General features: G+C 56.1%; 109 protein-coding genes, 1 pseudogene and 1 riboswitch (2 of these 111 cut by a window edge). Of the genes and pseudogenes, 44 read left to right on the top strand and 66 right to left on the bottom strand.

The genetic code is table 11. The features are described 5' to 3' along the window. Positions 1 to 166 carry the 3' end of a radical SAM protein gene (locus tag CPAR_RS08270; RefSeq protein WP_198002617.1) on the top strand. It extends 662 nt beyond the left edge of the window, so 166 of the gene's 828 nt are visible here — the last part of the coding sequence; its start codon lies beyond the left edge, outside the window; it ends in the stop codon at positions 164 to 166. Between the two features lie 23 nt (positions 167 to 189). On the opposite strand, the gene modA is transcribed toward CPAR_RS08270, so the two are convergent. The 14 genes from modA to CPAR_RS11080 form a co-directional block, all read right to left on the bottom strand. Then, the gene (modA, locus tag CPAR_RS08265; protein WP_012502860.1) at positions 190 to 936 is read right to left on the bottom strand and encodes a molybdate ABC transporter substrate-binding protein; all 747 of its coding nucleotides are present in this window, start codon (positions 934 to 936) and stop codon (positions 190 to 192) included. Positions 937 to 1,033: 97 nt separating this feature from the next. Beyond that, positions 1,034 to 1,843: a TOBE domain-containing protein gene (locus CPAR_RS08260; RefSeq protein WP_012502859.1), complete on the bottom strand. Its 810-nt coding sequence runs from the start codon at positions 1,841 to 1,843 to the stop codon at positions 1,034 to 1,036. 140 nt (positions 1,844 to 1,983) lie between these two features. Further along, complete coding sequence (locus tag CPAR_RS08255) at positions 1,984 to 4,185, bottom strand: TonB-dependent receptor (RefSeq protein ID WP_012502858.1); 2,202 nt, start codon at positions 4,183 to 4,185, stop codon at positions 1,984 to 1,986. A 68-nt stretch (positions 4,186 to 4,253) separates the two neighbouring features. Beyond that, a complete protein-coding gene (locus CPAR_RS08250; RefSeq protein ID WP_012502857.1) occupies positions 4,254 to 4,652 on the bottom strand; it encodes a c-type cytochrome in 399 nt (132 codons plus the stop codon). A gap of 194 nt (positions 4,653 to 4,846) precedes the next feature. After that, positions 4,847 to 5,155 carry a (2Fe-2S) ferredoxin domain-containing protein gene (locus CPAR_RS08245; protein WP_012502856.1) on the bottom strand — a complete coding sequence of 103 codons (309 nt, stop codon included), beginning with the start codon at positions 5,153 to 5,155 and terminating at the stop codon, positions 4,847 to 4,849. 167 nt (positions 5,156 to 5,322) lie between these two features. Next, positions 5,323 to 6,597, bottom strand: coding sequence for a nitrogenase cofactor biosynthesis protein NifB (nifB, locus tag CPAR_RS08240; protein WP_012502855.1), 1,275 nt, complete (start codon positions 6,595 to 6,597; stop codon positions 5,323 to 5,325). Between the two features lie 81 nt (positions 6,598 to 6,678). After that, positions 6,679 to 8,046 carry a nitrogenase component 1 gene (locus CPAR_RS08235; protein ID WP_012502854.1) on the bottom strand — a complete coding sequence of 456 codons (1,368 nt, stop codon included), beginning with the start codon at positions 8,044 to 8,046 and terminating at the stop codon, positions 6,679 to 6,681. After that, complete coding sequence (gene nifE, locus CPAR_RS08230; protein WP_012502853.1) at positions 8,043 to 9,428, bottom strand: nitrogenase iron-molybdenum cofactor biosynthesis protein NifE; 1,386 nt, start codon at positions 9,426 to 9,428, stop codon at positions 8,043 to 8,045. The genes CPAR_RS08235 and nifE overlap by 4 nt, the downstream gene beginning before the upstream one ends. A gap of 153 nt (positions 9,429 to 9,581) precedes the next feature. Continuing rightward, positions 9,582 to 10,961 (bottom strand): nitrogenase molybdenum-iron protein subunit beta, encoded by a 1,380-nt coding sequence (nifK, locus tag CPAR_RS08225; RefSeq protein ID WP_012502852.1) that lies wholly within the window; start codon positions 10,959 to 10,961, stop codon positions 9,582 to 9,584. A gap of 77 nt (positions 10,962 to 11,038) precedes the next feature. Further along, complete coding sequence (gene nifD, locus CPAR_RS08220; protein WP_012502851.1) at positions 11,039 to 12,667, bottom strand: nitrogenase molybdenum-iron protein alpha chain; 1,629 nt, start codon at positions 12,665 to 12,667, stop codon at positions 11,039 to 11,041. 46 nt (positions 12,668 to 12,713) lie between these two features. Then, positions 12,714 to 13,091, bottom strand: a complete 378-nt coding sequence (locus CPAR_RS08215) for a P-II family nitrogen regulator (protein ID WP_012502850.1) — start codon at positions 13,089 to 13,091, stop codon at positions 12,714 to 12,716. Further along, positions 13,091 to 13,435, bottom strand: coding sequence for a P-II family nitrogen regulator (locus CPAR_RS08210; RefSeq protein ID WP_012502849.1), 345 nt, complete (start codon positions 13,433 to 13,435; stop codon positions 13,091 to 13,093). The genes CPAR_RS08215 and CPAR_RS08210 overlap by 1 nt, the downstream gene beginning before the upstream one ends. 71 nt (positions 13,436 to 13,506) lie before the next feature. Continuing rightward, positions 13,507 to 14,331 carry a nitrogenase iron protein gene (nifH, locus tag CPAR_RS08205; protein ID WP_012502848.1) on the bottom strand — a complete coding sequence of 275 codons (825 nt, stop codon included), beginning with the start codon at positions 14,329 to 14,331 and terminating at the stop codon, positions 13,507 to 13,509. Positions 14,332 to 14,385: 54 nt separating this feature from the next. Further along, entirely contained in the window at positions 14,386 to 14,547 is a 162-nt protein-coding gene (locus CPAR_RS11080; RefSeq protein WP_198002616.1) for a hypothetical protein, read from the bottom strand. Between the two features lie 660 nt (positions 14,548 to 15,207). Between CPAR_RS11080 and CPAR_RS08195 the strand changes: the two genes are divergently transcribed. Next, entirely contained in the window at positions 15,208 to 15,546 is a 339-nt protein-coding gene (locus tag CPAR_RS08195; protein WP_012502847.1) for a hypothetical protein, read from the top strand. A 77-nt stretch (positions 15,547 to 15,623) separates the two neighbouring features. Here the strand turns inward: CPAR_RS08195 and CPAR_RS11205 are convergent, their stop codons facing one another. The 5 genes from CPAR_RS11205 to hpt form a co-directional block, all read right to left on the bottom strand. Beyond that, on the bottom strand, positions 15,624 to 16,532 hold the full coding sequence (locus CPAR_RS11205) for an ATP-dependent nuclease (protein WP_198002615.1): 909 nt from the start codon (positions 16,530 to 16,532) through the stop codon (positions 15,624 to 15,626). Between the two features lie 71 nt (positions 16,533 to 16,603). Continuing rightward, on the bottom strand, positions 16,604 to 17,356 hold the full coding sequence (locus CPAR_RS11200; protein ID WP_198002614.1) for an AAA family ATPase: 753 nt from the start codon (positions 17,354 to 17,356) through the stop codon (positions 16,604 to 16,606). 375 nt (positions 17,357 to 17,731) lie between these two features. Further along, on the bottom strand, positions 17,732 to 19,351 hold the full coding sequence (locus CPAR_RS08185; protein WP_012502846.1) for a sigma-54-dependent Fis family transcriptional regulator: 1,620 nt from the start codon (positions 19,349 to 19,351) through the stop codon (positions 17,732 to 17,734). A gap of 20 nt (positions 19,352 to 19,371) precedes the next feature. Next, complete coding sequence (nifV, locus tag CPAR_RS08180) at positions 19,372 to 20,532, bottom strand: homocitrate synthase (protein WP_012502845.1); 1,161 nt, start codon at positions 20,530 to 20,532, stop codon at positions 19,372 to 19,374. Between the two features lie 323 nt (positions 20,533 to 20,855). Continuing rightward, on the bottom strand, positions 20,856 to 21,383 hold the full coding sequence (hpt, locus tag CPAR_RS08175) for a hypoxanthine phosphoribosyltransferase (protein WP_012502844.1): 528 nt from the start codon (positions 21,381 to 21,383) through the stop codon (positions 20,856 to 20,858). 226 nt (positions 21,384 to 21,609) lie between these two features. Here hpt and CPAR_RS08170 point away from each other — a divergent pair, with 226 nt between their 5' ends. Continuing rightward, on the top strand, positions 21,610 to 22,803 hold the full coding sequence (locus tag CPAR_RS08170; RefSeq protein WP_012502843.1) for an acetate/propionate family kinase: 1,194 nt from the start codon (positions 21,610 to 21,612) through the stop codon (positions 22,801 to 22,803). A gap of 255 nt (positions 22,804 to 23,058) precedes the next feature. Continuing rightward, on the top strand, positions 23,059 to 25,434 hold the full coding sequence (locus CPAR_RS08165; RefSeq protein ID WP_012502842.1) for a phosphoketolase family protein: 2,376 nt from the start codon (positions 23,059 to 23,061) through the stop codon (positions 25,432 to 25,434). Between the two features lie 158 nt (positions 25,435 to 25,592). Here the strand turns inward: CPAR_RS08165 and CPAR_RS10820 are convergent, their stop codons facing one another. The 3 genes from CPAR_RS10820 to CPAR_RS08155 all read right to left on the bottom strand — a co-directional run bounded on the left by CPAR_RS10820 (position 25,593) and on the right by CPAR_RS08155 (position 27,266). After that, entirely contained in the window at positions 25,593 to 26,183 is a 591-nt protein-coding gene (locus CPAR_RS10820) for a transposase (RefSeq protein WP_012502841.1), read from the bottom strand. 162 nt (positions 26,184 to 26,345) lie between these two features. Beyond that, positions 26,346 to 26,570, bottom strand: coding sequence for an addiction module protein (locus tag CPAR_RS08160; RefSeq protein WP_012502840.1), 225 nt, complete (start codon positions 26,568 to 26,570; stop codon positions 26,346 to 26,348). Positions 26,571 to 26,672: 102 nt separating this feature from the next. Further along, positions 26,673 to 27,266, bottom strand: a complete 594-nt coding sequence (locus CPAR_RS08155; RefSeq protein ID WP_012502839.1) for a DUF4136 domain-containing protein — start codon at positions 27,264 to 27,266, stop codon at positions 26,673 to 26,675. Positions 27,267 to 27,602: 336 nt separating this feature from the next. Between CPAR_RS08155 and CPAR_RS08150 the strand changes: the two genes are divergently transcribed. After that, a complete protein-coding gene (locus tag CPAR_RS08150) occupies positions 27,603 to 27,815 on the top strand; it encodes a Sec-independent protein translocase subunit TatA/TatB (protein WP_012502838.1) in 213 nt (70 codons plus the stop codon). Positions 27,816 to 28,315: 500 nt separating this feature from the next. Next, positions 28,316 to 28,738: pseudogene (locus CPAR_RS08145) on the top strand (CIA30 family protein); the annotation flags it as partial. Here CPAR_RS08145 and hisF read toward each other — a convergent pair. Then, positions 28,728 to 29,483 carry an imidazole glycerol phosphate synthase subunit HisF gene (hisF, locus tag CPAR_RS08140; protein WP_012502836.1) on the bottom strand — a complete coding sequence of 252 codons (756 nt, stop codon included), beginning with the start codon at positions 29,481 to 29,483 and terminating at the stop codon, positions 28,728 to 28,730. The pseudogene CPAR_RS08145 and the gene hisF sit on opposite strands and share 11 nt — an antisense overlap. Positions 29,484 to 29,760: 277 nt before the next feature. Here hisF and CPAR_RS08135 point away from each other — a divergent pair, with 277 nt between their 5' ends. From CPAR_RS08135 to CPAR_RS08095, 9 genes are all read left to right on the top strand, one after another. Further along, complete coding sequence (locus tag CPAR_RS08135) at positions 29,761 to 30,081, top strand: hypothetical protein (RefSeq protein ID WP_012502835.1); 321 nt, start codon at positions 29,761 to 29,763, stop codon at positions 30,079 to 30,081. Positions 30,082 to 30,263: 182 nt separating this feature from the next. Beyond that, a complete protein-coding gene (locus CPAR_RS08130; protein ID WP_012502834.1) occupies positions 30,264 to 31,334 on the top strand; it encodes an NAD(P)/FAD-dependent oxidoreductase in 1,071 nt (356 codons plus the stop codon). A gap of 5 nt (positions 31,335 to 31,339) precedes the next feature. After that, positions 31,340 to 32,266 carry a 1,4-dihydroxy-2-naphthoate polyprenyltransferase gene (locus CPAR_RS08125; RefSeq protein ID WP_012502833.1) on the top strand — a complete coding sequence of 309 codons (927 nt, stop codon included), beginning with the start codon at positions 31,340 to 31,342 and terminating at the stop codon, positions 32,264 to 32,266. After that, positions 32,263 to 33,138, top strand: coding sequence for a carbon-nitrogen hydrolase (locus CPAR_RS08120; RefSeq protein WP_012502832.1), 876 nt, complete (start codon positions 32,263 to 32,265; stop codon positions 33,136 to 33,138). The genes CPAR_RS08125 and CPAR_RS08120 overlap by 4 nt, the downstream gene beginning before the upstream one ends. 12 nt (positions 33,139 to 33,150) lie before the next feature. Continuing rightward, entirely contained in the window at positions 33,151 to 34,392 is a 1,242-nt protein-coding gene (locus CPAR_RS08115; protein WP_012502831.1) for a M48 family metallopeptidase, read from the top strand. Between the two features lie 34 nt (positions 34,393 to 34,426). Beyond that, positions 34,427 to 35,470, top strand: a complete 1,044-nt coding sequence (locus tag CPAR_RS08110) for an agmatine deiminase family protein (protein WP_012502830.1) — start codon at positions 34,427 to 34,429, stop codon at positions 35,468 to 35,470. A gap of 341 nt (positions 35,471 to 35,811) precedes the next feature. After that, complete coding sequence (locus CPAR_RS08105) at positions 35,812 to 36,261, top strand: NfeD family protein (protein ID WP_012502828.1); 450 nt, start codon at positions 35,812 to 35,814, stop codon at positions 36,259 to 36,261. A 3-nt stretch (positions 36,262 to 36,264) separates the two neighbouring features. Further along, positions 36,265 to 37,194 carry an SPFH domain-containing protein gene (locus tag CPAR_RS08100; RefSeq protein ID WP_012502827.1) on the top strand — a complete coding sequence of 310 codons (930 nt, stop codon included), beginning with the start codon at positions 36,265 to 36,267 and terminating at the stop codon, positions 37,192 to 37,194. Positions 37,195 to 37,376: 182 nt separating this feature from the next. Further along, positions 37,377 to 37,571: a CCE_0567 family metalloprotein gene (locus CPAR_RS08095; protein ID WP_012502826.1), complete on the top strand. Its 195-nt coding sequence runs from the start codon at positions 37,377 to 37,379 to the stop codon at positions 37,569 to 37,571. Positions 37,572 to 37,766: 195 nt separating this feature from the next. Here CPAR_RS08095 and mdh read toward each other — a convergent pair whose 3' ends face one another. From mdh to CPAR_RS08075, 4 genes are all read right to left on the bottom strand, one after another. Continuing rightward, a complete protein-coding gene (gene mdh / locus CPAR_RS08090; protein WP_012502825.1) occupies positions 37,767 to 38,699 on the bottom strand; it encodes a malate dehydrogenase in 933 nt (310 codons plus the stop codon). 400 nt (positions 38,700 to 39,099) lie between these two features. Then, entirely contained in the window at positions 39,100 to 39,354 is a 255-nt protein-coding gene (rpmA, locus tag CPAR_RS08085; protein WP_012502824.1) for a 50S ribosomal protein L27, read from the bottom strand. 36 nt (positions 39,355 to 39,390) lie between these two features. After that, positions 39,391 to 39,678: a 50S ribosomal protein L21 gene (gene rplU / locus CPAR_RS08080; protein WP_041466336.1), complete on the bottom strand. Its 288-nt coding sequence runs from the start codon at positions 39,676 to 39,678 to the stop codon at positions 39,391 to 39,393. An 88-nt stretch (positions 39,679 to 39,766) separates the two neighbouring features. Continuing rightward, positions 39,767 to 40,204 (bottom strand): hypothetical protein, encoded by a 438-nt coding sequence (locus CPAR_RS08075; protein WP_041466182.1) that lies wholly within the window; start codon positions 40,202 to 40,204, stop codon positions 39,767 to 39,769. Between the two features lie 299 nt (positions 40,205 to 40,503). Here CPAR_RS08075 and mutS point away from each other — a divergent pair, with 299 nt between their 5' ends. Both mutS and CPAR_RS08065 read left to right on the top strand, forming a co-directional pair. Next, on the top strand, positions 40,504 to 43,134 hold the full coding sequence (mutS, locus tag CPAR_RS08070) for a DNA mismatch repair protein MutS (RefSeq protein ID WP_012502821.1): 2,631 nt from the start codon (positions 40,504 to 40,506) through the stop codon (positions 43,132 to 43,134). Positions 43,135 to 43,138: 4 nt separating this feature from the next. Then, entirely contained in the window at positions 43,139 to 44,569 is a 1,431-nt protein-coding gene (locus CPAR_RS08065; RefSeq protein ID WP_012502820.1) for a B12-binding domain-containing radical SAM protein, read from the top strand. On the opposite strand, the gene CPAR_RS08060 is transcribed toward CPAR_RS08065, so the two are convergent. Then, positions 44,553 to 46,310, bottom strand: a complete 1,758-nt coding sequence (locus tag CPAR_RS08060) for an ABC transporter ATP-binding protein (protein WP_012502819.1) — start codon at positions 46,308 to 46,310, stop codon at positions 44,553 to 44,555. The genes CPAR_RS08065 and CPAR_RS08060 overlap by 17 nt on opposite strands. 66 nt (positions 46,311 to 46,376) lie before the next feature. On the opposite strand from CPAR_RS08060, the gene CPAR_RS08055 reads away from it, so the two are divergent. Continuing rightward, positions 46,377 to 46,781, top strand: a complete 405-nt coding sequence (locus CPAR_RS08055) for a MerR family transcriptional regulator (RefSeq protein ID WP_012502818.1) — start codon at positions 46,377 to 46,379, stop codon at positions 46,779 to 46,781. Between the two features lie 112 nt (positions 46,782 to 46,893). On the opposite strand, the gene CPAR_RS08050 is transcribed toward CPAR_RS08055, so the two are convergent. After that, positions 46,894 to 47,991: a bacteriochlorophyll a protein gene (locus CPAR_RS08050; protein WP_012502817.1), complete on the bottom strand. Its 1,098-nt coding sequence runs from the start codon at positions 47,989 to 47,991 to the stop codon at positions 46,894 to 46,896. 67 nt (positions 47,992 to 48,058) lie between these two features. Then, positions 48,059 to 48,232 (bottom strand): hypothetical protein, encoded by a 174-nt coding sequence (locus CPAR_RS11075; protein ID WP_156773416.1) that lies wholly within the window; start codon positions 48,230 to 48,232, stop codon positions 48,059 to 48,061. Between CPAR_RS11075 and lnt the strand changes: the two genes are divergently transcribed. After that, complete coding sequence (gene lnt, locus CPAR_RS08045; RefSeq protein ID WP_012502816.1) at positions 48,231 to 49,850, top strand: apolipoprotein N-acyltransferase; 1,620 nt, start codon at positions 48,231 to 48,233, stop codon at positions 49,848 to 49,850. The genes CPAR_RS11075 and lnt overlap by 2 nt on opposite strands. A 71-nt stretch (positions 49,851 to 49,921) precedes the next feature. On the opposite strand, the gene CPAR_RS08040 is transcribed toward lnt, so the two are convergent. Next, a complete protein-coding gene (locus CPAR_RS08040; RefSeq protein WP_012502815.1) occupies positions 49,922 to 51,040 on the bottom strand; it encodes a sigma-54 interaction domain-containing protein in 1,119 nt (372 codons plus the stop codon). Positions 51,041 to 51,074: 34 nt separating this feature from the next. Next, complete coding sequence (locus CPAR_RS08035) at positions 51,075 to 51,788, bottom strand: SPOR domain-containing protein (RefSeq protein WP_012502814.1); 714 nt, start codon at positions 51,786 to 51,788, stop codon at positions 51,075 to 51,077. Positions 51,789 to 51,889: 101 nt separating this feature from the next. On the opposite strand from CPAR_RS08035, the gene ispE reads away from it, so the two are divergent. Then, positions 51,890 to 52,750, top strand: a complete 861-nt coding sequence (ispE, locus tag CPAR_RS08030; protein WP_012502813.1) for a 4-(cytidine 5'-diphospho)-2-C-methyl-D-erythritol kinase — start codon at positions 51,890 to 51,892, stop codon at positions 52,748 to 52,750. A 242-nt stretch (positions 52,751 to 52,992) separates the two neighbouring features. Here the strand turns inward: ispE and CPAR_RS08025 are convergent, their stop codons facing one another. Next, positions 52,993 to 53,853, bottom strand: coding sequence for a nitrilase-related carbon-nitrogen hydrolase (locus CPAR_RS08025; protein WP_012502812.1), 861 nt, complete (start codon positions 53,851 to 53,853; stop codon positions 52,993 to 52,995). An 11-nt stretch (positions 53,854 to 53,864) separates the two neighbouring features. Next, entirely contained in the window at positions 53,865 to 55,166 is a 1,302-nt protein-coding gene (locus CPAR_RS08020; RefSeq protein WP_012502811.1) for an NCS2 family permease, read from the bottom strand. Positions 55,167 to 55,380: 214 nt separating this feature from the next. On the opposite strand from CPAR_RS08020, the gene CPAR_RS08015 reads away from it, so the two are divergent. Beyond that, the gene (locus CPAR_RS08015) at positions 55,381 to 55,968 is read left to right on the top strand and encodes a peroxiredoxin (protein WP_012502810.1); all 588 of its coding nucleotides are present in this window, start codon (positions 55,381 to 55,383) and stop codon (positions 55,966 to 55,968) included. A gap of 211 nt (positions 55,969 to 56,179) precedes the next feature. Here the strand turns inward: CPAR_RS08015 and proS are convergent, their stop codons facing one another. Next, on the bottom strand, positions 56,180 to 57,625 hold the full coding sequence (gene proS / locus CPAR_RS08010; RefSeq protein WP_012502809.1) for a proline--tRNA ligase: 1,446 nt from the start codon (positions 57,623 to 57,625) through the stop codon (positions 56,180 to 56,182). Between the two features lie 164 nt (positions 57,626 to 57,789). Then, positions 57,790 to 58,530, bottom strand: a complete 741-nt coding sequence (locus tag CPAR_RS08005; RefSeq protein WP_012502808.1) for a DUF4412 domain-containing protein — start codon at positions 58,528 to 58,530, stop codon at positions 57,790 to 57,792. A gap of 240 nt (positions 58,531 to 58,770) precedes the next feature. Between CPAR_RS08005 and prmC the strand changes: the two genes are divergently transcribed. The 4 genes from prmC to dnaJ all read left to right on the top strand — a co-directional run bounded on the left by prmC (position 58,771) and on the right by dnaJ (position 62,762). After that, positions 58,771 to 59,655, top strand: coding sequence for a peptide chain release factor N(5)-glutamine methyltransferase (gene prmC / locus CPAR_RS08000; RefSeq protein WP_012502807.1), 885 nt, complete (start codon positions 58,771 to 58,773; stop codon positions 59,653 to 59,655). 189 nt (positions 59,656 to 59,844) lie between these two features. Further along, positions 59,845 to 60,915, top strand: coding sequence for a heat-inducible transcriptional repressor HrcA (gene hrcA, locus CPAR_RS07995; RefSeq protein WP_012502806.1), 1,071 nt, complete (start codon positions 59,845 to 59,847; stop codon positions 60,913 to 60,915). A 23-nt stretch (positions 60,916 to 60,938) separates the two neighbouring features. After that, positions 60,939 to 61,520, top strand: coding sequence for a nucleotide exchange factor GrpE (locus tag CPAR_RS07990; protein WP_012502805.1), 582 nt, complete (start codon positions 60,939 to 60,941; stop codon positions 61,518 to 61,520). A 36-nt stretch (positions 61,521 to 61,556) separates the two neighbouring features. Next, positions 61,557 to 62,762 carry a molecular chaperone DnaJ gene (dnaJ, locus tag CPAR_RS07985; protein ID WP_012502804.1) on the top strand — a complete coding sequence of 402 codons (1,206 nt, stop codon included), beginning with the start codon at positions 61,557 to 61,559 and terminating at the stop codon, positions 62,760 to 62,762. Between the two features lie 84 nt (positions 62,763 to 62,846). On the opposite strand, the gene CPAR_RS07980 is transcribed toward dnaJ, so the two are convergent. The 4 genes from CPAR_RS07980 to mpl all read right to left on the bottom strand — a co-directional run bounded on the left by CPAR_RS07980 (position 62,847) and on the right by mpl (position 66,798). After that, positions 62,847 to 63,497, bottom strand: coding sequence for a flavodoxin domain-containing protein (locus tag CPAR_RS07980; protein ID WP_012502803.1), 651 nt, complete (start codon positions 63,495 to 63,497; stop codon positions 62,847 to 62,849). A 16-nt stretch (positions 63,498 to 63,513) separates the two neighbouring features. Beyond that, positions 63,514 to 63,987, bottom strand: a complete 474-nt coding sequence (locus tag CPAR_RS07975; RefSeq protein ID WP_041466181.1) for a flavodoxin domain-containing protein — start codon at positions 63,985 to 63,987, stop codon at positions 63,514 to 63,516. A 248-nt stretch (positions 63,988 to 64,235) separates the two neighbouring features. Continuing rightward, positions 64,236 to 65,240, bottom strand: coding sequence for a type I glyceraldehyde-3-phosphate dehydrogenase (gene gap, locus CPAR_RS07970; RefSeq protein ID WP_012502801.1), 1,005 nt, complete (start codon positions 65,238 to 65,240; stop codon positions 64,236 to 64,238). Positions 65,241 to 65,373: 133 nt separating this feature from the next. Continuing rightward, positions 65,374 to 66,798, bottom strand: coding sequence for a UDP-N-acetylmuramate:L-alanyl-gamma-D-glutamyl-meso-diaminopimelate ligase (gene mpl, locus CPAR_RS07965; protein ID WP_012502800.1), 1,425 nt, complete (start codon positions 66,796 to 66,798; stop codon positions 65,374 to 65,376). 176 nt (positions 66,799 to 66,974) lie between these two features. On the opposite strand from mpl, the gene CPAR_RS07960 reads away from it, so the two are divergent. Beyond that, positions 66,975 to 68,090 (top strand): DegT/DnrJ/EryC1/StrS family aminotransferase, encoded by a 1,116-nt coding sequence (locus CPAR_RS07960; protein WP_012502799.1) that lies wholly within the window; start codon positions 66,975 to 66,977, stop codon positions 68,088 to 68,090. 301 nt (positions 68,091 to 68,391) lie between these two features. Here CPAR_RS07960 and CPAR_RS07955 read toward each other — a convergent pair whose 3' ends face one another. The 4 genes from CPAR_RS07955 to CPAR_RS07940 form a co-directional block, all read right to left on the bottom strand. Continuing rightward, positions 68,392 to 68,802: a hypothetical protein gene (locus CPAR_RS07955; protein WP_041466180.1), complete on the bottom strand. Its 411-nt coding sequence runs from the start codon at positions 68,800 to 68,802 to the stop codon at positions 68,392 to 68,394. Between the two features lie 337 nt (positions 68,803 to 69,139). Beyond that, complete coding sequence (locus CPAR_RS07950; RefSeq protein WP_012502798.1) at positions 69,140 to 70,450, bottom strand: MFS transporter; 1,311 nt, start codon at positions 70,448 to 70,450, stop codon at positions 69,140 to 69,142. 114 nt (positions 70,451 to 70,564) lie between these two features. After that, positions 70,565 to 71,260, bottom strand: a complete 696-nt coding sequence (locus CPAR_RS07945) for an ABC transporter ATP-binding protein (RefSeq protein WP_012502797.1) — start codon at positions 71,258 to 71,260, stop codon at positions 70,565 to 70,567. Then, positions 71,260 to 72,522 carry a glutamate-5-semialdehyde dehydrogenase gene (locus CPAR_RS07940; RefSeq protein ID WP_012502796.1) on the bottom strand — a complete coding sequence of 421 codons (1,263 nt, stop codon included), beginning with the start codon at positions 72,520 to 72,522 and terminating at the stop codon, positions 71,260 to 71,262. The genes CPAR_RS07945 and CPAR_RS07940 overlap by 1 nt, the downstream gene beginning before the upstream one ends. A 244-nt stretch (positions 72,523 to 72,766) precedes the next feature. Here CPAR_RS07940 and CPAR_RS07935 point away from each other — a divergent pair, with 244 nt between their 5' ends. The 3 genes from CPAR_RS07935 to CPAR_RS07925 all read left to right on the top strand — a co-directional run bounded on the left by CPAR_RS07935 (position 72,767) and on the right by CPAR_RS07925 (position 75,174). Continuing rightward, the gene (locus CPAR_RS07935) at positions 72,767 to 73,519 is read left to right on the top strand and encodes an MIP/aquaporin family protein (RefSeq protein ID WP_232203886.1); all 753 of its coding nucleotides are present in this window, start codon (positions 72,767 to 72,769) and stop codon (positions 73,517 to 73,519) included. 219 nt (positions 73,520 to 73,738) lie between these two features. Beyond that, positions 73,739 to 73,921 carry a hypothetical protein gene (locus tag CPAR_RS07930; RefSeq protein WP_012502794.1) on the top strand — a complete coding sequence of 61 codons (183 nt, stop codon included), beginning with the start codon at positions 73,739 to 73,741 and terminating at the stop codon, positions 73,919 to 73,921. Positions 73,922 to 74,007: 86 nt separating this feature from the next. After that, a complete protein-coding gene (locus CPAR_RS07925) occupies positions 74,008 to 75,174 on the top strand; it encodes a radical SAM/SPASM domain-containing protein (RefSeq protein ID WP_012502793.1) in 1,167 nt (388 codons plus the stop codon). A 50-nt stretch (positions 75,175 to 75,224) separates the two neighbouring features. On the opposite strand, the gene CPAR_RS11195 is transcribed toward CPAR_RS07925, so the two are convergent. Further along, a complete protein-coding gene (locus CPAR_RS11195) occupies positions 75,225 to 75,407 on the bottom strand; it encodes a hypothetical protein (protein ID WP_198002652.1) in 183 nt (60 codons plus the stop codon). 3 nt (positions 75,408 to 75,410) lie between these two features. Here CPAR_RS11195 and CPAR_RS07920 point away from each other — a divergent pair, with 3 nt between their 5' ends. Further along, entirely contained in the window at positions 75,411 to 75,800 is a 390-nt protein-coding gene (locus CPAR_RS07920; protein WP_232203885.1) for a C-GCAxxG-C-C family (seleno)protein, read from the top strand. A 305-nt stretch (positions 75,801 to 76,105) separates the two neighbouring features. On the opposite strand, the gene CPAR_RS07915 is transcribed toward CPAR_RS07920, so the two are convergent. From CPAR_RS07915 to CPAR_RS07895, 5 genes are all read right to left on the bottom strand, one after another. Beyond that, complete coding sequence (locus CPAR_RS07915; protein WP_012502791.1) at positions 76,106 to 77,041, bottom strand: hypothetical protein; 936 nt, start codon at positions 77,039 to 77,041, stop codon at positions 76,106 to 76,108. A gap of 150 nt (positions 77,042 to 77,191) precedes the next feature. Continuing rightward, positions 77,192 to 78,172 carry a rod shape-determining protein gene (gene mreB, locus CPAR_RS07910; RefSeq protein ID WP_232203957.1) on the bottom strand — a complete coding sequence of 327 codons (981 nt, stop codon included), beginning with the start codon at positions 78,170 to 78,172 and terminating at the stop codon, positions 77,192 to 77,194. Between the two features lie 331 nt (positions 78,173 to 78,503). Continuing rightward, positions 78,504 to 79,070, bottom strand: a complete 567-nt coding sequence (locus tag CPAR_RS07905) for a nitroreductase family protein (protein ID WP_012502789.1) — start codon at positions 79,068 to 79,070, stop codon at positions 78,504 to 78,506. 114 nt (positions 79,071 to 79,184) lie between these two features. Then, positions 79,185 to 79,874: a uridine kinase family protein gene (locus CPAR_RS07900; protein WP_012502788.1), complete on the bottom strand. Its 690-nt coding sequence runs from the start codon at positions 79,872 to 79,874 to the stop codon at positions 79,185 to 79,187. 78 nt (positions 79,875 to 79,952) lie between these two features. After that, positions 79,953 to 81,539, bottom strand: coding sequence for a DUF4403 family protein (locus CPAR_RS07895; protein WP_012502787.1), 1,587 nt, complete (start codon positions 81,537 to 81,539; stop codon positions 79,953 to 79,955). A 173-nt stretch (positions 81,540 to 81,712) separates the two neighbouring features. On the opposite strand from CPAR_RS07895, the gene CPAR_RS07890 reads away from it, so the two are divergent. Continuing rightward, positions 81,713 to 82,267 (top strand): NADPH-dependent FMN reductase, encoded by a 555-nt coding sequence (locus CPAR_RS07890; protein WP_049755892.1) that lies wholly within the window; start codon positions 81,713 to 81,715, stop codon positions 82,265 to 82,267. Positions 82,268 to 82,276: 9 nt separating this feature from the next. Here the strand turns inward: CPAR_RS07890 and CPAR_RS10675 are convergent, their stop codons facing one another. The 5 genes from CPAR_RS10675 to CPAR_RS07865 form a co-directional block, all read right to left on the bottom strand. Further along, complete coding sequence (locus CPAR_RS10675) at positions 82,277 to 84,217, bottom strand: tetratricopeptide repeat protein (RefSeq protein WP_012502785.1); 1,941 nt, start codon at positions 84,215 to 84,217, stop codon at positions 82,277 to 82,279. Further along, positions 84,214 to 84,474, bottom strand: a complete 261-nt coding sequence (locus CPAR_RS07880; RefSeq protein ID WP_041466179.1) for a hypothetical protein — start codon at positions 84,472 to 84,474, stop codon at positions 84,214 to 84,216. The genes CPAR_RS10675 and CPAR_RS07880 overlap by 4 nt, the downstream gene beginning before the upstream one ends. A gap of 240 nt (positions 84,475 to 84,714) precedes the next feature. Continuing rightward, a complete protein-coding gene (proB, locus tag CPAR_RS07875; protein ID WP_012502784.1) occupies positions 84,715 to 85,800 on the bottom strand; it encodes a glutamate 5-kinase in 1,086 nt (361 codons plus the stop codon). 3 nt (positions 85,801 to 85,803) lie between these two features. Next, the gene (locus tag CPAR_RS07870) at positions 85,804 to 86,130 is read right to left on the bottom strand and encodes a DMT family transporter (protein WP_012502783.1); all 327 of its coding nucleotides are present in this window, start codon (positions 86,128 to 86,130) and stop codon (positions 85,804 to 85,806) included. Positions 86,131 to 86,143: 13 nt separating this feature from the next. Further along, entirely contained in the window at positions 86,144 to 86,635 is a 492-nt protein-coding gene (locus CPAR_RS07865; RefSeq protein WP_041466333.1) for a Fur family transcriptional regulator, read from the bottom strand. A gap of 288 nt (positions 86,636 to 86,923) precedes the next feature. Here CPAR_RS07865 and def point away from each other — a divergent pair, with 288 nt between their 5' ends. The 4 genes from def to lepB all read left to right on the top strand — a co-directional run bounded on the left by def (position 86,924) and on the right by lepB (position 91,342). After that, the gene (gene def / locus CPAR_RS07860) at positions 86,924 to 87,487 is read left to right on the top strand and encodes a peptide deformylase (RefSeq protein WP_012502781.1); all 564 of its coding nucleotides are present in this window, start codon (positions 86,924 to 86,926) and stop codon (positions 87,485 to 87,487) included. Between the two features lie 9 nt (positions 87,488 to 87,496). After that, complete coding sequence (gene fmt / locus CPAR_RS07855) at positions 87,497 to 88,435, top strand: methionyl-tRNA formyltransferase (protein WP_041466178.1); 939 nt, start codon at positions 87,497 to 87,499, stop codon at positions 88,433 to 88,435. Between the two features lie 128 nt (positions 88,436 to 88,563). Next, positions 88,564 to 90,381, top strand: coding sequence for a translation elongation factor 4 (gene lepA, locus CPAR_RS07850; protein ID WP_012502779.1), 1,818 nt, complete (start codon positions 88,564 to 88,566; stop codon positions 90,379 to 90,381). A 118-nt stretch (positions 90,382 to 90,499) separates the two neighbouring features. Beyond that, entirely contained in the window at positions 90,500 to 91,342 is an 843-nt protein-coding gene (gene lepB, locus CPAR_RS07845) for a signal peptidase I (RefSeq protein WP_012502778.1), read from the top strand. Here the strand turns inward: lepB and CPAR_RS07840 are convergent. After that, positions 91,336 to 91,686, bottom strand: coding sequence for a hypothetical protein (locus CPAR_RS07840; protein ID WP_156773412.1), 351 nt, complete (start codon positions 91,684 to 91,686; stop codon positions 91,336 to 91,338). The genes lepB and CPAR_RS07840 overlap by 7 nt on opposite strands. A 142-nt stretch (positions 91,687 to 91,828) precedes the next feature. Here CPAR_RS07840 and trpE point away from each other — a divergent pair, with 142 nt between their 5' ends. The 5 genes from trpE to tpiA all read left to right on the top strand — a co-directional run bounded on the left by trpE (position 91,829) and on the right by tpiA (position 96,528). Beyond that, positions 91,829 to 93,343, top strand: coding sequence for an anthranilate synthase component I (gene trpE, locus CPAR_RS07835; protein ID WP_012502776.1), 1,515 nt, complete (start codon positions 91,829 to 91,831; stop codon positions 93,341 to 93,343). A 23-nt stretch (positions 93,344 to 93,366) separates the two neighbouring features. Continuing rightward, complete coding sequence (locus CPAR_RS07830) at positions 93,367 to 94,890, top strand: DegQ family serine endoprotease (RefSeq protein ID WP_012502775.1); 1,524 nt, start codon at positions 93,367 to 93,369, stop codon at positions 94,888 to 94,890. Positions 94,891 to 95,052: 162 nt separating this feature from the next. Beyond that, positions 95,053 to 95,532: a transcription elongation factor GreA gene (greA, locus tag CPAR_RS07825; RefSeq protein WP_012502774.1), complete on the top strand. Its 480-nt coding sequence runs from the start codon at positions 95,053 to 95,055 to the stop codon at positions 95,530 to 95,532. A gap of 17 nt (positions 95,533 to 95,549) precedes the next feature. Next, complete coding sequence (locus tag CPAR_RS07820) at positions 95,550 to 95,774, top strand: hypothetical protein (protein WP_012502773.1); 225 nt, start codon at positions 95,550 to 95,552, stop codon at positions 95,772 to 95,774. 1 nt (position 95,775) lies between these two features. Then, positions 95,776 to 96,528 (top strand): triose-phosphate isomerase, encoded by a 753-nt coding sequence (gene tpiA, locus CPAR_RS07815; RefSeq protein WP_012502772.1) that lies wholly within the window; start codon positions 95,776 to 95,778, stop codon positions 96,526 to 96,528. Positions 96,529 to 96,618: 90 nt separating this feature from the next. On the opposite strand, the gene thiC is transcribed toward tpiA, so the two are convergent. Continuing rightward, a complete protein-coding gene (gene thiC, locus CPAR_RS07810) occupies positions 96,619 to 98,286 on the bottom strand; it encodes a phosphomethylpyrimidine synthase ThiC (protein ID WP_012502771.1) in 1,668 nt (555 codons plus the stop codon). Positions 98,287 to 98,355: 69 nt separating this feature from the next. Continuing rightward, positions 98,356 to 98,465: riboswitch (TPP riboswitch) on the bottom strand. A gap of 150 nt (positions 98,466 to 98,615) precedes the next feature. Here thiC and CPAR_RS07805 point away from each other — a divergent pair. Beyond that, positions 98,616 to 99,980, top strand: a complete 1,365-nt coding sequence (locus tag CPAR_RS07805; protein ID WP_012502770.1) for a BCD family MFS transporter — start codon at positions 98,616 to 98,618, stop codon at positions 99,978 to 99,980. A gap of 20 nt (positions 99,981 to 100,000) precedes the next feature. Next, positions 100,001 to 100,936, top strand: coding sequence for a radical SAM protein (locus CPAR_RS07800; RefSeq protein WP_012502769.1), 936 nt, complete (start codon positions 100,001 to 100,003; stop codon positions 100,934 to 100,936). Positions 100,937 to 100,938: 2 nt separating this feature from the next. On the opposite strand, the gene CPAR_RS07795 is transcribed toward CPAR_RS07800, so the two are convergent. The 8 genes from CPAR_RS07795 to CPAR_RS07760 form a co-directional block, all read right to left on the bottom strand. Further along, on the bottom strand, positions 100,939 to 101,472 hold the full coding sequence (locus CPAR_RS07795; protein WP_012502768.1) for an SRPBCC family protein: 534 nt from the start codon (positions 101,470 to 101,472) through the stop codon (positions 100,939 to 100,941). Positions 101,473 to 101,569: 97 nt separating this feature from the next. Next, positions 101,570 to 102,256, bottom strand: a complete 687-nt coding sequence (locus CPAR_RS07790; protein WP_041466177.1) for a haloacid dehalogenase type II — start codon at positions 102,254 to 102,256, stop codon at positions 101,570 to 101,572. 136 nt (positions 102,257 to 102,392) lie between these two features. Beyond that, a complete protein-coding gene (locus CPAR_RS07785; protein ID WP_012502766.1) occupies positions 102,393 to 102,860 on the bottom strand; it encodes a hypothetical protein in 468 nt (155 codons plus the stop codon). A gap of 313 nt (positions 102,861 to 103,173) precedes the next feature. Further along, the gene (locus CPAR_RS07780) at positions 103,174 to 104,388 is read right to left on the bottom strand and encodes a methionine adenosyltransferase (protein ID WP_012502765.1); all 1,215 of its coding nucleotides are present in this window, start codon (positions 104,386 to 104,388) and stop codon (positions 103,174 to 103,176) included. A 111-nt stretch (positions 104,389 to 104,499) separates the two neighbouring features. Then, on the bottom strand, positions 104,500 to 105,816 hold the full coding sequence (locus CPAR_RS07775) for a hemolysin family protein (protein ID WP_012502764.1): 1,317 nt from the start codon (positions 105,814 to 105,816) through the stop codon (positions 104,500 to 104,502). Between the two features lie 275 nt (positions 105,817 to 106,091). Then, entirely contained in the window at positions 106,092 to 107,261 is a 1,170-nt protein-coding gene (locus tag CPAR_RS07770) for a DNA polymerase III subunit (protein WP_012502763.1), read from the bottom strand. A gap of 10 nt (positions 107,262 to 107,271) precedes the next feature. Next, positions 107,272 to 108,183 (bottom strand): branched-chain amino acid transaminase, encoded by a 912-nt coding sequence (locus CPAR_RS07765; RefSeq protein WP_012502762.1) that lies wholly within the window; start codon positions 108,181 to 108,183, stop codon positions 107,272 to 107,274. A gap of 188 nt (positions 108,184 to 108,371) precedes the next feature. Beyond that, positions 108,372 to 109,577 carry a 6-phosphofructokinase gene (locus CPAR_RS07760; RefSeq protein WP_012502761.1) on the bottom strand — a complete coding sequence of 402 codons (1,206 nt, stop codon included), beginning with the start codon at positions 109,575 to 109,577 and terminating at the stop codon, positions 108,372 to 108,374. A gap of 170 nt (positions 109,578 to 109,747) precedes the next feature. Between CPAR_RS07760 and CPAR_RS07755 the strand changes: the two genes are divergently transcribed. Beyond that, positions 109,748 to 111,019, top strand: a complete 1,272-nt coding sequence (locus tag CPAR_RS07755; protein WP_012502760.1) for an ABC transporter permease — start codon at positions 109,748 to 109,750, stop codon at positions 111,017 to 111,019. Positions 111,020 to 111,112: 93 nt separating this feature from the next. On the opposite strand, the gene ispF is transcribed toward CPAR_RS07755, so the two are convergent. Then, positions 111,113 to 111,586 carry a 2-C-methyl-D-erythritol 2,4-cyclodiphosphate synthase gene (ispF, locus tag CPAR_RS07750; RefSeq protein WP_012502759.1) on the bottom strand — a complete coding sequence of 158 codons (474 nt, stop codon included), beginning with the start codon at positions 111,584 to 111,586 and terminating at the stop codon, positions 111,113 to 111,115. A gap of 172 nt (positions 111,587 to 111,758) precedes the next feature. On the opposite strand from ispF, the gene CPAR_RS07745 reads away from it, so the two are divergent. Then, positions 111,759 to 112,693, top strand: the 5' portion of a protein-coding gene (locus CPAR_RS07745) for a DUF4407 domain-containing protein (RefSeq protein ID WP_012502758.1). Its footprint extends 166 nt past the window's final position; only the first 935 of its 1,101 coding nucleotides appear in the window; the start codon lies at positions 111,759 to 111,761; the stop codon falls past the right edge of the window.

Genomic DNA, 112,693 nt, shown 5'->3' with positions numbered 1-112,693 from the left:
AGGGCTTGATATATATAAGAGTACCTCAAGAGAAATTATAGACTATTTGTCACGACCTATAGAAACTTGTAGGTGGTGTGCGGAGTTTTCCCCTGAATTTAGCTGGTCTTCCGGTAAGCAAGAGATAGAGGAGTGGCATATAAATACATATAAAAATAGTGTGTAAAATGCTTTTTAATACCTCTTTTTTTATTCCTTCAAATACCCATACTTCTCCAGAATCCCCTTCGCCTCCGCACTTTCCAGATACCTGAAAAATGCCTTTGCATCTCCATTGCTTGCATCGCGATTGGTTACAGCCATCGTGAAGGGTGTGCGCGTATAAAGCTCGTGCGGGACGGTGTAGAGGATTTTCGAGCGTTTCGCCGTGAGAGCTTCGGTGAGGTGTACCACCGAGGCATCGACGACTCCGGTTTCGGCGTACATGAGGCATTGCAGGATGTCGCGGGTCATGACGAGCTTGCCTGCGAGCTGCTTTTCGATGCCAGCGTTTCGGAACGCTTCCATCGCCGATTCACCGGCAGGGGCGCTGGTGGGGTTGCCGATGGCGATTCGTTTGAGCTTCGTTAGATCCTGCATCGATCCAATCTTCAGCGACGGTCTGCCGACCACAACGATGTCGTTCCAGGCGAAGGGCGCGACCCATTTTCCGTCAATCAGGTTTTTCTTTTGCAGATAGTTCACCCACTTGGTATCGGCTGAAATGTACAGGTCGATCGGTGCACCGTTTTCGATCTGCATGGCCAGCGCGCCCGCCGCCGCGTAGGTTTTGATGAAGGTCGTGCCGGGGTGCGCTTTCGTGAAATCGGTCGTGAGCACGTTCAGCACTTCTTTCATGCCCATGCCTGCCGCGAGTCGGATTTCACCAGCAAGTGCCGGGGTGGCGGTCAGGGCGAGCAGGAGTGCGATGAGCAGGGGTTTTATCTGTCGGAGCATTAGAATTCGTTGTTTCTGTGTGGTTATAGCGCTAGGCGTTCATAGGCATGCGTGGATGGGCATCCCGGCAAGTCGGGACTGCCCCTACAATTATCCATTAATTCACCCCGATAATGACGTCTGAGGCTTTGAAAATGGTGCAGGCGTGTTCGCCCTCTTTGAAGCCGAGTTTGCGGGAGCTGGTTTTGGTGATGATGGCCGAGATGATGTTGCCTCCGCCGATGTCGATATCCACTTCGCTGCTGACGGGGCCGTCGATGACGCGCTGCACGGTGCCGCACATGATGTTGCGGGTGCTGAGCTTCGTGTTGTGCAGATCGCGGCCCACGATGACTGCGTTGGACTTGATGATGGCGTAGGCGCTCATGCCCTCTTTGAGGCCGAGGTTGTCGACTGCGCCATTGGTGATGACCGAGACGATGTGCTGGCCGCCGTTGAGCGTGATGGTGATTTCAGAATTGACCGCGCCCTTGACGATGTCGGCGATGGTTCCGGCAAAGGTATTGCGCGCGCTGATCCGCATTGAAATCCTCCTCAAAAACTGGTAGAGGTTGCCGGTTTCGCCCAGCCGCTCTTCAAGGTTTTCGAGGAACTTGCGGTGCTCGTCCTGCACGATGCGGTACTTTTCGACCACCTGCCGGCCTTCGCGCGTGAGCACGGTGCCGCCGCCGCCCTTTCCGCCGGTCATGCGCTCGACGAGCGGTTTGTCGGAGAGGTTGTTCATCATGTTCACCAGATGCCACGCGGTTTTGTAGCTGATGCCGACCGCTTTGGCCGCGCTGTTGATCGAGCCCAGCTCCTCGATCCGTTCAAGCAGTTCGATGCGGTCGCCGCCGAGAAAGCGGTTCTGCGATTTCTGGAACCAGATCGAGCCTTCGATTCCGATGGGGTCTTTGGTTTTGCTCACGGGTAAAGTCCGTTACTGTTCATAAATGGTCATGTGGTAATATAGAACCCTCAAGCATAAAATCCCGGCGGGAACCAGCCGCCGGGATGCAGTGTAACGGAGAAAGAACAGGGGAGAACACATCGAAAAAAGTTCGTCGATCAGTAATGGATCGCTACCGATGCTACCACCGTGAAGGGCGCTCCGGGCTGGTAGGAGGTCTTCAGGGTTTTGTAGTCGGAGGCGCTGATCATGCTGACATATTTCGTGTCGAACAGGTTGATGAACGACAGCGAGCAGTCCACGTTGCGCAGTCCGGCAATCGGGCGGCTCCAGGTGAGGTCGAGGTCGAAAAGCGTCGTGCCGTCGATCTTCTGGGTGTGCTGCACGTCGCCATAGCGCGATGACATGTACCGCACGACCGGCGAGATGGTGACGTCACCGACCGTGTAGCTCACCAGCCCCTTGGCCATGAACTCCGGCGCGTCGGGTACCTGCATTCCCTTGACGTCGATGAGCGAGCCTGTAGCGTCGGAGTAGATCGCCTGATCGAACGAGAAGCGGTTCCACGAGAACGATCCGTAGCATTTGAGCTTGCTCGACGGCTTGTATTCACCCTCCAGCTCGAAGCCGTAGCCGGTGGCGTCGGCGCTGTTCATCGGGTAGGTCGCGTCGAGGTCAGTATCATACAAGACGGCCTGCTTGTTGCTGTGTTTGGAGTAGTAAATCGTGGGCGAGATACTCCAGGTGTTGCCGGTGATTTTCATGCCGAGCTCGACGTTTCTGGAAATCTCCATGGCTCGCTTGTCCCACAGCTCCTCGAACGGAATGACCGTGTTCAGCGCGGCCTGCGAGATGTAGTAGGGGTAGATATCGACGTGCGTGACGTAGCTCTCGCCATAAGCCAGGTGGAGTGACGTGTTGTTGCCGATCATGCGCGTGAGCCGGGCATCGGGAAACAGGCGGCTGAAGGTTTTGGTACTTTCAGCGCTTTTGAAGGGGACGAGCGTAGCCGATTCCATCGCTTCGTCGTAGCTGACATCACCTGCCGTCGTGGTGTAGGTGAGGATCGAGGGCAGGGCGTAGTTGACATACTTTACGCCGCCTTCGAGCGTCCAGTCGCCAACACGGTACTTCGCTTCGATGAACGGCTCGTGCAGCTCGTGGCTGGAGTCGTTGGAGAGAATCGCCCATTTGCTGAACACGAGCGTGTTGCCGCTGAGCGTGTAGTTCTTCCACGAGTTCGGCGGGCCGGGGCGTTTCTGCGTATGGTAGAGGTAGCCGAAGTCGAGATCGACGTTGCCGACGGTGGTGGTGTATTCGGCCAGAATGCCCTTCAGGTCGTGGTCGATGTCCCAGCGGCGGATGTTGGGCGAGCCGTTCGGCAGCGTGATGGTTTCCATGTAGTAGCCCTTGTCGCTCCAGTAGTAGGGCTTGACGTTCAGCTTCGACTTTTCGCCGGTTTTGATTTCAAGGTTGGCCATCACCATCCAGTCCTCGAACTCGTTTTTGTTGTAGCCGTAGTAGTCGTAGGCGGTCGGGTCGTTGCTGTAATCGGTGTCGTAAGCGCTGTCCAGATCCTGAATCTGCGCGTAGCTCAGCGCTCTGTATGGATGAATGTTGCCCTTGCTCCACGTGGCGAAGGCTTCGAGTTTCACCTTGTCGCTGAACTGCTCGGTCAGGCCGAACATCAGGTTGTTGCGGTTGCTCGCGCCGTATCCTTTCCATTTTTCGGCATAGCTCGTCGATCCCGAGACGAACGCTTTCAGGCCGCTGCCGAGATCGCCGGTGTCGACGCGCAGGTAGGTGCGGCTGAAGTTGTGGCTGCCGATGCTCTGCTTGAAGGCCACGCCGAACTCACTTTCGGGGCGCTTGATCTCCATGTCGATCTTGCCGCCCACGTCGGCGATGCCGAGGCCGACGTTCGCGGGCATGACGCCGCTGTAAACCGCGACGTTCTCCATGTTTTCGAGGTCATAGATTGTCGCGCCGCCGCCCGGCCGCCCGGTGACCGGCAGCCCCTCGACGTTGGCCGTGGTGGCCGGAACGCCGCCGGCGGTCGCTTCGACGCCGCGGAAGCGGAACGCCTCGTGGTAGTTCACGGTATCGGCCAGTCCGTACGGATCGACGCTCTGCTGGCTGACCGATGGCATCATGTTGATGATTTTATAAACCGACATTTGAGACGGATTGAGCACTTCGGACTCCTTTCCGGCGATCTTGTTGAGCAGATCGCCTTTCTTGCCGGAGACGGTAATTTCCGGGCCCGTCCAGACGTTGAGCGCCAGCAGGGTCGGTTCTTCCTCTGCCTTTGCCGTAGCGGAAAGCAGCGCAAGGAGGGCTATGAGTGATGTTTTTTTCATGGTTGTGTGTTGTGTATTTCTGGTTATAACGGGGGACAAAAAAATGCCGTTATGCTCTTTTGCTCTTCTCATTCAGGGCAGTCCGGCGGAGTGAAAGCCGGGTCATACTGGTTCCACATCCATTCCGCCACCGTCCTGAGTTCTGTTTCGGTGAGTTCGACGGACGGCATCAGCCCGAACCGGGAAATGGCCGGGGCGCGGAGCTTCGATTTGCCGGGTTCGGGGTTGGCTATGAAATCCATGATATGGCGGACGCCAGCCTCGCGGTCATCGAATGCTTTATGGTAGAAGTGCGCGAGCCCAATGATCGGCGGGGCTGTTGCCGGCGGGGGCGTCATGGTGTGGCAACTGCTGCAGTGTTGCAGGTAGAGCTCCTGGCCCTTCGATGGGGACTCTGATGAGTGCGCAGCTTCAGGCGAGGCAGCAATCAGTGCGCTTCCAAGAAGCAGTGTTGTCAATGGTTTCATCAGTCTGATCGTTTTGTATTTCAGGTTATAACGAAAGGCACAAAAAAACAGGCAATCTGTTTGCATCGACAGGATCAAAATGTCTGTCGATATGTACGTAAGGTAATAACGATTTTCGAAAAAAAGGGGGGATACTTTGTGTCTCCAGTTAACACAACGCAGAGCCCCCCGGCTTCCTGAAGGGAAGGAAGAAATCAGTTGATCAGGTGATCTTCACAAGCTTCGCCCTCTTCGAGTGCGTCGAGGATTTCATCAATCTTGTCCTCGCTGTCGATCTCGCCGTACCAGAAATTTTCGGGATAGACGACCACAACCGGGCCTTTTTCGCACAGGTTCAGGCAGGCCGTGGCCGAGACGGCTGTGTCGCTCATGCCGCGGTCGGCAAGCTCGCTCTCAAGGTAGGGGATGAGTCCGAGCGCCTCTTTCTTGTGGCAGATGCCCTGAGGAGCGCCCGCGGCGCGGAAGCTTGCGCAGACGAAGATGTGATGTTTCGGTTTGTCCATGATAGTGGTTTTTTCTGATTGTTGTGGTTGGGTTGTCCCATATTCAGCAGGGTTTTAACCCTGCGGATATTTGCTCTTACATTTTTTTCAGTTGCCCCGGTTTTTAAAACGGGGGCCAGATCAGTCGAATCGCTCAGATCTGACTGATCCGACTGATCTTTTTATTGTTAATCGCACCCGTTGCCGTCGCCGCTGCAGCTTGTTTTGCAGGCGTGGATCTGGCTGCTTTTCATCAGGTGCTTGAGATCCTGACCGGTGAAGACGCCGTACACCGCCTCTTCGATCACCCCTTCGAGCGACATCACATCGACGCCACTGGCTTTGAGCACCATTTGCGGGGCGTCGCCTGCGCTGTTGACCAGCACGGCGCGGCAGTCGGAGAGCTTCGCGGCGAGCGCTTCCCAGCGAGCCTTGCCGCCACCGGCGGGCGGGGCCGGGCGCGAATCGACCAGTGTGCAGCCTTTTTTGTCCTCGTTAAGCTCGTAGATCAAAAACCTGTCAGCTTCGCCGAGGTGCTGGTTGATGAGCACGCCTTCAAGGCTGGCAACGGCGATGTAGGGGCGGTGCTCGTCGGGATTTTTCGGCATGAGCGAGGCTTCGGCGAGCTTCTGCATCATCTCGTCGCTGTTGATTTCGCCGATGATTCCAGCCGCGTCAGCTCGGCAGCGGGCGCAGTGCTTCATCTGCGGCAGCAGTTTGCCAGCTTCGTCCTGAATCTCCCTGACCATCATCGGATCGGGTTCGGGAATGTTCTCGAAGACCGTCTCAGTGGTGTTGTAGTAGGGCAGGGCGTTCAGGATGTCCGCGCCCATCGAGGCGACCTGGCGGGCCACTTCGACCACGTGCTTGTCGTTGATGCCGGGGATGATGATCGAGTTCACCTTGGCCGTGACACCGAACCTCTTGAGCTTCTGCAGGGCGGCAAGCTGGTTTTCGAGCAGCAGTTCGGCAGCCTGACGGTCGCGGTACATGCGCTTCTGGTAGCGTACCCAGGCGTAGATCTCCTGGCCGATCTCCGGATCGATGGCGTTGATCGTGAGCGTTACGTGGCTCACCTTCAGCTCGGCAAGTTCTTCGATGTAGGGCAGCACGTCGAGGCCGTTGGTGGCGACGCAGAGCAGCATGTCGGGGTACTTTTCGCGCACCAGCCGCAGGGTCTCCATCGTCTCCTCCGGGTTAGCGAACGGGTCACCGGGGCCTGCGATGCCCACCACCGAGATGTTCGGCGAGAGCTTGATGGCGTTGTCGAGGTAGTAGAGCGCCTGCTTCGGCGAGAGCACCTTGCTCGACACGCCGGGGCGGTTCTCGTTCATGCAGTCGAACTTCCGGTTGCAGTAGTTGCACTGGATGTTGCATTTCGGCGCGACCGGCAGGTGGATTCTTCCGAAGGTGTGCCTCGCGGAGTCGTTGAAGCACGGGTGGTTCTGGATGTTGAGTGTCATGATCTATTGCTCCCTTCAGACTTTTCCGGCGTCTCCGTTTTCTGGATCGAGATGCCGGGTGATTACTTCATGCGTTTTCCTTTAGATGTACGTGTAGCCTACCGGTGACGAGTTCTGGCGATACTCGATGACGGTGTTGACGATGCGGTCGAACAGCTCCTGCGTGCCTTTGTAGCCGAGGTGGTGTAGGCGCTGGCCGCCGAAGCGATCGTGAATCGGGAAGCCGATCCTGATGAGCTGAAGCTCGTTCTTGCGCGACATCGTGAACCCTTTGCTGTTGCCGATGAGAAAGTCCGGCTTGAGCACCTTGGCCTCGTTTTCGATGTCCACGAAGTCAACGCCTTCGCGCACCTGGATTTCAAGCTCTTCAAGATCGGGAATCAGCTCCAGCATCCGCTTTTTCATCAGCCCGCTCTTGCCGCCCGAGGCGCAGAGCACTGGCACGACGCCGATTTCGCGCAGGAAGGCGGCCATCGAAATCACCAGATCCTCCTCGCCGTAGAGGATCGCCTTTCTGCCGAAGACGTACTTGTGTCCGTCGGCGTAGGCGTCAACCAGGCGGCGGCGCTCATCTTCATACTTTTCAGGCATCGGTTTCTCGGTCAGCTCTTCGAGCAGCGCGAAGAAGCGGTCGGTTGCCTTGATGCCGATCGGCAGGGGCATGCTGTGGCGTGGAACTCCGAAGGTCTCTTCGAGGTAGCCTGCCGCCGATTTTTTAGCTTCGAGCGTCGAGCCGAACTCGATGCTGGCTGCCGCGCTGCCGCTGTCGGCGATGGCGCTGGTCGGCGTGCCGCCGGGCGGAATGCGGTGGTATTCGCCCCACGGGCCGCCGTCGAGCGTCTGCGAGTAGTCCGGCAGCAGCATGAACGGCATTCCGAACTCCTTGAGAATCTCCTTCAGGTAGCGGATGTCCGCCGGCGAAATCATTCCCGAAAAGAGGTTGAGCATGTTCTTCTTCGCGCCGCCGGTGGCGAAGGTCTGCACGGCGGAGCGTACGGCGGTGTGGAAGCCGTCGATGTGGCTGCCGGTGTAGCTCGGCGTCGAGGCGAAGATCATGGTCGGCAGATCGGCCTCACCCATGATCGCCTTGTAGTCCTTCAGAATCATCGGCACGTCGTCGCCGATGGTCTCCGACAGGCAGGTCGTCGCGATGCCGATCACCTGCGGCTTGTACTGCTGGGTGACGTTTTTCAGCCCCAGCTTCAGGTTGTGGCTGCCGCCGAAGACCGCCGTCTCTTCGTTGAAGTTGGATGAGGCGATGTCGATCGGCTCCTTGTAGTGGCTGATGAGGTAGCGGCGGATGTAGGTGGCACACCCCTGCGAGCCGTGCAGGAACGGTACGCACTTTTCGATGCCGCGGAAGGCCAGGCACGCGCCGAGCGGAGTGCAGAGCTTGCATGCGTTCTGCGTGGCCGTTTTGGCCGTCATGGTCGAAGCGTTCGTGGTCATTTGACACCTCCTTTTCTCGGGGCGAACTGCCACACGGGGCTCATCACCGATTCGTAAACCTCCTTGGCGAAATAGTACATGCCGATGAATCCGGCGAGCGGAATCTTGCGCTCGTGGTTGTGGTCGCAGAAAGCGACGCCGAGCTTGAAGGCGATAGGGCGCTCCTTGACGCCGCCGATGAGCAGGTCAGCCTCTTTTTCAAGGATGAACTTGGAGAGCTCGACCGGGTTGGAGTCGTCAACGATGACGGTGCCCTCGTCGCACATCTCCTTGAGGTTTTTGTAGTCCTGCTTGTTGCCGGTCTGCGAACCGGCCAGCACCACCGACATGCCGACGGTGCGCAGGGCTTTGATGAGCGAGAAGGTCTTGAAGGCTCCGCCGACGTAGATCGCGGCTTTCTTCCCGGTCAGGGCAGCTTTGAACTTCTGCATCTCGGGGTAGTATTGCTTGATCTCGTCACGCACGATCTCCTTGGCCTTCTCCATAATGTCGGGCCTTTCGGGGAAGTGCTGGGCTACGTCGTAGAGTGATTTGGACATATCCTCGAAGCCGAAGTAGGAGACCCTGATGTAGGGAATGCCGTACTTCTCTTCCATCTCTTTGGCAAGGGTGGTCATCGAGCCGGAGCACTGCACCACGTTCAGCGAAGCGCCGTGCGAGCGGCGGATGTCGTCGATGCGGCCGTCGCCGGTCATGGTGGCGACCACCTGGATGCCCATTTTCTCGTAATATTCCCGGATGATCCAGGCTTCTCCGGCGAGGTTGAATTCGCCGAGAATGTTAATGCTGTATTTGCTGATGCCTTCGGTCGAACCCTGGCCGATCAGCTTCATGAGGGCGTTGCAGGCGGCTTTGTAGCCATCCTTCTTGGTGCCCTTGAATCCTTCGGAATGCACCGGAAGCACCGGGATTCCTTTCTCTTTGGCAACTTTCTTGCAGACCGCATCGATATCGTCTCCGATGAGGCCGATGATGCAGGTCGAGTAGATGAATGCCGCTTTGGGTTGGTATTGATCGATCAGTTCGATCAGAGATTTGTAGAGCTTCTTTTCGCCGCCGTAGATGACGTCCATCTCCTGGAGGTCGGATGAAAAGCTGAGCCTGTGCAGTTCGGGTCCCGACGAAACCGCTCCCCGGATGTCCCAGGTGTAGGCGGCGCAACCGATCGGGCCGTGTACGATGTGAATAGCGTCGGCTACCGGATAGAGCACGACACGTGAGCCGCAGAAGACGCAGGCCCGCTGGCTGACCGAGCCGGAGAGGCTGGTCTTTTCGCACGCGATGTCACCTTCCGGAGCACCCGCGGTCTTCTCGTAGACCTGTTTTTGCCTGCCCTCAAGCAGACTGATGTTCTGCGTATCCATTACTTCCTTTCCCTTCATTGTCATCCCCCTCCGTTTTGGCGAAGGGGAATGGTTGTGTTGTCAACTTGTCGATACGTTGTCGTCGAGAGCGGTTCGCGGACGAGCCGGACAGTGTTCTGGATTTCACCGTCCGGGCAAGCCTCTGGATCGCGAACCGGCTCCGACAGCGCATCACATAACCAACTCGAACTTCTCTTCCAGCGCCGTGCGATCCTGCTGATCCATGAGCACGCCGAGGATTTTCTCGACCAGCCTGAGCGAGCCGGCATACCCGATGTTCGGGAAGTAGCTGTGGCCGATGCGGTCGAGGATCGGGAAGCCGAAGCGCACGAACGGGATGTCTTCGTCACGTGCGATGTACTTGCCGTAGGTGTTGCCGATGAGCAGATCGACAGGCTCGTTCTTGATCCACTGGTGCATCAGGAACATGTCAGCCTGCGGGCCATTCTTGAAGTTCGCGCCCGGAGCTCTTTCAAGGATCTCCTTCATGCGTTTCTCGAACCGCAGACCCGGCGTGCCGCTGACGATGTGCTTCGGCACCATGCCGAGGTCGAGCAGGAACTCGGTGAGCGGCATGAGCTGGTCGGGGTCGCCGAACAGCGCGACTTTCTTGCCGTAGAAGTACTGCTCCATGTCGGCCATGACGTCCACCAGGCGGCCACGCTCGGCGGTGAGTTCTGCGGGAACCTCGACGCCGCCAGCCTTGCTGAGGGCCATGATGAAGCGGTCGGTGGCGGACAGGCCGATCGGCATGTCAACCGTCTCGAACGGAACCTTGCACTTCTTGTCGAGCGCGACGGCTGCTGGCTCGGCGGTGATGCAGCCCACGGCGATCGAGGACTTGCTGTCGCCAACAGTCTTCAGCTCGTCGATGGTGATGCCGCCTTTCGGGTAGAACTCGTGCTTGCCGGTCTGCGGTGCGTCGAGCACGTCGGAGGTGTCGGGGAAGAGCACGATCTTGACGCCGAGACGCGAGGCGAGCGATTTGATCTCCCTCATGTCGGAAGGCTCCATCCAGCCGGCGATGATGTTGACCTTGTCGTTCTTCTCTCCGGTGGAGACGGCGAACTGCTCGGTCATGCCGACGACCATGTTGGCGTAGCCGGTGACGTGCGAGCCGACGAAGCTCGGGGTGCTGGCGTAGATAACGTATTTGCCTTCAGGAATCTTGCCGTCGTCGCTGGCCTTCTTGGTGATCTGCTGCAAGTCGTCGCCGATGGTTTCGGACAGGCAGGTGGAGTGCACCGCGATCACCTCCGGATCATAGACCGAAAAGATGGTCTCGATAGCCGAAAGCAGGTTTGCCTGGCCGCCGAACACCGAAGCGCCCTCGGTGAACGAACTGGTTGCGGCCATGACGGGCTCTTTGTAGTGGCGGGTCAGGGTGCTGCGGTGGTAGGAGCAGCAGCCCTGCGAGCCGTGGCTGTGGGGCAGGCAGCCGTGTATGCCGAGCGCAGCGTACATGGCGCCGATCGGCTGGCAGGTCTTTGCCGGATTGATCGTCAGCCCCTCGCGCTCTTTGACCTCTTTGCTTGTGTGACGTAATAACATCAATAATCTCCTCGTTAATTTTTTTATGCGGGCGTCTCTGAAAACCTCTTGCGCATCTCAGGGACGCCCGTGCTTGTTCAGGCGACGTAGCTGGCTTCCAGCGATTCCGATTCAGCCTTCTCCCAGGGGGCCTTGATCATCTTCCAGACAGGGTTGTTGACCATGCGGTCGATATCCTTGTAGAAGTTGACTGCACCTTTGAAGCCGGTGTAAGGACCGCCGTAGTCGTAGCTGTGGAGCTGCTTGAGCGGTACACCCATCTTCTGGACGACGTACTTCTTTTTGATACCGGCGCAGAAGATATCGGGCTTGTAGATCTCGATGAGCTTTTCAGACTCGTAGTGGCTGACGTCATCGATCACCAGGCTCTTGTGGACCATCTGCTTCATCATGCCGGTGTAACCGTTCATTTCGAGGCCTTTGGCTTTCAGCTCCTCGATCTCTTCCGGGCTCTTGCGCGGGTTGTACAGCTCAGGATCGGCGGTGACCTTCAGCTCTTCGATGTTCTTGCTGTCGGCGTCGATCTTGATGTTCGGCAGCACTTCGCGACCTTCGTAGTCATCGCGGTGAGCGAACTCGTAACCGGCGGAGAGGGTCGTCATGCCAAGCTCGTTGAACAGATCCTGGTAGTGGTGAGCACGCGATCCACCGACGAACAGCATGGCGGTTTTGCCTTCGGTGCGCGGGCGAATCTCTTCGATGATCTCCTTGACGGCAGGCATCTCTTCGGCAATCACCTCTTCGACCTTCGCTTTCAGCTCTGCATCACCGAAGTACTCGGCGATCTTGCGCAGCGACTTGGCAGTGGACTCGACGCCGACGAAGTTGACCTTCATCCATGGAATACCGTACTTGGTTTCCATCATGTCGCCCATGTAGTTGATCGAGCGGTGGCACTGCACGATGTTGAGGTCGGCGGTGTGTGCGTTTTCCATGGCTCCGACCGTCGAGTTGCCGCTGAAAGAGGCAATCAGCGTGATGCCGCTCTTCTCAAGCAGTCGCTCGATTTCGAAGGCGTCGCCACCGATGTTGTACTCGCCGAGCAGGTTGATTTTGAACTTGCCGGGCTTGATTTCGTTGTTGTTGCCGACCATGTGCTTGAACACACCGTTGTTGGCGATGTGGTGACCAGCCGACTGGCTGACGCCGCGGTAGCCTTCGCAGCTGAAGCCGAAGACGTTGCAGTCGCCGAGCTTCTCTTTCATCTCTCTCGAAACGGCGTGCACGTCATCACCGATCAGGCCGACCGGGCAGGTCGAGAAGATCGCGATGGCCTTCGGGTGGAAGAGGTCATAAGCCTCCTGGATTGCAACCTTCAGTTTCTTTTCACCACCGAACACCACGTGCTCTTCCTGCATGTCGGTCGAGAAGCAGTAGGTGATGTAGTTTTCATGCTCCGGGGTCTCCGGTCTGGTCTGGTTGCGGCGGGTCAGCCATGCGTAGAAGCTGCAACCGATCGGGCCGTGCACGATGTTGACGATGTCACGCGTCGGTCCGAGAACCACACCCTTACAACCTGCGTAGGAGCAGCCGCGCTGCGTGATGATGCCCGGCACGGTGCGGACGTTGGCCTGTACCTCGGGAATGGTATCCGGGTCGTTGGCCACGATCGACTTCCTGCGCTTTTTGGCGACCTTGGCCGGGTATTTATTGATCAGCTCCTCGGTAATCGAGGCCGGATCTGGTAAGTTTACTTTCGCTGGCATTGTAGCGTTCTCCGTTTACACCTTTAGTAGTTATCTCAGTTCAGCTTCAGTTCAGAGCCACGTCGCCTTCTTCACCGGTTCTGACCCTGATGGTATCGAGAATCGGCGTGACGAAAATCTTGCCGTCTCCCGGTTTGCCGGTCTGGTTGGTCTTGATGATCGTATCGATAGCCGTCTGGGCAAGCTCATCGGGCACAACCACGGTCAGGATTCTTTTGGCAACAAGCCTCGGTGCGTTACCGAGCTGAGCGATTGCCTCCGGATGGCCGGCTTCGGCGCCCTGGAGGATGTCATAGTGAACCTGGCCTTTGCCGCGTCCCATAACCCGGCCGGTCGCCGTGAAGGCGGAGATGCCGGCATCGATGAGCGCTTGCTTGGTTTCGTTCACCTTGTTGATGCGAATAACTGAAATGATCTCTTTCATCAGGCCTCCTTCGCTTCAAGCTCGCCTTCTTTGATGCCGGAGCTGATCGTGTAGACCTCTTCGACAGCAGAGACGAAGATTTTACCGTCACCGAACTTACCCTCGCCAGTCTTGGCGTTGTCCATAATGGCACGGATGACGAAATCCTTGTCGGCATCAGGCACGACGAGGAAGAGCATCTCTTTCGGCAGTTCGTCATAGACCACATCGCCGACGCGCAGACCGCGCTGTTTACCCCGGCCAACAACCGAGACTTTGGTGACTGCCGGGTATCCGGCGTCGAGCAGGCCCTGCATAACGTCCTGTACTTTTTCCGGCCTGACGATGGTTCTGATCATTAACATGTGTGTGTTCTCCTTCTTGTTAAAGGCTATAATTTCAAGAGATTACTGGTTCTTTTGACTGCTTTGGCCGATTAGTTGGCGATGCCAAACTCGATGAGCAGCGATTCGAGTTCGTCGATTTCGAGCGGCTTGGGAATGACGAACATCTTGTTCTCGTCGATCTTGCGAGCCAGAGCGCGGTACTCATCGGCCTGCGGGTGAGTCGGATCGTAGTCGATCACGGTCTTTCTGTTGATTTCGGCGCGCTGCACGAAGTTGTCGCGGGGCACGAAGTGGATCATCTGGGTGCCGATCCTGCGGGCGAGCTCCTCGATCATCTCGCGCTCGTTGTCAACCTTACGGCTGTTGCAGATCAGGCCGCCAAGGCGCACACCGCCGGCATCGGCGTATTTGAGGATACCTTTGCAGATGTTGTTGGCAGCGTACATGGCCATCATTTCACCAGAGCAGACGATGTAGATCTCTTCGGCTTTACCGTCGCGGATCGGCATGGCGAAACCGCCGCACACAACGTCACCAAGCACATCGTAGAACACATAGTCGAGGTTCCATTCGTCATCGTAAGCACCGAGCTGTTCGAGCAGGTTGACCGAGGTGATGATGCCGCGGCCAGCGCAACCGACGCCAGGCTCAGGACCACCGGATTCGGTGCAACGGCTGCCTTTGTAGCCCTCTTTGATGATATCTTCGAGTTCGACTTCTTCGCCCTCCTCGCGCAGGGTGTCGAGCACAGTTTTCTGCTGAAGGCCACCGAGCAGGAGACGGGTAGAGTCAGCCTTCGGGTCGCAACCTACGACCATCACTTTTTTGCCTGCTTCTGCGAGACCGGCCACCGTGTTCTGAGTGGTGGTGGATTTACCGATACCGCCCTTGCCATAAATCGCGACTTTTCTCATGGTAGTACTCAATTTTATTGGTTTGGAGTCATTTTGACTGAAAATATTCAGGATTTAATTTTCTGTTTCCTGAATAATTAAAGAATATGCTGCAATTGGTGTGCCAAAGTGTGGTTGCTGGGGGTGTTTTTCTTGAAATATTTCTTGAAAAACTTTTAAGTCATTGATTGGAAATGATTTAAAAGTTTTCGGCGGACTGGTTCGATCCAGTTTCACGCGCCTCTTTTTTTTATGAAGTGGCTGAAATGGGATGAATGCAAAGCTACATGCCTGTAGTAAAGCCGGTTTTCCTACCATTCGGTAGAATTGTGGGGGTTATGTTTCTACAGGTTTGTCGGAAGAGCAGCATTCAGCGGTATCAACGGCTACCAGCTATGGACAAGACGGGAAATTTTCAGGATAAGTACGAGGGCGGGGAGAGGAGAAAAGAGCTTTCGATGCTTGTTTACAGGGGATTTTCCGGAATTGACGGTCTTCCTGGCAGGCCGTCGGACTTGCCGGAAAAAGCACCATGTATTCAATTTCAGATCGTGAATGCATCAATTACTATGTTCACTCGTCATTCCCGCTTGCGCGGGAATGACGGATAGAGCAGCGACGATGTTCAAGCTCCGTGTGCGTTAGCGGACTGGATAAGGGAGGCTCGCAATAATGATAGACAGAATTGATAAACTCCGATAGGCTTCGTAGTGTTTGGCAGAAAGGTGATTTTGGGGGTTGGTAAGAAAATTACAAAAATGTAGAAAAGTGCATTTTTGTGGTTTTTTGTCCGGTTCTGAGCCGGAACCGTTGTTTCCGCGCGGGTGTTGACTATAGATATACCCGAAGCGCTTCACTGAAAATCTTTTTGTGTGGACTTAGCAGGAGGGACTTGCCATGAAAACTTTTCTTCATCGTCGCCCAACGCTTGGCAGTGAGCATAAGCATCTGTCAGCAGGTCAAAGCCCAGAACTGACAGCAGTGCCCGGCAGGCCACTGGCATTTCCAGCTGTTTCGTCAGGCGCGGCGGCAATCGGTGCGCTTGCCATTGGGGCACTCAGCATCGGGGCTTTAGCGATTGGCGCGTTGGCCATCGGACGGCTTGTTATCAAGCGGTTGTTTGTAGGGAAGTCGAAAATCGATTCGCTTGAAATTGGTGAGTTGAAGGTCGGAAAGCTGAAGGTTGTGGAGAGTGCGGGAAGTGGGGTGGTGTCGAAAGAGGCTGATGGCGAGTAAGGCAAATTATGGCTATCGATGGTTTCATTTCCTATGGCTAACGCGGCATTCAGTGGATTGTCCGTAGAAATACTTTGTTAAACCAGTTGCTGAACTTTGTTCCAATGGACACAATTTTCTGGGAGGGTTGCACCATGAACTCCAATAAGGTAATCAAGTAGCGATTTAACCCGATCTCGTGCTTCGTTATCATTTCTGATTCGTATTAATGCATTATATGGTTTCTCGTCTTTGACCTCTTCGCCAAATAAAGCCGTTTCAAAGCAGGTTTTACAAGCAACCAGATTAACTCTTCCGTCTGTATCCAGTAGTTCAGCGATAGTGTTGTTCATGCCCCATGCGGGATTCTTCTTTCCTTTAGAGGTCAACTCTTCATCTGTGTCGTGAAGTATAAAAAACGATTTTGAAAACTGCTTTAACACTTTGGCTACAGAGGGAATTATTCCCTTCCCTCTGGCTCTTATGATTTGCACGTCACTATATTGATCAGGGTACATCTCTTTTAGCATTGAAAAAGCTGTGAATTCTGTATCGCCTTCAACTATTACTTGGCGACCCCCAAAGAAAAACTCATGAACATATGGATCACATATATTCATCAACTTCAAATTTTTCTTGTCATCTTTATCTAACTTTGCTCTTTCAGGTCTATATAGAGTAGTGCTTTTTACTTCACTATCACCGTCTCTGAAAACTCTAACAATGGTTGTGTTATCTTTGGATAGGTCTATAAAGATTGGAGAGTGAGATGTTATCATTACTTGCCAATTTCCACTAGTGGGTAGGTCATATAACACCGCTCTTGCTTCGCGAATGGCGGATGGATGCAAGCAAATCTCTGGTTCATCCAGCAGCAACACGTGAGGGCGAGAGCCTTTCTTATCTTGTGACTCTGAAAGATATTTCAACGTGGCCCATAAGAGAGTTCTTCTCGCTCCACTGCCTTGATGTTCAATAGATGAAAAATAACCGTCCTCTGGACCCATTAATAAGTCTGCATTACTCTTAAACGGCTGGTATGCGCTTTCTAGTTCAGCATCAGGCTTTGCGTCAAACTTTATTTTATGTTTCGGGAATAACTTCCTAAATATTCTGATACTTCATTTTCTATAACTTTAATTTCCTCTTCTGTTGCTTGTACAACCTTTGTTTGGAGATCCTTGATCTTATCTAGAATAAGCTCGTAATCAGACTTTTCTTGCTCGGGATTTGTTTTGATATCAGCCAGCTTTTCTTTTAGTAGACTGGTTATTAGTTTGGTGATTTCAGTTGCTTGTTTATCGGGCGTTGCGAAGGCATCTATTCTATGAGGCAGTGGGCGGCGTGAATTTGCCACATTCGGGGCCCCCCATGGGACCTGGTCATCCCAGTCATTCTTTTGAACATCAAACCCCTGTCGTTTTGGATCTTTGTTCGGGCTGTCCCATACCCATTTTTCGCGAATTAGCCATTCACCATCAGAAGTGGCGTAGAGCCATCTCTCGCCTGGCGCTTCACTGAACACGATCGTATGAAGTTCAATCGTTGGAAGGTTTTCTGGGTCAACTTGGCCATTTGGAAAATCGTTAATTGTTAGTTTTCCATCTTTCGATCCATGCGACATCACAGTCTCATACGCTCTTAGGATGCTGCTTTTTCCAACATTGTTTGGGCCAACAAGGACAACAATATCATCTAGCTCTATTTCTACCTTTTCCACTCCGATGGAGCGGAAATTTTGGATAATAAGCCTATGGAGTCGGGGGCGAGGTGCATTTTCATCATCTCCAACAAGAGCAATAACTTCCTCTATTTTCTTCTTCACGGCCATGTGATTTCCTTATTGGTTTAACAACGTTTAGACTGATCTACCTAATTCTGAAAAAGCAGAAAGCTTTTTTCTGTATAATTCGGCAATAAATACGGCTTCAATCAAAGACCTTATCAGCAATTCCGTCGCTCGTCTTGTATCATGCCTGCACTGCTCATTCGGAAGGCCGTCTTGGGAGGGGTACTGCATAAGCTCGACGGCGAGGCTTACGATTTCTATCTACGAAGATTACTGGATTTTTACAAGCAAAATTCAGACCTCAACAGGAAACGCCATTCACCTGATTCACCGCATGAGCGTGGAGTAAATCAAATGAATGGCGTCCTCTGTTTCATCCCGATTCTGATCATTCCAGAATCCGTCCAACCTTTACCATCAAGGTCGGAATTTCTTGTAGTCGATATTGAACTTCTTCATCCTCAATCCCATGATTCTGTCCGACAAGCCGAGTTGAGCAGCGGCTTTGGTCATGTTGCCTTTGGTGCGTTTGAGTGCTTCGATTATCATCTCCTTTTCGATCGAATCGAGCTTCTGCTGCAGGTCGCCGATGTAGGGCGTACCGCTTGATTCGGCGGTCTGGAGCGAGGGCGGCAGGTGGTAGCCGTGGATGACGTTGTCTTCGCTCAGGATGACCGCGCGCTCGATGCAGTTCTGCAACTCGCGCACGTTGCCGGGCCAGTGGTAGCGCATCAGCATGTCGATGGCCGTGGTTGAAATCCGCCGAATCCCTTTGTGGTTGGCCGTGTTGAATTTTTCCACAAAGTAGTCTGCCAGCAGCAGAATGTCGGTTTTGCGCTCGCGAAGCGGCGGCACGGTGATCGGAAAAATGTTGAGCCGGTAGTATAAATCCTCGCGGAACGATCCCTGCTGAATCTGTTCTTCGAGGTTCCTGTTGGTGGCCGCGATGATGCGCACGTCGGTCTTGACGGTCTTGGCGCCGCCGAGCCGTTCGAACTCCTTCTCCTGAATGATCCGCAGCAGCTTGGCCTGCGTGGAGAGGCTCAGCTCGCCCACTTCGTCCAGAAAAATCGTGCCGGTATCGGCCAGCTCGAAGCGTCCGCGCCGCAGTGAGGCGGCTCCGGTGAAGGCCCCTTTCTCGTGGCCGAACAGCTCGCTTTCGACGATACTTTCCGGCAGCGCCGCGCAGTTGAACTTGATGAACGGCTTGCCGTTGCGCATGCTTTTGTAGTGGATCGCATTGGCAACCAGCTCCTTGCCGACGCCGCTCTCGCCGAGAATCAGGGCTGTGGCGTTGGTCTTGGAGATCTTGTCGATCATCCTGAAAAGGCTCATCATGGGCTTGGTGTTGCCGATGATGTTGGCCGGGCGGTCGGCGTCGGGAACGTCTTCAACGAATTCGCCTTCCGCAATCGGGTAGCCCGAATGCTCGGGGTGGCTCGGGTGTTCGGGCGCGTCCGTGCTCTTCTCCTCGTTATCGAGCTGCTTGATGCGAACCGCCTGGGCAATCATGGCCGCGATGATGGAGAGCAGATCGACATAGTATTGCAGAATATCGATCCGATCGCTTTTGCGCCGCTTGTTGCCATTTTCTGTGGGAACGGAAATCCTGCGGTCGGCGCTCAGCGTGCCGATGACCTCGCTGCCCACCATGATTGGTACGCAGATGAAGCAAAGCTCCTCTTTGTTCTCTTCGACTCTCGACTGGGTGCGGTCAAGGAACAGCGGCTCTTCGTCGAGACGGGGTACCACATTGGGTTTGCCGGTTTCAACCACCTGCCCGATAATGCCTTCACCGATTTTGTAGCGTCCAAGCTGGCTCTGCTCCTCGCTCAGTCCGAACGATTCGTTGATGACCATTTCACCGGTGCTTTTGTCGAGAATGGTCACCATGCCGCGGAGCATGTTCATGTGTTCCGACAGGATGAACAGTACCAGTCGGAGCACCTTGCTGATGTCCTCTTCGTTGTTGACGGTCCTGCTTACTTCGGCAAGAAGGCTGATGCTGCTCTGTTCCTGTTCGTGCGCTATGAGCATGAAGACTTGTTATTCGATAGTTAAGCTTGCTTGATGAGTGTGCCTTCGCGGATGGCATCGATTTCGTCCGTCCTGAGCGAGCGTTTGAGGCGGTCGGCGTGATTTCTGATCAGTTCGAGCAGTGCCCGCGCTTCGTCACGCGACATCTCGATCCCTTTTCTCCGGAAGTGCTCCATGATAGCCGCCGTGCCCGAATGCTTGCCGATGACCATCTCGAAGTCGCCACGTCCGACCTGTGACGGCAGGAATGGCTGGTAGGAGAGCGGGTCTTGCAGCAAGGCCGCGCAATGGATGCCCGATTCGTGCTGGAACGCCGAGCGCCCAACGACCGGTTTCTGATCCTGAATCGCCCGCCCCGCGGCCAGGGCGACCGTATCGCACAGTGTCGAAAGCATCGCGGTGTCGAGCCGAGACTCGAATCGGCCGGAAAGCGCAAGCGCCATCGCCAGCTCTTCGAGCGCCGCGTTGCCCGCCCTTTCGCCGAGACCGGTTACCGACACGCTGACGGCTTCGAACCCCGCTTCGAGCGCCGTGAAGGCGTTGGCGGTCGCCATGCCGAGGTCGTTGTGCGCGTGGAATTCAAGCGGCAGCGCAGAGTGCTCGCGCAACGCCGCGCCAAGCGCCATCACCGTGCCGGGCGTTGAAATGCCCACCGTGTCGGCGATGCGCAATCGTTCAGCTCCGGCGGCTTCCGCGTCGCTCATGAATCGTTGCAGCAGCGAAAGATCGGCTCGCGTGGCATCCTGCCCGCCGACGCTCACGAAGTCGAACAGGCCGCGAGCTTTCGAAATCATTGCGTGGAGCTGCTCCTGCACCCAGTCGTACTCCTTTTTCATCAGCTCCATGTAGAGCTGCGAAATCGGGAAGCTGATGTGCACCGCACCGGTTCCACTCTTTGCGGCCAGTTCGATGTCGTTCATGTTGGCGCGCGACCACGCGGTCAGCCGCACGGGCAGGTTCAGGGCGGCGATCTCGCGGATTACCTTGCGCTCAGCTTCGCTGATTGCCGGATAGCCGATCTCGATTTCGTCAACCCCGGCTTCGGCCAGCAGCTCCGCGATGCGTGTTTTCTCATGCGGATTGAACACCACGCCCGGCGCCTGCTCTCCGTCCCGGAGGGTCGTATCGATGATCCACGGCTTGAGGATCGATCCGGTATCGGATGTGGTTTGGGCTGGCATGGACGTCTTTTTTTTCTGGCTTTTCGACCTTTTCGAGTCTTTTGATTAAGGTGAATATAAAACAAATCCTAAAATAATTAGGGTGTAAAAGGGTTTTGGGTTGAAAAAAAAGACATAATTGTAATTTGTCCGGTGCAGGAAGGGGAGGAAAGGGTGAGAGCGGAGGGCGGTCCTGACGAGTCAGGCCGCCATTACATTGCACCTGGTCATTCCCGCCTTCGCGGGAATGACGGATAGGGTAGTGACGTTGTTCAAGGCTTCATTTCCGGTAGCGGGCTGGATACGAGTGGCTCGAAATAAGGACTGCTTCTCGGCCCCACCCTTCAGCGGTTTTCGATGGCGATGAACGGCAGTTCGCGATACCGCTCGTCAGCGTCGAGGCCGTAGCCGACGACGAAGTGGTCAGGAATCGTGAAGCCCGTATAGTTCGCTTCGAATAGGACGCTCCGGCGCGAGGGCTTGTCGAGCAGGGCGCAGACGCGCATGGAGGCCGGTCGCTGCTGTTCCAGTTCGGCTACGATGCGCGAGAGGGTGCGCCCCGTGTCGAGAATATCCTCCACCAGCAGCACGTGCTTGCCTTCAAGCTCGATGGTTTCATGATGTTCGAGCTTGACCTTGCCGGATGAGGTGCGCCCTTCGCCATAACTCGAAGCCCGGATGAACTCGATGCGGCAGGGCAGGGTCAGGTGACGCACCAGATCGGCTGTGAAGATGAACGCCCCCTTCAGCACGCAAACCACCGTCAGCAGATCAATCCCTTCCAGATCGTCGGAAATCTCCCGAGCCAGCTCAGCGACGCGCTCTTGAAGCCGTTCGGCGGAGATGAGCTCTTTTTGGGGCAACGTCATCATGATTCCGGATGGTAGTGGTTCGATGGGGCTTCACAGAATATAGCTCGTTTACCATTGTTTTTCGTTAATGTTGCTTGCAGTGCCGACAATGCTCACGCCCCCGATTTTTCAGGAACGTAACGACAGGTGGGTAGGGTTGGATTCAGTGTCGTGTATCTTTGTTTGAATCCGGAGGCCGGTAGCGTTTCATGCTGGTTGTCCTGAAATTTGCCGAGGAGGTTGTGCCATGAAACCCAAGCCTGTGATTACGATTCTTGCCGTCAATACCGGTTCGTCGAGCATCAAGTTTTCACTCTACGAGAGCGGGCAGACCGAGGAGTTGCTGTTTTCCGGTTCGCTGACGCGGATCGGGTTGACTGATGCCACTTTTTCGGTCAATGATCCGCAGGGTCGGTACATCGATTGCGAGAAAGTCGAGGCGGCAGATCACGCGGCAGCGTGCCGGCATGTGTTCTCGTGGCTCACGCAGCACGGCCCCGGTATGCCGGACGCGGTGGGGCACCGGGTTGTGCACGGCGGGCCGCGCCACACCGCGCCCGAAAAGGTGACGCCCGAGCTGATCGATTCCGTCACCGAACTCGTCCCCTATGCTCCCGAGCATCTGCCGCAGGCTCTGAACGCTATCCGTTACGCCACTACCGAGCTGCCGGGCGTGTTCCAGGTCGCCTGCTTCGATACCGCCTTCCACAGTACGATGCCTCCGCTGGCGAAGCTCTGTCCCATTCCTGAACAGTTTCGGAAACAGGGCGTGCAGCGCTACGGTTTTCATGGCCTTTCCTACCAGTACATCCTCAGCCAACTGGAAGCCGACGGCGATCCACTCGCCCGCAAGGGGCGTGTCATCATCGCGCATCTTGGCCACGGGGCGAGCATGGCGGCGGTGCTGGACGGGCAGAGCGTCGAGACGACGATGGGCTTTTCGCCTGCGGGTGGCCTCGTCATGAGCACGCGCACGGGCGATCTCGATCCCGGCGTGGTGCTGTTCCTGTTGCAGCAGGGGCATCTCGATTCGGACGGGCTTCGGGACATGGTGAACAAAAAGTCGGGTCTCCTCGGTGTTTCAGGCGTGAGCGACGACATGCGCGATCTTCTCGACGCCGAAGCGGAAAATCCGCAGGCGCATCTGGCCGCGGAGCTGTTCTGCTACTCCGCCCGCAAGCACATTGGCGCGCTCACGGCGGCGCTCGGCGGGCTCGACATGATTGTCTTCACCGGCGGCATCGGCTTGCACTCGCCCGAGATTCGCGAGCGCATCTGTGCGGGCCTTGGCTTCCTCGGCGTTATGGTCGATCCGGAAAAAAATCTCAAACCTGCCGGGGTGATTTCGACAGACAGCAGCCGGGTTGTCGTCAAAGTGATGGAGACCAACGAAGAGGTTATGATCGTCAGGCAGACGAGGCGGGTGCTCGAGGGGCGGTAAGTCGGTCTCAAGCGTTGAGCCGGATTAATCTTGTTGGGAAAATCCGCTTGTGTTGCCGCTCATTCTTGGCCCGGAGTTGTCAGGTAAAGAATCCTGGAGAAACTCGTAAGATATTGCAGGGCATTTGCTTACTATGACTTGCCAGAAAAACCGGATTTTTCGCTATCCCTGGCTTGACATGAAGAACCAGCATGATTTTGAGAATTATCGGATTGACACTGCATGACTGAAACAATGAAATCAAAAGAACAAGCTATGACTGAAATGACAACCCCGCTCTCTGAACAGGAACTTGAATTGATGAATGCGTACTGGAGGGCGGCAAATTATCTATCCGTTGGTCAGATCTACCTGATGGATAATCCGCTTCTGAAGCAGCCGCTTTCCAAAGAACATATCAAGCCCCGCCTGCTCGGCCACTGGGGAACCACTCCCGGCCTCAATTTTCTCTACGTGCACCTGAACCGCATCATCCGTAACCGCGATCTCGACATCGTCTATATCGCCGGGCCGGGCCATGGCGGGCCTGCGCTGGTGGCGAACGTATGGATGGAGGGGACGTACAGCGAGTACTATCCGGACGTGTCGTTCGACGAGTCGGGCATGAAGCGGCTGTTCCGGCAGTTTTCGTTTCCGGGTGGCATTCCGAGTCACGTCGCGCCGGAGACCCCGGGATCGATCCACGAAGGCGGCGAGCTGGGCTACTCGATTTCGCACGCCTATGGCGCGGTATTCGACAACCCCGACCTCGTTACGGCCTGCGTGGTCGGCGACGGCGAAGCGGAGACCGGCCCGCTCGCCACAGCGTGGCACAGCAACAAGTTCCTGAACCCGAAGCGCGACGGGGCGGTGCTGCCGATTCTGCATTTGAACGGTTACAAGATCGCCAACCCGACCGTGCTGGCGCGCATTTCACACGAGGAGCTGGAGCAGCTCATGATCGGTTACGGCTACAAACCGTACTTCGTCGAGGGCGACGACCCGGCGACGATGCACCAGATGATGGCTGCGACGATGGATCGCTGCTTCGATGAGATCGCCGAAATCCAGCGCCGGGCGAGGGTCGAGGGCGTGGACGAACGTCCGATCTGGCCGATGATCGTGTTTCGCTCGCCGAAAGGGTGGACGGGGCCGAAGGTGGTTGACGGCAAGCCCGCCGAGGGGAACTGGCGCTCGCACCAGGTGCCGTTCAGCACGGTGCGCGACAATCCGGAGCACATGGCGCTGCTCGAATCGTGGCTGAAAAGCTACAAGGCCGAGGAGCTGTTCACGCCCGACGGCGTGCTTCTGCCGGAGCTTCAGGAGCTGGCTCCGCAAGGCAAGAAGCGCATGGGCGACATTCCTCACGCTAACGGCGGCCTGTTGCTCAAGGAGTTGCGTATGCCGGACTTCCGGGAGTATGGAATCGATGTGCCGAAGCCCGGTTCCGTGGAAGCCGAAGCGCCCAAGCCGATGGCCCGCTTTCTGCGCGACATCATGAAAATGAACGAGAAGGCGGCCAACTTCCGCGTTTTCGGGCCGGACGAGACCGCCTCGAACCGTCTCGGCGAGCTGTTCGAGGAGACCAATCGCACCTGGATGGCCGAGATGATTCCGTCCGACGATCATCTTTCGCACAATGGCCGCGTGATGGAAATTCTTTCCGAACACACCTGTCAGGGGTGGCTCGAAGGCTACCTGCTCACCGGACGCCACGGCTTTTTCTCCTGCTACGAGGCGTTCATCCACATCATCGATTCGATGTTCAACCAGCACGCCAAGTGGCTCAAGGTGACCGACACCGAAATTCCGTGGCGGCGGCCCATCGCCTCGCTCAACTATTTCCTGACCTCGCACGTGTGGCGGCAGGATCACAACGGCTTTTCGCATCAGGATCCGGGCTTTATCGACCACGTGGTCAACAAGAAGTCGAGCGTGATTCGCGTCTATCTGCCGCCGGACGCCAACTCGTTGCTGTCGGTGACGAACCACTGTCTGCGCTCGCGTAACTACATCAACGTGATCGTGGCAGGCAAGCAGCCCGCGTGGCAGTGGCTCGACATGGAGTCCGCCTTGCGGCACTGCACCAGTGGCATCGGCATCTGGGAGTGGGCCTCGAACGACGCGGGTGAGGGTGAGCCGGACGTGGTGATGGCCTGCGCGGGTGACGTGCCGACGCTCGAAACGCTGGCCGCCGTCAAGATTCTGCGCAAGCTCGCGCCGGAGCTGAAGATCAGGGTGGTCAACGTGGTCGATCTCATGACGTTGCAACCGAAGGAGGAGCATCCGCACGGCCTCGACGACCGCGATTTCGATGACATGTTTACCACTGACAAGCCGATCATCTTTGCCTATCATGGCTACCCATGGCTGATTCACCGCCTGACGTACCGCCGCACTAACCATCGCAACCTGCACGTGCGCGGCTACAAGGAGGAGGGCACGACGACAACGCCGTTCGACATGGTCGTGATGAACGACCTCGACCGCTTCCACCTCGTCGCCGACGTGGTCAACCGCGTCTCAAGCCTCAGGCCGAAGGCGGCGTACATCAAACAATACGTCCGCGACCGCCTGATCGAGCACAAGGAGTACATCAGGAAGTACGGTGAGGATATGCCGGAAGTGAGGGATTGGAGATGGGAGGATTGACGTTTGGGATGATAGTAAACGAACATTTCAATTCTTCCGTAGGGGCAGACCTGTGTGTCTGCCCTTTTTATTCCATATCGCAGGATAATTGTGTTGGCTGAGGGCGAACACGCAGGTGTTCGCCCCTACGGGTTGTCATGTTGTAAGACATGTTTTATTTATCGCTTCGGGATATACAGCTCATCCGTCGACCATCTGATAGGATTGTTGCAAATGTATTCACGGATTTCGCAGAGATCCTTTTCGCTGCGAATCACATGCTCCCAATAATTGCGTTGCCATAAACGTTTACTGAATGCTTCCCATCGATTATGTTTTACTCCACGGATATACTCGTTTGTTGTCATGGTTTTATACCATTGCACAATATTCCGTAGGGGTGATCCCGAAATGTCAGGATCACCCTTTTGTGTTGATTCAGATGGGGAAGGGCGGACACATAGGTCCGCCCCTACGGTTTGTTGATGCTCTGGTTTACCAGTGTTGGCAACGATGAAATGAATATGGTTAGGCATACAGACAAATTCATCGCATTGTAAATTTGAGAATTTATTTTCCAGTTCGTTAAACCATCGACGAGTCATAGCTCCGGCATCGTTCAATTGCATGACATCGTCAGTGATGTTGCCGAACAGACAGCGGCGTTCGTTTATACAGATTGTTACGAAATACCATCCGCTCTGAGCATAATCATAATTCCTGAGTCGAATGCTTCGGCGGTTTCCTGTATTTTCGTTTTTTCCGGTCATTCGACAAGGTTGAGAAGTGTTTTCATATTCGTAGGGGCGAACCTGCGTGTTCGCCCTTTCTTATATTAGTTCACAGAGTAATTGAGCTGGAAGAAGGGCAGACACAGAGGTCTGCCCCTACAGGGATTGTATTGTTGTACCGGTAGGATAATACCAAGAGATTCATCTCCTGTTGATCCTTTCCATTACCTCTTCGACTGGCGACGCTTTGATTTTGCCTTCTTTGTAGGCGTCGAGCCTTGACTCGAATTCAGCAGCCCATGCGGTATCGATCTCGGCTTCGCGGGGATTGTTGAAGCCTTGACAGAGTCGCTCAATCATCTTTGCCCTTTCGACTGGGGTCAGGTCGAGGGCATCCTGCATTATTTTTTCAGCGCTTGCTCTCATATCGTATTTCTGTTTGTCTTCAGGTATTTTCATTCAAGCAAATGAAACATATCCAACGAACCATCAAACTTCAAATCAGGCCGTTCGAGATGTCGTCACCTCTTATTTCACCACCGGCGGGAACTGGGCCATGATTTTCCCAACCACTTCGTCGATGTCGCGGTGCAGGCTTTCGGCTGAACGATAGTCCTTCAGAATGCCTCGCGCTACTCCTCGCCAGGCGATGTCGTTGCTGGTGCTGTTGAAGATGTCGATGATGAGTGTGCCCTCTTCAAAGTAACGTACGTTTGGCCAGGCACCGTACGGATCGTACCAGAATGCGGCATAACCTCCGCGCCGCCAGCCCCGATAGTAACCACTGTGATAGATGAAGCCGGAAGGTGGTGGCCCGACGACGACCCGCTCTCTGATGCCGGCATGGGCGTAGATGGTGAAATCGACCGGCCCTCTCTCTTTGAGGATAAAGCCTTTGGCCGCGAGTTCACGGTCCACATCCGTCTTGATTCGTTTGTAGACCAAAGGATTGCTCACCAGAATGTCGTCCTCTGCCCCCGGGCGAGCCTGATCCGTCCAGCGGTAGGTTTTGTAATCGTAGAACGGCATCAAGCGGTCGTAGTCGCTGACCACCGTGTACGACGAGCAGCCCGCAAGCATCAGCAGGCTGAAAATCGAAAAAATCCAGAATGAGTGTTTCATGATCTGTTCTCCCGGAATGGATGCAATCGAAACCTTTGTCACTATAAAGTAAGACGTCAGGCACAAACGGATCATGTAGCAATGGCTCGGAAAAGAAGTCGCTAATCGCCCTGCTCTGAGCCATGATATTGCTTCCTGCCGAGGCCATAAATTTTTCCCGCTGCGCTGAAAAAAACGCAGGAACTCGACAAGATGGACGTCAGACAGAAAGAGGCATTTTTCTCTGCAGAGTACCGGTTCCCCAGTTCCCTCCAGAGATCGGGCATGACCCTGCTTGCCGTGGATGGTGATTATCAGTAATGTATCTCTTTTTATCTTCAACCAGGAGTAATAGTTATGGATATCGGTGGTCCGGAGTTACTGCTTGTTCTTGCGGTTATTCTGATTCTGTTTGGCGGGCAGAAAATTCCTGAACTGGCTCGCGGCCTTGGCAAGGGTATCAGGGAGTTCAAGAAAGCTCAGGCCGACATTGAGTCGGAATTCAATAAGGCGGTCGATACGGTATCTGATAGTAGCAAACCGTCAAAAAACTCCAGCGTTTCTGACTGATCAAGGCTCTCGAACCGTTCAGGAGCTGACTTCCTGTCGGTTATGCTCAGTTGTTTACCTTTATTCTTCGTTTCATTAGGCGCTGCCCAAGCGTCTTGTCAATGTTTTGTAAAAAAATAATGGCCACAACGGGCACCTCTTCTGACCTTTTATCTTCTTTTTGTTCGTGCGGATATGGCCTTATCGTAAAACCGTGTTTCGCGGTTAGAATGGCTTTTGTTTGGAATATTCAATCAATTGGTGCAGGTTTACCTTCCCTGAAACTCCTTCGGAAGCGGCACGTTCCACTCCTGAGGCTTCGGGATGATGATGTATCCGGTTTTCACTCCGTCCGGCTGTACGTATTGTGATTGGGTGACGGCAAGGTCGGATGAGCCGGGTTTGTTAACACGTTTCTTAGTTCGAATGACTGATATGGCTGAAGAGCATATTATCTGTGATTTTGAGAATCAGTGCCTTGAGTGGCGCAATGTAGATGACACGGTGATGGGGGCGGTTCGAAAAGCACCCTCGATGTGGACGATTCAGGTCTGGCTGTTTTTGCCGGGCGCCTTTCGTCGGACCGCAAGGGCGGATTCGCTTCGGTGCGCACCGTGTTCGATGCGCAGGATTTCAGCGGGTACGACAGCTTCAAGGTACGCCTGAAGGGTGATGGCCGTCGCTACGACTTCCGGGTCAGAAACAGCGCCGATGCCGATGGCCTTGTTTATGGCTGCGGCTTCGATACCGAGGCTGGCGATTGGCAGGAGGTCGATCTGCCTTTTTCCGAACTGCACCCTTTGGCTGGAGGGCGTGAGGATGAGGATGTTGGTGACGCGCCGTTCGACTCGTCGAGCGTGATTCAGATCTGCTTCCTTGTGGCCGAGCAGCAGAAGGGCAATTTCAACCTTCAGATCGACTGGATCAAGGCGGTCAAAGCCTGACCGCAATACCCTTGTCGCGAAGGTACTCTTTTGCCTCTCTGATGGAGTAGGTGCGGAAGTGGAAGATCGAAGCCGCAAGCGCCGCATCGGCGTGGCCTTTGGTGAAACCTTCGTAAAGATGTTCGAGGTTGCCCGCGCCGCCTGAAGCGATCACCGGAATGTGCACCGAGGTCGAGATGCGTTTGAGAATCTCGTTGTCGTAGCCCTCCTGCGTGCCGTCGCGATCCATGCTGGTCAAGAGAATTTCCCCCGCGCCAAGCTCCTGCACCCGGTGTGCCCACTCCAGCGCCTCGTACTGCGTCGGCGTTTTGCCTGAATGGGTGTGCACGATGTACTCACCATTCACCTTCTTGACGTCAATCGCCACCACTACAGCCTGCGAGCCGAAGCGCTCGGCGATGCGCGAAATCAGCACTGGATCGTTCACCGCAGCGGTATTGACCGACACCTTGTCTGCACCGTGCAAAAAGGCGTCGCGCGCCCGCTCGACCGAGCTGATGCCTCCGCCGACCGTCAGTGGAATGAACACCTCGCCTGAAACTTTCAGCACCTCCTCAAGCGTTGTCCTTCTCGATTCGATGGATGCGGAAATATCGAGAAAGACCAGTTCGTCGGCCATTTCATTGTTGTAAAACCGGGCCTGTTCGAGAATCGAACCCGCGTCACGGAGACCTTCGAAATTGATTCCTTTCACAACCCGTCCGTCGCGGACGTCGAGGCAGGGGATGATTCGTTTGGCTAACATCTTGGCAGAATTTGGGAGTCGGAAAATCCGGTCGTAGAGCCGGTGCCTGACTCAAGAAATCACAAAACTTTGAATCTGCAACTAATATATTAAAGTCTTCTTATATTGAGCCGCTCTTCCGGGGCGCATCCGAAAAGCGACCCGATTGTATAGGCGTCTGGATCGCGCAAGCCGATCTTACATTCAGAAGGGTTTTAACCCTTTGGACATTCTGAACTCTTATATTCATGTAGCCTCGACTTTCAAGCCGAGGGGAGCCAGAAAAGGAGAATCTGTTATGAAATTTCCCGTTTGCGATTTCGCGGAATCCGAAGAGGGATTCTACTCCCAATGCGCCAGTTGCCCCATTGAAGCCGACCAGGCCGGATGCGCTCTTTGCGAGCTTCAGGACGGCACCTACGAGTTCGTCGGCGAAACCCCTCACGGCGGTGTCAGGGCGATTTTTTATTTCAAGAATGATGCGGGTAATCAGGTGGCCAAGCAGGAGGCTATCCACGTCGAAATCCATGAGTTTGACGATCAGGATGCCCTGCTCGCCATTCTGTACGGCATGGTCGATCCTGAAGGGATGATCTACCTGAAAAAGTCCGACAGCTAACTAAAAGGTATCTTTAAAAAGTGTCATGAGCGGCTTGAGAGCAAGGCGGATGGAGCGCAGAAACCGGAGCGTACTGGTCGTACGTGAGGATTTTGAGCACAATCCAACGCAGCAATCGAGACGCGCAATAAGTTTTTAGAGATGCCCTGGCGTCAGGGCAAACACCCAACAAGGCAATCATAATGTTAGATATTCATAATCCAACGACCGACCATCAGGATATACGGGATCTGACCATCATCGGTGGTGGTCCTACGGGAATCTTCGCGGCGTTCCAGTGCGGTATGAACAACATCTCCTGCCGGATCATCGAGAGCATGTCGCAGCTCGGGGGCCAGCTCGCGGCTCTCTATCCCGAAAAGCATATCTACGATGTCGCGGGTTTTCCGGAAGTTCCGGCCATCGATCTGGTCGAGAGCCTCTGGGCTCAGGCCGAGCGATATAATCCCGATGTGGTGCTCGGCGAGGCGGTGACCAAATATACCAAGCTCGACGATGGCACGTTCGAGACCAGAACCAACGCAGGCAACGTCTATCGTTCACGCGCGGTGCTCATCGCGGCTGGACTCGGTGCATTCGAGCCGCGGAAGCTGCCGCAGCTCGGCAATATCGATCACCTGACCGGCAGTTCGGTTTACTACGCGGTCAAGTCGGTCGATAATTTCAAGGGCAAGCGTGTGGTGATTGTGGGCGGCGGCGATTCGGCGCTCGACTGGACGGTCGGCTTGCTGAAAAACGCCGAGTCGGTCACGCTGGTGCATCGCGCCAAGGAGTTCCAGGGGCACGGCAAGACTGCCCACGAGGTGGAGCAGGCCAAGGCGGATGGCTTGATCGACGTGCATCTGCAAACCGAGGTCGCCAGCATCGAGGAGTCGAATGGTGCATTGACGCACGTGCATCTGCGCTCAAGCAACGGCGAGGAGTGGACGGTCGAGGCCGATCGCCTGCTGATCCTCATCGGCTTCAAGTCGAACCTCGGCCCGCTGGCCGGATGGGATCTCGAACTGGCCGAGAATGCGCTGGTGGTTGATTCCCACATGAAAACTTCGGTTGACGGTCTCTATGCGGCGGGTGATATTGCCCACTATCCAGGCAAGCTCAAAATCATCCAGACCGGCCTGAGCGAGGCGACGATGGCGGTGCGCCACAGCCTTTCCTACATCAAGCCGGGCGAGAAGATTCGCAACGTCTTCAGCAGCGTCAAGATGGCCAAGGAAAAGAAAGCTGCCGAGCAGGAAAAGAAGGCTGAGTAACGTTCATGTCCGTTTCGACCTCTTCACAGCCCTCGGCGTTTCAGGCATGGATGCTGGCCATCCGACCGAAGACGCTACCGGCGGGCGCGATGCCGGTGGTGATCGGTTCGGCGCTCGCAGCGGCTGACGGCGTTTTCCGCCCACTTCCCGCGCTGGTGGCGCTTATCTGTGCGCTCGGCATCCAGATTGCCACCAACTTCATCAACGAGATTTACGACTTCCGCAAAGGGGCCGATACCGCTGAGCGCCTCGGCCCGACGCGCACGGTCGCTGCAGGAATCATCACCGAGCAGACGATGACGCGGGTCTCCATCGCGCTCGGCATTTCGGTGTTCGTGCTCGGCTTGTACCTTGTCGCCATCGGCGGCTGGCCGATCTTCTTGATCGGCGTGCTCTCGCTGCTCTTCGCCTGGGCATACACCGGAGGGCCGTTTCCCATCGCCTACTCCGGTTTGGGCGACGTGTTCGTTTTCATCTTTTTCGGCCTCGTGGCGGTTGGCGGCACCTACTACGTGCAGGCGCTTTCGCTGCCGACGGCGGTGCTCGTGGCCGCCGCCGCGCCCGGCGCGTTTTCGGTCTGCATCCTTTTGGTGAACAATATCCGCGACATTGCCACCGACCGCAAAGTCGGCAAGATGACGCTTCCGGCCCGCATCGGTGCTCCGGCGGCCCGCGCGTTCTACGTTGCGCTGACCGTGCTCGCTTATGCCGTGCCGGTCTGGCTCGTCGTCAGTGCCGGATATTCGCCGTGGTGTCTCGCGAGTCTCGTCAGCCTGCCGCTCGCCATCGGCCAGGTGCGCACGCTGTACGCCTCCGAAGGTCAGGCGCTGAATGCGGTGCTTGCCGGTACCGGCAAGGTGCTGACCGTGCACGGCGTGCTCTTTTCCGCCGGGCTTGTCATTCCCAACATCATTTCGATTTTTCGTTCATGAACACCGATCAGGTTCGCGTTGCGCTCGTCCAGATGAGCTGCGTTGAAAACCCGCAGGAGAATCTTGCAAAAGCCGAGAAGTGCATCCGTGAGGCTGCGGCGGGCGGGGCGAACATCGTCTGCCTGCAAGAGCTGTTCACCACGCTCTACTTCTGCCAGACCGAGGAGTACGAGCCGTTCGCGTATGCCGAGCCGATTCCCGGCCCCTCGACCGCCGCATTGCAGGAGCTTGCCGCCGAACTCGGCGTGGTGATTGTGGCATCGCTGTTCGAGATTCGCGCCCGTGGCGTGCATCACAACACGGCAGCGGTGATCGACGCCGACGGCAGCTACCTCGGCAAGTACCGTAAGATGCACATCCCGGATGACCCCGGCTTTTACGAAAAGTTCTACTTCATTCCCGGCGACCTCGGCTACAGGATTTTCAAGACGCGCTTTGGCAACATTGGCGTACTGATCTGCTGGGATCAGTGGTATCCCGAAGCGGCGCGGCTTACGGCGCTTCGCGGAGCGGACATCATCTTTTATCCAACGGCTATCGGCTGGGCGACCTCCGAGACTTCACAGGAGGTTCGCGCGAGCCAGCAGCAGGCGTGGAAAACCGTGCAGCTCGGCCATTCCGTGGCGAACGGCGTTTACGTGGCGGCGGCCAACCGCGCGGGCACGGAGGGCGAGCTGGAGTTCTGGGGCAACAGCTTCGTCTCCGACCCTTTTGGGCAGGTGATTGCTGAAGCCGCGCACAGCAACGAAGAGATTCTCTACGCCGACTGCGACTTCTCGAAGATCGGCTTCTACCGCTCGCACTGGCCTTTTATGCGCGACCGCCGGATCGACTCGTACGGCGACATCACGCGGCGCTGGATTGACGAATAAACTGTTTTGACGATGAACCTGTTTGGCCAAATCATTCTCTTCACGCTCATCGGCACCTGGCTCATCAAACTTGCCGCCGACCTGCTGAACCTCCGCGCCGCCTCGCCGACGCTTCCCGAGGCGTTCCGCGACATCTATGATCCAGCGGAGTACCGTCGTTCGCAGGAATATCTCCGGGCCAACACGAAATTCTCGCTCATCAGCTCGACCTTCGATCTCGCGCTGCTGCTCGTTTTCTGGTTCGCGGGCGGCTTCAACTGGCTCGACCAGCTCATCCGGGCGTTGGGCTTTGATCCCGTCGTCAACGGCGTGCTCTACATCGGAGCGCTGCTACTCTTCCAGGGCGTCATCAACCTGCCGTTCAGCATCTGGCACACCTTCGTGCTCGAAGAGAAGTTCGGCTTCAACCAGACCACGCCGAAGGTGTTCGCCGCCGACCTTATCAAAACAGTGCTGCTCTCTGCCGTCATCGGTGCGCCGGTGCTGGCGGCGATTCTCTGGTTCTTCCAGAGCGCTGGGCCGCTCGGCTGGCTCTGGGCGTGGGGTGGCGTGACCGCGTTCAGTCTGCTTCTGCAATATGTTGCGCCGACCTGGATCATGCCGATGTTCAACAAGTTCGAGCCGCTCGAAGATGGCGAGCTGCGGAAGTCGATCATGGATTACGCCGCCGAGGTACGCTTTCCGCTCACCGGAATCTACGTCATGGACGGCTCGAAGCGCTCGGCGAAGGGTAACGCCTTTTTCACCGGATTCGGCAAGAACAAGCGCATCGCGCTGTTCGACACGCTCATCAAGAACCACTCGACCGGTGAGCTGGTGGCCGTCCTCGCGCACGAAATCGGCCACTTCAAAAAGAAGCACATCCTCATGTCGATGGTGCTCAGTATGCTCAACCTCGGCGTGGTTTTCTACCTGCTCTCGCTCTTCATGAATAACCGGATGCTCTTCGACGCCTTCGACATGCAGCAGACTTCGGTCTATGCAAGCCTGCTCTTTTTCATGCTGCTCTACAATCCGGTGGAGTTCATCATTTCGATTCTGATGCAGATGCTCTCGCGGCGCAACGAATTCGAGGCCGACAACTACGCCGTCACGACCTATCGGAATGGCGCTCTGCTGGCTGACGCGCTCAAGAAGCTTTCGCGGCAGAACCTCTCGAACCTGACGCCGCATCCGTTCAACGTGTTCCTGAACTACTCCCATCCGCCGGTCTTGCAGCGCGTCGAAAGGATCGAAGCGGCAGCCCGGCACTAAACACCATCCAACCCATTCCTGTCATAACGCACCGATGAGCGAACCGACCTACTTCATGCCGCCCGAGTGGGCGCCGCACGCCTCGACCTGGCTTTCGTGGCCGCACAAGCTCGAATCGTGGCCCGGCAAGTTCGAGCCGGTTCCGGCAGTCTTTGCTGAACTTGCGTATCAGCTCAGCCGCTCCGAAACGGTCAACATCAACGTGCTCGACGATGCGATGGAAGCGCAGGCGCGCGCCTTGCTGAAGGAGCGCGACCCCGAAGAGCAATACGCCGACCGCATCGTCTTTCACCGGATTCCGACCAACGACGCCTGGTGCCGTGACCACGGTCCGAACTACGTCATCCGCATTCGCGGTGAAGAGCGTGATAAAGTCATCATGAATTGGGAGTACAACGCCTGGGGCGGTAAGTACGAGCCGTACGACGACGACAACGCCGTTCCGGAGCGCGTGGCGAAGATTCAGGGCCTGCCGATGGTTTCGACTGGCATGGTGCTCGAAGGCGGCGCGATCGACGTCAACGGTGCGGGCCTTCTGCTCACCACCGAAGCGTGCCTGCTCAACCCCAACCGCAACCCCTCGCTGAGCAAAGCCGAGATTGAAGCGCAGCTCTCGCGCTACCTCGGCATCCGCAAAGTGCTCTGGCTCGGCGATGGCATCGCAGGCGACGACACCGATGGCCACGTCGATGACATGGCTCGCTTCGTCAACGAGAACACCGTCGTCATCGCTGTCGAGGATGATCCGGAGGACGAAAACTACAAGCCGCTTCAGGAGAACTACGAGCTCCTCAAAACCATGACTGGCCTCGACGAAGAGCCGCTCAACGTCGTCAAGCTCCCCATGCCTGAACCAGTGTTCTACGACGGCGAGCGCCTCCCCGCCAGCTACGCCAATTTCTACATTGCCAACAGCGTCGTGCTGGTGCCGACCTACCGCTGCTCACGCGATCAGCAGGCCATTGACATCCTGCAAGAATATTTCCTTGATCGCAAGGTCATCGGCATCGATTGCAGTGATCTGATCTGGGGGCTGGGTGCGATTCACTGCGTGACGCACGAAGAACCGGCGGGGTGAGTTATTCAGGTTGACATCGCTATCGAGATCGAGATCGGATTGATTTTCGATAGCGATTCCTGATATGACTGCCAGGATTTGCTATATCGAACACGCCATTTCCTCAACGCGCTGCTCATTCAACATTCTGCTGAAAAACAGCCCCGACAGCCAAGTTTCCCTGTGGATTCTGAGCGTTGTTGGTAACTCTTCAGCTTCTCTGAAGTTTCCCGAAGTTTACGTGAGAAAACAGGACATCCCTTTATATTAAAAGAGTTAGAGTAGTTAAGGGATATTCTGCCATCCTGTTTACATTGAATGAAAACAGGCGTTCGTTCACGATTGACTAAAGAGGTAACCTGATGTTTACACCTGAACTCATATGGTTCATTTGCGGTGTGGTGCTGGCTTTGCTGGAGTTCGCCGTGCCGGGAGTGATCCTTGTCTTTTTCGGAGTAGGAGCGTGGATCACCGCCCTGACGACCTATTTGGGGCTGACCGAAAGCACCGCTTCCCAGCTTCTGGTTTTTGCCAGCACCTCAGTTATTCTCCTGTTTTTCCTGCGGAGCCATATCCGATCCCGATTTTCAGGATTTGTGAGCGATAGTCAGTCGCCGGAACAGAATCTGGATGAATTTACCGGCAAATCGGTTGTCGTGCTGGAAGAGATCACCCCTATGAAGCCCGGCAAAGTCGAATTCAAAGGTGCGCCCTGGCATGCAGAATCTAATGAGACGTTTAAGTCGGGCGAGATCGGTCTTATCGAAAAAGCAGAAGGATTGACACTCATCATTAAAAAACGAGGAGCTTAAGCTATGGATATCTCAACGTTTATAGCATTTGTCTTTGTTGTGCTTGTGGTCGTTACGGTTTTCCAGACCGCGCGTATCGTTCCGCAAAAGACAGCCTTCATCATCGAGCGCCTGGGAAAATACTCTACGACGTTGGATGCTGGATTCCATATCCTTATCCCTTTTATGGACAAAGTGGCGTACAAGCACTCCCTGAAAGAGGTTGCCGTGGACGTACCGGCGCAAACCTGCATCACCAAGGATAACATTGCGGTTGAAGTGGATGGCGTGCTCTACATGCAGGTGATGGATGCGAAAAAAGCGAGCTACGGCATCGAAGACTATCTCTTCGCTTCATCGCAGCTTGCGCAGACAACCATGCGATCGGAAATCGGAAAGCTGGAGCTTGACAGAACCTTTGAAGAGCGGGAGGCCATTAACGCCGCAATCATCTCAGCGGTGGACAAGGCTTCGGATCCCTGGGGCGTGAAAATCACCCGCTACGAAATAAAGAACATCACCCCGCCGCAGAGCGTCAGGGACGCCCTTGAAAAGCAGATGCGCGCGGAGAGGGAAAAGCGCGCAGCCATTGCTGAATCCGAGGGCGCGAGGCAGTCAAAGATCAATGTCGCCGAGGGTGAAAAGCAGCAGGCGATTGCGCTGTCGGAGGGTGAAAAACAGAAAAGAATCAATGAAGCTGAAGGCCGGGCGAAGGAGATCGAGCTTGTGGCCATTGCGACTGCCGAGGGGATTCGTAAAATTGCCGAGGCGATCAAGGAGCCTGGCGGGCAGGATGCTGTCAACTTGAGAGTTGCCGAACAGTATATCAAGGAGTTTGGCAATCTGGCTAAAGAGAACAACACGGTCATCATTCCGTCTACGCTCAGTGATGTCGGGGGAATGGTTGGCGCGTTGACGACTATGCTTAAAACGACGGGGAAAACGTCGGTGTGAACTTTTTGTTGCTCAAACTGGATTTTACTTGCTGGATATTCGGAATATCAGATTGCTTTCTTAATTAATTAAGGGCAACTATTCGCTTTCTCTTTTTTGTGTTGTGCGGCAATGAAAAGAGCGATATCGAATTCCACAACGTAGCATATTTTTTATCCATAGTAAATCCAGGGAGTAACACCATGTCAGAAGAGGCCAAAGAACTGAAAAAAGAGCTGGCGAAGCGTAAACGGATGGCAATCGATATTGCATCGGAGATTCATGATATCGTCGAAGATTCGCTTTGGGTAGACTACAACAAGATGCCCGGGCTTGCCGAAAAGCTTGTGGTCGCCGTGCAGGAGGCCAACCAGTTCAAGGCTGAAAACGGTCTCTGATAGCGATTTTCGGCATGGAGAGTTGCGCGTGTGCTGAGAGGAACGTCGGCGATGCCATCGGGTCCAAGACACCTCACTGACCTTCAAAAGCGCTAAAACATCAAGAGACTGTCGCGGTTTAGTTTCCGAGACAGCCTCTTGCCATTTCATTTGTTTTGTCTGCAAGGCGACGAAACATGTCGCCTTGTCAGGACATCATCCAATGGTCGATTCGAGCATTTTGCAGTTCTCATCGACGATCTTGGCAGATTTCTGCAAGAGGTCGAGATCGGCCTGGTCGAGGTTGATTTCGTAGATCTGTTCGACGCCGTTGCGGCCGAGCTTGACCGGGACGCCGACGAAGGTTTTGTCGATGCCGTACTGGCCTTCGAGGCCGACGGCGCAGGGGAGCACACGCTTGCGGTCGAGCACAATCGATTCGACCATCTCGACCACCGAGGAGGCCGGAGCGTAGAAGGCTGAGCCCTGCTTGAGGTGCTCGACGATCTCCGCACCGCCGTTGCGGGTGCGCTCGACCAGCTTGTCGATGGTTTCGGCGGGGAGGAGGTCCGAAATCGGAATGCCCGCGACGGTAGTGTATTTGACCACCGGCACCATGGCATCACCGTGGCCGCCGAGCACGCAGGCGTTGATGTCCTGCATCGAGACGCCGAGCTCCATCGCGATGAACGAGCGGAAGCGCGCTGCGTCGAGCACGCCGGCCATGCCGATGACCCGCTCTTTCGGCAGTCCGCTGCGCACCCATGCCACGTGGGTCATGATGTCGAGCGGATTGGAAACCACGATGATGATCGGGTTTTTCGAGTGCTTCATGATGTTGTCGGTCACCTCCTTCACGATGCCTGCGTTCTTCATCAGCAGGTCTTCGCGCGTCATGCCGGGCTTTCTGGGCAGACCGGCAGTGATGATGACGATATCGGAATCCGCCGTATCGGCGTAGTCGTTCGAACCGGTGATTTTGGTGTCGAAAAGGCCTACCGGTCCCGTTTCATACATGTCGAGTCCCTTGCCCTGAGGAATACCTTCAACGACATCGAGCAGCACGAGCTCTCTGGCAAGCTTTTTGTCTGCAATACGGAAAGCCGTGGTTGCCCCAACGTTGCCTGCGCCAATAACGGTGATTTTCATAATGCACTTACGGGTTTTGGTTTCTGTTGGATGATGTCCTGCTGCTCGTCTTCTCAGGGGACATGCTATGAATCGTGCGATCAATCGCGTTTGTCGTCAGGAGCGAAGCCTGACCTGCTTTCAATGGAGCCGATCCTCCGTAAAGCCGCGCAAATGCCCCGGTCGCTTCCGCTCAGCACGGGAGCGCGTGGAGAAACGCTCGAATTGGAGGTGGGCAGGCAAGCTGCCGCGTTCAGCTCCGTAGTTGCGTTTCAGTCGGCGATGTTGAGAGGTGCTCCAAGGAAGAGCAAAAGGGCACCTTGAGAAATGTCGTGTTTCAAGGTGCGCATAAAAAAAGCAAGCCGTTAATGCTCGTGAGCCGGCTTGCTTTTAATATAAGCGTAATGCATCTCCGCCCAAATCAGGAGGGGATGATATCGACCTGTTTTTTGTTGTTGCGGCCGTTCCTGAAATGAACGGTGCCATCGACAAGGGCGAAGATGGTATGATCCTTGCCAAGACCGGCGTTGTCACCAGGCTTGATGGCCGTGCCACGCTGACGGAGAATGATGGTTCCCGCGTTCACGGTCGAACCGCCTGCGGCTTTCACGCCGAGGTATTTCGGATTGCTATCGCGGCCGTTTTTGGTTGAGCCGCCGCCTTTTTTATGTGCCATGAGACAAAAAAATTTGTGTTATCAATTCCTGTTGAATCAGATCGACATCACTTCGACCTGGGTCATGTGCTGACGGTGCCCGTTACGTCTCTGGAAACGCTTGCGGCGTTTCTTCCTGAAAACGATGATGGTTTCGTCTCTGACGTGGTCGAGCACCTTGACCTTTGCGGTGCCTTCGCTCAAAGCCGAATCTGCCTGACCGACCTTCATGAGACTCTTAACTTCAATAACGTCGCCTGCAACGGCCTTCTGCTTGGGGACAAAAATCTTGTCACCCTCTTGTACCAAAAACTGTTTGTCGGAAATCTCGATCAGCGCCTGCATCATTGTAATGGTTTGGTGATAAAGAGCATGAATATACGAGAAAGAAACCGTTTTTCAAATCGTTGCCGTGATCTTTCACAAATGAAGTTCAGCGAAGGAAAAAGGTGACGATGAGAATGATGCCGAACATGCTGAACGAGATCGTGAACAGTTTGTACCATGCCGTGTAGCGCGAAGTTTCGCAGGGGTAGGTGATCGGCTGGATCGCCTTGACAATATAGCCCATCGTGAGGGCGATCTGGAGGACGAGCAGGCCGATTTTGGCGAAGACCCACGGCGTCCAGCCCGCGTAGAAGTGCGCCAGCAGGAGGCCGGAGAGGATGACTGAAATGACGGCCACATCGGCTACTTTCGTTTCGAGCTTGATGAAGCGGCGCAGCAACAGCGAATAGTCGTCGGCCTGCTGCTTGTTGCCGGTCAGGCCCGGTTCGAGGGTTTTGAGCAAAAAGAACGAGGCGAAAATCGTGCCGAACCAGGCGGCGAAACCCGTGATGTGTATGACGCGCAGAAGAGCATGAAAGTCCATGTGCGGGGGCATTGGTTGTCAGAAAAAATCTGTTTCAAGATATTGCGCCAGGGCCAGCTTTTCAAGCCGTCTTGTAGACTTGTATATTTATGGTCGCTGCTTTAGTTTAAGGACGCCTCTAAAAACTTATTACGAGCCCCGATTGCTGCGTTGGGTGGTGCTCAAAATCCTCACGTACTACGTGTACGCTCCGGTTTTTCCGCTCCAGCCGCCTTGCATTCGGTTCTCTCATGACACTTTTTATAGGCGTCCTTCTCCTTGTTCGGCAGTATCTGACAATTTCAACCCGCGATTTCGCCATGGCAAAAAGCGCTCAGGGCCGTAAAAAAGAACCGACACCGATGATGCGCCAGTATCTCGAGGTCAAGGAGCGTTATCCCGAGTATGTACTGCTGTTCCGCGTGGGTGATTTCTACGAAACCTTTCTTGACGATGCCGTGACGGTTTCGGCGGCGCTGAATATCGTGCTGACGAAGCGCTCGAACGGCAGCGCTGGCGAGATTCCGCTGGCCGGGTTTCCGCATCATGCCAGCGAGGGGTATATCGCCAAGCTGGTGACAAAAGGGTTCAAGGTGGCGGTGTGCGATCAGGTTGAAGACCCGGCGCTCGCCAAGGGGATTGTCAAGCGGGAGATCACCGACATTGTGACGCCAGGCATAACCTACAGCGACAAAATTCTCGACGACCGCCATAACAACTACCTCTGCGCGGTGGCGCTGTTCAAGCGGGGGCGCGAGCATCTGGCGGGCGTGGCGTTTGTCGATGTGACCACCGCCGAGTTCCGGATGACCGAGCTGCCGGTGGCCGAGCTGAAGGATTTTCTTCAGTCGCTCCATCCTTCCGAAATCCTTATTTCCTCACGTGACAAAGAGCTGCGCGACAGCTTGGCCAAGAGCATGAACACGCTTTTTACGGTGCTCGATGAGTGGATGTTCAGCGCCGAGCAGGCTTCCCAAGTCCTGGAAAATCATTTTAAAACGCACTCGCTCAAGGGGTTCGGTATTGACGGTGTTGAGGGCGGACGGATCGCGGCGGGCGCTATCCTGCAATACCTCGAAGAGGCGAAACAGGGGAGTCTGAAGTACCTTGTGCGGATCGGCCTGGTCGAGAGTGCGGAGACCATGACGCTCGACATCCAGACGCGGCGGAATCTCGAAATCATCTCCTCGATGCAGGATGGTTCGCTGAACGGAAGCCTGCTCGAAGTGATCGACCGGACGAAAAACCCGATGGGGGCGCGGCTGTTAAGGCGCTGGCTGTTGCATCCGCTCCGGAAGCTCGAGGCGGTCGTGCAGCGGCACGACGCGGTCGAGGAGTTGCTGGAGTCGGATTCGATGCGCGAGGAGTCACGTCAGTTGCTCGGCGGGATCATTGATCTGGAGCGCGCGCTGGCGCGTATCGCCACGTCGCGGGCGATGCCGCGTGAGGTGCGTTTGCTCGGCTCCTCGTTCGCACTGATTCCGCAGCTCAAGGCGATGCTTGCATCGTGTGAGGCGCAGCGGTTGCGCCATCTCGCCGACCGACTCGATTCACTGCCGGAGCTGGCCGAAACCATCGAGCGGGCGCTCGATCCCGAGGCGTCGGGGACGTTACGTGACGGCGGCTACATCCGCGCCGGGTACCACGAGGAGCTCGACGAGCTGCGGGCGATCTCGTCCGGGGCGCGTGACCGGCTGCTCGAAATTCAGCAGGCGGAACGGAGCAAGACCTCGATTTCGACGTTGAAGGTGCAGTACAACAAGGTGTTCGGCTACTACATCGAGGTGAGCCGCGCCAACAGCGACAAGGTGCCGGAGTATTACGAAAAGAAGCAGACGCTGGTCAACGCCGAGCGCTACACGATTCCGGCGCTGAAGGAGTACGAGGAGAAAATCCTGACCGCCGAGGAGAAGAGCCAGTTCCTCGAACACCGGCTGTTTCAGGAGCTGTGCGCCGCGGTTGCCGCCGAGGCGGCCTCGATCCAGAAAACCGCCGCCGCGCTGGCCGAGCTGGACTGCCTTGCCTGCTTCGCCAGTTGCGCCGACGAGTACCGCTACTGCCGTCCGGCGATGAACGAGGGGACGGAGCTGTCGATCACTGGCGGACGCCATCCGGTGCTCGAACGCATTCTCGGCGCGGACGAACCGTACGTCGCCAACGACTGCCGGGTCGGTTCCGACCAGCAACTGCTCATCATCACCGGCCCGAACATGGCCGGTAAAAGCTCGTACCTGCGGCAGGCAGGCCTCGTGGTGCTGCTCGCGCAGGTGGGCAGTTTCGTGCCCGCCGAGTCTGCCGAGATCGGTCTTGTTGATCGGATTTTCACCCGCGTCGGCGCGTCGGATAACCTCACCTCCGGCGAGAGCACCTTCCTCGTGGAGATGAACGAGGCGGCGAGCATCCTCAACAATGCGACCGAACGAAGCCTGCTGTTGCTCGATGAGATCGGGCGCGGCACCAGCACTTTCGATGGCATGTCGATCGCCTGGTCGATGTGCGAGTTCATCCACGACCGGCTCCGCGCCCGTACGCTCTTCGCCACGCACTACCACGAGCTGGCCGAGCTGGAGTCGCGCTTCGAGCGCATTGTCAACTTCAACGCCACGGTGGTCGAGACCGCCGACACGGTGATCTTTCTGCGCAAGATCGTGCGCGGCGCGTCGGACAACAGCTACGGCATCGAGGTGGCTAAAATGGCCGGAATGCCGCCGGAGGTGATCGAGCGGGCGAGGGAGATTCTGGCCGGAATGGAGAGGCGCGAGGTCGAGGTGCCGACGCAGCGCGAGGCTCCGCCGAGGGTTGTTTCGCAGCAGATTTCGCTCTTCGAGGAGGAGGAAAGCCGCCTGCGCAAGGCGCTGTCCGGCATCGACATCAACCGTCTGACGCCGCTCGACGCGATGATGGAGCTGAAGCGGTTGCAGGACATCGCCCTCGGCAAATCGAAGGCCTGAGCCCATGAGCGACACGTCTCGAACCCGTTCGGTTCTCCTCATCTTCGTGCAGGCCTCCAGCGGCGTGGATGGCGCGGCTTCGCTCGAAGGGACGCCCAAATCCGGACTCGCTCTCCTGAAAGATCGAGCTATGAGCGCCGTCATCAAGCGGGCGCAGTTTGCCATTCCGCCGCTCTCGCTCATGATTCTCAGCTCGGTTGAAGTGCCCGGCATCCGGCAGGAGATTTGTGATTTGCGTTTCGACAAGCTACCGCTCGACAAGCCGTGGGATCTGGTCGGCATCAGCGTCCAGACCGGCGCGGTCAAACCTGCTATCGAGGTCGCCTCGCTGTTTCGTGAGCGCGGCGTGCCGGTGGTGCTCGGTGGGCCGTACGTCTCGATTTTCCCCGACCGTTGCCGCGAGCACGGCGATACGCTGGTGATCGGCGAGGCCGACGACCTGTGGCGCGAGGTGCTCGAAGATTTGCGTCGTGGCGCGCTCAAGCCGGAGTATCGGCAGGGGGCGTTTCCCGATCTCTCCGCACCGCGCCCGGTCGATAAATCCGCGCTCCAGATCAACCGCTACTTCACGACCAACGTCGTGCAGACCACGCGCGGTTGCCCCTACAGTTGCGATTTCTGCAACGTGCATGTCATGAACGGTCACAAGCTGCGCCACCGTCCGGTCGCGGAAGTGGTGCGCGAGGTGGAGCAATTTCTCAAGCAGGATCGCCGCATCTTCTTCTTCCTCGACGACACGGTCAATGCCGATGAGGCCTATGCTTCGGAGCTGTTCTCGAAGCTCATTCCGTTCAACATCAAATGGGTCGGCCAAGCTACCACGCTGCTTGGCGAGAATCCGAAGCTGCTCGACATTTTCGCCCGCTCCGGCTGCGGGGCGCTGCTGGTCGGCATCGAGAGCCTTGCCGACGAGAGCAACCGCGCGCACCACAAATTCCACAACCCCGCCGAGCGGCAGGTGCGCTGCATCCAGGAGATTCGCAAGGCAGGCATCTGCGTCTATGGCAGCTTCATCTACGGCCTCGACGGCGACACGCTCGCCATGCCGGAGCGGATCGACGCCTTCATCGATGAGGCGGGCGTTGACGTACCGGGCATCAACCTTTTGCGCCCGATTCCTGGCACTGGGGTGTTCGACCGTCTCGCTACCGAGGGACGGTTGCTGCACCCGAGTTACGACCACGACGCTTTCCGCTTTTCGTGGGGCCAGGAGATGCTCTACCTGCCCAAGCAGATGAGCCTCGACGAATTCATTCCAAGCTACACTGAGCTGACCTCGAAAGTTTTCACCCCGCGCCGGGCCATCGAGCGGGCCATGCGCGCCCCTACGCTACGCTCGGCAGTGCTGATGTTCAACATGCTCTACGTGCACATGTACGGGCTGTCGAGGAAGGACTTGCGGCGGCAGCTTGCCGAACTCAGCTCAGAGCACTGATCTCTTCTTCGAGCATTTGCTGTATGTAGAGGTCGGCGTAATAGCGGCCGTTGGCAAGCAGCTCTTCATGGGTGCCGCTTTCGGCGATTTTGCCATCGTGCAGCACGATGATGCGGTCACAGTTCCGGACTGTCGAAATGCGGTGGCTGATGAGCACCACGGTGGTGTCCGGCAGCTTTTCGAGCAGGCCGTCGAAGATGCGGGCTTCTGTGGAGGTATCGACCGCTGAAAGGGCGTCGTCGAGCACGAGGATTGACGGATTCCAGCGGAGCGCCCGTGCGATGCAGGCGCGCTGTTTCTGGCCGCCCGAGAGATTGATGCCCTTCTCGCCGAGCATCGTCTCGAAACCGTCTGGAAAATCTTCGACATCGTCGTGCAGCATTGCGATGCGGCTCGCCTCGATGACGTCAACCCCTACCGCGTTGCTGCCGAAATCGATGTTGTTGCGGATGGTGTCCGAGAAAAGGAAGTTCGACTGCGGCACGAAGCCGATGGTGCGCCGGATGTCGGCAAGCGACAGCGTTTTGATGTCGTGCCCGTCGATCAAAATCCGCCCTTCCGCCGGATCGTACAGGCGAGGGATGAGGTTGACCAGCGTCGATTTTCCGCTTCCGGTCGCACCGACGATGGCCAGCTTGGTGCCGGGCCGCACTGTGAACGAAATATCTTCGAGCACCGCTTTGTCCGGCTGCGACGGATAGGCGAAGCGCACATGCTCGAACACAAGCTCGCCTTTCAGCGATGATACGGGTGCAGGCTTCGTGGCAGTTTTTTGCGGCTCGTTGATGTCCGGCTTTGTATCGAAAATCTCCTGCAATCGGCCTTGTGCGGCGGCGGCTTTCTGGATGATGTTGGTCACCCAGCCGATCGAAATGATCGGCCAGCTCAGCATCGTAACGTAGATAAGGAACTGAGCGATGTTTCCAATGCTCATGTTGCCTTGCATCACCTTGAAGCCGCCAAACCAGATAACCGGAATGAGCGACAGGGCGGTGAGCGCGGTCAGCAGCGCCATGAAGCGGGCCTGGATTCTGCCGAGCTGAAGGTTTTTGTCGTAATAGCTCTTGTTGAACTTCTCGAACCGACCGGTTTCGTACTCCTCGCGATTGTAGTTGCGCACCACCCGGATTCCCGAGATGTTCTCCTGCACGAGATTGGTGATGGCCGCGTAGTTTTCCTGAATCTCACGCGAGCGCTTCTGGATCGACACGCCTGTCCGATAGACAGACCAGCTCAAGAGCGGTGCGGGCAGCAGCGCAAGCAGGGTCAGAACGGGCGAGATCGAGATCATGGCTCCTACGGCGAAGAGCAATCGGAAGAGCGTGTTGATCGAGTACATGATGCCGGGTCCGAGAAAGTCGCGTACAGCGTTCAGGTCGTTGGTACCCCGCGAGATCAGTTCGCCCGAACCGGTGTTGTCGTAAAACGAGCTCGAAAGAGTTTGCAGGTGGCTGTAGTAGTCGTTTTTCAGATCGAACTCGATATGTCTCGACGTTACGATAATGAGCTGGCGAACCAGATAGAGGAATAGTCCGCTGAGGGCGGCGAACAGCAGGTAGAGGCCGGTCTTGTGGAGAATTTCATGCATCTCGAACGGACGGCCCATCAGGTCGATCGCTTCGCCGAGATAGCGGGGAGCCGCCACCGCGAAGAAGTTGGTGATGATGACGCACACGATCCCTGCAGCAAGAGATTTGCGGTAGCGAAAAAGATATGGGCGCAGGGCCAGCAGATTTTTCATCCGTCCTTTTTTGATGTGACGACTTAATGTATAATAAGTGAACAGAAAACAAAACAGCGTTCAGACATGGCCTTTGAATCATCAAAAAGTTATTACTCGATCGGTGAAGTGAGCCGGATTTCCGGCATTCCCGCCTACCTGCTCCGCTATTGGGAGGAGTTTTTCAGCGAGCTTGCTCCAGCAAGGGATACCAGAGGTAACCGTCGATACACCAACCGCGATATTGCAATGGTGCTCAATATCAAGGAGCTGGTATACGAAAAAGGCTTCAAGCTCAACAAGGCAAGCCAGATGATCAAGAACGGTAAGGGAGCTGATCAGGGGGCAGATCATAAAACCAACGAGATTCTCAAGCTTCAGAAACAGCTTTCCAGAGAGCAGCAGCAATTTGAAATCAGTGACGAGCGGCGTCGCACGCTTTTGCTTGAAATCAAGGACGAAATCGAAGAGATTCTGGAGCTAATGGGGTGAGGTGAACGGTTGGCTACCGTTTCACTTGCTCGATTCTTGCTTTCGCGTTAACAAAAAAAGACCGGTACTAAGACCGGTCTTTTTTTTGCATTCGAAACTGTTGGGTTCGAGCTTACTGAGCGTAAAGGACTTCGAACTGGCCGACGCCACCTTTGCAGACGTGCTCAACCCAACGGGCATAAGCACCACCGCTCCAGCGATACTCTTCAAGGTTTTGCGAGCGGAACTGAGGAGCTGCATAGCGCACTTTGTAACCCTTCGGCAGCACAACTTTGAGCTGTGCGTCAACGTTGAAGTTGTTGAACTTGCCGACCATGCCGTGGTGAACCAGCGGAATGAGCGGGTGGTTGAGGATTCTGCGGAGGCCGCCTCCAGCATCTACCGATACGCCTGGGAAGTCGCCGTCAACCTTGACTTCGATACCCTGCGAGTCGGAACGGAATCCAGCTTCGACCGATGCCGGCCTGTTGAGTTTGTCGGCCGGGAAGAGCTCTGCCCAGCGGGAGATGGAGTCAACCATACCGGAACCGCCGTGCGAGAAACGCCACCTGGAAACGCCAACCGGACCTTTGGGGCCGCTCTCGGTGTTCATGCCATTGACCTCGATCTTGGAAATCCTCTGACCACCTTCGTTCAGTGCGGTAAAGGCGGGACCGATGAACCAGAACTCACGGATCCAATCACCAAAAGCCCCGGTTCCCATCGACTGCCTGGTACCTTCCCAAGTGTCGATAAGGTCGTTGTTTTCGAGCGGAACTTTCATGAGGATGTCATGGAACTGACGGCCCTGCATGTAGATCGGGTTGGGCACGTTGCGGCGGACGGCGTCTGAACGGTAGTAGTACATGTTCACGACGGAACCTTCGAATGAGAAGGTGTGGCTGAAGTCGCCAACCGATACCATACCTTCACCGACGGAGATTCTTCTCTCCTTGGTTTCGTTGGCGATGTCGGCTTCGATGGTCAGCTTGTTCTTGGTGCTGTCAACGATCGATTCGATGACGGCCGAGATGCGGACGAAACCTTTTGCGGGATCGAGCGGTTTTACATTCAGCTTGACATTGCAGTCTGCAGGAAGCAACGGGCTGGCAGGAGGAACATTTACCTTCGCCCGAGCCTTCACCTTCCCCCAGGAGCTTGAACCGCCTTCAAGTACGATTTCGTAATCGGAATGGGCGGTCGTCACGTCGTTTGAGCCGAAAAGAGCCATAATGATTCTCCTTTTTCTGGTGGCGTTTAAAATGGTATTTTCAGGAAAAACACTGGGTTGCTTCCTGTTAAATAACAGCTTGAAACAAATTTAAAGAATAAATATTAATAAGTAAAGTAAAATATGTCTCTTCCCGGCTTCCGGCGACATCCGTTTCCATTTCCTGCAATCCTGTTTTCTGCTGTTCAGGAAATCTTTTCTGACCGCTTTTCCCGGTTGGCAACGAACTCCTTGCTGCCATGAATGCTGCTGGCCGGGAGATTATGCATCACCCGTTTTTCAGAAACTTTTCCCTGCCGCTCCTGAGCGGTCTTCTTCTCGGCATTTCGTTTCCTACCTGGCCGTCGGTTCATCTTGAGCCGTTAGCCTGGATCGCGCTCGTGCCGCTGCTCTTGTCGCTGGAGCACGAGGAGCGTTTCGGTCTCTATTTCCGAAAGGTTTGGGCTGCGATGCTGCTGTTCTGCCTTGTCAGTCTCTGGTGGGTGTGCCTTGCCACTTTCGTCGGGGGCGTTCTGACCGTTTTTGCCCAGTCTCTTTTTTCAACCTTGCCGCTCCTGCTGTTTTATTATTTGCAAAAGCGGGCGGGCTACCGTTTTGCTTTGCTGGCGCTACCGTTCGTCTGGACGGGTTGGGAGTGGGCCTACATGCAGCAGGATCTGTCACTCGGATGGCTGACGCTCGGTAATACGCAGGCCAACCTGCTCTGGATGGTGCAGTATGCTGACTTGTTCGGCGTATGGGGCATCAGCTTTTGGGTGGTGACCTTCAATGTTTGCGTCTTGTTGCTTTTCAGAGCAAACTCCACCCGCCCGGTGCGCGCCAGCATTATCCTGCTCATGGCAGCCATGATTGCTGCACCGCTCATCTACGCACGGTACGCCTTCGATGAAGCTGATAGCCAGAAAGATATTTCCACAGTTCGGGTGGCGTTGGTTCAGCCCGATATCGATCCGCATGAAAAGTGGGGAGAGATTGGCTGGAGTCAGACCCTTTTTCGTCTCTACAGCCAGACCGGTCAGGTTATGGATACTGCTTCTCGTCCCGATCTGGTCATTTGGCCGGAGACGGCAATTCCGTTTTACATTCTCGATCCGCTCAACAAGCCGTACATGAATTCTCTCCGGCGCATGGTCGAGCGCTGGCAGACACCCTTGCTGACCGGGGTGCCCGATGCGGAGCCTCTTGACACCCGGTATGGTTCGGGAGACGCAGCTGCTGCCGACGACAGTCAGCCAGAAGCTTATGCCACGTATAATGCTTCGATGCTTTTGCTGCCCGGCGACGAGCCAGTGCAGATCTATCGGAAAATGCGGCTTGTGCCTTTCGGGGAGCGGGTTCCTTACTCGGAATATCTGCCCTGGCTGGAGAAGCTTAGTTTTTCCCTTTCCGGCATTTCGAGCTGGCAAAAAGGGCAGAAGGCTACGGTTATGACCTTCACAACGGTACAGGGGCGCCCCGTCAGGATGGCCAATATTATCTGCTATGAATCGATTTTTCCCGGTCTGGTCAGCCGTTTTGTAAGGAACGGCGCGCAATTCCTGACGCTGGTGACCAACGATGGCTGGTATGGCACATCGTACGGCCCGTGGCAGCACGCAGCTATCGGACGGCTTCGTTGCATCGAAAACCGCCGGGCGATGGCCCGTTGCGCCAACACCGGCGTCACGCTTTTTTATGATGATTGCGGGCGGAGTTACGGGCAGATTCCGTGGTGGCAGCTTTCGGTGACAACCGCTGATGTTCCCCTCGAAACCGGGTTAACCTTCTACACGCAGCATCCCGATCTGGTGCCATACGCCTGCCTGGGAATCTCAGGTATGTTTTTGCTGGTGGCGGTAGTTCGAAAAAGGGTGGTCTGAGGGATGGTTTGAAATGATTGGTCGATTGGTCGGTGTGCAGCACTTTCTTGCCTATGACCTCCATATCTTCCCTACAATCCATATTCCTTGATCTTGCGATAGAGCGTCCGCTCGTTGATTCCGAGGGCCTGGGCTGTTCTGCGTTTGTTGCCTTCGAAGGTTGCAAGAGCTTCGGCAATGGCGCGCTTTTCAATTTCTTCAAGCGGCATCACCTCGGCGGCTGGCGCGGCTGGCGTAGGAGCTTGGGCGGATGATGGGGGCAGGAGCAGGGGACTGCTCGTCGCCGGGCGCGACATGAGCGTCTGTTGCAGCATCTGCCGGATTTCACCGATCTCCTGCCGCAGCTGAATGAGGCTGCTGTAAATGAGGTGCATCTCGTTTTTGTCCGATTTGCCAGGGTCGTGGACCAGGCTTTTGTGGCGGCTTCGCTGAATCAGGTGCTTTTCGAGGAGGTCAGGCGTGATCTCTTTGCCCCTTTCAAGAATAAGCAGCGATTCGATCAGGTTGCGCAGCTCCCTGACATTACCCGGCCACGGGTAACGCAACAGCAGTTCGCCCGAATCGTGGCTGAACCCCTGAAACGCAATGCCGTGCTTGCGTTCGAACTCGTGCACGAAATGCTCGGCCAGCATCAGAATATCGCTGCCCCTCTCCCTGAGCGGCGGAAGATGCAGTTCGACGCTTCGCAGGCGGTAGTAAAGATCCTCCCTGAAATTCTTTTCGGTGACCTCCTGCGTAAGGTTCCGGTTCGTGGCCGCGATGATACGGGTATCGATGGAGATCGTTTCAGAGGAGCCAACCCGCTGGAACTGACCGGTTTCGATGATGCGCAGGAGTTTTACCTGTGTTTCAAGCGGCATTTCACCGATTTCATCCAGAAAGATCGTGCCCTTGTCGGCGCTTTCGAAATAGCCCTTTCGTGCCTGCACCGCCCCGGTGAACGCGCCCTTCTCGTGGCCGAACAGCTCCGATTCGAGAATGCCCGATGGAATCGCGCCGCAGTTGACCGGAATAAAGCTCTTGCCAACCCGCCGGCTGTGCTCGTGGATAAAGCGCGAGAGCACCTCCTTGCCCGAACCGGTTTCGCCGGTGATGAGCACCGTAACGTCGGTCGCGGCTACCTGCAAAGCGAGCTCTTTAAGCTGAAGAATTGCCTGAGAACGGCCGATGATATCGAATTCCTTCTTCATGAACCTGCGGTCTGATGCGAAATGGTGTGCCGGATCATGGCTGGGCGGGAACCACGATCGACTCAATTGGCATCGTGCGCCCGAACGCCGCAGCCTCCTGGCGTGAGTTAAAGGTACGGTTCATCCGGACTTTGTAAATGCCGTTGATCAGCCGCACCGAAGCCGGGGCTCTGGAGGCGAGTTGCGCGACGAGCTGATCGGCGTTGGTGATGCTGTCGAAGCTTCCAAACTGGAGCGTAAAGGGGCCATCGCTTGCGGCCGGAGCGCTCGGCTTCGGCACAACAGAGTCCGCAGGTGCGGTGGCAGGTGCAGCTGCCGGGAGTGCGCTGACGTTCGGTTGCGTCGGCAGTGGAGCTGCTGTTACCACTGGCTTCGGGGCGACCGAGCCTTTGATTGGCATGACCGGCAAGCCCGCCGATGTAGCGACTGCCTGCTGGTAGGCGTTCAGTCTGCGGCGGCTGATCGGGTCGAGCTGGGGGTCGGGATACTTCTCGAGCTGCTCGCGATAGAGCGCAGCGGCTTGAGGGCCGTCTTCGGTCAGCAACGCCCGAACCAGCAGCTTTTCCGAGGGCTTTGTTATCTGGCCGCGGATTTTTTCCAGTAAATAAACCTTATCTTCCTTCACGTACTGAACAATTTCAGATGCGTGCGAAACTTCTTCGGCCAAAACCGCCGTGTTTGGACGGCCTGTCAACATCCCTGCCATGAGGAGCAAAACAGTCAGCGGAAGGCTACGGAGCTTGAGCATGGTTCGATTCGATAGTCTGGTCGTTGAGAATAGGCAACTCTGCTGCCGCTGCCTTTACGTGAATATGGGAAATATTTTACGATTAAATCAATTCCTGTTCCATGAAGCATTTTTCGGTCAAAGCCTGCGCTAAAATCAATCTCGGTCTGCTCATTACCAGCCGCCGGGATGATGGCTACCACACCCTTGAAACGATCTTTGCGCCTATCGAGTGGCACGATACGCTCGAGTTCACCGAATCGGATAAAATCGGCATGGAATGCACCAACCTCGATCTGCCGGTTGATGACACCAACCTCTGCATCCGCGCGGCCAAAGCGTTGCAGGATTATGCCGGGATCAGCAAGGGCGTGTCGATGAAGCTCGTCAAGCGCGTGCCCTTCGGCGCTGGCCTCGGCGGCGGCAGCAGCGATGCTGCGGCGACGCTGAACGCGCTCTGCCGCCTCTGGGAAATCGACGTGCCCTCGGCAGTGTTGCACCGCCTTGCCGTGAAGCTCGGTGCTGATGTGCCCTATTTTCTTGAGATGAAGGGACTGGCTTACGCATCCGGAATAGGCGAGGAGCTGGAGGATCTGTCTCTCGCCCTGCCGTGGCATGTGGTCACCGTGTTTCCAGAGGTGCAGGTGCCGACCGCCTGGGCTTACAAGAATTTCCATCGCCAGTTCGAGCGGCCAGTGCCTGATCTGAAAGCGCTCGTTCGCCGCCTCTGCGATGACCGTGATCTGTCTGTGCTCGATGCGTTCGAGAACGACTTCGGTTCTGTGGTGTTCGAGAACTATCCGGTGGTGAGCCAGGTGCGTGACACGCTTGAGGCATCCGGAGCGCAGTTCGTCTCGCTCTCCGGCAGCGGCTCGGCGGTCTACGCGCTGTTCGAGAATCGGGCTTTGGCCGATGAAACCGCCGAGGAGATGGCCGGTAAGTTCCGTGTCAATGTTACCCCTGCAGGTTTCCGGATGGAGTGAGGTCAGAGCAGAAGCCCTCTTGCATTCCGGCAGGCTTCAGCCCGTCGGACATTATTCTGTCTCATATTTACGTTGCCCCGGCTTTCAAGCCGGGGGTAGAGGTCGCCAATCCTTATTACTCCAGCAACCATAATAAGAAATTGGGCTGAAGCCCTGATTTTTTTTGTTTATCCATGAACCCCGGACTGAAGTCCGGGGCAATTGTTCAAGATATTTAATCGTCTGAGCAATAGTCCAGGTATTCACCCCCGTCGCTTCGCGCTCATCAGATCTTCCAGCTCCGAGGCAAACAGCTTGATGTCCTCGTCGAGGAAGTGCGAGGACTGGAGGCGTACCCGCTTGACCAGTGAATAGTCGATCAGTGCGTCAAGCTGGTGTTCGCTGAACATCGGTGCGCTGGCAACGTTTGAACCGTCCGGCGCGGTGAGTGCAGAGTTGCCCCAGTAGGTGAAGCTGTCTTCGTTGCCCACCCGGTTGACGCAGGCCACGTAGCAGCTGAACAAAAACGCGCTGGTCGAAGCGATGGTTTGCCACTGCGAGACGATGGAGGGCATACCCTCGCCGGGCGAAAGCCGGAGCGGGCTCGACATCAGCACCAGCAGCAGCTTCGCGCCCTGATGGGCCAGCAGATAGGGCACCGACATATGCCAGAAATCCTCGCAGATTGCCACGCCGATTTTTCCGAGCCGCCGTGACGGCACAGCCTCGACCTGACGTCCCGCCGAAAAATAGCGCAGCTCCTCGAACATGCCGTAGGTCGGCAGGTAGATTTTGCGGTGCACGCTCTTGCCTATTCCGTCCTCGAACATGAATGCCGAATTATAGACTCCGTAGTCGTCACTCAGCTCGATTCCCCCACAGATAACCGTAATTTCGCGGCTCAGCTCCCGAAGCGGGGCGAGCCTGTGGTCCTCGATGTGCATCGCCATGTCCTGTGCGGCATCCTGCACGTTATAGCCGGTGAGTGAGAGTTCAGGAAAAACGATCGCCTCGACTCCATCCCTGATGGCCTGTTCGATCGCCTTGACGTGGCTTTCGAGGTTCTCGTCGAAATTGGCGAGCGTGCAGTCCGACTGAACGATTCTGAGCTTGGCTTTGAGCATGGTTTCAGGTCTTAGTGGTAGGGATAGAAGAGGTAGAAGGTCAGCGACAGCGCGGCCAGCACCGCCATGCCTGTGTTGATTTCGCTGAACCTGCCCGAGAGCGCCTTGATGAGCACCCAGCTGATGAAGCCCATCGTGATGCCGACGCCGATGTTGAAGGTAAAGAGCATCATAACGATGGTCAAGAACGCGGGCAGCAGCTCGGTGTAGTCGGCGAAATCGAAGTGGCCCGCCGACTCGATCATGAACATGCCCACCAGCACGAGCACCGGCCCGTAAGCCTGCGGCGGCACGATGGTCAGGATCGGCGAGAAGAAGAGTGCGAGGGCGAAAAACGCCGCGACCACGAGTGCTGTGAAACCGGTCTTGCCGCCCTGCTCGATGCCCGATGCTGACTCGATGTACACGCCGGCGGTGGTGGTGCCGAAAAGCGCCGCGGCGGTGGTCGAAAGCGCATCGACCAGCATTGGCTTCTCGATTTCCGGCAGGTTACCGTTTTCGTCCAGCAGGCCAGCGCGGGCCGACAGGCCGATGAGGGTGCCCATTGTATCGACGAAGTCCATGACCAGCACGCTCAGGATCACCCCGATGAAGCCCCAGGTGAGGGCGCCGGCAATATCGATCTGCAAAAAAAGAGGTGCAAGCGATGGGGGTAGGCTGAAGGGCTTTGCCGGAACGTTCAGCAGGCCGAGGGCGAGCATCAGCAGCGTCGTGGCGGCAATGCCGATCATCAGGGCGCCGGTGACTCTGCGCACGAGCAGCGCACTTGTCAGCACGAGTCCGCCAAGTCCGCAGAGTACCGGAATGGTTGTCAGGTCACCGAGCTTCACCGGAGCGCCGGGTACGCCAAGCGCCACGACGCCCATGTCCGAGAGACCGAGGAAGGCGAGGAACAGTCCGATGCCCACCGCGAAGCTGTGCTTCAGGGTCATCGGAATTGCCTCGGCCAGCCATTTGCGCGTGCCCGTCAGCGTAATGAGCGTGAAGAGCACGCCGCTGATCAGAATCGCGCCGAGCGCCGTCTGCCACGAATAGCCGAGCGTCTTGACCACCGTGTAGGCGATGAAGGCGTTCTCACCCATGTACGGCGCGACGGCGAACGGGCGCTTGGCATACAAGCCCATCAGCACCGTTCCAAAAATGGCCGTCAGGATGGTGGCGGTCATCGAAGCCTCACGCGGCATTCCCGCAGCTTCGAGGATGGCCGGATTGACCACGATGATGTAGGAAAGGGTGAAAAAGGTGGTCAGCCCCGCCAGAAACTCCTGGCGGTAACCGGTTCCGAGCCGTTCGAATTCGAAGAAGTTCCGCATGAACGTTGTAAGCTGTCAAGTTACGGGTATGGCGAAAAATACGAATAATGCGATAGAATCTTTACCGTTAACCATTCCGCTTGGTCTCGATTCGTTTCAGACAAAAAAGTCAAATAGGTGTTGGAGGCTTGTCGCCGGTTTTTTATATTGGACTAATTAAGTCTTATTTAAGGATCATCAAACAAACGCAACCAGTAAGAGGAGATACAAAATCATGAGTGTACTTGTAGGCCGTCCGGCACCCGATTTCAACGCAGAAGCCGTTGTCAATGGTTCGACCTTCGTGGATTCCTGCCAGCTTTCGGCATATCGCGGCAAGTATGTCGTGCTGTTTTTCTATCCGCTCGACTTCACTTTTGTGTGCCCGACCGAGCTCCACGCTTTTGAAGAGAAGCTCGAGGAGTTCAAAAAGCGCAACGTCGAGGTGCTTGGCTGTTCGGTGGACTCCAAGTTTTCGCACTTCGCCTGGCTCAATACTCCGCGCAACAAGGGTGGCATTCAGGGCGTGACCTATCCGCTGATCTCCGATATCAACAAGACCATCGCGAAAGATTACGATGTGTTGACTGCTGACGGCAGTGTGGCGCTGAGGGGTCTGTTCCTGATCGACAAGGAGGGCATCGTTCGCCACCAGGTGGTTAACGATCTTGGCCTCGGCAGGAATATCGATGAGGTGATCCGGATCGTCGATGCGCTTCAGTTCACCGAAGAGTTCGGTGAGGTCTGCCCGGCCAACTGGAACAAGGGCGACAAAACCATGAAGCCGACCGACGAAGGTCTGAAAGAGTACTTCGCCGAGTGATTTCGTAGGGGCGGTCTGCGGACTGTCCTTACCATTTTTGAAAAGAACTCTTTGCTTGCCGTTTGACAGAGAGTTCAGTTATGCCGGAAGAGTGTTATAGCCGCTGCACTCTCCCGGCATTTTTTTGTGGTGAGGAATTGTGGGCGCGGTGGACAAAAAAAGGGCGATCAACCGATCGCCCCATAATTACTAACTATCCATTTTCAACTGATCAGTACGCCTTGGCGAACACCACCTTCTGCGTGGCGGGGTTGCCGCTGCGGATGCAGGTGCCCGGCTCGTCCATGTTGTACTGTTTGCGGTACTCTTCATCAGTTGGCATCACACGGATCGTGGCTTTGGTTTCCTCCTTGATGAGCGCTTCGGTTTCATCCGTGCCGTCCCAGTGGGCGATGACGAATCCTTTCTCCACGCCTGCTTTGAACTCCTCCCAGGTTGTCGCTTCAACCGTGTTGTCCTGCCTGAACTGCAGGGCGCGTTCGTAGAGGTTCTGCTGGATGTTGTTCAGGATTTCCTCGATGTTTTCGGTCATCTCTGCGTCGAGCAGCACTTCGGTTTTTTCGAAGGTGTCGCGGCGGGCGACGATGCATTTGCCCTCTGCGATGTCGCGCGGGCCGAGTTCGATCCTGACCGGAATGCCCTGCAGCTCGTACTCGGCGAATTTCCAGCCGGGCGAGTTGTTCTCGCTGTCATCGACGAAGGTCGAGATGCCGTGCTTGTTGAGCGCCTTGGCGATAAAGCGCGCGTGCGCGCGAACCTCCTCCTTGTCGCCCTTGAGGATCGGAATAATCACCACCTGGCGCGACGCGAGTTTCGGCGGCAGCACGAGGCCCTTGTCGTCGGAGTGCGCCATGATGAGCGCGCCGATCAGCCGAGTCGAAACGCCCCAGCTCGTGGCCCAGACGTAGTCCAGCACGCCCTCTTTGGTCTGGAACTGGCAGTCGAACGCCTTGGCGAAGTTCTGGCCGAGGTTGTGCGAGGTGCCTGCCTGCAACGCCTTGCCGTCCTGCATCATCGCTTCGATGCAGTAGGTCGCGTCCGCACCGGCGAACTTCTCGCTCTCGCTCTTTTTGCCGACGATCACCGGCATCGCCATGTACTCTTCGGCGAAGGTGCGGTACACGTTAATCATGCGGATCACCTCTTCCTGCGCCTCTTCCGGATCGGCGTGGGCCGTGTGCCCCTCCTGCCAGAGGAACTCGGTCGTCCGCAGGAACAGGCGGGTGCGCATCTCCCAGCGCACGACGTTGGCCCACTGGTTGATAAGGAGTGGCAGGTCGCGGTAGGATTGGATCCATTTTTTATACGACGACCAGATGATGGTCTCCGAAGTCGGGCGGACGTAGAGTTTTTCGGCAAGCTCCTCGCCGCCGCCATGCGTCACCACGGCGCACTCCGGCGCGAATCCTTCGATGTGCTCGGCCTCTTTGGCGATGAAGCTTTCGGGGATGAACATCGGGAAATAGGCGTTCACATGGCCGGTTTCCTTGAACATGCCGTCGAGCGCGGCCTGCATCTTCTCCCAGATGGCGTAGCCGTTCGGTCGGATGACCATGCAGCCACGCACGTCCGAATAGTCGGCAAGTTTGGCCGACCTGACCAGGTCGATATACCATTGAGAATAGTCCTGCTGCCTCGAAGTGATTTTATCAGCCACGGTAATGCTTGTGTTTTCGTTTGACGGGAAATGAGCCCGGAGTCGCCGGGCGCCATAAGGTTATGACGGTAAACCTGTAAAGTAATAATGCGAGGTGGAAAAGTAAGCAACTATCGCGAGGAAAACAGAGGATGGTTTCATCCCGATAGCTGCCGGATCAGGCGTTACTGCTCGAACGCTTTCATCTTTTCCATGAGCTGGCGCAGATGCTTTTTCTGGTCGCTGTCGATGCTGACGCGGCCGGGCTCGGTTTTCTGGTAGCCGGAGGGTATGGAGAACGCCGATTCCGGAACCTGTTCCGCTTTCACCCGCACCAGCTCCATGGCATAGCGACCGTTGTCGTTGTTCTGGACAATTCTGACCGGGAAGCCGTCGATGCCGTTCTGCTCGAGCGCTTTCGAGAGCGAGGTGTTCGACAGGCGCGGGTTCTGCGATTGCAGGAGCCGGAAGGTTGAAAAGTCGGCCAGCCCGCGGGAAACCCAGAGATTGAGCTGTTCGGTGCTGCTCTGGAGCCGCACATGCTCGCACGGGTAGCCTTTGACGGTTTCGGTGCCGATGCGGCTGAAGCGGTAGTTGCTGTCGAAGTCGAGCAGCGTGGCGCTTTCGGCGGCTGTTCGCAGGTTCACCGCGCTCCAGGTTCTGGCTTTGTGGTTGATGATGATCGCCTCATCAGGCCGGGAACTTCGGGTAATCACCGTCGTTTTGAGCGGCTCGGGGATTCGGTCGAGGTGCATGGTCATGTCCATCTTCTGGTCACGCTTGCCGAAAAGATAGGTGATCTCCGAGGTGCCGTTAGGCATGGTGAGCGCCATCTCCATTTCGCCGGTGAACGCCGCACGTGCGCTCGTCGGGATGGCGAGGATGATAAGGAGCAGGGTTGCAAAAAAGCTGAGTGGTCGTTTCATCGGTCAGTATCGGTTGCTGGTGGTAGGGCTCATTTGCCGCAACGTTCGGGACAATATCGCAATAAAAACAGAGCCGGAAAGCATCGCATCTTTTTTTGTCTGACGCTGTGCGTGACCGATTCTTTTGCAGGGGGCAGCGGCTGTGTTTTTGTCAACAAGAATATCGGCTCTGTCAGGCGTTGCCTCGCTGGTGCAAAGGTTGTATACTGAACGCAGCCATTGATAACCAAACCAAGTTACATGTCCGAAGAGAAAGTGTGGAGCGTCGTTGAGTTGCTGAAGACGACGATCGTGTTTTTTAGCGAGAAGAAGATCGACGAGCCTCGCTTGTCGGCGGAGTTGCTGCTTGGGCAGGTGCTTGGTTTGCAGCGGCTTCAGCTCTACCTCGATCACGAGCGCCCGGTGACGCCCTCGGAACTGGGGGCGTTCCGTGCGGCCTGCCGGGAGCGGTTGCAGGGCAGGCCGGTGCAGTACATAGCGGGCGAGTCGTTTTTTTACGGCTACCGCTTTTTCGTCGATGAACGAGTGCTGATTCCGCGTCCGGAGACCGAGCTGGTGCTTGAACACGCCATTGAGCGACTGGCGGCGAGTGGCCTCGATTCGGTCGATACTCCTTCTATTCTCGACATTGGCACCGGCAGCGGTTGCATTGCCATTACGCTGGCTCTGCGGTTGCCCGGCGCGCAGGTTACGGCGCTCGATGTTTCCGCCGATGCGCTTGAGGTTGCCCGGCGCAATGCCGAAGAGCATGGCGTGAGCGACCGCATCCGTTTCGTGCAAGCCGATGCGCTTGATCTAGCGTTTGCTCAAAAAGCTGGCGGGCCGTTCGATCTTGTCATTTCGAATCCCCCCTACATTCCTGAATCCGAGTGGGCGACGTTGCAGAAGGAGGTGAAGGGTTACGAGCCGCGTCTGGCACTGGTGTCGCCTACCGGCTTCGAGTTCTACCGAAGCATCGTCGCAACCGCACCGGCGCTGCTCCGGAAGGGCGGTGTGCTCTGCTTCGAGCTTCATGCCGATGGCGCGGAGGGAGTGAAAAAATTGCTCGGCCACGAGTTCCGCGACGTTCAGGTTATGCAGGATTACAGCCGCCTGGATCGCGCCCTTTCCTGCATCGTCGGTTGAAGCCCTGTGGTTCATTCTGCGTTAAATTTATGTATATTAAAGGTCGGATTGGGCCTCCTGACATGGCAACTATTGGGGCTCCGCCGTTGTTGACTTTCGTAGTATTTGGCGGCTGTTCAGAAGTGAAATTCTCTTCATCGCCGTCAGATTTTTCGGTGCATTACCAGTTCAAGTTCAGGTTGTAAGCAGATGTTATATCGTGATTTGACCCTGCGTGAGCGTCAGGTTCTGGGCATCATCATACAGTCCTTTGTCGTTTCGGCGACGCCGGTTGGTTCCCGCACCATCGCTCGTAACTATAATCTCGGCCTGTCGGACGCGACCATCCGCAACGTGATGGCCGATCTGGAGGCTGACGGCTTCATCAGCCAGCCCCACACCTCGGCCGGACGCGTGCCGACCGACAAGGGGTATCGCTATTATGTCGATCTGCTCATGAACGTCAGCGGCATCGACGAGCAGGAGAAGCAGATGATCGACGCTCGCTTCAGCACGCGCAGTTCGGAGCTGAAGGGCACGTCGGCTGAAGTGCTCGGTGCGGCGGCCAAGGTGCTGGGCAGCATCTCCCGCCAGCTTGGCGTGGTTCTGCCGCCGAGGCTTTCCAATGCCGTTTTCGAGCGACTCGACATCGTGCAGCTCGCTTCGACGCGGATTATGGTGGTCATCGCCATCCAGTCGCTCTTTGTCAAGACGATCGTCATGGAACTGACGGCGGAAATCTCCCGCCAGAAGATCGATGATGTGGTCAACATTCTGAACGAACGCCTGTCGGGGCTGACGCTCGAAGAGATTCGCAGCACCATCGGCAAGCGCCTGTCAGATTGCCAGAGCCGCGAGGGGTTGATGAACAGCATCGTCGGCGCGGCCGATACGCTCTTCGACGAATCGTCGATTCTGGATCGGCTCTACGTTTCGGGTACGGAGAACATCGTCGATCAGCCCGAGTTCAAACAGCCTCAGAAGGTTCGCAATATTATTACCATGATCGAGGACAAGTTCGGCATCGCCCGGTTGGTCGATAACGCCTTGCCTTCGGGTGCGTACCAAGGGCGTGATCGCGAGGTGGCCATTAGCATCGGCACCGAGAACCGGACGGACAACGCTATCGATCTGACTATCGTTTCGTCACCCTACTATGCGGGCAAAATGGTCGGCAAGGTGGGCATCATGGGTCCGAAACGGATGGATTACGAACACGCCGTGCGCGTGGTGAACTACATGGCGGGCTGCCTGTCGGAGGCGCTTTCCGGAAACAACTAATTCTAAACGACTTTCTTGCAATCATGACCAAAAAGCATCACAAAGAACAGGAAGAGATACAGGAGACGATCAAGACCGAAGCTGCTGAAGAAAATGTGGGCGACGAGACCGTAGCCATTCCGGCGGCGACCGAGTCCGATATAGAGGCTGAAATTGCGGCTCGCGACGCGGAGATTCAGAAGCTTCGCGACGAGGTGATGCGCCGCGCGGCCGAGTTCGAGAACTTCCGCAAGCAGAAAGAGCGCGAAGCTGCTCAGTCGGGCAAGCGGATGCTTGAAAATACGGTGCGCGACTTGCTGCCGTTGCTTGACGACCTGAAGCGCCTCATGGAGCACATCCCGGCAGAACTGCAGGAGATGGCCGAGGCAAAGCCCTTTGTCGAAGGTGTGGAGCTGATTCGCAAGAATTTCAAGTCCCTGCTGGAAAGCAAAGGGGTCAAGGAGATCGAGGCTCTCGGCAAAGTGCTCGACGTGAATTTCCACGAGGCGATCACCCAGATCGATGTGCCCGATACCGAACCCGACACTATCGTTCAGGAGTACCAGACCGGCTATACGCTGGGTGACCGGGTGATCCGTCATGCGAAGGTGATCGTTGCCAAATAACCATCAGATTTACAGATAGAGAAGAGAGAATACACGATGAAAAGAGATTACTATGAAATCCTTGGCGTGAGCCGCTCGGCTGACAAGGACGAAATAAAGAAGGCCTACCGAAAGCTGGCCCTGAAATACCATCCGGATAAAAATCCCGACAACAAGGAGGCCGAGGAGAAGTTCAAGGAGGCCAACGAGGCGTACGAGGTGCTGAGCAACGACGACAAGCGTCGCCGCTACGACCAGTTCGGCCACGCGGGCGTCGGCTCGTCAGCCGCATCGGGCGGGGGCCCCGGTGGCTTCGGTGGCGGCGGGTATGCTGACATCAACGATATTTTCGAAATGTTCACCGGCGGTGGGCGCGCACGAGGCGGCGGTTCGCCGTTCAGTGGTTTTGAGGACATTTTCGGCGGTGGTTTTTCAGGTGGCGGTGGTCGGCGAGCCCGCTCGACCGGGATTCACGGCACCGATCTGAAGATTCGCCTCAAGCTCACGCTCGAAGAGATTGCCAAGGGAGTTGAAAAAACCCTCAAGATCAAGAAGCAGGTGGTCTGTTCGGAGTGTAATGGCACCGGCTCGAAGAGCGGCAAGACCGAGACCTGTCAGACCTGCCACGGTTCGGGTGAAGTTCGTCAGGCCTCCAAGACCATGTTCGGCCAGTTCGTCAACATCGTGGCTTGCCCGACCTGCGGCGGTGAAGGCCAGGTGGTCAAGGATCGTTGCACCTCCTGCTACGGCGAGGGCATCAAGCAGGGCGAAGTGACTGTGAAAATCAACGTGCCTGCGGGCGTGCAGGACGGCAACTACCTCACGCTTCAGGGGCAGGGTAACGCCGGACCGAGAGGTGGCGCACCTGGTGACCTGATCGTCATCATCGAGGAGAAGCCGCACGACCAGTTCAAGCGCAACGGCGACGACATTATCTACGACCTTGCTGTCGGATTCCCCGATCTGGTGCTTGGCACCAAGGTCGATGTGCCGACCCTTGACGGCCACGTCAAGCTCACCGTTCCTGCGGGCACCCAGCCGAACACCATGCTGCGCATCGGTGGCAAGGGTATCGGTCACCTCAAGGGTGGCGGCTCGGGCGATCTGTACGTCCGGGTGAATGTATTCGTGCCGAAGGATGTCTCCGGCAAGGATAAAGAGATGCTGAAAGAGCTGAAAAAATCTTCGCACATCTCACCGAACCATGGCGAGCAGGATCACGAGAAGAGCATTTTCGAAAAGGCCAAGGACATCTTCGGATAATCTCTGGCCCTCTTTGGTCTGTCAATAAAAAAGCCGGCGGTTGTAAAATCGCCGGCTTTTTTGTGTCTCTTTTTCAGGTAAGGCTCACATGCCTTTTGGGCTGGCCCTGGCATCGTCGAGCACTTCGGGGGTGATGTACCTGATGCCGTTCTCTTCGGCGTAAGCGACGAGCGCGGCCTTGATTTTGTCGCTGAAAAACGGCGGTGCGCTTTCGATCAGTTCGAGCGCCTCATCGCTCCACTGGAGGTCGCCGCCGCGCGGCTTGAAGCTTTTGCGGTAACCCTCTTCGATCTCTTCCACGAAATCGTAAATCACATCTTCATCGTCGATCTGATGCGGGGCGATGATCTTTTCGCTCAGAATGCGATTGCGCATCAGGTGAATCTTGAGCTGCGGCATATAGACCGACTGCGCCATCGCTTCGGGGCTTCCGCAGGTCAGGAACAGAGCGATATTTTTGTGCCTGAGGTAGCGCTTCAGGTTGCTCTGCAACAATGCGCCGAGCAACTGCGAAGAGACCACCATGTAATAGACGGGCGCGCCCATGATTACCACATCGAACTCACGTATAAAGCTGTAATCGGCGTTCGCCTTGCAGCGGGCTTTTTCGACATAGGCACCGTTTTCGGCGAGCTGCTGGCCGATAGAGTCGATCAGTCGGTCGGTTGAGCCTCCGCTGGAGCGGCTGTCATAAAGGATGATGGCTTTCATCTGGCGGTCGTTGTCGCGCGTCATAAAAAGTTGTATTGAGTCAGTGTGTCTTGCCGTAGGCTTCCGTGATGCTGTTGACGAATTCAGCAATAACTTGCTGGTCGCCGGTCTGATCGGGTGCGAACACTTTTTCGGCAAGGATCACCGGGTTATCGAGATTCATTTTGAGCTGTGGCAGGTAGAGGAACTGCGCCATCGGTTCCGGACTGCCGCAGATGACGAAGAGGGCCACTTTTTTGCCTTTGAGCGCCGTTCTCAGGCTGCTCTGGCCCAGTGCGCCGCTGAGTTTCGAGGCGACGAGCAGGTAGTAGATCGGGGCTCCGAGAACCACCAGATCGAACTCTTCGACAAAGCTGAAATCACCGTTGGTTTTGCAACGAGCCTTTTCGACATAGGCTCCGGACTCGGCAAGCTTTTTGCCGATCGAGTCGATCAGCCTGTCGGTTGAACCGCCAACGGACTGGCTGTCATAGAGGATGATCGCCTTCATGGGCTTTTTGGTGGTGCTGGTCATCGGCTTTGGCATTTAGGTTGAGCCAGAAAGTGATGTGTAATCCAATAATAAGACATTACTCTTTCCCGGCAAAATCCGGAGGGGGGGGAAGGGCGAACACGCAGGTTCGCCCCTACAGTTCGTGTCCCCTTGATTCCGTAGGGGAAGACCTGCGTGTCTGCCCTCTTTAGATCAGCCACCATCTCCCCACAAATGCAAAAGGGCGCCGTTGCGGGCGCCCTTTTGATGGTCATCTGTTCGTGTAGAAATCAGACGAACTTCGAGTAGATGCTGAGCAGGTCAACCACGCGGGTTGCATAGCCAAGCTCGTTGTCGTACCAGCCGACCACCTTGATCAGGTTGCCGGAGCTCATGGTGAGCGGCGAGTCGAAGATGCAGGAGTGAGCGTTGCCGACGATGTCGCAGGAGACGATCGGATCGACGTTGTACTCGAGGATGCCCTTCATCGGGCCTTCGGCGGCAGCTTTCATGGCAGCGTTGATCGCTTCCTTGGTGGCCTCTTTTTCAACGATGACCGAAAGGTCGGTAACCGAACCGTCCGGAACCGGAACCCTCATGGCGAAACCGTCGAGCTTGCCTGCCAGTTCGGGCAGCACTTCACCGATCGCTTTTGCGGCGCCGGTCGAGGTCGGAATGATCGAGTTGGCTGCCGAGCGGGCACGACGCAGATCCTTGTGCGGAAGGTCGAGGATGTTCTGGTCGTTGGTGTAGGCGTGCACGGTGGTCATGAAGCCCTTGACGATGCCGAAGTTCTCGTGGAGCACTTTCACCATCGGGGCGAGGCAGTTGGTGGTGCAGCTTGCGTTGGAGACGATCTCCTCGTTGCCAGTGATGCAATCGTCATTGACGCCCATGACGATGGTGGCGTCGACCTTGTCCTTGGCGGGAGCCGAGATAATCACCTTTTTGGCGCCGGCAGCGATGTGCTTGGCCGCGGCTTCACGCTTGGTGAAAATGCCGGTGGACTCGACTACGAGCTCAGCGCCGAGCGACTTCCATGGAAGCTCTGCAGGATCTCTCTGGGCGCAGATGGCGATGGTTTTACCGTTGACGACCAGGTTGTCGCCCTCGACCTTCACTTCACCATTGAATTTTTTGTGGGTGCTGTCGTATTTGAGGAGGTGAGCAAGGGTATTTACATCGGTGAGGTCGTTGATACCGACGATTTCGACGTCGGGATTGTCCACAGCCTGTCTGAATACCAGACGGCCGATGCGGCCAAAACCATTGATGCCAACTTTAACTTTCGCCATAACGGGTCTTTCTCTATGGGTTTAACGGATATGATAATGACTCTGTTCGGGATGGTTGCAGCGGCATGAACCGGGCATGCGCCGCCCAGGAAAAGTCACAAGATAGAAAAATAGCCTATCGCCAATGAAATCTTCATGATTTTTTTTCAAAACTTTCCGCCAGCAGCGTTTTCAGGCCGTTGAAGCTGCCGTTGCTCAGCAGTACAACCACGTCGCCGGGCTGCTGTTCTGCTTTGATGAACTGGACGATGTCGTTCGGATAGTCGTCGTCGCCAGCCGCGAAGACACGCTTGCCTTTTGCTTCCAGCTCGTGGCAAAGCTGCGCCGCATCGAGCCGTTTTTCGGGGGCGTAGCGATCAGGCCGGTTCACCCTGCCGAGAACCACGACCGAAGCGTCGTCGAAGCACTCCGTCAGCTCGTGCTGAAAGATGTTGCGCGTGGTGGTGTTGGAGCGAGGCTCGAAACAGGCCACGATGCGCCTGCCGGGGTAGTGTTCCGCAATCGCACCGAGCGTGAGCCGTACGGCCGTCGGGTGATGCGCGAAGTCCTCGATGAGCGTTACGCCGCCTGCGTACTCACCGACCAGCTCCATGCGGCGCTTCGGGCGTTTGAATTTTGCAAGCCCTTTGGTGATCGACTCAAAGCTCACGCCCGCGCGGATTGCAGCCGCCGTGGCTGCCAGCGCGTTCATCACGTTGTAGTTGCCGAAAAGCGGCACGCTTACCCGGCCCATCGCTTCGCCATTGTGTACGACCGTGAAGACGGTGCTTTCGGCGTCGGTAGTGATGTCGGTTGCCGTCCAGTCCGCTGTGCCGTTCATGCCAAAGGTCTCGACGCGGCAGAACGCTTTCGCGGCGACCTCCATCGAATTCGGATCGTCGCCGTTGACGATCAAGAGGCCGCTCGACGGCACGAGGTTCACCAGCAGGCAGAAGCTCTTCTTGATGTCGTCGAGCGAGTCGAAGATGTCCGCGTGGTCGAACTCGACGTTGTTGATGATCGCGATGTCGGGGCGGTAATGCAGGAACTTGCTGCGCTTGTCGAAAAAGGCCGAGTCGTACTCGTCGCCCTCGGTCACGAAAAAGCCCGGCTCGGAGAGGCCGGAAGGGCGGCAGCCGTCGCCGAAATTCTCGGGAATGCCGCCGATGAGGAAGCCCGGCAGAAAGCCGCCCGCTTCGAGCAACCATGCGGCGAGGGAAGTGGTCGTTGTCTTGCCGTGCGTGCCTGCCACCACAATCGAGGTGTGGCGTCCAATCAGCTCGCGCCGCACCAGCTCCGGCATCGAAATCAGCTCCATGTGCGTGTCGAGCGCGTACTCAAGATCGGGATTGCCCCGGCTGATCGCATTGCCAACCACCACCAGATCGGGCGATGCGCTTTTCAGGTTCTCTGCAGAAAAGTCGTTGAAATAGCGGATGTTATGATTTTCAAGATAGGTGCTCATCGGAGGATAGAGCTGCGTATCCGAACCGGTAACGGCGTGGCCCATGTGCGAAAGCGCCACGGCCACCGAAGCCATTGCCGAGCCGCCGATGCCGATAAAATAGATGGAACTCATGGTTGGGAATGTTGGTCAGGTGCTTGTGATGTATACCCTTAAGTCCAATAGTACAGAAAAACCCCAGCCTCGCAAAACAGACCGTACTCTGTCCGAACTTTCGGGATTGAGGCGATGAATCCGTATTATGTCAAATCAAAAAATTTTCAGGAACATCATCGAAAATCCATAAAGCCATGCAGTTCATAGACCTCATCACCCAGAAAAATCGCATCCGCGAGAACCTCATGAAGCGCATCGAGCGGATCATCGACAGCGCCCAGTTCGTCATGGGGCCGGAAGTGCTCGAAGCCGAGAAAAAGCTTGCCGAGTACGTCGGCACGAAGCACTGCGTTTCGTGCGCCTCTGGCACCGACGCGCTGCTGATTCCGCTCATGGCCAAAGGGATCGGCCCCGGCGACGCGGTGCTCACCACGCCGTTCACCTTCGTGGCTACCGCCGAGGTCATCAGCCTTGCGGGCGCGACGCCGGTGTTCGTCGATGTACTGCCCGGCACCTTCAACATCGACCCCGACGGCGTCGCTCCGGCGGTCGAACAGGCTCGCAAAAAAGGGCTGAATCCGAAGGCGCTGATTCCGGTCGATCTGTTCGGCCTGCCCGCCGAATACGACCGCCTCGAAAAGGTGGCCGCCGAGCAGGGACTCTGGATTCTCGAAGACGCCGCGCAGGGCTTCGGCGGCACGGTCGGCGGCAGGAGGGCGGGTAGCTTCGGCCTTGTCGGCGCGACCTCCTTTTTCCCGGCCAAGCCTCTCGGCTGCTACGGCGACGGCGGTGCGATCTTCACCGACGACGACGAGCTGCTGGAACTGCTGATCTCCGTCCGCGTCCACGGCGGCGGTTCGGACAAATACAACAACGAGCGCATCGGCCTCAACGGCCGCTTCGACGCCATCCAGGCCGCGGTCATCAACGAAAAACTCACCATCTTCGACGACGAACTCGACCTGCGCAACAAGGTCGCCGCAGCTTACAGCGCCCGCCTCAAGGATCGCGTCGTCGTCCCCGAAGTCCCCGAAGGCTACACCTCCTGCTGGGCGCAATACTGCGTGCTCGCCAACTCAACGGACGACCGCACGAAGCTCATGGCCGCGCTGAAGGACGCAGGCATCCCCTCGGCGATCTACTACCAGATTCCGCTGCACTTGCAGAAAGCCTACGAAAACCTCGGCTACAAACCGGGCGACTTCCCGGTTTCGGAAGATTTCAGTGCGAGAGTGTTTGCTTTGCCGATGCATCCATATTTGAAGGAAGAGGAGATCGAGCAGATTTGCGGGGTGATTATCGGGGCGTGAGAAGTTGCCGGGAGCGCGCGACGGCTTTAGCTACTACTCCGTTGAGCGCTCCTGACATCGCCAATGCTTTGTTGGAAAAGATTGGGGGGGATTACATGGCGGAGATTGCGGAGAAGCTTTAGACGTTTCAGGAGAGGTTGAGGATGAAGTTTGGTGGGGTAATCTATTCAAAACAAAAAAGGATAGGTTTTGTGTTTGACACTATTCGATGAGAATGTCTAAACACAATACCAGTCCTTCATCAGTTCGTCTCAACTTGTAGCATAGCTAAAAGAGTCTGACTATGTAACCCTTTACATAATTATTTATGCCTATAATGAGCAGGAACAATACTGTAACCAATCCTTGATGGTTGAATATCAGAGTCATATACCTTTATCTCGGCATATTCTCGAACCACAATCGGCACTCTCTTTTGAACATCTAAATGTCTTTCTAAGTCTTCTTTCTTGAAGAATACAGCAAAGACAACCATATCCTCTCCACTTTGCCGTATACTACAAACGTGATTAAACGCACCAATGCTTTTCATCGTATAAGTCACAGATGTCAAACTACTTATCCTAAGCTCGCTTCCAGACTTGAATCCATTTTGACAAATAGACTTAAAATTTTTCATGGGACTTCCGTGAAAAAAAACCAAATCATCATTTTCAAGATGCTCTGGAAATAGAGAATACCCATCCTTTACTTCGAAATCGTATTTTACCATATTATATTTTATTTAATATTTACTTTTCCTAAAAAATTCACCACGAACCAATTTAGGAAAAAATGTAACTCAGCGATATTAAAAAAAGTTCCGAAAAACAACTAAAAAGAAATTTTTTTAATATCATTAATCCAAGTTTGAACAATATAAAAACGAATAATCAAATGATTCATTTTCCAATAATCGAAAATTCGGAAACTTTGTCAAAGTATCGATGAAAGCCAATAAGGATATGAGGCAATAGTAAAAGCTGCAACAAAATGCAATCAACTCTCAATCATAACTTTTCAGGTGGGATGCTTCACTTCGTTCAGCATGACAAGACAATCCTTTTCTGTCATGCCGCAATTTCTCCACCCTTCTTCGCCTCTCTTGCCCGCAGCCACAATCCTCCCAGCATCACAATCAGGTTCACCGCGCCGACGATGATGAAGGGGGCTTTGGGGCTCATGCCGTCGAAGAGGCGGCCTCCGGTGGTGGTGATGAAGAGGATGCCGATGGCTCCGCTGATGTTGAAGGCTCCGATCACCGAGCCTCGCGCCTCCTTTGGCGCTTCCTGGCCGATGAGCGATTGCGAGCCGAGGAAGGCGCTGATCTGGCCGATGCCGAGCAGCACGAAAAAGATGAGCGAGTACGTTTCGAGCGGGTTGCCGATCATCGCCAGCGAGAGGTAGCCGATGGCGGCCAGCCCCATGCAGAGGGTGAGCGCCGTGACGCGGTTCCAGCGGTCGATGAAGATGCCGATGACTGGCGCCCAGAGCAGCGCGGCGGCCTGCGAAATGATGAAAATGAAGGTGCCTTTTTTGACCGCTTCGGCGGGTTCGAGGCCCATCGCCAGGCCAGTGGTCATGCCCCAGAGCGGCACGAAGGTGCCGATGATCGACTGGTCGCCGCGCGCCACGAAGGCCGCTGCGTAGGAGAGCAGAATCCGTGGATTGCGGGCGTGGCGGAAGCCGCTGGTGAGCAGCTCTTTGACCGGCAACCGCTCCTCGTGCCGCACCGGCGTACCGCCCTTGAGGCCGAAAAAGAGCACGATAGCCGTCACCGCCGCCGTGCCCGCGACCGCAGCGTGCGCCCAGAATCCGGCCTCGGTGCCGCTCATGCCGTCGGCCACGAGCGTCTTGGGCAGGCCGCCGAAGAACTGGTTCAGGATGACGATGCCGAGTCCGTTCAGGAATCCGACAATCGCGATGAGCTTGCCGCGCGACCGCTCCTTCGGGTAATCGACCAGCACTGTCGCCAAGCCGCTCGTCACGGCGACCACGCCGACCGCGTAGATCATGCGGGCGATGGTGAGCTGGAAGACGTCGGTCACGAGTGGGTAGTAGAGGTAGGCGATGGCCAGAATGATGAATCCCACGGCATAGACCGGCCGCCTGCCGATGCGGTCCATGATCGCTCCTGCCGGGCCGAAGAGCAAGAGCGTCACGATCTCCGTCCAGAAGACCAGATCACCGCTGATAGTGCCCTGCTCGGAGACCGGAATGCCGAGATGCTCGTTCAGAATATAGGCCTGTCCGATGGAGACAAAGGTGACCATGCCGATCGAAAAGAACGACGCGAACAGGAACGTCCATGCATGGCGGGGCATGACGGACGCCGCCAGTTCGATAGGGCCTATTTTTGCGTGAGAGGTGGTGTCGGTCATTGGGCTGGAGGTGCGGTGGGTGTGGTTAACGATGTAGTGTTCAGATAAATCAATTTTCGGTGATTCGTCGTTTTCAGGGTAAACTTGCGTGTTCGTTCTTTACCGAATCTATCATCACTTTTCTCCGCAGGCCTGCAACCGGCCGTCCTGCATGTGGAGGCAGCGGTCGGCAGTGGCGGCGAACTCTTCGTTGTGGGTGACGATGACGAACGAGGTTTTGTGTTCCTTGCTGAGCGATGCCATCAGCTCGTAGAGCATCCGGCTGTTACGGCTGTCGAGGTTGCCGCTGGGTTCGTCGGCGAGCACGAGTTTCGGCTCGTTCATGAGGGCTCGGGCGATGGCGACGCGCTGCTGTTCGCCGCCCGATAACTCCGAGGGGAGGTGGTCGAGCCGCGCCTTGAGGCCGAGCTTTTCGAGCAGCACGGCGGCTCGCTCCTTGGCGGGCTTGAGCTTGCCGGTGCCGATGAATTGCGCCATCGCGACGTTTTCAAGCGCCGTAAAATCGGACAGCAGGTGGTGGAACTGAAAGACAAAGCCGATGGAGCGGTTGCGGAATGCGGCCAGCTCTTTTTTTGAGAGCAGGCATTTGCTTCCCTGAAAGATCGGCGTCCCCGCGAAGGTCAGCTCACCTTCGTCAGGTGTATCGAGTGTGCCGAGCAGGTTGAGCAGCGTGGTCTTGCCGCTGCCGGATGCGCCGATGACGGTCACCATTTCGCCCGGCGCGACCGAGAGGTCGATGCCGTCGAGAATGCGCAGGGGCGGCTGGCCGGGCAGGGCGTAGGATTTGACGAGCTTGCGGGCTTCGAGCATCAGGCGGGCCTCACCTGTCCCTGGCCTTCGATCAGCCATTTGTAGGTGCACAGCTCCTTGAGCGCCATCGGGCCACGCGCGTGCAGCTTCTGCGTGCTGATGCCGATCTCCGCGCCGAGACCGAACTGCGCGCCGTCGGTGAAGGCGGTCGAGGTGTTGGCGTACACCGCCGCCGCGTCCACTCGCTTCATGAAGGCGTCGATGGTCGCCTGATCCGATGCGACGATCGCTTCGCTGTGCTTCGAGCTGTGGTGCGCGATGTGGTCGAGCGCTTCTTCGAAGGTCTCAACGGTCTTGATCGACATCTTCAGCGACAGGTACTCCGTGCCGAAATTCTCAGGCGTGGCGATCTGAAGCAGTTCGTCCGGATAGCGGTTCAGCAGCTTGTAATAGGCTGGTTCGTCGGCAAAAATCTGCACCAGCTTTTCTTCGAGCTGCTCGACCAGCACCGGTAGGTCGTCGATGCGGCTTTTGTGCACAATCAGCGTATCGAGCGCGTTGCAGACGCTCGGACGGCGGGTTTTGGCGTTGAAGATGATGTCGCGACCCATCGCCAGGTCGCCGCTCTCATCGAAGTAGGTGTGCACGATGCCCGCGCCGGTTTCGATGACCGGTACGGTGGAGTGCTTGCGGGCGAAGTCGATCAGCGCCTGGCTGCCGCGCGGAATGATGACGTCGATATAGCCGACTGCGTTGAGCAGAATGTGTGCCGCCTCGCGTTCAGCAGGCAGCAGGTAGATCATCTCGGGATCGAGGCCGCGATCACGGATGACCGTCTGGATCAGCTCGACGATGGCGATGTTTGAGAAGGCCGCGTCACTGCCGCCTTTCAGCACGGTGGCGTTGCCCGATTTCAGGCAGAGCGCGAAGACGTCAAACGTCACGTTCGGGCGCGATTCGTAGATGATGCCGATCACGCCGAGTGGCACCGAGACCTTGCGCAGCTCCAGCCCGTTGGGCAGCGTGCGCTCTTCGAGCACGCGGTCGAGCGGCGAAGGGAGTGCGGCCACGTTGCGCAGGTCGGAAGCGATCGAGTTCAGGCGAGATTCGTTTAGGAGCAGGCGGTCGTAGCGCGGGTCGGCCGGATCCATCCGTTCGAGGTCCTTGCGGTTGGCTTCGAGAATCGTTTCAGCGGCGTCGGGAATTCGGTCGGCGAGATCGTTGAGCAGAGCGTTGATAGCATCTTCATCGAGCGTGACGATCTTGCGGCTGGCGTTCTGGACGGCCTGGAGGTGCTGGACGATGGCTTCGTGTTCGGTCATGGACGCGGGCTCCTTGAAAGGGGATTGTCAGAATTTTGAAGTGACCGAAAGATAGTCATTCTTTGCCAACCCTTGCAATTGTCTCGGGCGCGGCGGGCCGTAACTTGCGCTGCTTTTTTTACCTTTATGAAGTGACGGTTTTACCGGTTTTCGCCCTATTCCGGTCAACAGACGGTTTTCAGGAGATGCTATGATGACGGCCAACAATCACAATGGGCTTACGGCTGCGCGGGACAGAATGTTGATGACGCAGATCGCGCCGAACTTTCTCGATCCAAGGCACGAGTGGAAGCGGATTTTCGCCGAGGTGTGGGGCACTTTTCTGCTGGTGCTCGTGGCGGCTGGCGGCCCGGTTGCGGCGGTCAGTTCCGGCAACCATGCCGGCGATGCGCTTCTGCCGGTTGCGCCCGGCCTGATGGTGATGGCGATCATCTACTTCATGGGCACGGTGAGTGGTGCGCACCTCAACCCGGCAGTGACCATCGCGTTCGCCATGCGCCGGAACTTCCCTTGGGTGCGCGTGCCCGGCTACATCATCGCGCAGATCGCTGGCGGCGGGCTGGCCGCGCTTTTTCTCGGCTTCATGTTTGGCAACGCCGCCGTCGCGCCGGGCATGACCCTGCCGGGCCATGAGGTGACGCCGGTGAAGGCGGTTTTGATGGAAATGGTGCTGACCGCCGCGCTGGTGAACACCATTCTCGGCACCTCGTCTGGCGCACGGAACATCGGAACCAACGGCGCGATTGCGGTCGGCGGCTACATTGCGCTCGCAGGCATGTGGGCCGCTCCGATCAGCGGAGCCTCGATGAATCCCGTGCGCTCGCTCGCGCCTGCGCTGGTGTGCGGCGACACGGCGCTCGCCTGGGTCTACGTCGCAGGGCCGCTTGCCGGTGCGTTGATCGGCGTGGCTTTCGAGTGGATTCTCAAAGGTCCGCCCACCACTGCCGGAACCATCGCCGCCCAGGGCACGCTCGACATCGACGAGACGGGCACGTAGCCTGCTGGATTTCCGATGGCATTGCCTTAATGTTTTGAGCGGAAAGGGTTCTGTTTATTTCCATGGGGCCATCAGAGTTTGGGACTACTTCGTCTGATCATTTAACCAGCAATTGGAAATTTCATCTGAGCCGTTTGAATTACAGGTGGATATTTTATAGCTTAACTATGAAGTTGCTTTCTTTTTTATCTCCACTAAACAACTACTGGAGGGATAAACATGCCGACAGCAACCCTACCTCAAATCGAACCGAAAACGACCTTCCTCGAAAAGCTGGCCGAAATGGAATCTCAGCTTGATCTTATGGAAAAGGAGGAGGTCGAAACATTCGCAGCCTGCTCACTGAGCTGCAAAATCTGCCAGTGCATGGAGTGCGCCAAGATTCCTGGCGGTGACGTCTGAGCCGGTTCCGCTTCGAGGGATAGACTGGGCAGGTCGCCGCAATCTGTCCCTCACGATGATTCAGAAATACATAAACCTTGATCCAAATGGCTGGCAAATGGCATGTGCCGTATGCGGTGCTGTTTCTGACCAATAACTGCAATCTGGCATGCAGCTACTGTTTTGCCAGCAGAAGTGGCCAAGCGGCCATGTCGAAGCGTACCGCAGAACGTTCGGTCGAGTGGCTATTTGAAAACACTGAAGGCTTTCCTGAAAATCCGCTCATTCTCTCCTTTTTTGGTGGGGAGCCGTTGCTTGAATTCGACTTGCTGAAAAGCGTTGTTGCACATACCGACACCCTGTCACAGAAGCATGGAAAGTCGATGATCTTTTCTGTGACCACCAATGGCACACTACTGACTGCCGAGATGCTCGACTTTATGGAGCAGCATAATATCAGTATGCTTTTCAGTATTGACGGAAACCGTAAGACCAATGACAGGTTTCGCCTGAAGAAGAACGGTTCAAGTCCGTTCGATACGCTTTGCGCTAATGCCGAAAAGACACTTCAACGCTTTCCGAAGACTGCTGCCCGGATGACGATCACCCCTGAAAGTGTGGAATCGGTTTTTGACAATATCATCTTTCTCGACCAGTTAGGCTTTAGCTTCATTTCCCCCTGTGTGGCACTTGAACTTTTTCAGGATCATGATTCCTGGCATACCTTCGATGTGCAGTGCCGCAAGGCGGCTCAGTATGTAATTGAAAAAGCCTCGTTAGGGGAGTACCTGCACCTTCATTTCCTTGATAACGGCATCGAGCAGATCGTGGATGATCATCAGGTCGATGTGGCATGTGGCGCGGGCAAGACCTTTGTTGGTATTGATGTAGAGGGAGCAATCTATCCCTGCCATCGCTTTGTAACCTATGCCGGTGCAGACAAAGAGAAATTCAAACTCGGTGACGTTTTCAAGGGCATCGATCCGGTCAGAACCCTGCCGTTCCGCCGTTATGACAGAACCCATATTCTTGGATGCTATACCCGGTGCGATCAGTGTCCGGCAAAGGATTTCTGTGCAGGTGGCTGCATCGCCCTTCACCAGGAGATCAACGGACTGTTCACCATGCCATTGTTGCAGCAGCAGAAGCTGATGACCATTTGGCACAGCATCTGCCTTGAAACCATCGAAGCTTTCAAAGCAATGGGGCGTTATGATTTTCTGATGGAAAAAATCAAGATGAAACCAAAATCTTTCGTGCCGGTCAACGATTAAATGAAATCTTGAAGAAGCCTTAACATTTGCCCGACGAGCCGTTGAGATTTTCACCCTTCTGCGTCAATCTGAAAATTTTCAAGAAGCCTAGCAAATCCTTGCAGAAATCGAAAAAGCGATGAGCGGCGAGTGAGCATTTTTCGATCATCCATCAAAATCCCATTCCCGTAAATCCCATGCACAGAAAAGAAAAAGCTCTCCAACTTTTCAGCAACCGTTGCAATTGCAGCCAAGCGGTGTTTGCGGCTTTTCGGCAGACCGAGGTGCTGGACGAAGCGAGCGCTTTGCGGCTGGCGACGGTGTTCGGCGGCGGCGTGGCCGGGTCGGGCGGCGGGATGTGCGGCGCGGTGACGGGGGCGCTGATGGCGCTGTCGATGCGCTACGGCATGGGCGGTATCGAGGAACTGGCGAACAAGCGGAAAACCTACGAGCTTGGCGAGCAGTTCATCGCAGAGTTCGAGAAACGCATGGGTTCATGCCGTTGCGAATCGATCCTCGGCCTCTGCATCGGCGAGCCGGAAAGCCTGCAAAAAGCGCGAGAGCTGAAGCTCTTTGAAACCGTGTGCGTCGATGCCGTCGCCACGGCCTCGGACATTCTGGAGGAGATGCTGGGAACGGAGAAATGAACTGGATTGCCGCGTCGCTTTGCTCCTCGAAATCACAGATACGTTATGGTTCCTACGCCCGGTCATTCCCGCGGAAGCGGGAATCCATGCACTCCATTCAGGTACTGGATTCCCGCCTTCGCGGGAATGACGGATAAAGCCGCGAACTTGTTCAAGGTCAGTGTGCGGTAGCTTAATGGCTAAAGGGAACTCGCAGTGACGGGAAATGTTAGCAAGCTTGTCCCAATTAATCCCCACAAAACTGAAAAACCCCCGGTTCCATGAGCTGAAACCGGGGGTTTTGTGCATTTACGAAAAAGTCGTGCTTACTTCCTCAGGTAAATGAAGCTGGGGTCGGGGCGGCCGACGTAGCAGGAGCGGTTGAAGCCGTACTTTTTGATGATCGCAAACGCGGTTCTGGCTTCGCCTTCCTTATCGTTGAAATCGAAAACCCAGTGGCTGCCGTCAACGATCTTCCAGCGGCCGTTGATTTTCTTGACCTCGATGGTGTTCGGGTTGAAGCTCACGCAGTCTTCGCCCTGCATGCTGCCCTGAGGCGCCTGGCCGTTAACCAGCAGGTAGCTGAAGCTGGGGTCGGGGCGACCAACGAAGCAGCTCTGGTTCATTTTGTAGTGCTTGATGATGCTCAGCGCTTTGATGGCCTCAGCCTTTTTGTCGCCGAAGTTGAACATCAGGTGGTTGCCGTCAACAATCGTCCAGCGCCCGTCGATGTTTCTGAGGGTCGTGGTGGCCGGGTTGAACGAGATGCAGTCTTCTTTGACAACCGGCATCATCGGTTTCATCGGAATTGGCATCGGCTTGATCGGGGCGACCTGAAGCTGACGTTTAAAGGTGTAGATCGCGGTGTAGTTGCTGCGGTTGCTGTTGTCGGTGAAGCGGGTGAACACTTCGGCGCGGATCTTGTTGTTTCCCAACGCTTTGACGATGACGAGCGTCTGGCTGAAACCTGTGTTGTAGACGGCGGAGACGGCTCGTGCATTCTGCTCCATTGGCGAGGAAACGCTTGGAGCGTAAGCATAGGCCTTGACTTCGCCCCAGTCGCAATCGTTCGGATGGCACTTGCCCCAGGCGTGCATCTTCAGGGCATTGGCGTTACCGGTGATGTCCAGAGTGGTGATGCCCCGGGTGTTCGAGTCGGTGTTTTTCCAGTGGCCGGTAAACTGGTTGATAGCGGCGAAGCTCAGCGAGTGCCAGAGCAGGACCATGATCGCCAGCGTGGCGGAAAGGATGGTTTTTTTCATGATGGTTCCTGTTAATCGGTGGTTAGGGGTGAGGTTTGAATCAACATTGAAAAGTTAGAGAATCATTGGCGCAGAACAAACGGTAGCCGGCATGATTTCGGGTCAGGGGTCCGCCGGGTATCCGAAAACCGTCGGGTTTGTGCCGCGATGTTACGGTTTATGCTTTTTTTTGTTGTCGATAAGAACAGGGCGGTAAAGTTCGAAATTGTTCAAAATCGTGCACAAGCCCTTGCTGACCGTGGTCTGGGGTTCTTCGCAGATGGTGACATTCAGCCCGGTTTCGGACTGGATTTTCTTGTCGATGCCGGCCAACAGCGCGCCGCCTCCCGTCAGATAGATGCCGCGTTCGAGGATGTCAACGGCGACATCAGGCTTGTCGGCAAGGACTTCGATGCACTTTTTGATTGCCGTTACGACCTCCTGCAGGGAGGTTGTTATGATCTCCCGGAGTTCCACGGTACTCACCTCCTGCGTATCAGGAAAGCCGGTCAGCAGGTTGAAGCCTTTGACGGTCAACCGGCTTTCCCGGTCAGGCCTGTCGGTGGTGGTGATGTTCAGTTTGATATGTTCGGCGGCATATTCACTGATGGCCAGATTGTTTTTCTCTCTCAGGCTCTCGATGATCGCATTATTGATCTGGTTGCCTGAAATGGAAAGCGATTCTCCAGAGACAACGCCCCCAAGCGAGATGACGGTGATCTGCGTGGTGCCGGCTCCCAAGTTGACAATCAGGCTTGCGACCGGCTCGAACGGGTTGATGCCGGCGCCTATTGCCGCGGCTATCGGCTCAAGAACCAGATAGGCCTCTTTTGCCCCCAGATGTTCGGCCATATCGAAGAAAGCGCGCTTTCCGACTTCGGTTATGCCGTAAGGTATGCTTATCACAAGCCGGTGAATGCCAAAGAGAATCCTGGGTTTGACATGGTGCAGCAGTTCCCTGAAGAGTTTCTGCACATTCTCGTAATCACCTATGATGCCTTTGCTTATCGGCATGATGGTCTGGATGCCCGGATGCATTTTCTGGTGCATGTTGAGCGCATCGTGTCCAAAAGCAAGCAGCTCGCCGGATTCACTTTCAACAGCGACAATCGTCGGCTCATTGACAACGATTCCCTGATCCTTTATGCACATCAGGGTGTTTGCCGAGCCGGGATCAAGACCAAGATCGATGAAGGTTTCTATGTTCAGGACGTTTCCCAAGATCATCGCTCAGGTTAGTTTGTTGTTGAAGAACTGCTGATGCCGATGGTGTCCTATGGACTCTGGTACAGAGAAGAGACGGGGATTCAAGTCTCAATATATGGTATTATTACTTTAGCCAAGCATTTTCTATCTCAGGCGGTATGGGGCAAGGCTCTCACTGATGCTTTTTCAGCATTGCGGCCATAAGCAGAGCTGGCACATGAAGCCTGCAAGGCGGAGCGGGTGGTTTTTCAGATGCTTCCTGCTCGGGCGGTTTTTGTCAGTCCAGGATGGTGACGCAGTTGGCTTTTTTGGGCGGAGTTTCCGGGTACGGTTCCGCCGGGTAGCCGAATGCGGCTGCGGCGTAGGGCTGGTAGCCTTCGGGGAAGGTGACGCCGAGCTCTTCGAATGCAGCTTTGCCTTTGTCGGTGGCGTAATACATCATGACGGCGTTGGTCCAGCAACTGCCGATGCCGAGCGAGGTGGCGGCGATCATCATGTTTTCCATCGCCAGCGTGCAGTCGTTCTGCGGGGCAAGGGCATCGGGGTCACCTGAGATGATCACGAGCATCGGGGCGCGGTAGAAGACGCTGAAACCGGCCATTTTTGCGACTTCTCTCAGGGCGCTGTTCTTTGATTCGATGAATGCGGTGATGCAGTGCTCTTCAAGATCATCGAGGAGTTCTCGGTTGCGGATGACCGTGAAGTGCCAGGGTTGCTGGTTCATGGCGGTGGGCGCATGGCGGGCAGCTTCGAGCATGAGGTCGAGTTCAGCTTCACCGACCGGATCGGGACGGTAGGCGCGCACGCTGCGCCGCCTGAGAATGGTGCTGATGGTTTCGTTCATGACAGTCTCCTTGTTGGGTATCCTGAAACACGGCATTCCTGCCCGATTGCTTTTCAACGTGCCGGAATGCCGTGTTATCCGGCAGAGAACGAAGCTGCCTGAGGGGGCGACGCCTCAGGGCGTTTTCACATGGATTCCCTGCTGCGGTTTCGGGTCGAACACCTGATAGTTTTTATCCACATGCAGATCGGCCAGAGGCATCAGCGAGCGCACGTGATGGTGTTCCCGTTCGAGTACACTCCAGCGGTAGCCATCGGTCGGCTCCTTGCAGCGAAGCAACTGGCTCAGCTTCGTTTCGTGATAGGTCAGGTCGATGAACACCCGCAGGTCGACGCCTTCTGTTCTGATGGCATACAGCCCGTCGATCACGAGCACCTGAATCTTGCTGAAATCGGTGACCAGTTGATCGACATCGTCGGTTATGATGTCGATGCAGGGCACGGTTACCCTGCGGTTGTTTCGGAAATCCTCGATGTTCTGATGGAGCGTATCCCAATCATACTCATCAACGCCGACGACTTCATAATTGCTGCTGATCCGGTGTTCGCGCCGTTCAAGCGGATGAACGCGGTAATAATTGTCGGTATGCAGAATTTTGACGCGAATGTTCAGCGCCTTGAGCAGAATGGCAAGCGAATGGGAGATCTCCGATTTCCCGGCTCCCGATTCGCCCGAAATGGCGACGACGAACTTGCTGCCCGCCTGCCCACTCTCTGGCTGCTTCATATCTGCCAGCAGTCGTTCGAGAATGGCTTTGGCTGCTGATTTGTGCTGATCGTTGATGAGTAAAACGTCTCCGAGCATAGCAGGTACGGTCTTGTACTTATCGGCGCTATTACCGGTGCGCCTTATAATAAAAAAGTAAGGTTTTTCTCCGGGAAATTAACAACGGAAAATAGGGGAGAGGACGCACTGACAAGCGGCTTGCCCGTGGCTGATGGGTGATTTGCAGGGTTGGCTCATACTGCTTCGATAGTTACCGCTTTGCCTGTTGGCAGAGTCCCGACGCTTTTTTCTTGCTTTTTTATGGATTCTTATGGCTTTGCCAGATTTGATCCGCTTGATGCGGATGGTGTTTTTCGCGGTAGCGTTGACCAAAAGATAGACGTTATCCCTGCCGACGCGGATATCGCATTTGCGAATGGCGAGGCTGTCGATGCGCAGGTCGATGGTTCTGCCGGCTTTGGCTTTGGAGACGGCAGTGGTGATGATTGTCGGCAGGCGGTCGACGATCGAACCGATCTGCAAGTTCAGCCTTGTGGCGATGCTGTCGCGGATGGCGTCGTGCATGACGAGTTCCCCGGTGCTGATGATCGGGTTGCCGGTGTCGATAGAGTAGTCGAAATGGTCGATGCCGATGGTGTGGGTCGATACGTCATAGCGTGGCTGCCCGCTCATGATGACGTGCCCTTTCAGGTCGTGGTCGGTCATGATGGCCACCGAGAGCCCTCTCGAAGAGCCATAGGCGTTGACGCTCCGTACGATGACGTCATAATCCGACCGGTGGAAACTCCGGTTCATGAAGAAGTCATTGAGCTGCTGGTTGATGCTGGTGAACGGCGCCACGGCGTAGAAGTTGACATCGGAGATGGTCGAGATGCTGTCTTTGGGCGTTTGGCGGAAGCGCGGCAGGCGGTTTGGTGGTCGAATTGCTGTCGTGTCGGTCAGCACTGTCATGGTTGTCGTGATCCGGGTGTTGCAGACGATGGCTTTTCTGTTCAGAGCGATTTTTCCGCTGATGTCTTCGCAGTGGAAACGCAACCAGACGGGAAGCGGCTTGCGGGTGAGCACGATCGGCTTCTGCAAATCTCTCCAGACGCCTCTGACGGTGGGCGAGAGGCTTGCCGCTTTGTTGATTTCGGTATCGAGCAAGGCGGTCAGGCCGCGCTTGTTGTCGCTGAGCAGGGTGTCGAGGTCTGCCCGGATGTGCTTGCGGAAAGGCCCGATTTTTACCACCGGCTCCTTTTCCCACTTGACCTCCACGATTTTGAAGTGCGTCCGGAGATGCCAGCGCCGGTCGAGTGCGATCGGCGTCGAGAAGGTGACGACCGCTTTGGCGCGCACCGGCCCCACCAGCAGTTTGGCGAGAAACTTGCCGAAGCGACTGTCGGTGAGCCGCGCTTCCGCCGAGACCGGAAAGGTGCAGATCAGCCTCTGGCCGTTCGAACTGATGGTGATGTTCTCATCTCTGGTCAGGGCGAGGCTGATCTGCTCTTTGTGCTTTTTCTGCAGCCACAGGTCGGCGTTCAGGAAGTTGCCGCGAATCTTGCCGTTCAGGTAGTTGGCCAGCACCGCGTGTTCGATGCTGATTGGCACGTTGAACAGCGATGACGGCTGTTCGAGCTCAACCTCAGTGGTCAGGGGAACGGGAGGCTTGGTCTTGAGGATAGTGAAGCTGTGGTACAGCCAGAAGCCGAGCCCTGTGAGAAGGGCGAGGACGAAACCGGTGATGAGGAGGGCTTTTTTCATCTTGCCTGTTTTCCGGATGGATATCGGCAATACCTGGATAACTCCTGAAGTACTCTTGAAATAGTATACCGATTCCCGCTGCGGCTTCAAAATAGCCGTTGGTTTGGCCGGAAACCATGAGCGCCCGGTTTGCGTTCGGGCAGGTAAGATCGATGAACTTTATCCATTCCGTTATGACGACCTATCGTATTGCCGTGCTTGTCGGCAGCATCAGGAGCGAGTCGCTGAACCGCAAACTTGCCGATGCACTTATCCGGTTCGCACCACCCGATTTTACGTTTCATCACCTGAAGATCGACGACCTGCCTCTGTACAATCAGGATGAGGAAGAGCACCCGCCTGAAGCCGTGCAGCGCCTGCGCCGCGAGATTCGCGAGGCGGATGGCCTCTTGATCGCCACGCCCGAGTATAACCGCTCGATTCCCGGCGTGCTCAAAAACGCCATCGACCACGGCTCGCGTCCCTGGGGGCACAACGCCTGGGCGGGCAAGCCGGCAGGCATCATCGGTCTGTCAACGAGTGCTTGCGGTACGGCGCTGGCCCAGCAGCATTTGCGCAATATCCTCGCCGTGCTCGACGTCCCGACGATGGCGCAGCCAGAAGCCTTCATCCAGCATCGCGATGACCTCTTCGACGCCGACGGCGGCATCGGCCCCGGCAGCCGCGATTTTCTGCAGGGGTGGATGGATCGGTTTGCTACGTGGGTGAGGCTGCACGTGGGGGGATGAGCGCGAGGGTTACTTCGCGGTTTTTTTCTGTTCAAGCAAAGCGTTGAGGTTGTTTCTGTGCAGTATTGTTTTCGGATGATTGGGGCCGAGCGCTTTTTCGTCGATAGCGATGGCGCGTCGGTAAAGCGGTTCGGCTTCATCGTATCTGCTTTTATTGCCTAGTAAAACCGCCAGATTGTTGAGTGTGTTGGCAACGTCCGGGTGATTGGGGCCGAGTGATTTCTCCCTGATAGCGAGAGCGCGTCGGTAAAGCGGTTCGGCTTCATCGTATCTGCTTTTATTGCCTAGTAAAACCGCCAGATTGTTGAGTGTGGTGGCAACACCAGGATGATTGGGGCCGAGTGATTTCTCCCTGATAGCGAGAGCGCGTCGGTAAAGCGGTTCGGCTTCATCGTATCTGCTTTTATTGTCTAGTAAAGCCGCCAGATTGTGGAGTGTGTTGGCAACGTCCGGGTGATTGGGGCCGAGTGATTTCTCCCTGATAGCGAGAGCGCGTCGGTAAAGCGGTTCGGCTTCATCGTATCTGCTTTTATTGCCTAGTAAAACCGCCAGATTGTTGAGTGTGGTGGCAACACCAGGATGATTGGGGCCGAGCGCTTTTTCGTCGATAGCGATGGCGCGTCGGTAAAGCGGTTCGGCTTCATCGTATCTGCTTTTATTGCCTAGTAAAACCGCCAGATTGTTGAGTGTGTTGGCAACGTCCGGGTGATTGGGGCCGAGCGCTTTTTCGTCGATAGCGATGGCGCGTCGGTAAAGCGGTTCGGCTTCATCGTATCTGCTTTTATTGTCTAGTAAAACCGCCAGATTGTTGAGTGTGTTGGCAACGTCCGGGTGATTGGGGCCGAGTGATTTCTCCCTGATAGCGAGAGCGCGTCGGTAAAGCGGTTCGGCTTCATCGTATCTGCTTTTATTGTCTAGTAAAGCCGCCAGATTGTTGAGTGTGGTGGCAACACCAGGATGATTGGGGCCGAGTGATTTCTCCCTGATAGCGAGAGCGCGTCGGTAAAGCGGTTCGGCTTCATCGTATCTGCTTTTATTGCCTAGTAAAACCGCCAGATTGTTGAGTGTGTTGGCAACGTCCGGGTGATTGGGGCCGAGTGATTTCTCCCTGATAGCGAGAGCGCGTCGGTAGAGCGGTTCAGCGTCGCGGTAGTTGCCCTGATCGGCCAGCAAATTCGCCAGATTGTTCAGGCGAATTGCTACGTTCGGATGATTGGGGCCGAGGGCTTTTTTGTCGATAGCGAGAGCGCGTCGAAAGAGCGGCTCGGCTTCGTCGTATCGCCCCATTTTCCAGAGTATGGTTGCATGGGCATCGAGATAGAGCGGGTTTTCGTCCTCGGTGGCGGCGGCTTTTTTGTAGTAGCGTTCGGCTTCCGGGTAGTTGATTTGCAGTTCGTAGTTCTGGCCTTGCAGGTAGTCCACTCTGGCGAGGTCCTGGCGCAACTCCGCGTGCTTGTTGCGGAACTCTGCCAGCAGGCGGTTGACCTGGTCGTAGTCGAAGTTGTCCCGCGCGGCTTCGATTTTTGGAAATAGTGATTTCAACTGAGCGCTGGCTGTTTCTTGTTTGACCAGCTCAAAATCCCGTTCAGCTTTTTCAGCGCGTTCGAGAGCTTTCTGAACATTATCCCAAAGTGTGATGTGCTCCCGTTCGGTCAGCGCTTCATACGGCTTTTTGTAGATGTTCTGAACAATCCGTAAAAAGGCCGGATTGCTTTTTGCTGCTTTTGTGTTTTGCTGAAGCGCAAGCTGCTTGAGTTTGCGAATCTCCCGCATGACTTCCCCATGCTGCTGTTTGCTTGCGCCATGATACACATTGACATCTCCGTCCGTAACGATATTGCCGCTTCCATTGATAATGGCTTTTGTCGGGGCGGCATTCAGGACGGATGGCATTGCGAGCGTGAGTGCTATCGCGTTGACAAGAATGCCAGTTTTGACCAGTTTTATCATTCTTTTTCCCCCTGAATCGTTACGTCGCCGCCAGCCTTGATGTTGTTATCACCGTTGATGATGGTGACATCGCCACTGTTTCCTTGAACGGACTGAGATGCTGGGGGTGTCGATGGCGCGGTTTGCGCCGATACTGGAGGTTTTGCAGGAACTGGTTCCGATTTTGAAGAATTCAGCCAGTCGAACCCGCCAGTTATGAGTGCTACGATGATAGTTACAATGCCACCGATGATCGCGATTTTCACTTCTGTTTTCATTGACGTGGGGAATTGAGGTTAAAACAGCAAAAACCTTAACAGTCTTAAGATAATACGGAAATACTGCGCGGGCAACGGGTTCAGATGGGCGTGGGTTGGGAGAAATCACGTGGGTTGGGAAGAGGGCAGCCGCAAGGGACTGCCCCTACGAAAGATTGTTTATTTCCCGAATGTGTCGATGGTTAAAAAATCGAGTCCTTGCCTTTCCATCTAATCACATAAAATCCCATCGAAGATCCTCTACGGCACCAGATACAAGTGGTCGTAGTGAATTACCGGTTTGTGGCCTTTCTGCCCCATCGCGGATTTGGCTTTTTCGGCGGAGCAGGAGGCCATGCCGTAGCCGATGACTTCGCGCTTCTCCGAGCAGATGCGGATGACGTCGCCGCGCTGGAATGAGCCTTCGACTCCGGTGATGCCGATGGGTAGAAGGCTGGTGGCACGTTCGGGGGAGGTGAGGGCGTCGATGGCGCCCTGATTGATGACGACGGCTCCTTTTTCCAACCCTTCGCTGTGGGCGACCCAGCGTTTGCGGCTGTGCTTGGCTTTCTGGGCAAGGAATTTCGTGCCGACGCGTTCGCCCTGCACGATGGTCTGCAAAATGCCGGGAGCGGTGCCGTTGGCGATGTGCACGGTGATGCCGAGCCGCGAGAGCTTGTGAGCGATGTTACACTTGGTGAGCATGCCGCCGCGTCCGAACTCCGATTTGCCGGGGCGGATGTACTGGCTGAAGTTCTTCGAACCGGGGTCGATCTCCTCGATCACCGGATTATCTTCGCTCTGCATGTCGAACAGTCCGTCTACGTTGGAGAGGATGATGTGCGCATCGACCTGCAACATCGAGGCGATCAGCCCGGAGAGTTCGTCGTTATCGGTGAACATCAGCTCAGTGACCGCCACCGCATCGTTCTCGTTGACAATGGGCACGATTTTCTGATCGAGCAGCGCCTCGAAGCAGGTGCGCATGTTGAGGTAGTGCTGGCGGTCGCGGAAATCGCCCTTGGTGACGAGGAGTTGCGCGCCGAGCATTCCGTGCTTTTCGAAGCGGTCGTTGTAGGCGTTGATGAGCCGGATCTGCCCGGTGGCGGCGAGCACCTGCCGCTTCTCGACCGGAGTGAGCCCGCCGGTGAGCGACACGATGCCCCGGCCGGCGCCTACAGCGCCCGACGAGACAAGAATCACCTCCACGCCGTCCTTTGCCAGCGCTGCGATTTGCGCTGTCAGGCTGTCGAGGATGGCCGGGTCGAGCCTGCCGTCGCGGCCTGTGATGACGTTCGTGCCGACCTTGACGACGATTCGTTTATAAACCGGGTGGTGGTGACTCATGCCTTACTTCATGATTTCCTGACTGAAATGCAAACCTGCAATGCCGACGATCACCAGAATCAGCGAGACTACCTTGAGCGTGTTCATTCCCTCGCCGAACCAGAGTACGCCAATCGCCGTGATGAGTGCCGTGCCGAGCGCCGACCAGATAGCGTAGGCGAAGCCGATGGGCATCGTCCTGAGCGTCAGCGTGAGGAAAGTAAGACTCAGGGCGTAAAAAACGAAAATCATTGCTGATGGCAGCGGTTTGGTGAAGCCCTCCGAGAGCTTCATGCTGGTGGTGCCGGAGACTTCGGCGACGATGGCGAGGATGAGGTAGAGCCAGGGCATGGTGTCCGTGAGTTCAGGCGTTCTCGTTGTGTTTCTCGTCGACCCTCCGGACGCAGGCCTCCTTGTCAATGCACTCGCCGAAGAGCTGCAGGCTGAAGCTGCCGAGCGAGTATCCGTGCTCGGTGCAGAGCTTTTCCATCATGCCGGCAAGTTCCGTGCTCGTGGCCTCCGAAACCTTGCCGCACTTGAGGCAGATGATGTGCAGGTGGTCGGCGACACCCCACGATTTTTCGTAGTGCGTGTGCTTGTGGCCGAGGTCGATCTTGGTGACGAGGTTGTACCGGAACAGCAGATCGAGGGTGTGATAAACCGTGGCGCGCGAGATGCCCACGCCTTGCTCGCGAAGCCGGACAAACAGCTCGTCGGCGTCGAGGTGCGTGTTGGAGCGGTAGATTTCCCGCAGCACGCTCAGGCGCTCCTGGGTGCACCGGAGCCCCTCCTCCTTCATGTACGATTTGAAAAGCGCTTCGACCTTCGCGATCGTGTCGCTGCCCGTTTGTTTCACGATGTTCTTGCTGTCAGTATTTCGTGTTTTCAATTTTTCCAATGTATTGTTTTTCTGCGAATTCCCTGTGAACCATGAAGGCGGCGGAGCGGGAAGAGCCGGACGGAAAAGAGCGCTGAAAACCGTACATTAGACGACTATTATTCCAATGTGCCGGCTGAGCGGTTGAGTGCCGCTGGAGTGTGTGGGCAACTATTTTGGAGTTAACAGGGTTATCTTCAGGAAAAGCTCTACCCTTTTGCTTTTGCAAGAGTTAACGGGCTATCCAAAGTTAAAGAGCAGTACGCAATGATTTTACCGATTAACACCTATAGCGATCCGGTTCTGACGGCGAAAGCCAAGCCTTTGAAAGGGGTGGATTCGTCGATCAGGGAGCTGATTGCCGATATGTTCGATTCGATGTACAAAGCACCCGGTATCGGGCTTGCCGCGCCGCAGGTAGGCCATTCGCTGCGCCTGCTTGTGGTCGATATTTCCACGATCAAGGAGTATGCCGATTACAAACCGATGGTGGTCATCAATCCGCGCATCGTCTCGGTTGCGGGCCGCAACGCGATGGAGGAGGGGTGCCTCAGCGTGCCCGGTGTGGCTGGTGACGTCGTCCGTCCGTCGAAAATTACGCTGCATTACCGTGACGAGAAGTTCGAGGAGCATACCGAAGAGTTCAGCGACATGATGGCTCGCGTGCTTCAACATGAGATCGACCATCTCGACGGTACGCTGTTTGTCGACCGTATGGAAAAGCGCGATCGCCGGAAGGTTCAGAAAACGCTCGACGCCATCAAGCAGGGGCGCGTGAAAACGAGCTATCCGATTGCCCCCCATGCGCCAAAAATAGCTGTGGAGGCCTGAGGAGTGGCGTTGAGAGTGGTTTTTATGGGCACGCCACAGTTTGCCGTGCCTTCGTTACGTCGTATCGTCGCCATGAGTCCCGAGTTCGAAACCGTGCTCGTTGTGACCGGATGCGACAAGCCTCGCCGCAGCAAGAATTCACCGCCCGAGCCGACGCCGGTCAAGCAGGCCGCGCTCGAACTGGGCCTTCCGGTGTTCGAGGCTGACGATGTGACGACTCCGGAGTTTGCAGAGAAGGTCGCCGAGTCGAAACCCGATGTGATCGTGGTGGCCGCGTTCCGCATTCTTCCGCCTGCCGTCTTCGAACTGCCGCCGCTCGGCACCTTCAATCTGCATGGTTCGCTGCTGCCCGCTTACCGCGGTGCGGCTCCCGTCAACTGGTCGATCATCAACGGTGATGCCGAAACCGGCGTGACCACCTTTTTCCTCCAACAATCGGTCGATACTGGCAACATTATTACCTCGGACAGTACGCCGATTGGCCCGGAAGAGAACGCTTCCGAGTTGCTCGAAAGGCTCTCGGAGATCGGTGCGGGCACGCTTGAACGCACGCTGCGCATGATCGCTTCCGGCTCTGTCACGCCCGAGAAGCAGGATGACCGACTCGCCACCAAAGCACCGAAGCTTCATCGCCGGAACACTCGCATCGACTGGAACCAACCGGTGCAACGCCTGCACGACTTCATCCGTGGCCTCGCCATGAGACCAACCGCCTGGACCACCTTTGGCGGCAAGAACCTCAAAATCTACCGGGCCCGTCCGTTCGATGGCGCTGAGTCATCGGAAGCTCCGGGTATGCTCCGCATCGAGGACGGGCGCCTGCTTGTTGCCGGTTCGGACGGCTGGCTTGAGTTGCTTACCGTTCAGGCCGAGGGCAAGAAAGCGATGGAGGCGGAATCGTTCGCTCGCGGGCTGCGGTTCGGGGACGAACCCTTGCGTTTCGAATAGCCCGCCCATCACAATCCGCTGCATGGTCACGTTTTTCTTCGTATATTTAATGATTTGATAATTTGGCTCAGGTCGGTCATTCGGCCGGGCCGTTTCGCAATTACTTTCACTTTTCAGGACAGACACGTATGCCTCCGTCAGGAACAGAAGTCGGCATGATCAGAAACTTCTGCATTATCGCCCATATCGACCACGGTAAATCGACCCTTGCCGACCGGCTTCTCGAAGCAACCCAAACCCTCGCCCGCAACCAGATGTCCACCGCCCAGGTGCTGGACGACATGGATCTGGAGCGCGAACGTGGCATCACCATCAAGAGCCACGCTGTGCAGATGATCTACAAATCGAGCGACGGCAAGGAGTATACGCTCAACCTGATCGACACGCCTGGCCACGTCGACTTCAGCTACGAGGTTTCGCGCTCGCTGGCCGCCTGTGAAGGCGCGCTCTTGGTCGTCGATGCCACCCAGGGCGTCGAGGCGCAGACCATCGCCAACCTGTACCTGGCCATCGAGGCCGGGCTTGAGATTATTCCGGTCATCAACAAGATCGACCTGCCTTCGTCCGATGTCGAAGGCGTGGCCCGGCAGATCATCGACCTGATCGGTGTCAATCGTGATGAAATTCTCCAGGTGTCGGCCAAAGCTGGCATCGGCATCGGCGAGCTGATGGAGGCGATCGTGCAGCGGATTCCCGCACCGGCTGACAACCGACAGCTGCCGCTTCGTGCGCTGATCTTCGACTCGGTGTTCGATGCCTATCGCGGCGCAGTGGCTTACATCAGGATTGTCGATGGTGTGCTGAAAAAGGATGACAAGGTTCGCTTTTTCGCCAACGGAAAGGAGTTCTACGCCGACGAAATCGGCACCATGAGCCTCAAGCGCCAGCCGAAAAACGTGCTCGAAGCGGGCAATGTGGGCTACCTGATCTGCTCGATCAAGGATGTGAAAGATGCCAAGGTCGGCGATACAGTCACGCTGGTGGAAAATCCCGCCTCGGAACGGCTTGCCGGTTACAAGGATGTGAAACCGATGGTCTTCAGCGGTCTCTATCCGGTCGAGTCGAACGATTTCGAAAACCTGCGCGAATCGCTCGAAAAGCTTTCACTGAACGACGCTTCGCTGGTCTACACGCCCGAAACTTCGGCGGCGCTCGGTTTCGGCTTCCGCTGCGGCTTCCTCGGCCTGTTGCACATGGAGATCATCCAGGAACGGCTTGAACGTGAGTATGGCGTCAACATCATCACCACGGTGCCGAACGTGGAGTACCGCGTGGTGATGACCAGCGGCGAGACGGTCGAGGTTGACAACCCCTCGCAGATGCCTGAATCGACCAAGGTCAATTGGATCGAGGAGCCGTATGTGTCGATGCAGATCATCACCATGTCGGAGTACATCGGCAACATCATGAAGCTCGGCATGGATCGCCGTGGCGAGTACAAAAACACCGACTATCTCGATACTTCGAGGGTGAGCATGCACTTCGAGTTCCCGCTGGGCGAGGTTGTGTTTGACTTCCACGACAAGCTCAAGTCGATCTCTAAAGGCTACGCTTCGATGGACTACGAGTACATCGGCTATCGCCGCTCCGATCTTGTCAAGCTTGACGTGCTGCTCAACGGTGAGCCGGTCGATGCGCTGTCGTCCATCGTGCACCGCTCGAAGTCCTACGAGTGGGGCCGCAAGCTCTGCTCGAAGCTCAAGGGCATCATTCCGCGCCAGATGTACGAAGTGGCTATCCAGGCGGCAATCGGCAGCCGGGTCATCGCGCGTGAGACCATTTCAGCCATGCGCAAGAACGTGCTCGCCAAGTGCTACGGCGGTGACATCAGCCGTAAGCGCAAGCTGATCGAGAAGCAGAAAGAGGGCAAGAAGCGCATGAAGCAGGTCGGCCGCGTCGAGGTGCCGCAGGAGGCCTTCCTTGCCGTCCTGAACATCGACGAATGAGGTTCATCGCATAAGGAAAAATCATGCCGGTTGCGCTGGAACCGTTTTTGGATGACGTCTCATCCTTCGTGTGTCCGAAAGGTTTATGTCGGCAATGCCAGAAAATTATTGACAGAACGTGAAACAAAACAGTACCAACTCCAAAGGAAGCAGTCAGAAATCCCAATCGAGAGAGTGGTTCGAGGCGCTGATCATCGCGGCGCTGGTGGCGATGGTTCTTAGAATGTTCGTCGTCGAGTCGTACCGGATTCCAACCGGCTCGATGGAAAAAACGCTGCTTGCCGGTGATTTTCTGTTTGTCAACAAGTTCGTTTATGGCGCCAAGGTGCCGTTTACCGATATCCATTTGCCGAAAGTTGATGACGTCAAGCGCGGGGACATCATCGTCTTCAAGTTCCCCCGTGACCGCAGCCTGAACTACATCAAGCGCTGCGTGGCGTTGCCGGGCGATACGCTTCAGATCAAGGAGCAGAAGCTTTACGTCAACGGCAAGCTCTCGCCGCTACCGCCCCATGCGCAGTTCATCGGCGAAAAAATGCCGCCAGGCGTGCCCGACTACCAGATTTTCCCGGCCATGAGCGACTACAACAAGGATAACTACGGCCCGATACGAATTCCGCGCAAGGGCGACGTTGTCAAGCTGACGATGCGCACCATTCCTCTGTATCGCGATATGATCGAGGAAGAAGGTCATTCGGTTAGTCTGTCGGGCGATCAGATATTCATTGATGGTGTGCCCGCCGATCATTATTCCATTGAGAAGGACCACTATTTCGCCATGGGCGATAACCGCGACAACAGTCTTGACAGTCGTTACTGGGGATTTCTGTCAGACAGCGATCTGGTGGGGCAGGCTATGATGGTGTACTGGTCATGGGATCCCGATCTGCCGCTGCTGTTCGATCCGGTCGAAAAGATTACTTCAATTCGCTGGGATCGAATCGGTTTGGTGGTTCACTGAGCGGCGTGAGAGAGAATCTTTTTGGCGACTTTCTGCATGGAGTGCAGTTCATCGGATGGCCTGAACGGCAGAAAACTCAGCTCCGGCCAGTCGATCCTGAGTTCAGCAATTTGCAGGTTAGCCTGTCTGGTGCCCTGGTTTTCAGGAGCTTCGAGTGGTGAGAGCTCCAGCTTTTTGAGGATGATCGAATTGAGGCAGGGGCCTGTTCTGAGTGAATGTACATCAAGCTGGTAGCGCTGGCCGGTTTCAGAAATGAACACCTGTTTCAGATGCCGCTTGAAAGCGTTGTCGAGCCAGAGATTGGTTCCCAGCCAAACCAGAACGTAGGCCAGGGTAAAGATCATTCCCGGTGAAAGTATGAATGCGGTCAACCATTTTTGGACTGGTCCGCGCTTTTTTTTCATGTCCTCAGGTGCCTTATTATAGCAATGGGAAAACCAGAGTAATGATATGATTTTTTTACCTTATCGCAGCAAGCAATAATTCATGATCAGATCTTTTGCGGACAATGCGGCTGGCCAGTACGGAGCGCCGTCGTTTATTCTGAAGCCTCTCGTCAGAACCTTCCAGGCCGATACCGAGACGCCGGTTTCGGTCTATCTCAAACTTCAGCGTCCCTACTCCTGCCTGCTCGAATCGGTCGAGGGTGAGGAGCGTCTGGCCCGTTTCTCCTATGTCGCCATCGACCCCGTGGCTGTGCTCAAGGGTAGAGTCGATGGAGAGGCCACGCTTGACGTGCTCGACACGCGTTTTGATGCGCTTTCGTCAATTGTGCAGGAAGAAAGCGATTTGCGTACCATCGTCGATCGTTGCATGGCGATGTTCTCTTCCGAAGAGCAGCCGCGCAGCAAGAGCGGGTCGCAGCAGATGAGCACCTCCGGGGTTTTCGGTTACTTCGGGTATGATACCATGCACCTGATCGAGCGGATTCCCTCGCCGGAATTGCCCGATCCCGCCGGAATGCCCGACCTCTGTCTGCTGTTTTGCGATACGCTGGTCATTTTCGATAACGTGATGCGCAAGCTCTACCTGGTGGCTAATTATCTGGATGAAGCTGATCGCGCACGCGCCGAGCGCAAGATCGACGAGCTTGCTGCGCTGATGCAGAAGCCGCTCGATCCCGATCTGGTGACGCTCAAGCCCGAACTGCCGGAGCCGGTCGTCTCGAACACCACACGCGAGGAGTATTACGAGAAGGTGCTGAAGGCCAAGGAGTATATCCTGAGCGGCGACATTTTCCAGGTACAGATTTCGCAGCGCCTGAAGCGCAAACTGCACACCCGCCCGTTCGACGTCTATCGCGTGCTCCGGACGATCAACCCGTCGCCGTACCTCTATTTCTTCGATTTTGACGATTTCCACGTGGTCGGCTCTTCTCCCGAGCTGCTGGTCAAGGTGGAGCGCGACCATGCCGGTCGCAGGATCGTCGATACCCGACCGATTGCCGGTACGCGGCGTCGCGGCGAGAGCTTCGAGGATGATGAACGCATCGCAAAGGAGCTGCTCTCCGACGAGAAGGAGCGCGCCGAGCACCTGATGCTTATCGACCTGAGCCGCAACGACATCGGGCGCATCGCCAAAATCGGTACCGTCGAGACCAACGAAATGATGGTGATCGAGAAATACTCGCATGTCATGCACATCGTCAGCAATGTCCGGGGTGAGCTGCAGGACGGCCTGAGCGCGATGGACGCCTTCTGGTCGTGCTTCCCGGCCGGCACGCTGACCGGTGCGCCCAAAGTGCGCTCGATGGAGATCATCTACGAACTGGAAAAGGAGAAGCGCGGCTTATACGGTGGCGCGGTTGGGTACCTCGATTTCCGTGGCCAGTTGAACACGGCGATTGCCATCCGCACGATGGTCATCAGCGACGGCATAATCTACTTCCAGGCGGCAGGCGGCATCGTGGCCGATTCGACGCCCGAGTTCGAATACGAAGAAACCATGAACAAGATGAGGGCTGGTCTGACTACCCTCGAAAGTATTGAGACATCTTCCTGATTAACCTCAACACTTGATGCACTATGAAAAAGAAACGAATGATGTTCAAGTCAGCAGCGCTTGTTTCCGTCGGCGCAATCGCCGGAGCGCTTGCATTTTCCAATCTCGATTTTTCGTTTAACGCCAAAGATGGCGGCCTCTTTACGGTTGCCAACCATGCAAACACCAGTGTTGCCGCCGAAAGTCTGCGAAACCATCCCATCAGAACGCTCAATGATTTCAATGAGGCCTTTGTCGACATTGCTGAATCGGCTACGCCGTCGGTAGTGACCATTTATACCGAAAAGGCCATCGAGCGGAGGATTATGACACCGTTTGACTTTTTCGGCAAGTCGTTCGGTGAGCTGTTCGACACTCCCTTTTCTGATCAGTCCCACGCTCGGAAAGAGGTGATTCACGGACTTGGTTCCGGCGTTATCGTCAGTCGTGACGGGTACATTCTGACCAACAATCATGTGATCGACAAAGCCGATTCCATTTCGGTTATGACGGACGACAACCGAAAATTCACGGCAAGGATTATCGGTAAGGATCCTCGCACCGATCTGGCTGTGCTGAAAATCGACGCCAAGGGCCTCAAAGCCATCGCTATCGGCGACAGCGACAAGTTGCGTGTCGGTGAGTGGGTGATCGCCATCGGCAGTCCGCTTGGCAAGAACCTTGCCCGCACGGTGACGCAGGGTATCGTTAGTGCTAAAGGGCGGGTGAATGTTGGCGTGACCGATTACGAAAATTTTATTCAGACTGACGCAGCCATCAATCCCGGTAACTCAGGTGGCCCACTGGTAAACATCGGAGGAGAACTGGTCGGTATCAACACGGCCATCGCCAGCCGAACCGGAGGCTTCGAAGGGATCGGCTTCGCCGTGCCGTCCAACATGGCCTACCGGATCTATACCTCGCTGGTCAAGTACGGTAAGGTGGTGCGCGGTTACCTCGGTGCCGGCATTCAGGATATCGATGACAAGATTGCAAAAGGCCTGAATATGCAGCGTCCTGAAGGGGTACTGGTCGGTACGGTCATAAAAGGCAGTCCAGCCGAGAAAGCGGGACTGAGGACCGGTGATGTCATCCTTGAGTTTGCAGGGCAAAAAGTGAACAGTTCAGCTGAGTTGCGCAATCTGGTTGCCAGCAAGGTGCCCGATAGCACAGAGCCGATTATCATCATTCGTGATGGCGTGAAGCGAACGCTCGACGTCAAGCTTCAAGAGCAACCTGATACTCAACCTGTTTCTCGGCAAGGGCAGCAAGCACCGGCTGCAAACGAGCTGCTCGGCTTTGCCGTTGCTCCGCTGAACAAGGCGATGGCGGAGCGCTTCAATCTGAACTCCGCCGAGCATCGCATCGTGGTAAGCGCGGTTGATCGCTCCAGCCAGGCATTTATGGCCGGGCTCCGTCCGGGAGACATCATCAGATCGGTTGATCGGAAGGAGGTCGGGTCAGTTGCAGAGTTCAAGGCGATTGCCGATAAAAAGAAAAAGGGCGATTTGCTTTTCCTGCTTGTCGAGCGCGGTCCGAGCCGGATGTATTTGGCGTTTAATCTGTAATGCGCTTTGCCTGTAGGGTAAAGATTCTTAAATTGCTTGAGACGAAGTAAAGTCAGCCCGGCTGCTGACTTTACTTTTTTTGTTTGTCAAGTGTTCCATCGCTGCTGTAACGTGCGGTGATTATTCGCTCTTCAGCATTGCCAACCAAAATTATGAATTGACATGAGTGACCGCATTTATCTGACTCGGGATGGTTACAATCGGCTCAAAGAGGAACTGCATCTGTTGTCTACGCAGACTCGCAAAGAGGTCCTTGAGAAAATTGCCGAAGCCCGGTCACATGGCGATCTGAGCGAAAATGCCGAGTATGACGCTGCCCGTGAAGAGCAGTCACAGCTCGAAGCCAAAATCGGCGACCTGGAAAACAAACTGGCATCAGCCACCATTCTCGATCCGAAGCAGATCAAGACCGACCGGGTTTATATTCTTACCTCGGTGAAGCTGCGCAACCTGGACGACGAGGACGAAATTATCGAATACACCCTTGTTTCATCCGAAGAGGCCGATTCCGACCTTGGCAAGATTTCGGTGCGCTCTCCCGTCGGGCGAGCCCTGATCGGCAAGTCGGTTGGCGACAAGGTCACGATCAGCGTGCCGAAAGGTGAGCTGCATTACGAGATACTTGATATCTTTGTTAAATAAAACGTTTTACTTTTCTCATGGGAAAAAGACAGGTTATTTATACCGGCTCGCAGATCAGCGGGAACCGTGATCTGCTCGACCAGGAAATCAATCTTGTTACCACCGAACAGCGGGTGTGGCACGGGTATGTCACGGCTGTCGATCAGAACAGCATCGAGATTCGGGATGCCCGTTTCGCGAAGCACTCTTTCGAGATTTCCAATGTCGATAAAATTTACAGCGAAGTCGTAACCGATTACTGATATGCGCAGAACCATAGTTGTTGGCAACTGGAAGATGAACAACACCATTGCCGAGTCGATTGAGCTGGCGACCGCCATCGCCGAAAAGGTCGGCGCTACCAAGCCCGAATGTGAGGTCGGCATTGCGCCCACTTTTCCAGCGTTGCACGAAGTCGGCAAGACGATCGAGTGGAGTGGCGTCCAGCTTGCAGCCCAGAACTGCCATTACGAAAATGACGGGGCGTTTACCGGCGAGGTTTCGACCCGCATGCTTGCCGCCGCAGGGTGCAGCTACGTCATTCTCGGCCACTCGGAGCGCCGGCAGTTGTTCGGCGAAACCAATGAGATCGTCAACCGCAAAGTGAAGAAAGCGCTGGCCGAAGGGCTTCGCGTCATCCTGTGCGTCGGCGAGACGCTCGACGAGCGCGAGGCTGGCGTGACCGACAAGATCGTCACCGCTCAGGTTGTCGAGGGACTGGCGGACGTGTCGGACATCAGCACGCTGGTGATCGCTTACGAGCCGGTCTGGGCTATTGGCACCGGAAAGACGGCTACCAAAGAGCAGGCGCAGGACGTTCATGCCTCCATCCGCAGCACCATCGAAAAACTGTATGGTGATTCTGCTGCCCGCCATCTGCGCATCCAGTACGGCGGAAGCGTCAAGCCGTCGAATGCCGCAGAGCTGTTCGCGATGCCGGATATCGACGGCGGTTTGATTGGCGGTGCAAGCCTCAAGGTCGAAGACTTCATGGCCATTATCGAGGCTGCGGGGTAAAGAAGAAGGTCGGAAATTCAGCTTTTCAAAGGCTGCCTGTTAGCCACGGGCAGCCTTTGCTTTTTTGGGGGAAAGGGGGGGGGTAAATAGTTACATCCCTGCAGTCGTTTCCTGCGACCTTTTCATCGAGCAGAAGTCGGGGCCGCACATGGTGCAGAATTTGGCAGTGGCGGCGGTATCACCGGTAGCGGCGATGTTCTGGGCGTGGATCTGCCTTGTCTTGAGCGGATCGAGCGCCAGGCTGAACTGGTCTTCCCACTCGAAGGCGTAGCGGGCCTTGCTCATCAGCTCGTCGCGCAGCCAGGCGGTGTGGCTTCCCTTGGCGAGGTCGGCGGCGTGGGCTGCAACGCGGTGGACGATGACGCCTTCGCGCACGTCGTCGCGGTCGGGCAGGCCGAGGTGCTCTTTCGGCGTGACGTAGCAGAGCATCGAGCAGCCGAGGCTGGCGATGAGTGTACCGCCGATGGCCGAGTTGATGTGGTCATATCCCGCAGCCACGTCGGTCACGAGCGGGCCGAGGGTGTAGAACGGCGCTTCGTGGCAGTGCTTGAGCTGCAGCTCCATGTTCTCGCGGATCATGTGCAGCGGCACGTGGCCGGGGCCTTCGATCATCACCTGCACGTCGCGCTCCCAGGCGCGGAGCGTCAGCTCGCCGAGGGTTTTCAGCTCGCCGAACTGCGCGGCGTCGTTGGCGTCGCCGATGGAGCCGGGGCGGAGTGCGTCTCCGAGCGAGACCGCCACATCGTAGCTGCGGAGGATGTCGCAGATGTCGTCGAAGTGGGTGAAGAGGAAGTTCTCCTGGTTGTGGGCGCGACACCAGCGGGCCATGATTGAACCGCCGCGCGAAACGATGCCGGTCTGCCGCGCTTCGGCGTCGGGCAGCGTGGCGGCGAGAATGCCCGAGTGGATGGTGAAGTAGTCTACCCCCTGCTCGGCCTGTTCGACGAGGGTGTCGCGATAGACCTCCCAGCTCAGCTCCTCGGCTTTGCCACCCACTTTTTCGAGCGCCTGGTAGAGCGGCACTGTGCCGATCGGCACCGGCGAGTTGCGCAGAATCCATTCTCGCGTCTGGTGGATGTTCTTGCCCGTGCTCAGATCCATCACCGTGTCCGCGCCCCAGCGGCAGGCCCAGACCGCCTTTTCGACCTCCTCATCAATCGACGAGCCGAGCGCCGAGTTGCCGATGTTGGCGTTGATCTTGACCCGGAAGTTGCGCCCGATAATCATCGGCTCGATCTCCGGGTGGTTGATGTTGGCCGGAATGATCGCCCGTCCCTTCGCCACCTCATCGCGCACCATCTCCGGCGTGACCGGTTTGCCGCCGCACTTTTCGATCCACTCCTCCAGCGCCTGATTCTCGCGGATCGCCACGTACTCCATCTCCGGGGTGATGACGCCTTTGCGGGCGAAGTGCATCTGCGTGACCGCCTCACCCGATTTCGCCACGCGTGGCTTGCGCTCGCTCATCGACAGTTCACCCTTCGTCGACTCTGCCGAGCCGTTATCGAAGCCCCAGCGGTCGCGAACCGGTTCAAGTCCCTTGCGCACATCGTGCTCACCGTTGGGATCGCCGAACGGGCCGCTCGTGTCGTACAGCGGCATCGAGTTGAACGGCTCGCCCTTGCACTCGTAGGTTCTCTTGAGGGCTACCTTGCGCATGCCGACTTCAATCGGGTAGATGGTGCCATTGACGGTCATGCGGGATGATGCGGGGCCGAAAAAATGCCTGTCGGGGCAGGATGCGCTTTCTGGATTCATGGAACGGGTCTGAAAAAGGAACACAGGGCGTGTCAGCCGTAGAGGGATGGTGAAGCAGAGCAATTGGGGAGGTCTTGCTTCATCTTTCCTTGCGTCAGCATTACCTGCATCAAGTTGTAGGGGTTTGATCTCAGCTTTGCCGTTTATGCGACCGCGACAAGGCACCCCCAAGATGATTTTTACTCAAGGCACGATAACCAAAATCGGTTTGATTTCCAAAGAGGGTAAGGGGGCAGGAATCCTTGAGAAAGCGGGGGTTTTATGTAAATTATGGCCTCGTTTGACGAGCAGGCTTCCAGGCAGTTTCAATCCTTTTTTCCCGGCTCTTCATGAATAAATTTTTTCGGGTTTTCAATCTTGTCCGGCTCTCGCTGTTTCAGATAGGGTTCGGCATCATGCTCGGCTTCGTGCAGGATATTCTGAACCGGGTCATGATTAAGGAGTTGTTTCTTCCTGCCACCATCGCGCTTGGTCTGATCAGCCTGAAAGAGCTGCTCGCTATCCTCGGCGTCAAGGTGTGGGCGGGCAACCTCTCCGACCGGCACAGTATTTTCGGTTATCGCCGCACGCCGTACGTGCTCATTGGCCTGGTGAGCTGCATCGTTTCGTTCATCCTCGCCCCGACGGCGGCCTACGAAGTACAGCTCGACGGGACGGGGAACCTCTTGAGCATCATCGGCTCCGCACTGACCGATGTCGGTCTCTGGAAGCTCAGCGCCATCTTCCTTATTTTCGGTTTTGGCCTTCAGGTCGCCACGACCGCATACTACGCCCTGATCGCCGATATGGTTGACGAAAAAGATATCGGCAAGATCGCCGGGGCGAGCTGGACGCTCATGGTGCTGACGGCGATCATCTCTAACTACAGCATTGGCGTTTATCTGAAAGTGTTCACTCCCGAGCGGCTGACGCAGGTGGCCGAGATCGGCGGTGCGATTTCGCTCATTGTCGGCCTCATCGCCGTGCTTGGCGTCGAACGCCGGAATGCCGAAATCGGGAAGGGCAAGGAGAAACACAGCCTTCCTTTTTCACAAGCGATCCGCCTGCTCGCTTCGTCGCCCAACACGATGCTCTTTGCTCTTTATATTTTCATTTCGATTTTCGCTCTGTTTGCCAACGAGGTGGTGATGGATCCGTTCGGCGCGGAGGTGTTCGGGATGCAGGTTTCGGAGACGACCAAGCTCTTCAAGCCGGTCATGGGCGGCACGCAGCTCATTTTCATGCTGCTCACCGGTTTTCTGCTTTCGCGGATCGGCACCCGGCGCGGCGCGTACATCGGCAACGTGTTCGGTGCGGTCGGCTTCGGCATGATTATCGCGGCCGGATTCATGCACGATATCGACTTCCTGCGCATTTCGCTTGTGGTGACCGGCATTGGCCTCGGTGCGGCCAGCGTTTCAAATATCACGATGATGATGAACATGACCGCCGGGCGAAGCGGCATCTACATGGGCCTGTGGGGCACCGCGCAGAGCCTCGCGATCTTCATCGGCCACTCAAGTGCCGGCGTGATCCGCGACCTCGTTTACCATTTTTCAGGCAACCACATGCTGGCCTATGCGGCTATTTTCGTGCTGGAGATTATCGCCTTCACGGCCTCCAGCCTGGTGCTGCCGCACGTGTCGCGCGAGGCGTTCGAAGCTGAGAGCGCTGAAAAACTTTCTGAGTTCACCCCCGCCACCGAGGTGGGCTGACCGCACAAAGGAGCTTTGCCATGAACTACGTTTTCGGGCCTGTTTCTTCCAAACGGCTTGGCCAGTCGCTCGGCGTTGATCTGCTTCCTTCCAAGAGCTGCACTTGGAACTGCATCTATTGCCAGCTTGGCCGTACGAAGGAGTTTGTGACCGAGCGGCAGGAGTTTTTTCCGAAAGAGGAGATTCTGGCCGAAATTCTTGATGCGGTCAACAGCGGCAAGCCTATCGACTGGATCACGTTCGTCGGCTCTGGCGAAACCACGCTCTACAAAGGGCTGGGGTGGCTCATTGCCGAGGTCAAAAAAGTGACCTCGATTCCGGTTGCGGTCATCACTAATGGCTCGCTGCTGAGTGATCCGGAAGTGCGTCAGGAGCTGCTCGAAGCCGATACCGTGCTGCCGTCGCTGAACGCCGGTTCGGCGGAGCTGTTCGAGCGCATCGATCGGCCCGCGCCCGGTTTCACCTTCGAGCAGCACATCGAGGGGTTGCGGCGCTTTCGGCAGGAGTATTCCGGAAAGCTCTGGGTCGAGGTGATGCTTGTCAAAGGTGTGAACGATTCGGAGGCGGCGCTTCGGGATCTGGTCGCGGTGCTTTCGGAGATCAAGCCGGACATGATCCATCTGGTGCTGCCCACCCGTCCGACGCCGGAAGGCTATGCACCGATGCCCGACGAAGACCGGATCCGCCGCGCGGTGTTCATGCTTTCATCCGCTGCACCGGTGAATCATCCTGCCAAAGGCGAAATGACGCTCGGCTCGGCCGCTGACCTGCTTGAAACCGTCTCAGGTATTGCCGCCCGGCATCCGTTGCAGGAGCGTGAGCTGCAAGCGGCTCTCGAAAAGCTGTTCGAAGGGGAAAGCGCAAAGGTGGAACAGGCGATGGCGGAGCTTTTCTCATCGGGACGCTTCGAAAAGGTGCGTCAGGGCGGCGAGCTGTACTGGATTATCAGGTCGTAAGTTCAGCTTTTGGCCTGAGACTCGCAGTAGCGCCGAACCTCCTTCAGAATGGTCGGCAGATCCTGGCTCTGTACGAAGCTTACCACGAACTGGGGCGCGAAAAAGCTGGGCTTGACCTCCGCCTGGTAGGTTAGCATCGTGCCCGGCCCGTTGTTTCCGTCAACCGCTTCAAGCTGCCACTCTCCTTCATAGACCTCAAAATCTCCGCTGATCTGCGAAAAGTAGAGGTGCTCCGGATAGATCTCCTCGACCTTGAGAGTGAAATGCACCATCCTTTCGAAAATGAAAATTCCTGACTTTCCCGACTGGTCGATGACTTTGGTGTGGTTGTTTTCCTCCACCAGCTTGCTGGCAACGACTTTGGGCATTGTTTCGTGCAGACGATTGTAATCGCTGAGCATCAGCCATACAATCGACGGATCAGCTTCGATGAACACACTGCCTTTTGCTCCGATCACGCCATTCGGCAACCACTCCAGATCGATGAGAATTTCGCGCTGCAGGAGCTTTGCCAGTTGTTCGGGAGTGCGTGCCATCGATGAAAGGGTTTTCGTATTGCCAGGGGGTCAGGAGTGCGCTAAAGCTATAGCTACAATGTAGGTTACTTTCATTTCAGCCGCAAAGAGCGATTGCTCAGGCCTGTTTTGTCGCAGCAGCTATTTCCTGCAGGCTACTCACGATTGCTGTCGGACGGAACTCCCAAGGATCGAATACGGCATCGGTTGAGCGCTGTACCCAGATTGCCTGCATGCCGATCGATCGTGCACCTGTCACATCGAAGGGATTCGAGGAGATCAGCCAGCTTTTTTCGGCGCTGCTTCCGGCGCGTTGCATGAAATGCCGGTAGACCTCAGGATCGGGTTTGAAAGAGCGGACTTCGTCGACGCTGACGATGTCGAGAAAATATTTCCTGACTCCGGCATGATCGAGCACCGATTCGACGTCGGATGCCAGTCCGTTCGAAAAAGCGTAGAGCCTGAATCCTGCAGCCTGCGCGCGTTCAAGCCCAGCAGTGACATCCGGAAAGGCCGGCAGTCTGCGATAGCCGTCAAGAAGCGCCTGGCGCTGCTGTTCTGATGGCGTGAACTGAAAGGTGTTGCAGGCAAATTCCAGCGCCTCTGCGGTGCATTCGGCAAAAGAGCGGTAGCGTTTCATGAGTGCTCGCCGGAAGGAGTATTCAAGCTGCTTCTGCCGCCAGAGTTGGGACAGTGCGGCAGCGTTTTCACCGGCAAACGTTTCAAGCATCGATACCAGTCCGTGTGTATCGATCAACGTTCCGTAAACATCGAATGCGAGCGTTTGTGCTGATGGAGAGCTCATGCCGGTCGGGTTTAGGTGTTCGTTGGAGGTCATAAAAACGGATATGGCACCCAGGTGTGATTATGGGAAATTGCTTCGCGAAAGAGAGGAGGAAAGCTGCCGAAAAGGGTTCTTCGCGACGAGAACCGGAGCGTCGTTACTGGGCATTCCTGTCCTTGAAGAGGCGATCATACTCTGTGATGGTTTCCGATTTTTTCCCGACATGTTCAGCGATCAACTGGTTGATCAGGTCGTTGACACTGGTTTGCTGCATGTATGCGATCTTGGCAAACTCTTTCAGGAGGCTTGGGCGGATCAGCAGATTCAGCCGTTTACTCTTGGTCTCTTTCTGTTTTCCAGCAGAAGGGGGATTGATCAGCGGGGCTGAAGAGTGTGTTTCCTGAGTTTGATTTTTCTTGTCTGTATTATGTGTATTATCTGTGCTTTTTGTCTGTTCTGTTTTCTCTGTGTCTCTGTAATCTGTCTCTTCTGCCAGGTTTGTCTGTTCTGGTGGAACAGGTAGATCAGGCTCTTCCGGCTTAAGCTCACTGCTCTCTTCGGTATCATCGAAGAGCTCGTCATCAGCAGCAAAAAGATCTCCCGTAAAAGTCTTCTTTCTCGGCATCGGTTACTGGCGGATAATGTTTAAGTAATTTAAATAGAATGGCTTATTTATACTATCTTTTTGGTGGTTATTATATGTATAATATGTGTTTTCCGGTCTTTTTCCAAGCACGCTTACGATGAACAATGTTGAATTTTTCTGAGCGTCGGTAAGGCACGTTTTTTCTCTTTTCGTTTAGGGCGTCGTTGTTTCAGATCCAGGATGATTCTGTCCGTTAAATGGCTGTGTTTGTTGTATGTATAATATGTTTTATATGTTTTTTTTTGTTGTGGGCAGTTGTGGCTCAGGTTTTTATGCTTTGCCTGGATGATTGTCAGCAGACCGGGAATTTTCCAGCGGCCAGGTTCTGGCAGAACGTCTCGATGTTGTCGAGTTCGCGATCGATGATGGCGGCGGCCTGCTGTTTCAGCTCTTCGAAATCGGTGTTCTGCTCGGGCGTGATCTGCGCTGAGGCGACCATCGGGCGATCCACCGGTTTGCCGATCTGGCTGCACAGCGAAACCACCACCGCCTGCACACCTCGCAGCTCGCGGTGGATTGTTCCGGCGATCTGGTGGCTCAGGACGTTGTAGATTTTGCCGACGTGGTTGACTGGATTTTTGCCAGCCGCTGCTTCGAGAGTCTGCGGGCGGTTGAAGGCTATCAGACCGTTGACCCGATTGCCGCGCCCGACCTGACCGCAGTCGCCGCCTTCAGCCGAGGTGCCGAGTACGGAGAGGTACATGCCCCCCTCGCCGCGTGCAGGGTCGTCGAGGGTGTTGATTTCGATGGTGACCGAGTCGAGCTGGTGTTTGCGGTTTTCGATGAAGTTTTGAAGCTCCTGGTGCAGGGCGGCTTTTCGCTCGAAGTAGTGTGCTGGATCGGAGATGAATCGATCCACAAAAGCGATGGCCACTGTCAGCGTCAGATGTTCGTGGAGCCGGTAGCCCATGATCTTGATGTCTTCGCCAACTTCCGGGAAGCGCTTTTTCAGGGCGGGGGAGTTGAGATGCTGCTCGACGGCGAGTACAAGGAGTTCGGTGTCGCTCAGCGGTGCGTAACCCACGCCGACCGAAGTGTCGTTCGCCCCGATTACCTTTCGCTTGAAGGCGTCGATAAGTTCGGGCGATCCGGGCTTGATTTCGTTCTGGATAATCAGGTGCTCGTCCGGATCGACGAACCGCAGGTTTGTTTTTAGCCACCGCCTGGCAGCCATTTCGGCAATATCGCCGACCGGCACCAGCTCGCCGTTACAGCTGTAGGTTGCCCGGTCGCCGAAGATCAGCTTCATCGGTTCAAGAATCAGGCCGCCGCCTGCCTTCGGAATGCTGCGCCCTGCAACGAGCAGGCCCTTGTCGATGTTGTGGTGGCAGATGTGGCCGAAGTGCTGCTGGTAGTAGCCGCAAAGATCGACGCAGACCGCTTCCATGATCGAATCGCAGATTGTGTCGGGGTGGCCGGTGCCTTTGCGCTCGACCAGCTCGATCGGCTGCTCTTCCACCGGGGGGCCGAAAGCCCGCTCTACCGTGATGTTTCTTGGGGTTTTCATGCTCGCCATCCTTTCTGAAATCGTGTGGGCGTGGAAAGGTCAACAAAGGTTATCCGTAGAAACAAATCTACTGATAACCTTCGGATGTGGCAATATGACGCTTTTCGGTGATCAGTTGGCGGGCTTGGGCGCTTCGGCTGGCTGTTCGTCGATTTTGGTGGCGAGCACCTTGTCGATGCGTTTGCTGTCCATGTCAACCACTTCGAGCCGCCAGTTCTCCCAGAAGGTGATGTCGCCGGTCTGCGGCATGCGTCCGAGCAGCCACATCACCATGCCGCTCAGAGTGTGGTAGACCCCCTTCTCCTCTTCGGGCACATACTTCAGATCGAGCTTGTCTTTCAGTTCCGGAACCGGAATGAGACCGTCGAGTAGCCACGAGCCGTCTTCGCGCTGCACGGCCCACGAGTCTTCGAGGTTGTGCGGCACGAACTCACCCGTGACCGCTTCGAGCAGGTCCTGCAAGGTTACGAGGCCCTGGATTTCACCGTACTCATCGACGACGAACACCATCTGCGTGCCTGACGTTCTGAAGTGGTCGAGCAGCTCCATGCCGGTCAGCGTTTCGGGCACATAGACGCACGGTTGCAGGTGAGTTGCCAGGTCGATGACGCCGCCCTTGATGGTCTGGGCGAGCAGCTGTTTGGCATTGACCACGCCGAGCAGCGACTGCAAACCGTTATGGCATACCGGGAAGCGCGAATGCTCTGACTCGCCGACGCGCTGCATGTTTTCCTCGACGGTGAGCGCCGTGTCGAGATAGATGATGTCCGCGCGCGGCACCATCAGCGAACCGAGCTGCCGGTCGTCGAGGCGGAACACGTTGCGCACCATCTCGTGCTCCTGCTGCTCGATGATGCCGGCCACGGAGCCCTCTTCGAGCAGGGCGTGAATTTCCTCCTCGGTGACGCTGGGGTGGTCATTCACCTGCTTGCCCATCAGGCGTAGCAGGGCGTCGGTCGAAACCGAAAGCAGCTTCACAAATGGCCGGGTCGCGGAAGCCAAGAGATGCATTGGGCGTGCGACGATACGGGCGACGTTTTCCGGATTGGACTGGCCGAGCCGCTTGGGCACCAGCTCGCCGATGACAATGGTGATGTAGGTAATGACGAAAACGACCAGCGTGGTTGAAACGATAGGGCTTGTTTCGGGGCTCATGCCGTACGATTCGAGCAGGGCGGTCAATGGCGGCGTAAACGACGATTCACCGATGATACCGTTCAGCACGCCGATGATGGTGAGGCCGATTTGTATGGTGGAGAGAAAGCGCGTTGGCTCCTGCCCGAGCCGCATGGCAACCTCCGCCGCCTTGTCGCCGTTTTCGACCAGCTTGGCAAGGCGGGAGCGTTTTGCTGTAATAAGAGCCATCTCCGACATGGCGAACAGGCCATTGAGGAGAATGAGAAGGAAAAAGAGAAAAAGGATTTCCATGGATGTTGGTTAAGTGCAAGAACTGTATCCGTTCCAGAGAATGGATACGCGTACCGCATAATACGTTATCGGCGGGATATTATAAAAAAGGGTTTCAGGTATGCTGACTGAGTGTGGTAGGGAGAACGTCAATGTTTGTGATGTGGGGCAGGTTAATGCAGCTGAAAAAAGAATTTCCTGTGAAATTTAAGTGTATGCTTAAGTTCTTGCTTGAACGATAACTGTTCGGCGAGATACTTAAGAATACATGTGAGTCATATAGATTATTTTCCCCCTCACTTCCCCAGCAAAATCTCCCTTAAATCGGCGGTCATGGCGGCCATTACGAGAATCACGCTGGCGTTGCGGTTGATGGCGCGCATTGCCTCTTCGATGATGGTCGAGGCGCGGTAGAGGTCGCGGTTGGGGAAGGCTTTGACGAAGCGGTCGGTGTTTTCCGCGATGTCGGGATTGTTGAGTTCCGGGAAGTTGTGGTCGATGCTGCGGCGGGTGACGTCCTGGAAGAAGAGCAGGAGCGCGTCGAGGAAGATGAGCTGTTCGGTGCGCGTGGAGCTTTTGGCAAGCTCTTCGCACGTGCCGATGGCTTCGTGGAATTTGGCGGGCACGAGGATATTGCGGAGGTAGTCGATGGCTTTGTTGCGGATGCCGACCACCGCCGGGGCTGCTCCTTCGCCGGTTTCGGCTTCGATCAGTTCGAGCGCGCTGGAGAGGTTCCCGCGCGAGAGGCTGACGATGAAGCGGCGTTCGGTTTCGTCGAGCTGCGGGGCGCGGCGGGCGATCCAGGCTTCGATCTCCGCCGGGCGCGGGCGGGCGAAGGTGAGAAGCTGGCAGCGCGAGCGGATGGTGGGCAGCACCGATTCGGGGCGCGAACTCACCAGAACGAACACTACGTGTGCCGGTGGCTCTTCGAGCAGCTTGAGCAGCTTGTTGGCTGCTGTCGGGTGGAGCCGGTCGGCCTGCGAGATGATGAACACCTTTTTGCCGCCGTCGCGCGGGGCGAGCGAGGCTTTCTGTTGCAACATCACCACCTGCTCGGTCAGAATGCCCATCGAGCGTTCCATCGTGGGCGTAAAGAACGGGTTTTTCCGCTTTTCGTCGAGCAACGCTTCGTAGCGTTCCCTGGCTTCGGCAACCTTTTTGTTCTCCTTTTTTGACGGATCGATGGTTTCGAGTAGCGCTGCTTCGACGGGGAAGAGGTACTCGATGTTGGGGTGCATGAGCTTGTCGGCCTGGCGGCAGCTTTCGCACTCGCCGCACGAGCCTTCATCAGGCAGGAGGTTTGTGTTGCGGCAATTCAGAATCTTCGCCAGTTCGAACGCCACGGTTTCCTTTCCCGATCCTTCAGGCCCGGCAAAGAGGTAGGCATGAGCCAGACGGTTCGATCCGAGCGCTGTTTTCAGCACCCGGATCTGATTTTCATGTCCAACGATAGAATTCCAGCTCATGCCTTTCCGGTCAAATAAAGGTCAGCCAGTTGAACGGATCCTCTCCGGAGTGGACGATTTTGAGGTACTCGTGCTGCAACGCTTCGGTGACCGGGCCGCGTTTTTCCTGGCCGACCGGGTACTTGTCCACGCTTCTGACCGGGGTGATTTCAGCGGCCGTGCCGGTCAGGAAAATTTCATCCGCGATATAGAGCGATTCTCTCGGAATGAGGGTTTCCCGAACTTCGTAGCCCAGCTTTTTGGCGATCTCCATAACTGCGTGACGGGTGAAGCCCGGCAGGATGGACTGCGCTGCAAACGGAGTGTAGAGGACATTATGCCTGACCACAAAGATGTTTTCGCCACTGCCCTCGGCAACGTAACCGTTCTGGTCGAGCGCCAGCCCTTCGGCGTAGCCATCCGAAATGGCCTCCATTTTGATGAGCTGGGAGTTCATGTAGTTGCCGCCAGCTTTTGCCCACGAAGGCAGGGTATTCGGAGCGAGTCGGTGCCATGAAGAGACTTTGACGTCCACACCGGTTTCAAGCACGTCTTCACCCAGGTAGGAGCCCCACTCCCAGGTTGCGATGGCAACTTCGATGGAGGCTCTGTGTGGATTGACGCCAAGCGCACCCTGTCCGCGGTACACCAGCGGGCGGATGTAGCAGGCTTTGTGCCCGTTTGCCTTGATCGTTGCGATGATGGCGTCCTTGATCTCGGTTTCCGAATAGGGGATTTCTATGCGGTAGATTTTCGATGACTCCCAGAGACGACGGACATGTTCGTCAAGGAAGAGGATTGCCGAGCCTTTGGCTGTATCGTAACATCTGATGCCTTCGAAGGTTGAAGAACCGTAATGGGCGACGTGGGACATGACATGGATTTTGGCATCATTCCAGTCAACCAGTTCGCCGTTCATCCATATTTTAAGCTTGTTGTACATGAACAGAGGTCATTGAGTGAAAAAAACTGTGCAGAATTTTTCCTAAGATAGTCTGTTTTAAGGTTTTTGAAAACGGGCGATGGGGGATTTTGAGTGCGGGAAGAAAAGGGCGGCGCATCAGCCGAAGTGAACGTATGGGCTGAGTTGACGTATGATTTATGCACAACGTCAACTCAGCCCGCGTTTGCTCAGTAAATCCGCTCGTAGACGCCGTCCACTTCGCGGGGAATCGGGTCGTACTCGGCAGGGGGCCTACCGAAGCAGGTGCCGATCGCTTCGTACATGGCGACTTGGTCCAGATCGACGTAGCGCTGTTCGATTGCCTTGGATGATTCGATGTACTCGATCTTGCGCCCCTTGACCTTGGAGATGGTGACGCCGGTTTTGCCTTCGAGCAGCAGCAGCACCGCCGCCGCGCCAGCCTCGAAGCCGAAGTTGATGTCGTAGGCCGAAGAGTGTCCGGCGCGCACCAGGTGGCCCGGATGCACTTCGCGAACCTCCGGAATTTCATAAATCCCCTCGACGAACATGCCGGTCTCCTTCATGAAGAGCGGCATCCGGGGGTCGGACTTGAAGCGCTTTTTGATCTCCTGGCAGACGTACTTGCCCGCGCCAGCAAGCTTCTTGTGGCCAAACGCATCGACGCCCGCCGACTCATCGACGATGTCGGTGCCATCGGCGTTCTTCATGCCTTCGGCAACCACGATGGTGTAGGTGCCGCTGTGCACGTCGCTTTGGCGGATGCGGCGGGTGAAGCGTTCGACGACGTGTTCGTACACCACATCCCAGTCCACTGGAATTTCCGGAATCAGGATGCAGTCTGCCTCGGCAGCCACGCCGCTGCGGAATGCCGTGTGACCGGCATAGCGGCCGAACACCTCGGTGACGAGCACGCGGTTGTGCGTGCGGCCGGTGGTTTTGAGATCCTCGACGAACTGGGCGATACGGTTGATGGTGGAGTCGCCGCCGACCGAGTAGGTCTGCAAGTCGAGGTCCATCGTCTTCGGGCAGTGGATGCACTGGATGCCGTTCTGGTTCAGATCGATCATGACGCTGCCCGAGTCGTCGCCGCCGCTGATGATGAGGGCGTCGAGATCGAACTTCTTCATACCGTTCTTGATGCGGTTGTACTTGTCGGGGTTGCTGATCGCCTTGATCTTGACCCTCGAATGGCCTGCTTCCGAACCGGCGAAACTTGCCTGGAACTGGTCCAGACGCGCAGCATCGAACTTCACCAGGCGGTCCTGATTCAGCAGGTTGTACAGCCCGGCGTAGCCGTTGGGGATCACATAGAGTTCAAGGCCTTTGTTCATGGCCATGAGCGCGGCGCCCTTAATGACGGCGTTCAGTCCGCCGCAGTCGCCTCCGCTGGTCAGGATACCGATTTTTTTCACGATGCTCTCTCCTCCTTGGTTGCTCGGGTTAGGTTTTGATGGCTTAATTTCATTAAATACACCAGTGAAAGCACGGCGTATTGTATGTTTTCAAGATAGAGCATTCAAATGATATTTCATTGCAACATGATGAAATACGGTGCGGCTAACCATTCTGAAACGGCTGGATTATGACCTTTCTCGACCTGCTTCGATTTGCCTGGGTGCACCTTCGAGAGCGGAAGCGCCAGACGCTTCTGACGGCGCTCGGCGTGGCGGTCGGCTCGGCGATGATGATTACCACTATCGCGGTTGCTCGGGGTTCGTCGCAGAGCGTGTTCATCAAGCTGATCGATATTGCTCCGCACATCACCATCGGCGCCGATCGGGTTGTGCCGGAGGTGCCGGACAACCTGTTCGGCTTCATTCCGGGGCAGATCGCTTTCGTGCGCAAAAATGTGACTACCGACAAGAAGGTGGTGATCAAGAACTACAATCAGGTTGTGCAGACCATCAAACCGATCACCGAGATCGAGGACATTTCCCCTTACGTGACCAGCAAGCTGCTGGCGCGCAACAAAAACCGCTACACACCCTGCTTTGCCAAGGGAGTGGTGCCGCAGCTTGAATCGGGCATTGCGAACCTGAAAAAAAACCTGCTCGAACCCGAAGCCCTCTCCGAACTTGCCTGGACCTCGAACGGCATCATCCTCGGCGAGCTGCTGGCCGAGAAGCTGAAGGTCAAGTACCGCGACACCATCATGCTGGTGGACAAGGATGGCAACGAGTATCCGGTGATGGTTGTGGGGCGGTTCAAGAGTGGCTTCAACAACAAGGACAAGAGCGAGGCGTACGTTAACCTTGCGCTGGCGCAGCGTATGGAGGCGCTCTCGTCCAATACGGTTACCGGCATCGGATTGAGGATTGCCGATATTGACAAGGCCGATGAGCTTGCGGCGAGGATCCAGAAGATGACCGGGTACGAAACCGAAAGCTGGAGCCAAGCCAATCGGAATGTGATCGATTTCTACAATCGAAACGGCATCATCACGCTGGTGCTGGTCAGCTTTGTGTTCGTGGTGGCGGGGCTCGGTGTGTCGTCGGTCATGACGACCGTGGTGCTGCAGAAGGTCAAGGACATCGCGATTCTGCGCTCGATGGGCGTGCAGCGCGGCAGCATTACGCGCATCTTTATGCTCGAAGGGTTGATGATGGGGACGCTGGGTGTGTTGCTCGGCAGCCCGGTGGGGCACCTGATCTGCACCCTGATCGCGAGGATTCGCTTCGAGCCGAGCCAGGCGGGCGTAGTCAGCAGCGACCGGCTGATGGTGGTCGAGTCGCCGGAAGCGCACCTCATCGTGATTGCCTTCGGCATTGTGATTGCCGTGATCTCCTCGGTAGGTCCGGCCAGAAGAGCCACGAGCTACATGCCTGTGCAGGTGCTCCGTGGCGAAGTGGGGTGAGCGCAGTTTTCCGCTGTTGCGCGGCTCGTTTGCTGCGCTCCGTCCGACTTGCCATCAAGCCGCTCACGTCGCTGAAAAACAGGTGCTCTTCAGTTATTTCTTTTCAATCAAACAAACTGCGTGGGCGCAGGCGCCTTCCTGACGGCCTACGTAGCCGAGTTTTTCGTTGGTGGTCGCCTTGACCGAAACGTCGTTCATGTCCATGTCGAGGCAGCTGGCGATATTGCGGCGCATCTGTTCGATGTAGGGGGCGATTTTCGGCTTTTCGAGCAGCAGCATGGTATCGATGTTGACCGGCTTGTACCCCTCTTGTTCAAGCAGCTTGCCGACATGCTTCAGTAGCTCCATGCTGTCGGCGTCCTTGTAGTCGGGGCTGGTGTCTGGGAAGTGCTTGCCGATGTCGCCGAGAGCCGCCGCGCCGAGCAGGGCGTCGCTGATGGCGTGCAACAGCACATCGGCATCGCTGTGGCCGAGAAGACCGACCGGGGAGGGCACTTCAACCCCGCCGACAATGAGTTTCCGGTCTTCTGAAAACTGGTGAACGTCTATTCCGATTCCTATGCGCATGGTATGGTGTTGATTCAAATGAGTGAAACAATCTGTAGCTGAAGATAGGACAAAACACTCAAATACAGAACCATACGAGCCGGCTCGGCAAAGTTTATATGAATGTTTGTCGCCGGGATTTAAATTGCATTATGTGAAAAAGACAGAGTAATGATATGACGGAGACAATATCATGAATGACGGGCGTTTGCAGCGTTTTTTCTGGATATGTTCCGGTACTCCGATCGAGATCATCGAGAAATACCCTACCGAACACGCCAAATATCTCGGTATCGGCGCGACGATCTTTTTTACAGCCCTGTTCGCCGCTCTTTCGGGAGGGTATGCCCTGTACTTCGTCTTTGCGGGAAGCCCGTTTGCCTGGCTCGCGTCGATACTGTTTGGAGTGATCTGGGGGCTGGCCATTTTCAATCTCGACCGTTACATCGTATCCAGCATCAAAAAAACTTCAAAAGGTTGGACGCAGCTTTTTCAGGCTTCGCCCCGGATCGTCCTTGCCGTTCTCATCGCCATCGTTATTGCCCGTCCGCTTGAACTCAAAATATTCGACAAGGAGATCCGCGAGAAGCTCAAAGAGCGTTATCTGGCCGACCAGCAGGCGCAGATTGCGAGGTTGCAGGAGTCGTTCAAGACCAAATATGCGCTTGAGCTTTCCATGATCTCAAGGTACCGGAATGAATATGACCAGCTCGACAAGGAGACGGGACGTTTGCGCGACGAGCTGAAGGCCGAGGTGTTCGGCGACAAGACCTCCACGACCTCCGGAGTTGTGGGCTATGGCAGTTACGCGAAAAACAAGGAGGCTGTCGTGCTGGCAAAGCAGGCCCGCCTGGAGTATCTCGGCAGGGAACTGGCTTCGCTCGAAGAGTTCGTGAACCGTCAGAAAGGGGTGGAGGGCATAAACAGCAACCTCATGTTCACCGATGAGCTGCTCGATCAGAAGGCTTCAAAAGCGGGGTTTGCAGACCGCAACTGGGCACTTGGCGCTCTGACCCATTCGACTGATGACGTCAGCCGTTCATCGGCCAATGCGGTTTCATTCATCACGCTCTTGCTTATCGCGTTTGAATGCGCGCCCTTGATCGTGAAGCTTCTTTCCGATGCCGG

The sequence above is a fragment of the Chlorobaculum parvum NCIB 8327 genome, assembly GCF_000020505.1.
GTDB lineage: Bacteria > Bacteroidota > Chlorobiia > Chlorobiales > Chlorobiaceae > Chlorobaculum > Chlorobaculum parvum_A.
This window is presented reverse-complemented; position numbering and strand designations above follow the sequence as displayed.

Excerpts from the sequence above, each read along its gene's own strand:
- modA (WP_012502860.1), bottom strand. The coding sequence starts at position 936 with ATGCTCCGACAGATAAAACCCCTGCTCATCGCACTCCTGCTCGCCCTG.
- CPAR_RS08255 (WP_012502858.1), bottom strand. The coding sequence starts at position 4,185 with ATGAAAAAAACATCACTCATAGCCCTCCTTGCGCTGCTTTCCGCTACG.
- CPAR_RS08250 (WP_012502857.1), bottom strand. The coding sequence starts at position 4,652 with ATGAAACCATTGACAACACTGCTTCTTGGAAGCGCACTGATTGCTGCC.
- CPAR_RS08245 (WP_012502856.1), bottom strand. The coding sequence starts at position 5,155 with ATGGACAAACCGAAACATCACATCTTCGTCTGCGCAAGCTTCCGCGCC.
- nifB (WP_012502855.1), bottom strand. The coding sequence starts at position 6,597 with ATGACACTCAACATCCAGAACCACCCGTGCTTCAACGACTCCGCGAGG.
- CPAR_RS08235 (WP_012502854.1), bottom strand. The coding sequence starts at position 8,046 with ATGACCACGAACGCTTCGACCATGACGGCCAAAACGGCCACGCAGAAC.
- nifE (WP_012502853.1), bottom strand. The coding sequence starts at position 9,428 with ATGAAGGGAAAGGAAGTAATGGATACGCAGAACATCAGTCTGCTTGAG.
- nifK (WP_012502852.1), bottom strand. The coding sequence starts at position 10,961 with ATGTTATTACGTCACACAAGCAAAGAGGTCAAAGAGCGCGAGGGGCTG.
- nifD (WP_012502851.1), bottom strand. The coding sequence starts at position 12,667 with ATGCCAGCGAAAGTAAACTTACCAGATCCGGCCTCGATTACCGAGGAG.
- CPAR_RS08215 (WP_012502850.1), bottom strand. The coding sequence starts at position 13,091 with ATGAAAGAGATCATTTCAGTTATTCGCATCAACAAGGTGAACGAAACC.
- CPAR_RS08210 (WP_012502849.1), bottom strand. The coding sequence starts at position 13,435 with ATGTTAATGATCAGAACCATCGTCAGGCCGGAAAAAGTACAGGACGTT.
- nifH (WP_012502848.1), bottom strand. The coding sequence starts at position 14,331 with ATGAGAAAAGTCGCGATTTATGGCAAGGGCGGTATCGGTAAATCCACC.
- CPAR_RS08195 (WP_012502847.1), top strand. The coding sequence starts at position 15,208 with ATGAAAACTTTTCTTCATCGTCGCCCAACGCTTGGCAGTGAGCATAAG.
- CPAR_RS11205 (WP_198002615.1), bottom strand. The coding sequence starts at position 16,532 with ATGGGTCCAGAGGACGGTTATTTTTCATCTATTGAACATCAAGGCAGT.
- CPAR_RS11200 (WP_198002614.1), bottom strand. The coding sequence starts at position 17,356 with ATGGCCGTGAAGAAGAAAATAGAGGAAGTTATTGCTCTTGTTGGAGAT.
- CPAR_RS08185 (WP_012502846.1), bottom strand. The coding sequence starts at position 19,351 with ATGCTCATAGCGCACGAACAGGAACAGAGCAGCATCAGCCTTCTTGCC.
- nifV (WP_012502845.1), bottom strand. The coding sequence starts at position 20,532 with ATGCCAGCCCAAACCACATCCGATACCGGATCGATCCTCAAGCCGTGG.
- hpt (WP_012502844.1), bottom strand. The coding sequence starts at position 21,383 with ATGATGACGTTGCCCCAAAAAGAGCTCATCTCCGCCGAACGGCTTCAA.
- CPAR_RS08170 (WP_012502843.1), top strand. The coding sequence starts at position 21,610 with ATGAAACCCAAGCCTGTGATTACGATTCTTGCCGTCAATACCGGTTCG.
- CPAR_RS08165 (WP_012502842.1), top strand. The coding sequence starts at position 23,059 with ATGACTGAAATGACAACCCCGCTCTCTGAACAGGAACTTGAATTGATG.
- CPAR_RS10820 (WP_012502841.1), bottom strand. The coding sequence starts at position 26,183 with ATGACCGGAAAAAACGAAAATACAGGAAACCGCCGAAGCATTCGACTC.
- CPAR_RS08160 (WP_012502840.1), bottom strand. The coding sequence starts at position 26,570 with ATGAGAGCAAGCGCTGAAAAAATAATGCAGGATGCCCTCGACCTGACC.
- CPAR_RS08155 (WP_012502839.1), bottom strand. The coding sequence starts at position 27,266 with ATGAAACACTCATTCTGGATTTTTTCGATTTTCAGCCTGCTGATGCTT.
- CPAR_RS08150 (WP_012502838.1), top strand. The coding sequence starts at position 27,603 with ATGGATATCGGTGGTCCGGAGTTACTGCTTGTTCTTGCGGTTATTCTG.
- hisF (WP_012502836.1), bottom strand. The coding sequence starts at position 29,483 with ATGTTAGCCAAACGAATCATCCCCTGCCTCGACGTCCGCGACGGACGG.
- CPAR_RS08135 (WP_012502835.1), top strand. The coding sequence starts at position 29,761 with ATGAAATTTCCCGTTTGCGATTTCGCGGAATCCGAAGAGGGATTCTAC.
- CPAR_RS08130 (WP_012502834.1), top strand. The coding sequence starts at position 30,264 with ATGTTAGATATTCATAATCCAACGACCGACCATCAGGATATACGGGAT.
- CPAR_RS08125 (WP_012502833.1), top strand. The coding sequence starts at position 31,340 with ATGTCCGTTTCGACCTCTTCACAGCCCTCGGCGTTTCAGGCATGGATG.
- CPAR_RS08120 (WP_012502832.1), top strand. The coding sequence starts at position 32,263 with ATGAACACCGATCAGGTTCGCGTTGCGCTCGTCCAGATGAGCTGCGTT.
- CPAR_RS08115 (WP_012502831.1), top strand. The coding sequence starts at position 33,151 with ATGAACCTGTTTGGCCAAATCATTCTCTTCACGCTCATCGGCACCTGG.
- CPAR_RS08110 (WP_012502830.1), top strand. The coding sequence starts at position 34,427 with ATGAGCGAACCGACCTACTTCATGCCGCCCGAGTGGGCGCCGCACGCC.
- CPAR_RS08105 (WP_012502828.1), top strand. The coding sequence starts at position 35,812 with ATGTTTACACCTGAACTCATATGGTTCATTTGCGGTGTGGTGCTGGCT.
- CPAR_RS08100 (WP_012502827.1), top strand. The coding sequence starts at position 36,265 with ATGGATATCTCAACGTTTATAGCATTTGTCTTTGTTGTGCTTGTGGTC.
- CPAR_RS08095 (WP_012502826.1), top strand. The coding sequence starts at position 37,377 with ATGTCAGAAGAGGCCAAAGAACTGAAAAAAGAGCTGGCGAAGCGTAAA.
- mdh (WP_012502825.1), bottom strand. The coding sequence starts at position 38,699 with ATGAAAATCACCGTTATTGGCGCAGGCAACGTTGGGGCAACCACGGCT.
- rpmA (WP_012502824.1), bottom strand. The coding sequence starts at position 39,354 with ATGGCACATAAAAAAGGCGGCGGCTCAACCAAAAACGGCCGCGATAGC.
- rplU (WP_041466336.1), bottom strand. The coding sequence starts at position 39,678 with ATGCAGGCGCTGATCGAGATTTCCGACAAACAGTTTTTGGTACAAGAG.
- CPAR_RS08075 (WP_041466182.1), bottom strand. The coding sequence starts at position 40,204 with ATGGACTTTCATGCTCTTCTGCGCGTCATACACATCACGGGTTTCGCC.
- mutS (WP_012502821.1), top strand. The coding sequence starts at position 40,504 with ATGGCAAAAAGCGCTCAGGGCCGTAAAAAAGAACCGACACCGATGATG.
- CPAR_RS08065 (WP_012502820.1), top strand. The coding sequence starts at position 43,139 with ATGAGCGACACGTCTCGAACCCGTTCGGTTCTCCTCATCTTCGTGCAG.
- CPAR_RS08060 (WP_012502819.1), bottom strand. The coding sequence starts at position 46,310 with ATGAAAAATCTGCTGGCCCTGCGCCCATATCTTTTTCGCTACCGCAAA.
- CPAR_RS08055 (WP_012502818.1), top strand. The coding sequence starts at position 46,377 with ATGGCCTTTGAATCATCAAAAAGTTATTACTCGATCGGTGAAGTGAGC.
- CPAR_RS08050 (WP_012502817.1), bottom strand. The coding sequence starts at position 47,991 with ATGGCTCTTTTCGGCTCAAACGACGTGACGACCGCCCATTCCGATTAC.
- lnt (WP_012502816.1), top strand. The coding sequence starts at position 48,231 with ATGAATGCTGCTGGCCGGGAGATTATGCATCACCCGTTTTTCAGAAAC.
- CPAR_RS11075 (WP_156773416.1), bottom strand. The coding sequence starts at position 48,232 with ATGGCAGCAAGGAGTTCGTTGCCAACCGGGAAAAGCGGTCAGAAAAGA.
- CPAR_RS08040 (WP_012502815.1), bottom strand. The coding sequence starts at position 51,040 with ATGAAGAAGGAATTCGATATCATCGGCCGTTCTCAGGCAATTCTTCAG.
- CPAR_RS08035 (WP_012502814.1), bottom strand. The coding sequence starts at position 51,788 with ATGCTCAAGCTCCGTAGCCTTCCGCTGACTGTTTTGCTCCTCATGGCA.
- ispE (WP_012502813.1), top strand. The coding sequence starts at position 51,890 with ATGAAGCATTTTTCGGTCAAAGCCTGCGCTAAAATCAATCTCGGTCTG.
- CPAR_RS08025 (WP_012502812.1), bottom strand. The coding sequence starts at position 53,853 with ATGCTCAAAGCCAAGCTCAGAATCGTTCAGTCGGACTGCACGCTCGCC.
- CPAR_RS08020 (WP_012502811.1), bottom strand. The coding sequence starts at position 55,166 with ATGCGGAACTTCTTCGAATTCGAACGGCTCGGAACCGGTTACCGCCAG.
- CPAR_RS08015 (WP_012502810.1), top strand. The coding sequence starts at position 55,381 with ATGAGTGTACTTGTAGGCCGTCCGGCACCCGATTTCAACGCAGAAGCC.
- CPAR_RS08005 (WP_012502808.1), bottom strand. The coding sequence starts at position 58,530 with ATGAAACGACCACTCAGCTTTTTTGCAACCCTGCTCCTTATCATCCTC.
- prmC (WP_012502807.1), top strand. The coding sequence starts at position 58,771 with ATGTCCGAAGAGAAAGTGTGGAGCGTCGTTGAGTTGCTGAAGACGACG.
- hrcA (WP_012502806.1), top strand. The coding sequence starts at position 59,845 with ATGTTATATCGTGATTTGACCCTGCGTGAGCGTCAGGTTCTGGGCATC.
- CPAR_RS07990 (WP_012502805.1), top strand. The coding sequence starts at position 60,939 with ATGACCAAAAAGCATCACAAAGAACAGGAAGAGATACAGGAGACGATC.
- dnaJ (WP_012502804.1), top strand. The coding sequence starts at position 61,557 with ATGAAAAGAGATTACTATGAAATCCTTGGCGTGAGCCGCTCGGCTGAC.
- CPAR_RS07980 (WP_012502803.1), bottom strand. The coding sequence starts at position 63,497 with ATGACGCGCGACAACGACCGCCAGATGAAAGCCATCATCCTTTATGAC.
- CPAR_RS07975 (WP_041466181.1), bottom strand. The coding sequence starts at position 63,987 with ATGACCAGCACCACCAAAAAGCCCATGAAGGCGATCATCCTCTATGAC.
- gap (WP_012502801.1), bottom strand. The coding sequence starts at position 65,240 with ATGGCGAAAGTTAAAGTTGGCATCAATGGTTTTGGCCGCATCGGCCGT.
- mpl (WP_012502800.1), bottom strand. The coding sequence starts at position 66,798 with ATGAGTTCCATCTATTTTATCGGCATCGGCGGCTCGGCAATGGCTTCG.
- CPAR_RS07960 (WP_012502799.1), top strand. The coding sequence starts at position 66,975 with ATGCAGTTCATAGACCTCATCACCCAGAAAAATCGCATCCGCGAGAAC.
- CPAR_RS07955 (WP_041466180.1), bottom strand. The coding sequence starts at position 68,802 with ATGGTAAAATACGATTTCGAAGTAAAGGATGGGTATTCTCTATTTCCA.
- CPAR_RS07950 (WP_012502798.1), bottom strand. The coding sequence starts at position 70,450 with ATGACCGACACCACCTCTCACGCAAAAATAGGCCCTATCGAACTGGCG.
- CPAR_RS07945 (WP_012502797.1), bottom strand. The coding sequence starts at position 71,260 with ATGCTCGAAGCCCGCAAGCTCGTCAAATCCTACGCCCTGCCCGGCCAG.
- CPAR_RS07940 (WP_012502796.1), bottom strand. The coding sequence starts at position 72,522 with ATGACCGAACACGAAGCCATCGTCCAGCACCTCCAGGCCGTCCAGAAC.
- CPAR_RS07935 (WP_232203886.1), top strand. The coding sequence starts at position 72,767 with ATGACGCAGATCGCGCCGAACTTTCTCGATCCAAGGCACGAGTGGAAG.
- CPAR_RS07930 (WP_012502794.1), top strand. The coding sequence starts at position 73,739 with ATGCCGACAGCAACCCTACCTCAAATCGAACCGAAAACGACCTTCCTC.
- CPAR_RS07925 (WP_012502793.1), top strand. The coding sequence starts at position 74,008 with ATGGCTGGCAAATGGCATGTGCCGTATGCGGTGCTGTTTCTGACCAAT.
- CPAR_RS07915 (WP_012502791.1), bottom strand. The coding sequence starts at position 77,041 with ATGAAAAAAACCATCCTTTCCGCCACGCTGGCGATCATGGTCCTGCTC.
- mreB (WP_232203957.1), bottom strand. The coding sequence starts at position 78,172 with ATGTGCATAAAGGATCAGGGAATCGTTGTCAATGAGCCGACGATTGTC.
- CPAR_RS07905 (WP_012502789.1), bottom strand. The coding sequence starts at position 79,070 with ATGAACGAAACCATCAGCACCATTCTCAGGCGGCGCAGCGTGCGCGCC.
- CPAR_RS07900 (WP_012502788.1), bottom strand. The coding sequence starts at position 79,874 with ATGCTCGGAGACGTTTTACTCATCAACGATCAGCACAAATCAGCAGCC.
- CPAR_RS07895 (WP_012502787.1), bottom strand. The coding sequence starts at position 81,539 with ATGAAAAAAGCCCTCCTCATCACCGGTTTCGTCCTCGCCCTTCTCACA.
- CPAR_RS07890 (WP_049755892.1), top strand. The coding sequence starts at position 81,713 with ATGACGACCTATCGTATTGCCGTGCTTGTCGGCAGCATCAGGAGCGAG.
- CPAR_RS10675 (WP_012502785.1), bottom strand. The coding sequence starts at position 84,217 with ATGATAAAACTGGTCAAAACTGGCATTCTTGTCAACGCGATAGCACTC.
- CPAR_RS07880 (WP_041466179.1), bottom strand. The coding sequence starts at position 84,474 with ATGAAAACAGAAGTGAAAATCGCGATCATCGGTGGCATTGTAACTATC.
- proB (WP_012502784.1), bottom strand. The coding sequence starts at position 85,800 with ATGAGTCACCACCACCCGGTTTATAAACGAATCGTCGTCAAGGTCGGC.
- CPAR_RS07870 (WP_012502783.1), bottom strand. The coding sequence starts at position 86,130 with ATGCCCTGGCTCTACCTCATCCTCGCCATCGTCGCCGAAGTCTCCGGC.
- def (WP_012502781.1), top strand. The coding sequence starts at position 86,924 with ATGATTTTACCGATTAACACCTATAGCGATCCGGTTCTGACGGCGAAA.
- lepA (WP_012502779.1), top strand. The coding sequence starts at position 88,564 with ATGCCTCCGTCAGGAACAGAAGTCGGCATGATCAGAAACTTCTGCATT.
- CPAR_RS07840 (WP_156773412.1), bottom strand. The coding sequence starts at position 91,686 with ATGATCTTTACCCTGGCCTACGTTCTGGTTTGGCTGGGAACCAATCTC.
- trpE (WP_012502776.1), top strand. The coding sequence starts at position 91,829 with ATGATCAGATCTTTTGCGGACAATGCGGCTGGCCAGTACGGAGCGCCG.
- CPAR_RS07830 (WP_012502775.1), top strand. The coding sequence starts at position 93,367 with ATGAAAAAGAAACGAATGATGTTCAAGTCAGCAGCGCTTGTTTCCGTC.
- greA (WP_012502774.1), top strand. The coding sequence starts at position 95,053 with ATGAGTGACCGCATTTATCTGACTCGGGATGGTTACAATCGGCTCAAA.
- CPAR_RS07820 (WP_012502773.1), top strand. The coding sequence starts at position 95,550 with ATGGGAAAAAGACAGGTTATTTATACCGGCTCGCAGATCAGCGGGAAC.
- tpiA (WP_012502772.1), top strand. The coding sequence starts at position 95,776 with ATGCGCAGAACCATAGTTGTTGGCAACTGGAAGATGAACAACACCATT.
- thiC (WP_012502771.1), bottom strand. The coding sequence starts at position 98,286 with ATGAATCCAGAAAGCGCATCCTGCCCCGACAGGCATTTTTTCGGCCCC.
- CPAR_RS07805 (WP_012502770.1), top strand. The coding sequence starts at position 98,616 with ATGAATAAATTTTTTCGGGTTTTCAATCTTGTCCGGCTCTCGCTGTTT.
- CPAR_RS07800 (WP_012502769.1), top strand. The coding sequence starts at position 100,001 with ATGAACTACGTTTTCGGGCCTGTTTCTTCCAAACGGCTTGGCCAGTCG.
- CPAR_RS07795 (WP_012502768.1), bottom strand. The coding sequence starts at position 101,472 with ATGGCACGCACTCCCGAACAACTGGCAAAGCTCCTGCAGCGCGAAATT.
- CPAR_RS07790 (WP_041466177.1), bottom strand. The coding sequence starts at position 102,256 with ATGAGCTCTCCATCAGCACAAACGCTCGCATTCGATGTTTACGGAACG.
- CPAR_RS07785 (WP_012502766.1), bottom strand. The coding sequence starts at position 102,860 with ATGCCGAGAAAGAAGACTTTTACGGGAGATCTTTTTGCTGCTGATGAC.
- CPAR_RS07780 (WP_012502765.1), bottom strand. The coding sequence starts at position 104,388 with ATGAAAACCCCAAGAAACATCACGGTAGAGCGGGCTTTCGGCCCCCCG.
- CPAR_RS07775 (WP_012502764.1), bottom strand. The coding sequence starts at position 105,816 with ATGGAAATCCTTTTTCTCTTTTTCCTTCTCATTCTCCTCAATGGCCTG.
- CPAR_RS07770 (WP_012502763.1), bottom strand. The coding sequence starts at position 107,261 with ATGAGCTGGAATTCTATCGTTGGACATGAAAATCAGATCCGGGTGCTG.
- CPAR_RS07765 (WP_012502762.1), bottom strand. The coding sequence starts at position 108,183 with ATGTACAACAAGCTTAAAATATGGATGAACGGCGAACTGGTTGACTGG.
- CPAR_RS07755 (WP_012502760.1), top strand. The coding sequence starts at position 109,748 with ATGACCTTTCTCGACCTGCTTCGATTTGCCTGGGTGCACCTTCGAGAG.
- ispF (WP_012502759.1), bottom strand. The coding sequence starts at position 111,586 with ATGCGCATAGGAATCGGAATAGACGTTCACCAGTTTTCAGAAGACCGG.